The 99,241-nt window shown below is 59.8% G+C and carries 84 protein-coding genes, 3 tRNA genes and 1 pseudogene; 34 read left to right on the top strand and 54 right to left on the bottom strand.

Going from position 1 to position 99,241, the window contains the following annotated elements:
* Nucleotides 1–79: 79 nt before the first annotated feature.
* Nucleotides 80–1,219, bottom strand: a complete 1,140-nt coding sequence (gene phnW / locus BN1139_RS20495) for a 2-aminoethylphosphonate--pyruvate transaminase (RefSeq protein WP_005352495.1) — start codon at nucleotides 1,217–1,219, stop codon at nucleotides 80–82.
* A 265-nt stretch (nucleotides 1,220–1,484) separates the two neighbouring features.
* Between phnW and phnR the strand changes: the two genes are divergently transcribed.
* From phnR to BN1139_RS21225, 6 genes are all read left to right on the top strand, one after another.
* Nucleotides 1,485–2,192 (top strand): phosphonate utilization transcriptional regulator PhnR, encoded by a 708-nt coding sequence (phnR, locus tag BN1139_RS20490; protein ID WP_005352498.1) that lies wholly within the window; start codon nucleotides 1,485–1,487, stop codon nucleotides 2,190–2,192.
* A gap of 120 nt (nucleotides 2,193–2,312) precedes the next feature.
* Complete coding sequence (locus BN1139_RS20485) at nucleotides 2,313–3,332, top strand: putative 2-aminoethylphosphonate ABC transporter substrate-binding protein (RefSeq protein WP_005352506.1); 1,020 nt, start codon at nucleotides 2,313–2,315, stop codon at nucleotides 3,330–3,332.
* 272 nt (nucleotides 3,333–3,604) lie between these two features.
* Complete coding sequence (locus BN1139_RS20480; protein ID WP_005352508.1) at nucleotides 3,605–4,699, top strand: putative 2-aminoethylphosphonate ABC transporter ATP-binding protein; 1,095 nt, start codon at nucleotides 3,605–3,607, stop codon at nucleotides 4,697–4,699.
* The gene (locus tag BN1139_RS20475) at nucleotides 4,696–6,432 is read left to right on the top strand and encodes a putative 2-aminoethylphosphonate ABC transporter permease subunit (RefSeq protein WP_005352511.1); all 1,737 of its coding nucleotides are present in this window, start codon (nucleotides 4,696–4,698) and stop codon (nucleotides 6,430–6,432) included. Before BN1139_RS20480 ends, BN1139_RS20475 begins: the two co-directional genes overlap by 4 nt.
* A gap of 18 nt (nucleotides 6,433–6,450) precedes the next feature.
* Nucleotides 6,451–7,857: an FAD-dependent oxidoreductase gene (locus tag BN1139_RS20470; RefSeq protein ID WP_005352512.1), complete on the top strand. Its 1,407-nt coding sequence runs from the start codon at nucleotides 6,451–6,453 to the stop codon at nucleotides 7,855–7,857.
* Between the two features lie 476 nt (nucleotides 7,858–8,333).
* Entirely contained in the window at nucleotides 8,334–9,212 is an 879-nt protein-coding gene (locus tag BN1139_RS21225; protein ID WP_005352514.1) for a hypothetical protein, read from the top strand.
* Nucleotides 9,213–9,389: 177 nt separating this feature from the next.
* Here BN1139_RS21225 and sucD read toward each other — a convergent pair whose 3' ends face one another.
* The 8 genes from sucD to sdhC form a co-directional block, all read right to left on the bottom strand.
* Complete coding sequence (sucD, locus tag BN1139_RS20465; protein WP_005333542.1) at nucleotides 9,390–10,262, bottom strand: succinate--CoA ligase subunit alpha; 873 nt, start codon at nucleotides 10,260–10,262, stop codon at nucleotides 9,390–9,392.
* Nucleotides 10,262–11,428: an ADP-forming succinate--CoA ligase subunit beta gene (gene sucC / locus BN1139_RS20460; RefSeq protein ID WP_005333544.1), complete on the bottom strand. Its 1,167-nt coding sequence runs from the start codon at nucleotides 11,426–11,428 to the stop codon at nucleotides 10,262–10,264. Before sucC ends, sucD begins: the two co-directional genes overlap by 1 nt.
* A gap of 171 nt (nucleotides 11,429–11,599) precedes the next feature.
* Nucleotides 11,600–12,790: a 2-oxoglutarate dehydrogenase complex dihydrolipoyllysine-residue succinyltransferase gene (gene odhB / locus BN1139_RS20455; protein WP_005352523.1), complete on the bottom strand. Its 1,191-nt coding sequence runs from the start codon at nucleotides 12,788–12,790 to the stop codon at nucleotides 11,600–11,602.
* A gap of 35 nt (nucleotides 12,791–12,825) precedes the next feature.
* The gene (gene sucA, locus BN1139_RS20450; protein ID WP_005352525.1) at nucleotides 12,826–15,633 is read right to left on the bottom strand and encodes a 2-oxoglutarate dehydrogenase E1 component; all 2,808 of its coding nucleotides are present in this window, start codon (nucleotides 15,631–15,633) and stop codon (nucleotides 12,826–12,828) included.
* Nucleotides 15,634–15,748: 115 nt separating this feature from the next.
* Complete coding sequence (locus tag BN1139_RS20445; protein ID WP_005333549.1) at nucleotides 15,749–16,465, bottom strand: succinate dehydrogenase iron-sulfur subunit; 717 nt, start codon at nucleotides 16,463–16,465, stop codon at nucleotides 15,749–15,751.
* 16 nt (nucleotides 16,466–16,481) lie between these two features.
* Nucleotides 16,482–18,248, bottom strand: coding sequence for a succinate dehydrogenase flavoprotein subunit (sdhA, locus tag BN1139_RS20440; RefSeq protein WP_013723668.1), 1,767 nt, complete (start codon nucleotides 18,246–18,248; stop codon nucleotides 16,482–16,484).
* 1 nt (nucleotide 18,249) lies between these two features.
* On the bottom strand, nucleotides 18,250–18,594 hold the full coding sequence (gene sdhD / locus BN1139_RS20435) for a succinate dehydrogenase, hydrophobic membrane anchor protein (protein ID WP_005333558.1): 345 nt from the start codon (nucleotides 18,592–18,594) through the stop codon (nucleotides 18,250–18,252).
* Nucleotides 18,588–18,965 carry a succinate dehydrogenase cytochrome b556 subunit gene (sdhC, locus tag BN1139_RS20430; protein ID WP_005333571.1) on the bottom strand — a complete coding sequence of 126 codons (378 nt, stop codon included), beginning with the start codon at nucleotides 18,963–18,965 and terminating at the stop codon, nucleotides 18,588–18,590. Before sdhC ends, sdhD begins: the two co-directional genes overlap by 7 nt.
* 442 nt (nucleotides 18,966–19,407) lie before the next feature.
* Here sdhC and BN1139_RS20425 point away from each other — a divergent pair, with 442 nt between their 5' ends.
* Together BN1139_RS20425 and BN1139_RS20420 are read left to right on the top strand one after the other, a co-directional pair.
* On the top strand, nucleotides 19,408–20,694 hold the full coding sequence (locus BN1139_RS20425) for a citrate synthase (RefSeq protein WP_005333572.1): 1,287 nt from the start codon (nucleotides 19,408–19,410) through the stop codon (nucleotides 20,692–20,694).
* Nucleotides 20,695–20,786: 92 nt separating this feature from the next.
* On the top strand, nucleotides 20,787–21,107 hold the full coding sequence (locus BN1139_RS20420; protein ID WP_005352532.1) for a DUF4377 domain-containing protein: 321 nt from the start codon (nucleotides 20,787–20,789) through the stop codon (nucleotides 21,105–21,107).
* A gap of 78 nt (nucleotides 21,108–21,185) precedes the next feature.
* Here BN1139_RS20420 and BN1139_RS20415 read toward each other — a convergent pair whose 3' ends face one another.
* On the bottom strand, nucleotides 21,186–21,626 hold the full coding sequence (locus tag BN1139_RS20415) for an acetyltransferase (protein WP_013723667.1): 441 nt from the start codon (nucleotides 21,624–21,626) through the stop codon (nucleotides 21,186–21,188).
* 57 nt (nucleotides 21,627–21,683) lie between these two features.
* Nucleotides 21,684–22,529, bottom strand: a complete 846-nt coding sequence (locus BN1139_RS20410) for a DUF5718 family protein (RefSeq protein ID WP_041915439.1) — start codon at nucleotides 22,527–22,529, stop codon at nucleotides 21,684–21,686.
* 338 nt (nucleotides 22,530–22,867) lie between these two features.
* On the opposite strand from BN1139_RS20410, the gene BN1139_RS20405 reads away from it, so the two are divergent.
* The 3 genes from BN1139_RS20405 (at nucleotide 22,868) to BN1139_RS20395 (ending at nucleotide 25,274) form a co-directional block, all read left to right on the top strand.
* Nucleotides 22,868–23,260 carry an NUDIX hydrolase gene (locus tag BN1139_RS20405; protein WP_005352539.1) on the top strand — a complete coding sequence of 131 codons (393 nt, stop codon included), beginning with the start codon at nucleotides 22,868–22,870 and terminating at the stop codon, nucleotides 23,258–23,260.
* 91 nt (nucleotides 23,261–23,351) lie between these two features.
* On the top strand, nucleotides 23,352–23,858 hold the full coding sequence (locus BN1139_RS20400; RefSeq protein ID WP_005352541.1) for a GNAT family N-acetyltransferase: 507 nt from the start codon (nucleotides 23,352–23,354) through the stop codon (nucleotides 23,856–23,858).
* Nucleotides 23,859–24,155: 297 nt separating this feature from the next.
* Complete coding sequence (locus BN1139_RS20395; protein WP_005352543.1) at nucleotides 24,156–25,274, top strand: glycerol dehydrogenase; 1,119 nt, start codon at nucleotides 24,156–24,158, stop codon at nucleotides 25,272–25,274.
* A gap of 106 nt (nucleotides 25,275–25,380) precedes the next feature.
* Here the strand turns inward: BN1139_RS20395 and pdxY are convergent, their stop codons facing one another.
* The 3 genes from pdxY to BN1139_RS20380 form a co-directional block, all read right to left on the bottom strand.
* Entirely contained in the window at nucleotides 25,381–26,244 is an 864-nt protein-coding gene (gene pdxY / locus BN1139_RS20390) for a pyridoxal kinase PdxY (protein WP_005352545.1), read from the bottom strand.
* Nucleotides 26,245–26,418: 174 nt separating this feature from the next.
* The gene (locus tag BN1139_RS20385) at nucleotides 26,419–27,195 is read right to left on the bottom strand and encodes a DUF429 domain-containing protein (RefSeq protein ID WP_005352546.1); all 777 of its coding nucleotides are present in this window, start codon (nucleotides 27,193–27,195) and stop codon (nucleotides 26,419–26,421) included.
* Nucleotides 27,196–27,279: 84 nt separating this feature from the next.
* Nucleotides 27,280–27,843: a VC2662 family protein gene (locus BN1139_RS20380; RefSeq protein WP_005352548.1), complete on the bottom strand. Its 564-nt coding sequence runs from the start codon at nucleotides 27,841–27,843 to the stop codon at nucleotides 27,280–27,282.
* Nucleotides 27,844–28,103: 260 nt separating this feature from the next.
* On the opposite strand from BN1139_RS20380, the gene ybcJ reads away from it, so the two are divergent.
* Nucleotides 28,104–28,337: a ribosome-associated protein YbcJ gene (gene ybcJ / locus BN1139_RS20375; protein WP_005352550.1), complete on the top strand. Its 234-nt coding sequence runs from the start codon at nucleotides 28,104–28,106 to the stop codon at nucleotides 28,335–28,337.
* A gap of 33 nt (nucleotides 28,338–28,370) precedes the next feature.
* On the opposite strand, the gene BN1139_RS20370 is transcribed toward ybcJ, so the two are convergent.
* The 4 genes from BN1139_RS20370 to BN1139_RS20355 all read right to left on the bottom strand — a co-directional run bounded on the left by BN1139_RS20370 (nucleotide 28,371) and on the right by BN1139_RS20355 (nucleotide 35,466).
* Entirely contained in the window at nucleotides 28,371–28,844 is a 474-nt protein-coding gene (locus BN1139_RS20370; RefSeq protein WP_005352552.1) for a DUF4442 domain-containing protein, read from the bottom strand.
* 166 nt (nucleotides 28,845–29,010) lie between these two features.
* Complete coding sequence (locus BN1139_RS20365) at nucleotides 29,011–30,762, bottom strand: ABC transporter transmembrane domain-containing protein (protein ID WP_005352554.1); 1,752 nt, start codon at nucleotides 30,760–30,762, stop codon at nucleotides 29,011–29,013.
* On the bottom strand, nucleotides 30,759–32,495 hold the full coding sequence (locus BN1139_RS20360) for an ABC transporter transmembrane domain-containing protein (RefSeq protein WP_013723665.1): 1,737 nt from the start codon (nucleotides 32,493–32,495) through the stop codon (nucleotides 30,759–30,761). The genes BN1139_RS20365 and BN1139_RS20360 overlap by 4 nt, the downstream gene beginning before the upstream one ends.
* A gap of 166 nt (nucleotides 32,496–32,661) precedes the next feature.
* Nucleotides 32,662–35,466 carry a hybrid sensor histidine kinase/response regulator gene (locus BN1139_RS20355; RefSeq protein ID WP_005352558.1) on the bottom strand — a complete coding sequence of 935 codons (2,805 nt, stop codon included), beginning with the start codon at nucleotides 35,464–35,466 and terminating at the stop codon, nucleotides 32,662–32,664.
* Between the two features lie 187 nt (nucleotides 35,467–35,653).
* On the opposite strand from BN1139_RS20355, the gene trxC reads away from it, so the two are divergent.
* Both trxC and BN1139_RS20345 read left to right on the top strand, forming a co-directional pair.
* Nucleotides 35,654–36,088 carry a thioredoxin TrxC gene (trxC, locus tag BN1139_RS20350; protein WP_005352560.1) on the top strand — a complete coding sequence of 145 codons (435 nt, stop codon included), beginning with the start codon at nucleotides 35,654–35,656 and terminating at the stop codon, nucleotides 36,086–36,088.
* A gap of 161 nt (nucleotides 36,089–36,249) precedes the next feature.
* Nucleotides 36,250–37,632: an SLC13 family permease gene (locus BN1139_RS20345; RefSeq protein WP_005333606.1), complete on the top strand. Its 1,383-nt coding sequence runs from the start codon at nucleotides 36,250–36,252 to the stop codon at nucleotides 37,630–37,632.
* Nucleotides 37,633–37,695: 63 nt separating this feature from the next.
* On the opposite strand, the gene BN1139_RS20340 is transcribed toward BN1139_RS20345, so the two are convergent.
* Nucleotides 37,696–40,170: a glycogen/starch/alpha-glucan phosphorylase gene (locus BN1139_RS20340; RefSeq protein ID WP_005352562.1), complete on the bottom strand. Its 2,475-nt coding sequence runs from the start codon at nucleotides 40,168–40,170 to the stop codon at nucleotides 37,696–37,698.
* 375 nt (nucleotides 40,171–40,545) lie between these two features.
* Nucleotides 40,546–40,743, bottom strand: coding sequence for a DUF4250 domain-containing protein (locus BN1139_RS20335; protein ID WP_005333612.1), 198 nt, complete (start codon nucleotides 40,741–40,743; stop codon nucleotides 40,546–40,548).
* Nucleotides 40,744–40,973: 230 nt separating this feature from the next.
* On the opposite strand from BN1139_RS20335, the gene BN1139_RS20330 reads away from it, so the two are divergent.
* Both BN1139_RS20330 and BN1139_RS20325 read left to right on the top strand, forming a co-directional pair.
* Nucleotides 40,974–41,459: a hypothetical protein gene (locus tag BN1139_RS20330; protein WP_005352566.1), complete on the top strand. Its 486-nt coding sequence runs from the start codon at nucleotides 40,974–40,976 to the stop codon at nucleotides 41,457–41,459.
* Nucleotides 41,460–41,871: 412 nt separating this feature from the next.
* Nucleotides 41,872–42,306, top strand: coding sequence for a YcgN family cysteine cluster protein (locus BN1139_RS20325; protein WP_005352569.1), 435 nt, complete (start codon nucleotides 41,872–41,874; stop codon nucleotides 42,304–42,306).
* A 503-nt stretch (nucleotides 42,307–42,809) separates the two neighbouring features.
* On the opposite strand, the gene pflB is transcribed toward BN1139_RS20325, so the two are convergent.
* The 4 genes from pflB to BN1139_RS20305 form a co-directional block, all read right to left on the bottom strand.
* Nucleotides 42,810–45,092, bottom strand: a complete 2,283-nt coding sequence (gene pflB, locus BN1139_RS20320; protein WP_005352571.1) for a formate C-acetyltransferase — start codon at nucleotides 45,090–45,092, stop codon at nucleotides 42,810–42,812.
* Nucleotides 45,093–45,138: 46 nt separating this feature from the next.
* Nucleotides 45,139–45,987 carry a formate transporter FocA gene (gene focA / locus BN1139_RS20315; RefSeq protein ID WP_005333620.1) on the bottom strand — a complete coding sequence of 283 codons (849 nt, stop codon included), beginning with the start codon at nucleotides 45,985–45,987 and terminating at the stop codon, nucleotides 45,139–45,141.
* A 381-nt stretch (nucleotides 45,988–46,368) separates the two neighbouring features.
* Nucleotides 46,369–48,129: a 30S ribosomal protein S12 methylthiotransferase accessory factor YcaO gene (gene ycaO / locus BN1139_RS20310; RefSeq protein WP_005352574.1), complete on the bottom strand. Its 1,761-nt coding sequence runs from the start codon at nucleotides 48,127–48,129 to the stop codon at nucleotides 46,369–46,371.
* Between the two features lie 193 nt (nucleotides 48,130–48,322).
* Nucleotides 48,323–49,756, bottom strand: a complete 1,434-nt coding sequence (locus BN1139_RS20305) for a glycoside hydrolase family 1 protein (RefSeq protein ID WP_005352576.1) — start codon at nucleotides 49,754–49,756, stop codon at nucleotides 48,323–48,325.
* Nucleotides 49,757–49,923: 167 nt separating this feature from the next.
* Here BN1139_RS20305 and BN1139_RS20300 point away from each other — a divergent pair, with 167 nt between their 5' ends.
* The gene (locus tag BN1139_RS20300) at nucleotides 49,924–50,787 is read left to right on the top strand and encodes a LysR family transcriptional regulator (RefSeq protein WP_005352579.1); all 864 of its coding nucleotides are present in this window, start codon (nucleotides 49,924–49,926) and stop codon (nucleotides 50,785–50,787) included.
* A gap of 36 nt (nucleotides 50,788–50,823) precedes the next feature.
* Here the strand turns inward: BN1139_RS20300 and BN1139_RS20295 are convergent, their stop codons facing one another.
* Both BN1139_RS20295 and metE read right to left on the bottom strand, forming a co-directional pair.
* Complete coding sequence (locus BN1139_RS20295) at nucleotides 50,824–51,573, bottom strand: substrate-binding periplasmic protein (RefSeq protein ID WP_005352583.1); 750 nt, start codon at nucleotides 51,571–51,573, stop codon at nucleotides 50,824–50,826.
* Nucleotides 51,574–51,748: 175 nt separating this feature from the next.
* Nucleotides 51,749–54,013, bottom strand: a complete 2,265-nt coding sequence (gene metE, locus BN1139_RS20290; RefSeq protein WP_005352586.1) for a 5-methyltetrahydropteroyltriglutamate--homocysteine S-methyltransferase — start codon at nucleotides 54,011–54,013, stop codon at nucleotides 51,749–51,751.
* A gap of 284 nt (nucleotides 54,014–54,297) precedes the next feature.
* Here metE and BN1139_RS20285 point away from each other — a divergent pair, with 284 nt between their 5' ends.
* The gene (locus tag BN1139_RS20285; protein WP_013723658.1) at nucleotides 54,298–55,206 is read left to right on the top strand and encodes a LysR substrate-binding domain-containing protein; all 909 of its coding nucleotides are present in this window, start codon (nucleotides 54,298–54,300) and stop codon (nucleotides 55,204–55,206) included.
* A gap of 6 nt (nucleotides 55,207–55,212) precedes the next feature.
* Here the strand turns inward: BN1139_RS20285 and BN1139_RS20280 are convergent, their stop codons facing one another.
* A complete protein-coding gene (locus BN1139_RS20280) occupies nucleotides 55,213–56,148 on the bottom strand; it encodes a LysR substrate-binding domain-containing protein (RefSeq protein ID WP_013723657.1) in 936 nt (311 codons plus the stop codon).
* A gap of 192 nt (nucleotides 56,149–56,340) precedes the next feature.
* Between BN1139_RS20280 and BN1139_RS20275 the strand changes: the two genes are divergently transcribed.
* The 4 genes from BN1139_RS20275 to BN1139_RS20260 all read left to right on the top strand — a co-directional run bounded on the left by BN1139_RS20275 (nucleotide 56,341) and on the right by BN1139_RS20260 (nucleotide 60,295).
* Complete coding sequence (locus BN1139_RS20275) at nucleotides 56,341–57,078, top strand: isochorismatase family protein (protein ID WP_013723656.1); 738 nt, start codon at nucleotides 56,341–56,343, stop codon at nucleotides 57,076–57,078.
* Nucleotides 57,079–57,136: 58 nt separating this feature from the next.
* Nucleotides 57,137–58,036, top strand: a complete 900-nt coding sequence (locus tag BN1139_RS20270; protein ID WP_013723655.1) for a pirin family protein — start codon at nucleotides 57,137–57,139, stop codon at nucleotides 58,034–58,036.
* Nucleotides 58,033–59,292: an MFS transporter gene (locus tag BN1139_RS20265; RefSeq protein WP_013723654.1), complete on the top strand. Its 1,260-nt coding sequence runs from the start codon at nucleotides 58,033–58,035 to the stop codon at nucleotides 59,290–59,292. Before BN1139_RS20270 ends, BN1139_RS20265 begins: the two co-directional genes overlap by 4 nt.
* Before the next feature lie 100 nt (nucleotides 59,293–59,392).
* Entirely contained in the window at nucleotides 59,393–60,295 is a 903-nt protein-coding gene (locus BN1139_RS20260) for a LysR family transcriptional regulator (RefSeq protein WP_013723653.1), read from the top strand.
* 124 nt (nucleotides 60,296–60,419) lie between these two features.
* Here BN1139_RS20260 and BN1139_RS20255 read toward each other — a convergent pair whose 3' ends face one another.
* Nucleotides 60,420–61,310, bottom strand: a complete 891-nt coding sequence (locus BN1139_RS20255) for a LysR family transcriptional regulator (protein ID WP_013723652.1) — start codon at nucleotides 61,308–61,310, stop codon at nucleotides 60,420–60,422.
* 101 nt (nucleotides 61,311–61,411) lie between these two features.
* Here BN1139_RS20255 and BN1139_RS20250 point away from each other — a divergent pair, with 101 nt between their 5' ends.
* The 3 genes from BN1139_RS20250 (at nucleotide 61,412) to BN1139_RS20240 (ending at nucleotide 64,803) form a co-directional block, all read left to right on the top strand.
* Nucleotides 61,412–62,050: an NAD(P)-dependent oxidoreductase gene (locus tag BN1139_RS20250; RefSeq protein ID WP_013723651.1), complete on the top strand. Its 639-nt coding sequence runs from the start codon at nucleotides 61,412–61,414 to the stop codon at nucleotides 62,048–62,050.
* 425 nt (nucleotides 62,051–62,475) lie between these two features.
* On the top strand, nucleotides 62,476–63,513 hold the full coding sequence (locus BN1139_RS20245; protein ID WP_013723650.1) for an isopenicillin N synthase family dioxygenase: 1,038 nt from the start codon (nucleotides 62,476–62,478) through the stop codon (nucleotides 63,511–63,513).
* Between the two features lie 126 nt (nucleotides 63,514–63,639).
* Complete coding sequence (locus BN1139_RS20240; RefSeq protein ID WP_013723649.1) at nucleotides 63,640–64,803, top strand: trans-sulfuration enzyme family protein; 1,164 nt, start codon at nucleotides 63,640–63,642, stop codon at nucleotides 64,801–64,803.
* 112 nt (nucleotides 64,804–64,915) lie between these two features.
* Here the strand turns inward: BN1139_RS20240 and BN1139_RS20235 are convergent, their stop codons facing one another.
* The 3 genes from BN1139_RS20235 to BN1139_RS20225 all read right to left on the bottom strand — a co-directional run bounded on the left by BN1139_RS20235 (nucleotide 64,916) and on the right by BN1139_RS20225 (nucleotide 68,172).
* Complete coding sequence (locus tag BN1139_RS20235) at nucleotides 64,916–66,580, bottom strand: AMP-binding protein (protein WP_013723648.1); 1,665 nt, start codon at nucleotides 66,578–66,580, stop codon at nucleotides 64,916–64,918.
* 98 nt (nucleotides 66,581–66,678) lie between these two features.
* A complete protein-coding gene (locus tag BN1139_RS20230) occupies nucleotides 66,679–66,957 on the bottom strand; it encodes a YfcL family protein (protein WP_005333639.1) in 279 nt (92 codons plus the stop codon).
* A 99-nt stretch (nucleotides 66,958–67,056) separates the two neighbouring features.
* The gene (locus BN1139_RS20225; protein ID WP_013723647.1) at nucleotides 67,057–68,172 is read right to left on the bottom strand and encodes an ATP-NAD kinase family protein; all 1,116 of its coding nucleotides are present in this window, start codon (nucleotides 68,170–68,172) and stop codon (nucleotides 67,057–67,059) included.
* Nucleotides 68,173–68,292: 120 nt separating this feature from the next.
* On the opposite strand from BN1139_RS20225, the gene BN1139_RS20220 reads away from it, so the two are divergent.
* Nucleotides 68,293–69,030, top strand: a complete 738-nt coding sequence (locus BN1139_RS20220) for a TerC family protein (protein ID WP_005352619.1) — start codon at nucleotides 68,293–68,295, stop codon at nucleotides 69,028–69,030.
* A gap of 95 nt (nucleotides 69,031–69,125) precedes the next feature.
* Here BN1139_RS20220 and yfiB read toward each other — a convergent pair whose 3' ends face one another.
* The 17 genes and pseudogenes from yfiB to pspA all read right to left on the bottom strand — a co-directional run bounded on the left by yfiB (nucleotide 69,126) and on the right by pspA (nucleotide 85,631).
* Complete coding sequence (gene yfiB / locus BN1139_RS20215) at nucleotides 69,126–69,614, bottom strand: outer membrane lipoprotein YfiB (protein ID WP_005333642.1); 489 nt, start codon at nucleotides 69,612–69,614, stop codon at nucleotides 69,126–69,128.
* A 35-nt stretch (nucleotides 69,615–69,649) separates the two neighbouring features.
* Nucleotides 69,650–70,879 carry a diguanylate cyclase DgcN/YfiN gene (gene dgcN, locus BN1139_RS20210; RefSeq protein WP_005352621.1) on the bottom strand — a complete coding sequence of 410 codons (1,230 nt, stop codon included), beginning with the start codon at nucleotides 70,877–70,879 and terminating at the stop codon, nucleotides 69,650–69,652.
* On the bottom strand, nucleotides 70,876–71,433 hold the full coding sequence (yfiR, locus tag BN1139_RS20205) for a regulatory sequestration protein YfiR (RefSeq protein WP_005333646.1): 558 nt from the start codon (nucleotides 71,431–71,433) through the stop codon (nucleotides 70,876–70,878). The genes dgcN and yfiR overlap by 4 nt, the downstream gene beginning before the upstream one ends.
* Nucleotides 71,434–71,622: 189 nt before the next feature.
* Nucleotides 71,623–73,170: a transcriptional regulator TyrR gene (tyrR, locus tag BN1139_RS20200; protein WP_005333656.1), complete on the bottom strand. Its 1,548-nt coding sequence runs from the start codon at nucleotides 73,168–73,170 to the stop codon at nucleotides 71,623–71,625.
* 154 nt (nucleotides 73,171–73,324) lie between these two features.
* Nucleotides 73,325–73,807: pseudogene (locus BN1139_RS20190) on the bottom strand (4a-hydroxytetrahydrobiopterin dehydratase); the annotation flags it as partial.
* A gap of 52 nt (nucleotides 73,808–73,859) precedes the next feature.
* A complete protein-coding gene (gene phhA / locus BN1139_RS20185) occupies nucleotides 73,860–74,654 on the bottom strand; it encodes a phenylalanine 4-monooxygenase (RefSeq protein WP_005352638.1) in 795 nt (264 codons plus the stop codon).
* A gap of 153 nt (nucleotides 74,655–74,807) precedes the next feature.
* A complete protein-coding gene (locus tag BN1139_RS20180) occupies nucleotides 74,808–76,238 on the bottom strand; it encodes a gamma-aminobutyraldehyde dehydrogenase (protein ID WP_005352640.1) in 1,431 nt (476 codons plus the stop codon).
* 29 nt (nucleotides 76,239–76,267) lie between these two features.
* Nucleotides 76,268–77,095, bottom strand: a complete 828-nt coding sequence (locus tag BN1139_RS20175) for an ABC transporter permease (protein ID WP_005352644.1) — start codon at nucleotides 77,093–77,095, stop codon at nucleotides 76,268–76,270.
* Nucleotides 77,096–77,130: 35 nt separating this feature from the next.
* Complete coding sequence (locus BN1139_RS20170; RefSeq protein WP_005346227.1) at nucleotides 77,131–78,099, bottom strand: ABC transporter permease; 969 nt, start codon at nucleotides 78,097–78,099, stop codon at nucleotides 77,131–77,133.
* Nucleotides 78,096–79,109, bottom strand: coding sequence for an ABC transporter ATP-binding protein (locus tag BN1139_RS20165; RefSeq protein WP_005352647.1), 1,014 nt, complete (start codon nucleotides 79,107–79,109; stop codon nucleotides 78,096–78,098). Before BN1139_RS20165 ends, BN1139_RS20170 begins: the two co-directional genes overlap by 4 nt.
* 143 nt (nucleotides 79,110–79,252) lie before the next feature.
* Nucleotides 79,253–80,398, bottom strand: coding sequence for an ABC transporter substrate-binding protein (locus BN1139_RS20160; RefSeq protein WP_005352657.1), 1,146 nt, complete (start codon nucleotides 80,396–80,398; stop codon nucleotides 79,253–79,255).
* A gap of 197 nt (nucleotides 80,399–80,595) precedes the next feature.
* Nucleotides 80,596–81,519 carry a LysR family transcriptional regulator gene (locus tag BN1139_RS20155; RefSeq protein ID WP_005346246.1) on the bottom strand — a complete coding sequence of 308 codons (924 nt, stop codon included), beginning with the start codon at nucleotides 81,517–81,519 and terminating at the stop codon, nucleotides 80,596–80,598.
* Nucleotides 81,520–81,709: 190 nt separating this feature from the next.
* On the bottom strand, nucleotides 81,710–82,741 hold the full coding sequence (locus BN1139_RS20150; RefSeq protein ID WP_005352660.1) for a YcjF family protein: 1,032 nt from the start codon (nucleotides 82,739–82,741) through the stop codon (nucleotides 81,710–81,712).
* Nucleotides 82,742–82,794: 53 nt separating this feature from the next.
* Nucleotides 82,795–84,201, bottom strand: coding sequence for a YcjX family GTP-binding protein (locus tag BN1139_RS20145; protein WP_005352663.1), 1,407 nt, complete (start codon nucleotides 84,199–84,201; stop codon nucleotides 82,795–82,797).
* Nucleotides 84,202–84,303: 102 nt separating this feature from the next.
* Entirely contained in the window at nucleotides 84,304–84,708 is a 405-nt protein-coding gene (pspC, locus tag BN1139_RS20140; RefSeq protein WP_005333670.1) for an envelope stress response membrane protein PspC, read from the bottom strand.
* Nucleotides 84,705–84,941 carry an envelope stress response membrane protein PspB gene (gene pspB, locus BN1139_RS20135; RefSeq protein WP_005333672.1) on the bottom strand — a complete coding sequence of 79 codons (237 nt, stop codon included), beginning with the start codon at nucleotides 84,939–84,941 and terminating at the stop codon, nucleotides 84,705–84,707. The genes pspC and pspB overlap by 4 nt, the downstream gene beginning before the upstream one ends.
* Nucleotides 84,942–84,944: 3 nt before the next feature.
* Complete coding sequence (gene pspA / locus BN1139_RS20130) at nucleotides 84,945–85,631, bottom strand: phage shock protein PspA (RefSeq protein WP_005352666.1); 687 nt, start codon at nucleotides 85,629–85,631, stop codon at nucleotides 84,945–84,947.
* Nucleotides 85,632–85,827: 196 nt separating this feature from the next.
* Between pspA and pspF the strand changes: the two genes are divergently transcribed.
* From pspF to BN1139_RS20100, 6 genes are all read left to right on the top strand, one after another.
* A complete protein-coding gene (gene pspF / locus BN1139_RS20125) occupies nucleotides 85,828–86,856 on the top strand; it encodes a phage shock protein operon transcriptional activator (protein ID WP_005352668.1) in 1,029 nt (342 codons plus the stop codon).
* Nucleotides 86,857–86,964: 108 nt separating this feature from the next.
* Nucleotides 86,965–88,560: an ABC transporter substrate-binding protein SapA gene (gene sapA / locus BN1139_RS20120; protein WP_040069341.1), complete on the top strand. Its 1,596-nt coding sequence runs from the start codon at nucleotides 86,965–86,967 to the stop codon at nucleotides 88,558–88,560.
* A gap of 2 nt (nucleotides 88,561–88,562) precedes the next feature.
* Nucleotides 88,563–89,522: an ABC transporter permease gene (locus tag BN1139_RS20115; RefSeq protein WP_005333676.1), complete on the top strand. Its 960-nt coding sequence runs from the start codon at nucleotides 88,563–88,565 to the stop codon at nucleotides 89,520–89,522.
* 35 nt (nucleotides 89,523–89,557) lie between these two features.
* A complete protein-coding gene (locus tag BN1139_RS20110; protein ID WP_005333677.1) occupies nucleotides 89,558–90,451 on the top strand; it encodes an ABC transporter permease subunit in 894 nt (297 codons plus the stop codon).
* Complete coding sequence (locus BN1139_RS20105; RefSeq protein ID WP_005333679.1) at nucleotides 90,451–91,449, top strand: peptide ABC transporter ATP-binding protein; 999 nt, start codon at nucleotides 90,451–90,453, stop codon at nucleotides 91,447–91,449. Before BN1139_RS20110 ends, BN1139_RS20105 begins: the two co-directional genes overlap by 1 nt.
* A 34-nt stretch (nucleotides 91,450–91,483) precedes the next feature.
* The gene (locus BN1139_RS20100) at nucleotides 91,484–92,269 is read left to right on the top strand and encodes a peptide ABC transporter ATP-binding protein (protein WP_005333681.1); all 786 of its coding nucleotides are present in this window, start codon (nucleotides 91,484–91,486) and stop codon (nucleotides 92,267–92,269) included.
* 105 nt (nucleotides 92,270–92,374) lie between these two features.
* Here the strand turns inward: BN1139_RS20100 and htpG are convergent, their stop codons facing one another.
* From htpG to BN1139_RS21510, 5 genes are all read right to left on the bottom strand, one after another.
* A complete protein-coding gene (gene htpG, locus BN1139_RS20095; protein ID WP_005352676.1) occupies nucleotides 92,375–94,288 on the bottom strand; it encodes a molecular chaperone HtpG in 1,914 nt (637 codons plus the stop codon).
* A gap of 176 nt (nucleotides 94,289–94,464) precedes the next feature.
* The gene (recR, locus tag BN1139_RS20090) at nucleotides 94,465–95,067 is read right to left on the bottom strand and encodes a recombination mediator RecR (protein ID WP_005352677.1); all 603 of its coding nucleotides are present in this window, start codon (nucleotides 95,065–95,067) and stop codon (nucleotides 94,465–94,467) included.
* A 184-nt stretch (nucleotides 95,068–95,251) separates the two neighbouring features.
* Nucleotides 95,252–95,339 (bottom strand) — tRNA-Ser (locus BN1139_RS20085).
* A gap of 183 nt (nucleotides 95,340–95,522) precedes the next feature.
* Entirely contained in the window at nucleotides 95,523–97,259 is a 1,737-nt protein-coding gene (dauA, locus tag BN1139_RS20080; RefSeq protein WP_005352679.1) for a C4-dicarboxylic acid transporter DauA, read from the bottom strand.
* A 275-nt stretch (nucleotides 97,260–97,534) separates the two neighbouring features.
* Nucleotides 97,535–97,696, bottom strand: a complete 162-nt coding sequence (locus BN1139_RS21510) for a hypothetical protein (RefSeq protein WP_155396137.1) — start codon at nucleotides 97,694–97,696, stop codon at nucleotides 97,535–97,537.
* Nucleotides 97,697–97,745: 49 nt separating this feature from the next.
* Between BN1139_RS21510 and BN1139_RS20075 the strand changes: the two genes are divergently transcribed.
* Nucleotides 97,746–97,821, top strand: a tRNA-Asn gene (locus BN1139_RS20075).
* Nucleotides 97,822–97,825: 4 nt separating this feature from the next.
* Nucleotides 97,826–97,901, top strand: a tRNA-Asn gene (locus BN1139_RS20070).
* 225 nt (nucleotides 97,902–98,126) lie between these two features.
* Here BN1139_RS20070 and BN1139_RS20065 read toward each other — a convergent pair.
* Nucleotides 98,127–99,116, bottom strand: coding sequence for a DUF2860 family protein (locus BN1139_RS20065; RefSeq protein ID WP_005352681.1), 990 nt, complete (start codon nucleotides 99,114–99,116; stop codon nucleotides 98,127–98,129).
* Between the last annotated feature and the right edge of the window lie 125 nt (nucleotides 99,117–99,241).

Raw genomic sequence — 99,241 nt, 5'->3', positions numbered from 1 at the left:
GCACGGCCGCGGCCGTGCAGCTTATGGTCATGCAAATCGCGGCCACGCAGATCACGACCCTGAGCCAGCATGCTGGTCATCACGCAGCCCCCTGCCAGTAGCAGGCGCTGGCCATGGCGGCGAGCAGATCGCGCACCCGCTCAGGGGTTACGTCGCCGATATTGCCGATACGGAAGCAATCGGCTTGGGAGACCTTGCCCGGATAGATGACAAAGCCCTGCGCCTTGAGCCGCTGGTAGAAATCGGCGAAGCGGTAGTCAGGGTGGGCCGGAGAGTAGAAAGCGGTGATGATGGGAGATTGCCACTGTTCTGGCAGCAGTGGCGCAAAGCCGAGGGCAGCCATGCCATCCACCAGGGTGCGCTGATTTTCACTGTAACGCTGATGGCGGGCAGCGATGCCCCCCTCCTCGTCCAGCTCGCGCAACGCCTGGGCAAAGGCAAGCACGGTATGGGTGGGCGAGGTAAAGCGCCACTTGCCCCCCTGCTGCTCCATGGTCTGCCACTGGGCGTGCAGGTCGAGGGAGACCGAGCGGGCGCGACCGGCGCAGGCCGTAAGCGCCACGCGGCGAGCGATGACGAAGCCAAAGCCCGGCACCCCCTGAATGCACTTGTTGGCCGAGCTGATGAGAAACTCGATGCCAAGGTGTCCCATGTCGATGGGTATACCGCCAAAGCTGCTCATGGCATCGACGATAAGGCGAATGCCGCGGCGCTGGCAGAGCGCAGCCACCTCCTCAAGGGGGTTGAGCATGCCGGTGGTGGTCTCGCAGTGCACCATGGCCAGATGGGTGATCTCGGGGTGGCACGCCAGCATCGCCTCGATGGCGGCGGGCTCCGGGCGGGTGGTCTCGCCGCAGTCCAGCTCATGGTGACGCAGGCCAAGGCAGCGGGCCATCTCCCCCATGCGGGCACCGTAGGCGCCGTTGTTGATGATCAGCAGACACTCATCGACGCCGATCGCCGAGCCCAGCACACTCTCCACCACATAGCTGCCACTCCCCTGCAGCAGCACGGCGCTGTAGTCACTTTGATATTCCGGGCCGGTGGCGAGGCGCACCAGCTCGCGGCGGATGGGCTCCACCACCCCCTGGTTGTAGTCCGCATCCCAGGTGCAGCTGTCTTGCAGCATGGCGGCACGCACAGTCGCGGTGGTCGAGAGGGGGCCCGGGGTCAGCAGCAGGTAATCGACGGCGGCAGGGGCCGCAGGAATATGGGTCATGACTTCGCTCCTTTTGGTATATACCAGAATGAGCGCATTGTGGGTAACTGCCCCGCCAAGGTCAAAGGGGTGGCGCTACGTGCAACAAAAAATTCATTTTCAGCGCCGGGATCGCGATAATCTAGGAAACCTGAACAACAGGGGCGATTCTGGTATCTACCAACGCATATTGATGTTGCCGTGTAACGACCGGGCAGATGACCTGCCCTGTGCCCAGCCCATTGCCCAACTCATTGCACAACTTATTGCAAAACCAGGGATTTTCATGAGCAAACCGCAATACCTGCAGATCAAGGATGCCCTCGCCAACCAGATCCTGGCGGGGGGTCTGGCCCCCAACGACAAGCTCCCCTCCGAGCGACTGCTGGGGGAACTCTATGGCACCACAAGGGTCACCATCCGCGAGGCACTGGTGCAGCTGGAGGCGAACGGCCTTATCTATCGGGAGGATCGCCGCGGCTGGTTCGTCACCCCGCCGCGCTTTCGCTTGAACCCCAGACGCACCTCCAACTTTCACCAGATAGTGCGGGAGCAAGGGGGAGAACCGCACACCGAGCTGCTGGAGAAAAGCCGCCAGGCGGTACCGCCCGCGTTGATGGCGCAACTGCAGCTCAAGCCGTTCGACAGCCTGTTTCTGCTAAAACGGCTGCGCTACGCCAACGGGCGCGCCATCTGCTACTGCGAGAACCACTGCCTGCCTGAGCGGGTGCCCGGCCTGCTGGCACTGGATCTCAACGGCAGTCTGACCGAGATCTACCAGGCCCATTACGATCTTCACTACGCCCGCATGCAGGTGCGCTTCTTCCCGACAGCCCTGCCGGACGAAGTGGCCAAGGCGCTGGGAGCCACCGCCGGCCTACCCGCCCTGCGCCTCGAGCGGCTCAACTTCGATCAGCACGGACGGGTGCTCGACTTCGATCTGGAGTACTGGCGCCACGACAGCCTGGAGATCGAGGTGGATACCCAGGATTAGTCACGGATAAATCAGGAACGGCAAAACGTCACGGGGCTGTCACGGTCACGTCATAAAGATCCCCTAGCCTCTCTCTCGACCAATCTGGTTTATACCAAACCAATTTAACTGGAGAAGAGGATGAAACAGGGAACCCATCTGCTGGCCGCCGCCGTGCTGGCTGCCATGACCGCCCCGGCACTGGCCGCGACCGATCTCACCGTCTACACCGCCTTCGAACCGGAGCAGCTCAACGAGCTGAAAACCGCGTTCGAACGCCAGCATCCGGACATCAACATCAAGTGGGTGCGTGACTCCACCGGCGTGGTCACCGCCCGCTTGCTGGCAGAAAAAGCCCAGCCCAAGGCGGATGTGGTATGGGGACTGGCCGCCACCAGCCTGATGCAGCTCGATCAGCAGCAGATGCTCAATGCCTATGCACCGAAAGGACTGGATAAGCTCGACAGCCGTTTTCGCGACAGCAAGGCCGAGCCGCACTGGATCGGTCTGGACGCCTTCTTCAGCGCCATCTGCTTCAACAAGGTAGAGGCGGAAAAACAGGGGATCCCGGCGCCCACCAGCTGGGCCGACCTCACCAAGCCCATCTACAAGGGCAAGGTGATCATGCCCAACCCCAGCTCCTCCGGCACCGGTTACCTGAGCGTTGCGGGCTGGCTGCAGACCATGGGCGAGCAGCAGGGCTGGCAATTTATGAACGGCCTTCACCAGAACATCGACCGTTACACCCACTCGGGCTCCGCCCCCTGCAAGCTGGCCGCCAGCGGCGAGACGGTGATCGGTATCTCCTTCGACTTCCCGGCTACCAGCCTCAAAGCCAAGGGTGCCCCCATCGAGGTGGTGTTCCCGAAAGAGGGGTCGGGCTGGGATATGGAAGCCGCCGCCATCATCAAGGGCACCCCCAAGCTGGAAGCCGCCAAACAGCTGCTCGACTTTGCCGCCACCGAACAGGCCAACGCCCTCTACAACAAGTCGTTCGCCGTGGTCGCCATCCCCGATGTAGCCCAACCGAGAGCGGGCTATCCGGCGGATATCAAAGGCCAGATGATCGACAACGACTTTAGCTGGGCAGCCCGCGAGCGTAACGCCATCCTGGCCCAGTGGAGCGCCAGCTTCGACGGCAAGACCGAAGCCAAACAGTAAGCGTGAAGGGCGGCGGTTTGTTCACGCCAGACACACCGCCGCCAATAAACTGCCAGTCGAAGGCCAACAGCTGTTGGCCTTCGCTTTTTGGTTTTAACTTCCCGAGTTTGTATTGCCTTCAATTAGCGATGCTTAGTCCATTCGCACAGTGCCCAGCCACTTGCTGGCGACCCGATGTCATTTGACTGTCATCAAGCTGTCATCCCCCGATCACCTGACCGTCACACTTCACCCGCAAACTGGTATATACCAAATCAGTAGCGAGTCGAACCATGACCCAGCCCTATCTGGACATTCAACATCTCAACAAGCAGTTCGGTGCTTTTCAGGCCCTCAAGGGGATCTCTCTGACCATTGAGCCGGGGGAGTTTATCTGCTTTCTCGGCCCCTCCGGCTGCGGCAAGACCACTCTGCTCAGAGCCATCGCCGGACTGGATCTGCCGGACAGCGGCGAGATCTGGCAAGGGGGGCGCAATATCTCCCGCCTACCGCCCCAGGAGCGCGATTTTGGCATCGTGTTTCAGTCCTATGCTCTCTTCCCCAACCTGACGGTGGCCCAGAACATCGCCTTCGGCCTTGAGAATCAGGGGCTGGCGCGGGATCTCATCAAGGAACGGGTCGATCACTGGCTGGGGCTGGTGGATCTCACTGCCCAGTCCCACAAATACCCGAGCCAGATCTCCGGCGGCCAGCAGCAGCGGGTGGCGCTGGCCCGGGCCTTGGCCCTCTCCCCCGGTCTGTTGTTGCTGGACGAACCGCTCAGCGCCCTGGATGCGCTGGTGCGCACCCACCTTCGCAGCGAAATCCGTGCCCTGCAGCAGCGCCTTGGCATCACCACCATCATGGTGACCCACGATCAGGAAGAGGCGCTGACCATGGCCGATCGCATCGTGGTGATGGAGGGCGGCCGCATCGTGCAGGTGGGCACCCCGCAGGAGATCTACCACCAGCCTGCCAGCCGTTTCGTGGCAAGCTTTGTCGGCACCATGAACTTCCTCGAGACCCTGGTGCTGAGCCCCACTCAGGTGCGCCTCAACGAACAACCGCTGCAACTCGCCAATCAGGCCGCGGCCGGCAGCAAATTGCAGGTGGCGATCCGCCCCGAGGCTATCACCCTGAGCGCGCCGAGCGAGCCGTATCTTGGCCAACATGGCGTTGAAGCAACCATCGATCAGGTGGAGTTTCTCGGCGCTGCCCAGCGTCTTATCTGCACCGCCGACACCTATCTGGGCCCACAGCAAATTCTGGTGGAGCGCCCGACCCACGAGCTGCCCCGCCACCAACAGGGTGGCTGGCGCAGCGGCATGCGCTGCTCGCTGCACTGGCCTGCCGGGGCGATGCAGCTGTTTGAAGGAGAGCGCCCATGACTGCCCCCTTTGCGACCTCCTCCCTGCTGCCGCCAGCGACAGCCCGCCAAGACTCTCGCTGGCAGCGGCTCTGTCGCGGCTGGAGCCGGGATCAGCTGCTGCAACTGATCCTGCTGGTGCTCGGCATCGCCCTGCTGGTGGGGGGCCTCTTGCTGCCACTGCTCACCATGTTGCAAAAGAGCCTGCAGGATGAGAACGGCCTCTGGGTGGGCCTTGCCAACTTCAGCGCCTACTTCGACTCCCCTCATCTGGGGCGCACCATTGGCAACACCCTCTGGCTCGGGGTGCTGATCACCGCGCTGGTGGTGACCATCGCCTTTGGCTACGCCTATGCCCTCACCCGCACCTGCATGCCGGGCAAGCCCCTGTTTCGCCTCATCGGTTTGATCCCGCTGTTGATGCCCTCCCTGTTGCCCGCCATCAGTCTGGTCTACTGGTTTGGCAATCAGGGGATCGCCAAGGGGCTGCTCGGCGGCGAGAGCATCTACGGCCCCATCGGCATCGTCATCGGTCTTGGCTTCTGGTGCTTCCCCCACGCCCTGATGATCCTTATCACGGCGCTCGGTCAGAGCGATGCCCGCCTCTATGAAGCCTCCCGGGTGCTGGGCAGCAGCGGCTGGCGCACCTTTGTCACCGTCACCCTGCCGACCGCCCGTTATGGCCTGCTCAGCGCCGCCATCGCCGTCTTCACCCTTACCATCTGCGACTTCGGAGTTGCCAAGGTGATTGGCGGCCAGTACAGCGTGCTGGCTACCGACATCTACCGGCAGGTGATCGGGATGCAGAACTTCTCGCTGGGCGCCGTTGCCAGCGTTACCCTGCTGCTGCCGGCGCTGTTGAGCTTTGCCCTGGAGCACAGGGTACGCAGCAAGATGCAGGAGCAGAGCAGCACCAAGGCGGTGCCCTATCAACCCAAACCCCATCGGCTGCGGGATCTGCTGGCGCTCGGTTGGTGCACGCTCTGGGCCCTGCTGTTTCTGGCGCTGGTGGGCATGGCCGTTTACGGCTCCCTGGTACAGTTCTGGCCCTACAACCTCGGGCTGACGCTGGATCACTACGCCTTTGACAGCAACAGCGTCTACGGCTGGCAGCCCTTTACCAACACCTTGCAGCTGGGCCTCTATACCGCGCTTATCGGCACTGTGCTGGTGATGGTGCTGGCCTGGGCACAGGAGAAGGGGCGCCACTTTGCGCCGCTGCGCCAGCTGCTGCATCTGCTCGCCATGCTGTCGCTGGCGGTGCCCGGCATGGTGCTGGGACTGGGCTATATCTTCTTTTTCAACGGCAATCCGTTCTTTGGCGGCCTCTACGGCACCCTGCCACTAATGGTGCTCTCCTGCGTCATCCACTACTACACCGTGGGCCATATGACAGCGCTGACCAGCCTCAAGCAGTTGCCCAAGGAGCTGGAGCTGGTGGCCATCTCATTGCGCATTCCGCTCTGGAAGGCGTTCTGGCGAGTCACCCTGCCCGCCTCCCTGCCAGCGCTCTTGGAAATCTTCATCTATCTGTTCGTCAACGCCATGACCACCACCTCGGCGGTGATCTTCCTCTATTCGAGCGACAGCGTGCTCGCCTCCATCGCCGTGCTCAACATGGAGGATTCCGGCGATACCGCCGCGGCCGCCGCCATGGCCACCCTGATCCTGCTGGCCGCCGCCACCGTCAAGCTGCTCCAGCTCTTTTTGAGCCGCGCCCTGCTGGATCGCACCCAGCGCTGGCGCCACCAATAACCTTATCGAGGAGTCATCATGTCCACTCTCCCCTTCTGGCTGGCCGAAGCGCTCGCCGCCGAACAACCCGCACCGCCCACGCCCCTAGTCGGCAACCACGAGGCCGATGTCTGCATCGTCGGTGGCGGCTTTACCGGGCTGTGGAGCGCCATCACCCTTAAACAGACCGAGCCCCACCTGCACGTCATAGTGCTGGAAAAAGATCGCTGCGGCAGCGGCGCCTCCGGGCGCAACGGCGGCTGCCTGCTCACCTGGTCGGCCAAATACCTGACCTTAAAACGCCTGTTTGGAGAGCAGCAGGCCGCTTGGCTGGTACAAAGATCAGAGCAGGCGGTACACGAGATCGCCCACTTCTGCGAAACGCACAACATAGAGGCAGAGCTGAGGGTCGAGGGCACCTGCTACACCGCCACCAGCGAGGCACAGCGCGGCCTGATGGAGCCGGTATTGCAGGAACTCAAGCGCGCAGACCTTAACCAGTGGCAGGCGATTGAAGAGGGTGAACTGGCGAGCCAGAGCGGCTCCCACGTTCATCTGGAGGGGCTCTACAGCCCCCACGCGTGCTCGGTGCAACCGGCACTGTTGGTGCGCGGCCTGCTGCGGGTAGCGCGGGAACTGGGGATCGAGGTCTATGAGCACTCCCCCATGCAGCGCCTTGAGGCGGGCCAGCCAGCGCGGGTGCAAACGCCACAGGGCGAGGTGCGTGCCCGCAAGGTGGTGCTGGCTCTCAACAGTGCCATGGTGCAGCACTTTCGCGAGTTTCGCCGCAGCATAGTGCTGGTCTCCTCCGATATGGTGATAACCGACCCCGCACCGGATGCACTGGCTGCCCAGCAGCTTGAGCACGGCCGCAGCGTGGTGGATGGCCGCACCTTTGTCCATTACTACCGCTCCACCCCGCAAGGGCGGCTGATGCTGGGCAAGGGGGGCAATACCTTCGCCTTTGCCAACCGCCATCTGGCCGAGTTCGATGCGCCGAGCCGTTATCTTGCCCCTCTCACCCGCACCCTGCGCCGCTTCTTTCCGGCGCTCAAAGAGGTGCCCATCGCCGCCAGCTGGTGCGGCGCCTCCGACCGCTCGGTGGATGGCCTCCCCTTCTTCGGCCACTGGCGAGGGCAGCCCAATATCGTCTATGGCCTCGGCTACTCCGGCAACGGGGTGGCCCAGAGCTGGATGGGCGGCCAGATCCTGGCGGCCTTGGTGCGCGATGAAGTGCGGGAAGCGGACAAGCCGTGGCGCGACTGCGCGCTGGTCAGCGGCCCGCGCGGCTATTTTCCGCCCGAGCCATTTCGCTGGCTGGGCGCCATGGCGGTGCGCAACGCCATCCGGCGCAAAGAGCGGGCGGAAGATGAGAACCGCCCGGTGGCCTGGTATGACAAACAGCTGGCCAAACTTGCCGATGCCGCGGGCAAGGCGGATAAATAGCCCGCTGATAACGGACAAACATTCCCCATACTGTTCGCCCCACACCCTATTTCTTGAAACTGCCGACCCGAGGGTCGGCATTTTTACAGGTGAAATCAGAGGAGCATTATCAAGCAACGTGACCAACTGATTGGCCCCCGTATCAGCAGAACAGCATCAGACAATATTGACGCAGCGTAACAATCTTGGGCCGTTTGATTCTGGCCGTAGGCGAAGGCTGTGGCATACTAACCGCCCGGTCGTCCGAATACGCTTCGTTATGCGAAGCTACAAGCAATCTTTAGTATCGAGAAAAATCGAGATTTAAAAGACATCCATTGACAATGATCACATCAAAAAAGCACTCACTATGGAATGATTGAACATTCCTGATAATATATGTAATTTTTATAGAACAGTTAAACGTATCAACGCACCCAACTAAATTAATGGAATTAAATTATTATCATCTTTGGTTACAAAGGAGTTAAGTAGCAATGGGTAATCCAATGATTGTAAACAAAGACGCTATTATTCGTAATGAACAGTCAATGAAGGTATCATCCTTAACTCTGGATAAAGAAGACCTTTTATCGTTTTGTAAAATACTTCAAGAACGAGCAAGAGCAGCTGGGGAACTTGAAATAGCAAAATATCAGAAAGGTGAAATGTCAGATGAACAATATAAAGTTAATATAGAAACTCTCCGTAGCGGTTTTGAACTCCGTGTTACTATTGCAGGTAAAAATGGGGAAAATATTTGGGGAACAATAGATGAAGTTTTTGCATCACCCAATTTCCCATCCGATGTTAGATCACTTTTCATTGACAGTGCTTCATCATTAAAGATTTCGCACAACTATTACGTCAGAAATGATTTTGTCATTTTTTTAGATTTTAACAAGCCACGGATTGTAGATTTCACTCTGTTGCCTAGCCAAGAAACCCCAAATGAATCAAATGTAAAAGTAAGAGGATATGATGCGACTTGGGTAAATGGGGTTTTTGCAGAGATTAGAACTTTCATCGAGTCAAAATCATCCTCACTTTCCATCGTCCATACACATAGCATTTATGACATATTACTTTGGTTTATAGGATTCCCTTTAGGTTTTTGGGTTTGCTATAAACTAGACAAATATATTGAAAGCATTTTTAGCAACACATCTAAATTTTTAGTGAGCGCTATTTATCTATACTGTTTTATAGGCGTGTTATTCTTGTTTAGATTCTGGTTTCATTATCTTAGATGGGTATCTCCCCTTGTTGAATTTAGAGCTAAAAATAGTGTTATCGTAATGCATCGATTGCTTATTTCGACTATCGCACTCTCCGTTTTAAGTTCATTTATTTATGACATAATAAAGTCCATTTAGTTATGACCAATCATGTAGTGTATGGCAGAACACTATTTTAGTGAGGATTTATTCATAACTGGCGTAGGTTCGAATAGCGAAGCGTATTCGGACGTACGCGATAAATTACGGAACAGAACCATAAAAAATGCCGCCCATCGGGCGGCATTTTTATTAGAGATAACGGGCTAACGGGAATTACCAGCCGGTCACTTCGCGCAAGGCCTTGCCGATATCGGCCAAGGAGCGGACGGTTTTCACGCCAGCATCTTCCAGCGCGGCAAACTTCTCAGCGGCAGTACCCTTGCCACCGGAGATGATGGCGCCAGCGTGGCCCATCCGCTTGCCGGGAGGGGCAGTAACACCGGCGATATAGGAAACCACCGGCTTGGTGACGTGGGCCTTGATATAGGCGGCAGCGTCTTCCTCGGCGTTGCCGCCGATCTCGCCGATCATCACGATCGCTTCGGTCTGCGGGTCGTTCTGGAACATCTCCAGAATGTCGATAAAGTTGGAGCCCGGGATGGGGTCGCCACCGATACCGACGCAGGTGGACTGGCCAAAGCCCTCGTCAGTGGTCTGCTTGACCGCTTCGTAGGTCAGGGTGCCGGAGCGGGAGACGATGCCCACCTTGCCCGGCTTGTGAATGTGGCCCGGCATGATGCCGATCTTGCACTCACCCGGAGTGATCACACCCGGGCAGTTGGGGCCGATCATCCGCACGCCGGTCTCTTGCAGCTTCACTTTGACGTCCAGCATATCCAGCGTCGGGATGCCTTCGGTGATGGTGACAATCAGCTTGATACCCGCGTCGATCGCTTCCAGGATGGCATCCTTGCAGAACGGCGCTGGCACATAGATGACGGAGGCGGTGGCGCCGGTCGCTTCGACCGCGTCACGGACGGTGTTGAACACCGGCAGGCCCAGATGGGTGGTGCCACCCTTGCCCGGGGAGACGCCGCCCACCAGCTGGGTGCCGTAGGAGAGCGCCTGCTCGGAGTGGAAAGTACCCTGACCGCCGGTAAAGCCCTGGCAGATGACTCGGGTGTCCTTGTTGATCAGTACGCTCATCAGTTGGCCTCCGCTGCTTTGACGACTTGCTGCGCGGCATCGGTCAGACTCTTGGCCGCAATGATGTTGAGGCCGCTCTCGGCCAGCTTGATACCACCCAGCTCGGCGTTGTTGCCTTCCAGACGGACCACGACGGGCACCTTGACCCCCACTTCCTTGACCGCACCAATGATGCCTTCTGCGATCATGTCGCAGCGCACGATGCCGCCGAAGATGTTGACCAGCACCGCTTTGACGTTGTTGTCGGAGAGGATGATCTTGAACGCCTCGGTTACGCGCTCCTTGGTGGCGCCGCCGCCGACGTCAAGGAAGTTGGCCGGTTTGCCGCCGTGCAGGTTGACGATGTCCATGGTGCCCATGGCCAGACCCGCGCCGTTGACCATGCAGCCGATGTTGCCATCGAGGGCCACATAGTTGAGCTCCCACTGGGCGGCGTGCGCTTCGCGGGGGTCATCTTGTGACGGGTCGTGCATCTCGCGCAGCTTGGGCTGACGATACAGTGCGTTGGCATCGATGTTGATCTTGCCATCCAGGCAGTGCAGGTTGCCCTGCGCGGTGATCACCAGCGGGTTGATCTCCAGCAGCGCGAAATCGCAATCCAGGAACATCTGGCCCAGACCCATGAAGATCTTGGTGAACTGTTTGATCTGATCGCCGACCAGACCCAGTTTGAAGGCCAGTTCGCGGGCCTGATAAGCCTGCGGACCCACCAGCGGATCGATAGCCGCCTTGTGGATCAGATGGGGGGTTTCGTGGGCGATCTTCTCGATATCCACGCCACCTTCGGTTGAGGCCATGAAGACCACGCGGCGCGAACCACGGTCAACTACGGCGCCCAGGTAGAGCTCTTTGGCGATGTCGGTGCAAGATTCCACCAGGATCTTGGTGACCGGCTGGCCGTTGGCGTCGGTCTGGTAGGTCACCAGATTTTTGCCAAGCCAGTTTTGGGCAAAAGCACGGATCTCATCCTTGCTCTTGGCCACTTTCACGCCGCCCGCTTTACCGCGGCCACCGGCGTGTACCTGGCATTTGACGACCCAGGTATTGCCGCCAATCTTGTCGGCCGCTTCGGCCGCTTCTTGTGGGGTAGCACAGGCATAACCTTCGGAGACCGGCAGGCCATACTCGGCAAACAGCTGTTTTGCCTGATATTCATGCAGATTCATAGATGCTCTATCCGTGTTGTAGGTATTTCCGTCCGGGGCTGGTGTTTCTCAATCCCCTGTGAATGGGGGCCTGGGCGGCCCCTCGTTATCTTTCAATCGCTCGGGTATTACTCAAACGTCCAGCAGCACACTCAGCTCGGGGCGCAAACCCCTTGCCCGGGTGCCACAGGCTTAGACGTCCAGCAACAGACGGGTCGGGTCTTCCAGCAGCTCCTTGACGGAGACCAGGAAGCCTACCGATTCGCGTCCGTCGATGAGACGGTGATCGTAGGAGAGCGCCAGATACATCATCGGCAGGATCTCGACCTTGCCGTCAACGGCCATCGGGCGATCCTGGATCTTGTGCATGCCCAGAATGGCGCTCTGGGGCGGGTTGATGATCGGGGTGGACATCAGGGAGCCGAACACGCCACCGTTGGTGATGGTGAAGTTACCGCCAGTCAGTTCATCCACTGTCAGCTTGCCGTCACGGCCCTTGCCCGCCAGATCCTTGATGGCCTTCTCGATGTCCGCCAAGCTCATGTTGTCGCAGTCGCGCAGCACCGGCGTCACCAGACCACGTGGGGTCGAGACGGCGATGCTGACGTCGAAGTAGTTGTGGTAAACCACGTCATCGCCATCGAGCGCCGCGTTCACTTCCGGATAGCGCTTGAGGGACTCCACTACCGCCTTCACGTAGAAGGACATAAAACCGAGCTTGATGCCGTGCTTCTTCTCGAAGATCTCGCCGTACTGCTTGCGCAGATCCATGATGGGCTTCATGTTGACCTCGTTGAAGGTGGTCAGCATGGCGGTGGTATTTTTCGCTTCCAGCAGACGCTCGGCAATGCGCTTGCGCAGACGGGTCATCGGTACCCGCTTGTCGGTACGACCACCCAGCGGGGCAACCTTGGCTGCCGGAGCGGCAGCGGCGACCGGTGCGGCTACCGCAGGCTGGCTCTTGGCCTTGATGAAGGCTTCCACATCATCCTTGGTGATACGACCGCCCTTGCCGGTACCGGTCAGCTTGGTCACGTCGATATCGTGCTCACCAATCAGGCGGCGCACCGAGGGGCTCAAGCCATCGGCACCATCATCGGCCACCGCTTCAGCGGGTTTCTCTTTGGTCTCTTCACCGGCCACGGGGGCGGCGGTGAGGATGGCAATCAGTTGACGGGACAACACGGTCGCCCCTTCCCCTTGCAGAATATCCCCCAGCACACCGGCTTGCGGTGCCGGCACTTCCAGCACCACCTTGTCGGTCTCGATGTCGACCAGCACTTCGTCACGGGCGACCAGATCGCCCGGTTTTTTGTGCCAGGTGGCGATAGTGGCATCGGCCACTGATTCCGGCAGATCCGGTACCTTGATTTCGATAGTCATCCAATCAGTTCCTTTTTACTTCTATGCCAGAGGCTTTACAGGGTAAGGGCATCTTCCACCAAGGCTTTTTGCTGCTTGGCGTGGACAGACATGTAACCGACGGCCGGTGAGGCTGACGCGGGGCGACCGGCATAACGCAGGGTGGCTCCGGCTGGCAGCACGCCATCGTAGTGGTGACGGGTGCAGTACCAGGCGCCCTGGTTCTGCGGCTCTTCCTGACACCAGACAAAGTCGGTGACGTGGCTGTAATCGGCCAGAATGGCGCGCACTTCCTCTTCCGGGAAGGGGTAGAGCTGCTCAATTCGCACCAGTGCCACATCTTGCTGCTCGGCCTTGCGACGGGCATCGAGCAGGTCGTAGTAGACCTTGCCGGAGCAGAAGACCACGCGCTTGACCGCTTTCGGATCCAGCGCATCGATCTCGCCGATGGCGTTCTGGAAGGTACCTTCCGCCAGCTCTTCAAGCTTGCTCACCGCCAGCGGATGGCGCAGCAGGGATTTGGGCGTCATGACGATGAGCGGACGGCGCATCGGGCGCACAACCTGACGACGCAGCATATGGAACACCTGCGCCGGGGTAGAGGGCACGCACACCTGCATGTTGTGCTGGGCGCACATCTGCAGATAACGCTCCAGACGGGCAGAGGAGTGCTCCGGGCCCTGCCCCTCGTAACCGTGCGGCAGCAACATGGTCAGGCCGCACATCCGGCCCCACTTCTGCTCACCAGAGGAGAGGAACTGATCCACAACCACCTGAGCACAGTTGGCGAAATCGCCGAACTGGGCTTCCCAGATGGTGAGGCCAGCCGGCTCGGCGCTGGCGTAGCCATATTCAAAGGCCAGTACCGCGTTCTCGGTCAGCACAGAGTCATACACCTCGAACGGGCCTTGCTCGTCGTGCAGGTTGCACAGCGGAGTGTAGGTGCTGGCATCGGTCTGGCTGTGCAGCACGGCGTGGCGGTGGAAGAAGGTGCCCCGGCCGGAGTCTTCACCGGTAAAGCGGATGCGGGAACCCTTGTCCACCAGAGTGGCGTAGGCCAGGGTTTCGGCAAAGCCCCAATCCACCAGCTTCTCGCCAGCGGCCATCAGACGGCGGTCTTCGTAAATCTTCTCGACCTGACGCTGTAGCACGTGGGTCGCCGGATACTGGCTCACCCGCTCGCCGAGGCTCTTGAGGTGATCCATCGGCACGGCACTCTCATAGGCCATGTTCCAGTCGTGGCCCAGATAAGGGGTCCAGTCGACGGAGTGCAGCTCCATTGGCCGCCACTCCTTGCTCACCCGCTCGCCGCGATCCAGCGCTTCGCGATACTCGTTGACCAGTTCGGTCGCCCGCTCCTGAGCGAGGCTACCCTCGGCAACCAGCTGATCGGCGTAGATCTTGCGCGGGGTCGGGTGCTGCTTGATCTTCTGGTACATCAGCGGCTGGGTCGCGCTCGGCTCGTCCGCTTCGTTGTGACCGTGACGACGGTAGCAGACCAGCTCGATCACCACGTCGCGTTTGAAGGTGTTGCGGTAATCCAGTGCAATCTGGGTCACCAGCACCACGGCTTCCGGATCATCCCCGTTGACGTGCAGCACCGGCGCCTGCACCGCCTTGGCGATGTCGGTGCAATATTCGGTGGAACGCAGGTCACGGATATAGGAGGTGGTGAAACCAACCTGGTTGTTGATGACGATGCGCACCGTCCCGCCGACACCATAGGCACGGGTCTGGGACATGTTGAAGGTCTCGGCCACCACGCCCTGACCGGCCATGGCCGAGTCCCCGTGAATGGTGATGGGCAACACGCTGGAGCCATCCTTGTCACCGCGACGATCCATCCGGGCACGGACCGAGCCGATGACCACAGGGTTGACGATCTCGAGGTGAGAGGGGTTGAACGCCAGCGCAAGGTGGACGTTGCCACCCGGGGTGGCGAAGTCGGAGGAGAAGCCCATATGGTACTTCACATCACCGGTGCCCCAGGATTCGCCATGCTTGCCGGCAAACTCGTCGAACAGGTCCTGCGCCCGTTTACCCAGCACGTTGATCAGCACGTTGAGACGACCGCGGTGGGCCATACCGATAACGGCCTCTTTGCAGCCCTGCTCACCGGCGCGACGGATCAGCTCCTTGAGCATGGGGATCATGGCGTCGCCACCTTCCAGCGAGAAGCGCTTGGCTCCCGGGAACTTGGCGCCCAGATATTTCTCCAACCCTTCGGCGGCAGTCAGGCTCTCAAGGAAACGGGTCTTCTCTTCGAGGGTGTAGCTCCCCTTCCCTTCAATGGATTCGAGACGCTGTTGCAGCCAGCGCTTCTCTTCCGTGGAGGTGAGGTGCATGTAGTCGGCGCCGATGGAGCCGCAATAGGTCTTCTTCAGCGAGGCGTAGAGGTCGGAGAGCACCATGGTCTCGCGACCGATGGCATAGGAGCCCACATTGAAGGTGGCCTCCATATCTGCGCCCTGCAGGTTGTGGAACGCAGGATCCAGTTCGGCAACGGTGTCACGCTGCCACAGGCCCAGCGGGTCCAGATTGGCATTCTGGTGACCACGGAAACGGAAGGCGTTGATCAGCTGCAATACCCGCACCTGCTTGGCATCCACTTGCGGATCGGAGACGGGGGCACTGTAGCGAGAGGGATCCTTGGCCAGACGACGGAAATAATCGCGGACCTGGGAGTGAGGTTGTTCAACCGCATGGCCATTGACCTGGGGCAGCTCGCTAAACAGGCTGCGCCACTCGTCGGACACGGAGTCAGGATTTTCCAGGAAGGATTCGTACAAATCCTCGATATAGCTTGCATTCGCACCAGCCAGGTGAGATGACTCCAACCAGGCCTTCATCACGCCGTTATGCATTTCTATCCCTTGTACTTCTTGTTACTGCTGCGCAGCTTGTAGGGGTCAAATAGCCATCCTGCCACGGGTGGGATGGCTATCCAGAGGTCGGGCCAGCACCTGGCCGGCCCTGATACTAAACAGCCCGATTGAGCAACATCGACTTGATCTGGCCAATCGCCTTGGTCGGGTTCAAGCCTTTCGGACAGACGTTCACGCAGTTCATGATGCCATGGCAGCGGAACACGCTGAAGGCGTCGTCCAGATTCCCCAGTCGTTCGGTGGTCGCGGTGTCGCGGCTGTCAGCCAGCCAGCGGTAGGCGGCGAGCAGCCCGGCCGGACCGATGAACTTGTCGGGATTCCACCAGAAGGAGGGGCACGAAGTGGAGCAGCAGGCACAGAGAATGCACTCGTACAGGCCGTCAAGCTTGGCGCGCTCTTCGGGGGATTGCAGGTGCTCACGCACCGGCGGCAACTTGTCATCATTGATGAGGAAGGGTTTGACCTTCTCCCACTGGGTGTAGAACTGGGTCATGTCGATCACCAGATCACGGATCACCGGCAGGCCGGGCAAGGGGCGGATAACAACGTTATTGCCCTTCTTCAGCAGGTCGGAGAGCGGGGTGATACAGGCAAGACCGTTCTTGCCATTCATGTTGAGACCGTCTGATCCACAGACCCCTTCGCGGCAAGAGCGGCGGAAGGCGAGCGTGGGATCCAGCTCTTTCAACTGGATCAGTGCATCGAGCACCATCATGTCGGAACCTTCAGGAATATCAAGACGATATTCCTTCATATGGGGGACGTTATCAACATCCGGATTGTATCTGTAGACAGAGAATGTGACGTTCATAGGGCTGGCTCCGCAATCAGTAAGTCCGGACCTTGGGCGGGAACGCCTCACGGGTCTTGGGTGACATGTTGACAGCGCGACGGGTCATGGACTCGGTGTCCGGATGATAGAGGCTGTGGCACAGCCAGTTCTCATCGTCGCGATCCGGGAAGTCGAAGCGGCAGTGAGCACCGCGACTCTCGGTACGGAAGTTGGCGGCAACCGCCGTGGCAAACGCCGTCTCCATCAGGTTGTCCAGCTCCAGGCACTCGATGCGTTGGGTGTTGAACTCTTTGGAGGTGTCATCCAGACGGGCTGACTTGAGGCGTTCGCGGATAACCTTGAGCTCGGCCAACCCTTCTGCCATCGCCGCACCTTCGCGGAATACGGAGAAGTTGTTCTGCATGCAGCGCTGCAGGTCTTTGCGGATCTGCACCGGGTCTTCCCCGTCACGGCAATTTTCCCAGCGGTTGAAGCGGGCCAGTGCGGCATCCAGATCCGACTCGGAAGCATCACGACCGTGCTCCATCTCGCCCAGAGTGTTGACCAGATGCATGCCAGCAGCGCGGCCGAAGACCACCAGATCCAGCAGGGAGTTGCCACCCAGACGGTTGGCGCCGTGTACGGAGACGCAGGCAATCTCGCCCACCGCAAACAGGCCGACTACCGGCACATCGTTGCCGTTCTTGTCCTGGGTCAGGCACTGGCCATTCACGTTGGTCGGCACGCCGCCCATCATGTAGTGGCAGGTCGGGATAATCGGGATCGGCTCTTTGACCGGATCCACGTGGGCGAAGGTGCGAGAGAGCTCGCAGATGCCCGGCAGACGGGATTCCAGCACCTCTTTGCCGAGGTGATCCAGCTTGAGCTTGATGTGCGGGCCCCAGGGACCATCGCAGCCACGGCCTTCACGGATCTCGATCATGATGGAGCGGGCCACCACGTCGCGACCGGCCAAGTCCTTGGCATTTGGCGCGTAACGCTCCATGAAGCGCTCGCCATCCTTATTGAGCAGATAGCCACCTTCACCACGGCAGCCTTCGGTTACCAGCACCCCTGCCCCGGCGATGCCGGTCGGGTGGAACTGCCACATCTCCATATCCTGCACGCCGACGCCGGCACGCAGCGCCATACCGACACCGTCACCTGTATTGATGTGGGCGTTGGTGGTGGACTGGTAGATACGACCGGCACCGCCAGTCGCCAGCACGGTGGCCTTGGCCTTGAAGTAGACCACTTCACCGCTCTCCATATCGATAGCGGTACAACCCACCACATGGCCATCCTGGTTTTTCACCAGATCCAGCGCATACCACTCGGAGAAGACGGTGGTCTTGTTCTTGACGTTCTGTTGGTAAAGGGTGTGCAGCAGGGCGTGACCGGTACGGTCGGCCGCAGCCGCAGTACGGGCAGCCTGCTCGCCACCGAAATTCTTGGACTGACCACCAAACGGACGCTGGTAGACAGACCCGTTGTCGAAACGGGAGAAGGGCAGCCCCATGTTCTCCAGCTCATAGATAGCCTCGGGGCCGGTTTTGCACATGTACTCGATGGCTTCCTGATCACCGATGTAATCGGAACCTTTTACCGTGTCATACATATGCCACTGCCAGTTGTCATCGTGGGCATTGCCCAGCGCAACCGTGATCCCGCCCTGGGCGGAGACAGTGTGAGAACGGGTTGGAAAAACCTTGGACAACAGAGCGCAGCTCTTGCCGGACTGGGCAATCTGCAGCGCGGCGCGCATACCGGCACCACCGGCACCAATCACCACCGCATCAAATTCACGAGTTGGAATAGTCACCTTACACACCCCACAGCACGACGAAACCCGTCATCAGATAGACAAACAGCACCACGACCAGGGCAAATTGCAGCGCCCCGCGTAGCCCTACCGGCTTGATATAGTCAGTCAGCACCTGCCACAGACCAATCCAGGCGTGGATCAGTACGCAGAGCAGGGTCAACAGGGTGAATACCTTGGTGAATGTTTTGGCGAAGAAGCCTGCCCACACCTCGTAGGTGATGTCGTTGAACGCGACAAAGCCCACCAGATAGAGGACATAACAGGTCATGATGAGGGCGGTGGCGCGGATCAGGATGTAATCGTGAACGCCGCTGCGCCCGAAGGTTGCAGAATTGGTTACCATACAAGCACTCCCGCCAATACAGCCAGGATCGCGGTGATCACGAAGGCCACGCGGGCGCTCTGATTGCCGGATTCCAGCTCTTCCCAATAGCCCATATCCATGACCAGATGACGCAAGCCGCCCACAATGTGGTATGCCAGCGCAGTCAGGATCCCCCACAGCACGAGTTTGACCAAAAAGTTGTCCATGATGGCAACCACGGTTTCAAACCCTTCGGGAGAGGCGAGTGAAGTACCAAGCATCCACAGCAAGATGCCCAGTGCAACAAAGGTAATGACCCCTGAAACACGGTGCAGGATGGATGCAATGGCAGTGACAGGAAAGCTGATCGTCTGTAGGTCGAGGTTGACCGGTCTCTGTTTGTTTTTCACGCTTGCCCACTCAGCTCCATTGAGCACGTTAGTTATTGTTTTAACTCACACTTGAGGGCACGGAATGGTGATTGTTGGTTTTTTGTTACCAAAACACTCTGAAAAAGCCAAAACGCGAGTTTTCGGTTTCACATCAGGCTTTGCCAAAGCGTTTCAAACACCCGCAGCCATGACCCACGTGGCGCAGTATATCGGCGGCCTTAACCGAAGACAATCAATTAGCTACAAAGAAAACACAAAACCGCAAACTCGATCGCATATTTAATTTAACATTTCATTAATGCCATTAATGGGGTTCCAGCAAAATTGACATTGATAAGGAACTCTGTTTCAAATAAGGCGCTCCAGCCACTTCGGTATGGGTAACAACCTTTGCCAGCGTCATAAAAGTCGTAATAGAGTAGGACTGGAACCAAATTATAAAGAGCAAAGGAGACGTGCTATGGCTGATAAGATAGCCACCCTACACCTGCCCGGAAAAGATCCGGTCGAACTGCCGATCCTCTCCGGCACCATCGGCCCGGATGTTATCGATGTCAGAAAATTGGGATCACAGGGGTATTTCACCTTTGACCCCGGTTTTATGGCGACCGGTTCTTGCAAATCTGCCATTACCTACATTGACGGGGATCAGGGTGTCTTGCTGCACCGTGGTTACCCCATCGCCCAGTTGGCCACCCAGGCCACCTATCTGGAAGTCTGCTATATCCTGCTGTACGGCGAAGCGCCGACCAAGGCCCAATATGCCGAATTCGAACGCCTGGTCACTCGCCACACCATGGTGCACGAGCAGATCGCCTTCTTCTTCCGCGGCTTCCGTCGCGACTCCCACCCCATGGCCATCATGTGCGGTGTAGTCAGCGCCCTCTCCGCCTTCTATCACGATGCCCTCGACATCAACAACGAGCAGCATCGCGAGATCTGTGCCTTCCGTCTGCTCTCCAAGATGCCGACTCTGGCCGCCATGTGTTACAAGTACTCCATCGGCCAGCCGTTCATGCAGCCGCGTAACGCCCTCTCCTATGCCGGTAACTTCCTGCACATGATGTTTGGCGTGCCGACCGAAGAGTACAAGGTCAACCCCATCGTTGAACGCGCCATGGATCGTATCTTTACCCTCCATGCGGATCACGAGCAGAACGCCTCCACCTCCACCGTTCGTCTGGCTGGATCCTCCGGTGCCAACCCGTTCGCCTGTATCGCCGCGGGGATCGCCTCCCTGTGGGGACCGGCACACGGTGGTGCCAACGAAGCCTGCCTGCGCATGCTGGAAGAGATCGGCTCGGTGGATCGCATCCCCGAGTACATCGCCAAGGCCAAGGACAAGAATGATCCGTTCCGTCTGATGGGCTTCGGTCACCGTGTCTACAAAAACCACGACCCCCGTGCCACCGTGATGCGCGAAACCTGCCACGAAGTACTGACCGAGCTGCAGATCAAGGATCCGCTGCTGGACGTAGCCATGGAGCTGGAGCGTATTGCGCTCTCCGACCCCTACTTCGTCGAGAAGAAACTCTACCCGAACGTAGACTTCTACTCCGGCATCATCATGAAGGCGATCGGCATCCCGATGAGCATGTTCACCGTGATCTTCGCCATCTCCCGCACTATCGGCTGGATTGCGCACTGGAACGAGTTCCACTCAGACCCGGACAGCAAGATTGGTCGCCCACGCCAGCTCTACGTAGGCCACCCGCTGCGCGAGTTCACTCCGCTCGAGCAGCGCTAACCACTGCGCTGATATGGTTTGTTACAAAGGCGGTCATTGACCGCCTTTTTGTTTGCCGCTCTAATGCCCCCTTTCGCGTTAAGGAGTCCATTATGAAACCACTGTTTATCAGCGCAGCCTTGCTGCTGACCGCCTGCCAGAGCGCCCCCGCCCCGTCACAGGGGGAGACCCTCTATATCAACAGCCAGCTGGTCGATTGCGTCGGCGTTGGCCCGATGCAGTGCATGCAGGTTCGCAGTGATGAGCAGCAGCCCTGGACGCTGTTCTACCAGAATATTGAAGGTTTCCAGTTCGAGCCTGGCTATCGCTACCAGCTCACTGTCAGCAAGGAGCAACTCACCGATGTGCCGGCCGATGCCCCCTCCGTGCGCTATCAGCTGATCAAGGTAGTGAACAAGGTCGCCAGCAAGTAACAAACACGATCAAAAAAACGGGGGATGGCTGATGCCATCCCCCGTTGGTTTATGGGTACTGCGCCTCATCAGGCACGATCAGGTCGGCGCCAGCGCCATATGCAGCAGAGGATAGGGCTTGCCCTGACCATCCAGCGGCGAACGACCCGTTACGGTGAATCCCATCTTCAGATAGAAGCCCACCGCCTGTTCGTTCTGCTCGTTGACGTCAACCTGCGTCGCGCCGCCCTGCGTGATGGCATGGGCCACCAGCAAACGCCCCACGCCACTACCGCGCGCCTCGGGAGCCACAAACAGCATCTCCAGCTTGCCCTCGTACACTCCGCTAAAACCCGTAATCTGCCCCTCTTTTGTGCGGGCACTGTGCAGTGTCACCGCATCGAAGTAGTGCTCCAGAATAAGCGGTTTAAGCGCGAGGATCTCGGCCTCGGGCAGGAAGTGGTGGGTCGCCCGCACAGAGGCCTCCCACAGATCGATCAGGGCCGGATAATCGGCCCGGGATACCGGAACAATCGTCATGAAATGACTCGATATGATAACCAGCGGGAAGAGACATCTTCCCACTGGCAACGGTGATTAGCGCGCCTGCACCGCCTGCAGCAGCACCGACATATCAGCGCCAAAGTTGCGGCTGCGGATCGCTTCGCGAATATCCGCTTCGCTATAACGGCTGCCCGGGTAGACCACTACGCAGGAGGTGTCGCCCGGTTTGAGGAAGTGGGTCTCGCCAAACGGGGTATAGCGGGTGGCACCGATACTGATGAGCGCATGGGGAGGATGTCCCGCCTGCGCCAGCAGTCCCTGAATGTGCTCCGCCGGCCCTTCATCCTGCTGATGATTGAACTTGTCGATGGCCCAGTCGAGCAGCTTGCCGTGGAAGTAGCTGTAGTCGATGGCTGCGCTGTCTACCCCGTAGGCGTGCAGCTCGCCATCGCGCTCCAGATAGCAAGCGATGCGATAGTCATCGAGCTCGCAACCGGCGGCAAAACCGGAAAGCGGCAGCAGCTTGGCCGCCAACCCCTTGCTCTCTTCGCCCCAGTTCTTCTTCTCGCTGATCTTCTTGGCGTTGGGACGACGGATGGAGCAGTCGTTATAGGCGCCAAAGGCGCGGGGATGGATCGCCACCAGCTGCTTGCCGGCATACTCCAGCTCGCACCAGAGGGCCACTTCCGGCTCGATCTGCACCTTCTCGTCACCGCTGACCGCCGCTTCCGGCAGGAAGATGGCGTTATTGCTCAGCGGAAAGACCCCGAGCTGACCCGGATGACCCGGCACGAAGAAGGGGAACAGCGCCTTGGGCGCCGTGGTGTCGCGCACGACTACCGCTACGAAGTCCGACGCTTCACCCGCCTGCTCCAGATGACCGGCGAAATTGCCCGCGACCCCGAGTCCGATAAACTTGCTCTCTGCTGCTATCTGCATCTTGCTCACCTGCATCTTGCCAACGCAAGGTAGCAGGCTCGTCGCCTACTACCGCTAAAGTGGCAAGATTAAACCACAAGGACCCCGCCTTCGCCCAGTCCGGCCCTGTCGTGATGTGCGCCAGTCCGCTTTTTTAGGGTCGAAAAGTCTGTGGCGAACCAGCCATTGCGCACTCATTCAGCTACGCGGTCACCGCGCTGGAAACAGTGCGTTTCCGGCATCTCCCCTCTTTCTCCTTGGGACTCAACTTCATCTTTGTTAGGCTGCCGGCATGCAAAACAACTGTGCGCTTGAATGCGCCACTGCTCATCACGGCAACCCCATTGGAGAGAAAACGGATGATCGACAAACTCGCCTGGCTCACCTTTAAAGATCAGCAACTGCTCTGCGCCCGCTCCCACGGCAAGGGCATCTATTACATCCCGGGCGGCAAGCGGGAACCGGGCGAGAGCGACGAGGCGGCGCTGATCCGCGAGATTGAGGAGGAGCTGGCTGTCACCCTGCAACCCGACACCCTGCGCTTTGTCTGCGAGTTCAGCGCTCAGGCCGATGGCAAACCGGCAGGTGTCGAGGTGAGACTGCGCTGCTACACCGGCGAAGCGAGCGGCACCCCGATCGCATCGGCCGAAATTGCCGAGCTGCGCTGGCTCGACAGCTCTCACCTCGATGAGCTCTCCCCCGTCTCCCGCCTGCTGTTTGTCTGGCTGGTTGAGCAGGGGCGGATCCGCTGACAAGCCGTACTCGCGGCGAGCATACGTACCCACCTCATATGAACCAACGGTGGCAATCAGCCACATAGCAACGCAACGACAAGGATGTCAGATGGACATTGTGGAAGTTAATAGCGCAGCGACCTACCAAAGTGCGCTCATCACCCTGCTGCAAGATTGTGTCGATAGCGGCGCCTCGGTCGGATTTTTACCGCCGCTGACCACGGAGGAATCTACCCGCTACTGGCAAGGAGTTGAAGCGGATCTGGCAGCAGGTCACCGAAAGCTGTGGCTTGCCCTTGAGCAACAACAGATTGTGGGAGCGGTTCAGCTCGCGCTCTGTGGCAAGGCCAACGCTCGCCACCGGGCCGAAGTGGAAAAATTGATGGTACTGCAAACGGCGAGAGGTAAAGGTGTCGGTCGTGCGCTGATGCAGGCCTTGGAACAAGGCGCCCATGCCGCGGGCCGTTCGCTGCTGGTGCTGGATACTCGCGCCGGTGATGTGGCCTCCCACCTTTATCGTCAGCTCGGCTATCTGGAGGCGGGCCAGATCCCGATCTTTGCGCGCAACGCAGATGGCACTCTTGCTGCGACCGTCATCTTCTATAAACCGCTCTGACCATCCCCTATCTCTTATCCACATACAGCAGGGCCGCACCAAGCGGCCCTGCTTGTTGCCCGCGTGACTGTTTGTTGCAGCAATATGGCTTGCAACAAATTGCCACGATACGGCCATTGCGCCTGTATGCCTCAACACCGCCAATCGCCGCCCCAAAATACAGCCAAACAAATAGAAAGATTAATTAATGATTAAAACGCCCCCCTTTTCTTCTTCATCTATTGCCTCATCAGGCGTATCGTAAGAGACCCATTTGATAATCAATTTTATGTTATTCACTGCCTTGAGGAATAATGGATGCCCACTTTGCCCCGTACAGTTACCTCCCCCAAAAAGTTCATCATCGGTCAACACCTTCTCCCGCAACTCCATGAGCACGTTAAAGATTTTGGTGACTATGCGTTGCTCATCAGCGATGAGTTCATTCTGGAGCGGGTACGGGAAGAAGCTTTGGCGGGGCTCCTGCAGGCAGGTCTCAGGGGAGTGGTCGACAAGTTTCGCTACGAATGCACCGAACAGGAGATCCACCGCCTGACCCACCTTGCAGAGCAATATGGTGCGAACGTGATTGTCGGGATCGGCGGCGGCAAGACGCTGGATGTCGCCAAGGCCGTGGCCTTCTATCTGCGCCGTCCGGTTGTGCTGTTCCCGACGATTGCCTCTACGGATGCCCCCTGTACGGCGCTGGCGGTGATCTACAACCAGGCGGGGGAATTTGAACGCTATCTGTTCCTGCCGCAAAATCCGGACGTGGTGCTGGCTGACACGGCCATCATTGCCGCCGCCCCTCCCCGCTTCTTTTCCGCAGGCGTCGGCGATGCCCTGGCCACCTATTTCGAGGCGCGCGCCTGCTATCGGGCGGACGGGCTCAATCTGGTCGGCAAGCGCCCTTCACGCACTGGCCTTGGTCTGGCACAGCTCTGTTACGAGCTGCTTGGTGAAAACATCGAGCTGGCCATGGATGCGATACGCCACCATGTCTCGACCCCGGCGCTTGAGCAGGTTATCGAGGCCACCATCTACCTCAGCGGCGTCGGTGCAGAAGCCGGTGGACTGGCCGCAGCTCATGCCGTCAACAACGGCATGTCACTGATCGCGGAGCTCCATCGCGCCCAGCATGGCGAGAAGGTAGTCTTCGGCCTGCTGACCCAACTCGTGCTTGAGCGCGCCCCGCAACACGAACTTGATGAGGTGTTTCGCATCATCGACTGTGCAGGTCTGCCCATGACGCTGCAAGAGTTGGGACTCACCCACTTTGATGAAAGCGAGTGGCGCAAGGTGGCGCAGCTGGCCTGCGATCCCCTCGATACCATGGGCAACATGCCGATGACAGTGAGTGAACAGGATGTCTACGCCGCCATGGTAGCGGCCAATGCCATGGCTGAGCGTTATCGCCTCCGCCATCCCCGCATCTGATTGCTTGCCGCATTAAACAGGCAAACAGTAAAAAGGCTTGCCCATTGGCAAGCCTTTTTCATCTGCATCCCACCCCTTGTCGGGATAGACGAACGTCCGCGCTGACTCAGGGCAGTTTCACCGCTCGCACTTCAACCTCTGGCAGGGCGAAGGCATCTTGCGCGGCGATGAGTTGCAGCTCGTAAGCCTGCTGGCGCCAGGTCTCCTGCAGCACCGCATCCACCGAGGCGTTGGTGCGCTCGAACGCGCTGACCGCATCGTGACCGGCCAGCAAATTGGCCAGCATCAGGGCGCTGATAAGATCGCCAACCCCCACCGGCTGGCGGGCAAAGTCATAAAGCGGACGGGCAATCAGGTAATCCCCTTGCGGGGTCGCCAGCAGCATCTCGAAGCGGCTGGAGTCCTGCGCCGCACGACCGAGATGCTTGACCAGCACCAGCTTGACGCCGCGGGCCAGGAGCTGATGGGCAGCCGCGCGGGTCTGATCCAGATCAGCCAGATGGGTATCACAGAGGGTCTCCAGCTCCAGCAGGTTGGGGGCCATCATGTCGGCCACCGGCAGCGCCTGCTCGGTCAGGAAACGGGTGACGCCGGGGGCAACGATGCACCCCTTCTCCGGGTGACCCATCACAGGGTCGCAGAAGTAGATGGCATCGGGGTTGGCCGCCTTGACGGCGTTGACCACGGTCAGGATCTCGTCCCCCTGCTCGGCAGAGCCAAGGTAGCCGCTCAGCACGGCGTCACACTGGCTCAACACCTCGATACTGCCCAATCCTTTCACCAGCGCACTGATATGACCCGCCGGCATCGCCATCCCCTGCCACCCCTGGGCATATTGGGTGTGGTTGGAAAACTGCACCGTGTTGATGGGCCATACATCCATACCGAGGCGGCGCATGGGGAAGACGGCCGCGCTGTTGCCGGCACAACCAAAGACCACGTGGGACTGAATAGAGAGAACGGATTTCATCGGGAATACCACAGCAAAGGATCAGCAAGGTGGGCAATATATCGGATGAAGATAACGATGCGCCACCTTGGCGCGGGATGAACAGGCAATTTCCTGACTAAAGACAGGTTTTTTGCGCCATTTGGCCCGCGTCCACAGGGTGAGCGGCGCCATGATGCGCCGCGTCACCGTCCATCACATGCCGCTGTGCTCTACAGCATGACGGGCAAAGTGATAGACCCATCCCTCATCACACGGCATGTCACTGGGTGGCGAAATCAGCTCAGGCAATACCGTCACCTTGCCGCCAGCAGCATATTGCAGCGCCATCAGGGCGCAGAGCGCCGCATCATAGCGATCGGTGCCGACCAGCACATCCGCAGGCAGCTGTGCCGCCAGCTCGGGCCGTGCCGGGGAGGCCTTGCCGCCCACTTTGGCCAATGCCGGATAGACCTCCAGCACGCCACGACTGGCCTTCGGGGCAACGGTCGGCACCAGTTGCAGATCAGAGAGCTGCGGCAGCATGGAGAGCGCCAGAGTGGCGTTGTTGCCGAGCCGGTCGAAGGTGGCCGAGAGCGGCTTCTTGCCGTACTGCTGATACAACCAGCGCTCGCAGTCGCGATAGGCGTAGGGGTTGTCTATCTCCCGCTCGGGCACGGCGCAGCTGTGTGGCTGGCCGTTGAGCAGATCCCGCAAGGCGCGGGGAAAGGCGAGCGGCGCATCGATACCGAGCGCCAGTTGCGGGCAGGCTTCTACCTGCACCTGGGTCAGCTCATTTTGCAGGGCGGGACGCAGCAGAGCGGCCAGATCCGGCGCCACCCGCGAGCTCAGACGAAACAGCGGCGACACCCCGAGCCAGTGCAGGCGGTTGGATTCGGCCTGCCAGCCCACCACGGCCACCGCCTGGGCACTGCCCTGCCAGCCACGCACATCCCAGCCGATCCCGATTGCACTCATTTGCCCTGCCGTCATCAATTACCTCTGTTCGCCTGTCACAAGTTGCAAGAGGCACAGGGTAATCAGCAGATGCCTTTAACGCAAAGCGAACTGCCTTGGTCAGAACGATTTCTGGAAGTTCACCAGTGGCAGAATGGGGAACACGCCGTTGGCGGCATAGTTGGCCAGCCCGATCTGCAAGCCATCGAGGTGCTTGGTCGCATTGATAAAGCCAATCTGGAAGGTGGTACGCTCGGCATAGTTGACGAAGCCGACGTTGGCCAACGCATTGCCCTTGGCGATATTGACCGCCCCCCAGTTAAGCCCCTGCACATTGTTGGTCAGGTTGACCAGCCCCAGATTGACGCCGGTATCCTGCCCTTCGTGCCAGTTGATGGCGTTGATGGCGACCCCGCCAAACTGGTGGCGCACCCGACCAGCACCCAGGAATACCCCGAGCTGCAGGCCGCTGAACTGATCCACATCGGAGAGGGCGAAGATCGGCAGATCAATACCCTTCACCTGACCGGTCCGGCCGTAGAGCAGCGAGGCGCGCGCCCCTTCCACCTGATGGGACGCGGGCAAATTGACCCCGGGCAGCGAGACCTGCACCGGAGTACTGGCCTGCGCGACACCGCACAGAGTCAGGGCGCTGCATGCCAGCAGCAGGCGGGAGAGTGTCATGGAAAGTTCCTTGGGCCATTGAAAGTGGCCCGATCCTAACAGCCAGGGGCTAATGTGGGCACACCAGCCGGGACGAGGTGCGTCACGATACGTCACGGGTGGCCCTCTCACCTCTCCATCAGGTCTTGCGAAAGCGCCGCCTCAAGGACAATCGGCCACTTTTTCGCAGCGAGTGGCCCCTCTTCCTTTCTTTGCCTGAGCGAACTGCCTAAAATAGTCGCCCTGCTGTATCCGGCATTCATCCATCTAGAGGATTTCCCATGGAGACGTTTCTGCTCGAAGGTCACCCCTTCATTGCCTTGTGTGACCTTATCAAACATCAGGGGTGGGCCGATTGTGGCGGCGCCGCCAAAGCCCTCGTTGCCGAAGGGCTGGTCGAGGTGGACGGTCAGGTCGAGACCCGCAAGCGCTGCAAGATCGTGGCCGAACAGGTGGTCAACTTCAACGGCATGAAGGTCGTGGTGAAAGAGGGCGTCAGCCCGGAGATTGGCTAACCCCGTTTCGGGGAGCCACTCTCCGGCAACCCGCTAGCTGGCCTTGATCGACAGGGTCAGCACAAAACGCGCCATCGCCTCATCCCCGTTCAATGACGGGCAGGTGGCCACCACCCGGATGGGGCGATTGATGCGCTGACCGCTTGCCAGTGATTCATCGATCATGGCGTCAATCTCCTCCCCCGCTGCGCAGTCGAACTGCACATCCCCCTCCGGTCGTTTCAAAAACTCCCCCTGCACATCCTTGAAGGCGAAGTGCACCTTCTTGCGCCGCTGCCGCCCCTTCTCCATCACCAGCAGACCGCCTACCAGATCGGCGCCGGTCGCCAGCGCGCCAAAATACATGCTGCCCAGATGGTTGCGGGTACGCCAGCCAAGGGGAATGCGAATGCGCAGCGCCTTGGCGTTCATCTCTTCGATGATCGGGGCACAAAACCCGATGACGGGTATATAGCGCCAGGCAAACAGCCGGAGCGCCAGATTGGCTTTGAAGCGTTGCAAATCCATATGCGAACTGATCCGATGAGTTAATGTAAACAACATGTTGCCTGCATCTGCGCCATTCGACAAGCACAGGGATCACGGTTACGACCTTTGCCCAACGCAAAAAAACAGAGGGAACCGCATCGGTTCCCTCTTTTCGTTCATGTCGCCGTTACAGCAAATGTGCCGATCAGGCGCGCTTCTCTTCCAGCCAGGCCCCCTGACTCTGCATCTCGAACAGCTGGGCATAGTGACCGCCGAGGGCCATCAACTCACCATGGGTACCCCGCTCATTCACCTGACCGCGGGAGAGCAGCAGGATCTCGTCCGCATCGACGATGGTCGAGAGGCGGTGGGCGATGGCGATGGTGGTGCGGCCACGACGGGCGGCAGAGATCGCCTGCGACAGCGCCAACTCGGTCTGGGAGTCCACGCTGGCCGTCGCTTCATCCAGAATGAGGATACGCGGATCCCCCACCAGCGCGCGGGCAAAGGAGAGCAGTTGCCGCTGACCGGCGGAGAGGTTCTTGCCCCCCTCCTCCATCAGGGTGTTGATCCCCTGTGGCAAGCTGCGCACAAACTCGGCCAGCTGCACCTCGCTCAGCGCCTGCCAGAGCCGCGCTTCGTCTATTCCGGCGCGGCCGAGACGCAGGTTCTCCGCCAAAGTGCCGACGAAGATAAAGGGATCTTGCTGCACCAGCCCGATGCTGCGGCGTACCGCCGCCAGCGACAGGGTATCCAGTGCGTGATCATCGAAGCGGATCTGCCCCTGATCTAGCGGATAGAAGCCCATCAGCAGGCTGATGATGGTGGACTTGCCGCTGCCGGTATGGCCCACCAGCGCCAGCATCTGGCCCGGTTTTGCGGCAAAACTGACCTCCCGCAGCACCTGCTGCTCACCATCGTAGGAGAAGCTCACCCGCTCGAAACTGACCCGTCCTTCCAGCGGGCGCAGCTCGCCCTCGGTGCTCTCGCGGGTTTCATCGAGCAGGGCAAAGACACGCTCCCCCGCCACCATCGCCTGCTGCAGCTGGTTAAGCTGGTTGGTCATCTCGATGAGCGGCTCGATCATCCGCCCCAGATAGCTGATAAAGGCGTAGAGCACCCCCACCTGAATGGCACCGGCGTGGCTCCCCCCCTCATGGGCAAACAGCGCCAACAGGCCGATCAGCACCATCATGTAGAAGAGATCGATGAGCGGACGCAGCAAAATGCCGTTGATCTTGAGGCTCTTGATCCGTGCCGACCAGTGCTGCTGGTTCACCTCGGCAAAGGCGTTGGCAAAGTGGCGCTCCTGCACCATAGCCTGAATGACCGGCATCCCCTGCAGCGACTCGTTGAGGCGGCTGTTGATGTCGGAGAGCAGACTGCGGGTCGCTCGCACCACTGGCACGCTCAGTTTCTGGTAGAGCCACATCACCCCACCCACTGCGGGCAGCAACAGGGAGCAGACCAGCATCAGCCGCAGATCCAGCAGCGCCATCGAGATGAGGATGCCGCACAACAGCACCACCTTTTGCACCAGCAAGCCGATCACCTGCACATAGAGGTTCATGATCGCCTCGGTGTCGTTGGTGATGCGGGAAATCAGCGAGCCGGATCGATGCTTGTCAAAGTAGCGGGCCGGTAAGCGGATGGCGGTGGCAAACACCTGCTCGCGCAAGGTTTGCACCACCGCCTGGGCGATACGGTTAAAGCGCAGGGATTGCAAATAGAAGCCCGCCGCCGAGAGTACCTGCAAGCCCAGATAGCCCGCTGCAATCAGGGCTATGGTGGGCAGCACGATATTGCGAGGCGCCAGATAGTCATCGATAAAGAGCTTGATCAGTAGCGGTCCGGCCACTTCGGCGCCGGTGGCGAGCAGCAAACAGATCCCCGCCTGAATAAGCCAGCGAGGATACTGAGCACAGTAAGCGAGCAGTCGTTTAATGGTCGGATTCACAGGCTCTCCTCCACCGCTTCTTCGAGACGCTGGTAACGCACCATATCTGCATACCAGCCATTGTGCGCCATCAGGGCACCGTGATGACCCTGTTCGCTGATGGTCCCCTGCTCCAGCACCAGGATCTCGTCGGCCTGCTCCACCGCCGTCATGCGATGGCTGACCAGGATCAGGGTGCGACGATGTGCTTTGAGAGCGTGCAGAATTTGCTGCTCGGTGTGGGCATCCACCGCCGAGAGCGCATCATCGAGCACCAGAATGGGCGCATCCAGCAGCAGGGCGCGGGCAATGGCCAGCCGCTGTTTCTGACCGCCGGAGAGGGTCACCCCTTTCTCCCCCACCTCGGTCTCATAGCCCTTGGGGAAACGCACAATATCATCGTGGACACAGGCAATGCGCGCCACCCGTTCGACCTCCTCGCGGCTCGCATCGGGTTTGCCGAGGGCAATATTGGCGGCGATAGTGGTGGAAAACAGGAATGGCTCCTGCGGCACATAGGCAAACTGGCTGCGCAGTGTGGCGAGCGGCAGCTGGTCAATCGGAACGCCACCCATGACAATCGAACCGTGAGTCGGATTGGCAAGGCGCATCAACAGCTTGAGCAGGGAGCTCTTGCCTGCTCCGGTGCGCCCCACAACCCCGAGCATCCCCCCTTGCTTGAGGGTAACGTCGATATCCGCAAGCAGGGTGCGCTGCTCGAGTTGATAGCTCACCCCTTTGATCTGCAAAGGAAAGGCAGAGGTAAACGCGGCCGGCTGGGCGGGCTCTTCGATATCGCTGCGCTCCCCCAGCAGGCTTTCGATACGGGAGTAGGCGGCGCTGCCCCGCTCGATGATGTTGAACAGCCAGGCGATGGCAAACATCGGCCAGATCAGCTGGCCGAGGTACATGGTGAAGCTGGTGAGCTCACCCAGGGTCAACTCATCGCGCAGCACCAGCACACTGCCCCCCGCCACCGCGAGGAAGTAGGAGCAACCGATACAGAGATAGATGACCGGATCGAACTTGGCATCGATGCGGGCCACCGCCATATTGCGCTCCCCCGCCTGTTTGGTCAGCTCGGCAAAGCCTTCATCTTCCAGCGATTCAACCGCATAAGATTTCAACACCCGCACGCCGGAAAGGGCCTCCTGGGTCTTGTTGTTGAGCCTGGAGAAGGCCCCTTGCGCCGCCTTGAACTGGGTGTAGATCTGGGTGCCGAAGCGGTTCATGAAATAGGCCATCACCGGCAGCGGTAGCAAGGAGACCAGCGTCAACTGCCAGGAGTACTGGCTGCACATGATGGAGAGCACCAATACCCCGACCATGATGGAGTCCACCAGAGTCAGCACCCCTTCGCCAGCGGTCATCTCCACCGCCTGAATGTCATTGGTGGCATGGGCCATCAAATCGCCAGTACGGTGGCGCTGATAAAAATCGGGGCTCATCCGGGTGAAATGACTGAACAGGCGATTGCGCAACACATAGGCCAGACGGTAAGAGGCACCGAACAGCATCACCCGCCAGACGTAGCGCAGCAGATAAATCAGCACACCCAGACCAAACAGTCCCGCCAGATAGCGCATCAGGGTGCCATTGTCGAGACCGCCCTTGGTGATGCCATCAACCACCCAGCCCACCACTTTGGGCGGAATAACGGTCAACAGGGCCACCATCAGCAGCAGGGAGATGGCAGCCAGATAACGGGGCCACTGCTCCTTGAAAAACCAGCTCAATCGTAGAAATACGCTCACACCACCAACCTTTAGCGCTCTCTGCCCGTGACTGCTCCAAAGAGCGGCCATCAGAGAAGCCACGCAGAAATAGAAGAATGAAAACAATCGCCTCCGGCTGGAGGCGATTCGAACGAAAGCTCATCATATCCCGAACCGCGATGGTTGAGAATAATTACTATTTAATTCACTGTGACATGCGATCATCACCTGATGAATAGGGATTATACGAATTTTCATGCTGCTCACCGGTCAACAGGAAGTGTGACACCTCTTCCCGGGTCTGGCTAAAGACCTGTTGCAACTGCTCCAGATCCGTCTCGCTTAGCACCTCGTTTTGCCGCAGGCGCCACTCCAGCTCGCCAGCCACCAATTGCAGACGGGCCGCCGAGATATTGGCCGACACCCCCTTGAGGGTGTGCAGCAGCTTGCTGGCCACCTCGGGTTGCTGACGGCGCAGGGCGGAGCGGATCTCCCACAGATCGTCCTTGTGCTCCGACATGAACAGCTTGAACAGGATCTGCAATGCCTCCTTGTCCTGCTCCAGCCGCTTGAGTGCATCCTGCAGATCGAGGATCCCGATCATATCCGGCGGTTTAACCTCCATGATCCCCGCCTGCTCCACCCCTTGCGGCTTTACCCACTGCAGCAGGTTGTTGTAGAGATCCAGCTTGCTCACCGGCTTGGTGACATAGCCATTCATCCCCACCCCCAGACAACGTTCCTTGTCACCGGGCATTGCACTGGCGGTGAGGGCAATTATGGGCACATCGTGTTTGTCGACCATCTTGCGGATCTGGCGGGTGGCATCGAGTCCGTCCAGTACCGGCATCTGCAAATCCATCAGGATCACGTCAAAAGGCTGCTCGGCGACCCGCTCCACCGCCTCCCGACCATTGCTGACCACACACACTACCGCATCGACGCGCCGCAGATACTCGATGATGAGCTGCTGATTGACCCGGTTATCTTCCGCCAACAGCACTCGAGTACCCTGCAACAGGGATTTGAAGTGTTGCTGATCCCCCTGAGCCTCGGCCTTGCGCAGGTTGAGTTCGTAGGAGCTGCCGTTGAGCAGCTCGTCCACCTTGGCCAGCAGGGCATTCTCGGTCATCGGTTTGGGCAGAAAATGGGTCAGCCCCATGCTATCCATCCGGGCGTGTAGCCCCTCTCTGGCCCAGGCACTGATCATCAGGATGGGGATCCGCCGCCACTGGCTGTGCTGATACATCTCCAGCGCCAGATCGAGCCCATCCTCCTGACCCATGCGCCAGTCGAGGATCGCCAACCGCAGATTCGGTCCCTCTTCACGGAGCAGCTGACGGGCGCGGGAAAGGGAGTTAACCGGCAGCACTCGCACTCCCGCCCGAGTCAGAATGTCCCGGGCCAGATCCAGCACCAGTTCGTTGTCATCCATCACCATCACCAGCGGCTGGTTTTCGAAGAAGACTTTCCGCCCAGCGACGCCGTAGACCGCCTGCGCCATCGGAATATCGAACTTGAACAGAGAGCCGACGCCAGGCTTGCTCTCGACGGTGATCCGCCCCCCCATCAGCTCCACCAGCCGCTGGGAGATATTGAGCCCAAGACCCGAGCCGCCATATTTTCGGGTATTACCCGCCTCCAGCTGGGTAAACGCCTGAAACAGTTGGGTCTGCTTCTCTTCGGCAATGCCGATGCCGGTATCGCGCACACTGAAGCGGATCCGCATTGGGTGAGGATTGGCCAGCTCGATGCAGACTTCGACTTCACCGCGTTCGGTAAACTTGATAGCGTTGTTCACCAGATTGACCAGCACTTGCCCCAATCGCAAGGGATCCCCACGCAAGAAGACCGGCACCTCCGGTGACTTGCGAATAACCACTTCCACGTGTTTGCGCTCCGCCAGATCGGCAAACATGCCCGCCAGCGAATCGAGCTGCTCGCTGAGATCGAAGTCGATCTCCTCCAACGTCAGCTTGCCTGACTCCACCTTGGTCAAATCAAGGATGTCGTTGATCAGCAGCAGCAGGGTATCGGATGAGGATTTGATCTTGCCCAAATAGTCCCGCTGTTGCTGATCCAGTTCAGTCTGCAGTGCCAGCGAGCTAAAACCTATGATGGCATTCATGGGGGTGCGGATCTCATGGCTCATGTTGGCCAGAAAATCGCTTTTGGCCTGGGCCAGCAAGCCGGTCTGGCGCGACAACTCGCTCAGCTTCTGGTTGCGGCGCCACAGGGTGAAAGCCACCAGCGCAAAGCAGATCAAAGCCCCGCACAGCACCATCAGATAGAAGCGGTTCATCAAAGAGGAAGCGCGCTCCAGCTTGTCGAGTTTCCAGCGCACCAGACTCTCGATCACATGCATGTCGATGAGCTGGTAACGCAAGGTGTGATAGGCAATCACCTGCTGGCTCATCTCCTTGCTCAGGCGGATCAGGGTAGCGATCTCCGGCAAGTTGCCATAACGGGATTGCAACTGCTGTTGCAGCTGGTCCAGCGTAGTCTGTTCACGTTTGTCCCAACTGCGCTGCAGATAGTTGCTCAGTTGCGCCAGCTCCTCCAGGTCGCGATGAAGCGCACTGTCTGACGGGCTTATCCCCCGCACCTTTTTAATCTGGGCCTGCAGGGGCGCATTGAGATACTCGATAGCCATCTCAATGGCATGAAGCCTGGCCAACGCCATCAGATAGGTGTCCATGTCCTCAAGCAGTGCCTGGGAGAGAGCGTCTTGCACCAGCTCGGGATCGCTTCTGACTTCCCGTACAAAACCGTCAAGGGTGATGGATAACTGGTTCAGGCGCTGCTGGACATTGCTGTCATTGGCCTGCTCCCGCCCAAGCAGATAGAGGGTATCGGCGTTGATCCTGTTCAGTACCACCTCGGCCGCTTCGTTCAGGTTGTGGGCCTGCTGCTGCTGACTGAGCGACTGCCAGCAGTAGCCCGAAAAGGCAAGCAGCAGGGCAACAATCAGCCCTGGCACAGCACGGTTTTTCCGTGATCCTTTATTCATCCCGTCTCGACTCTCATCTGGTGGTCGCTGAATTATCCGGTCAGGCAATGAACCCTGGGGGAATTATCCACTCCCGCTGGGCACTGTGTTACCGTTATTGCTCTGATATTTCGCTATTGTTTCGCGATTGCTTCATTCTGGCTTTTCATCATATCCCCGGCCAGAGCTGATTTAGAAGGAACCAATTATGTCATTTATCACTACTTATTGTAGCCACTGCTTTACCAGGAACCGCCTGCCCGTTACCCATATCGATACATCTGCCAAATGCGGGCGCTGCAAAGCCCTCCTGTTCAGCCAGACCCCTTGCCTCGGGAATGCGGATAACTTCGATACCCTGATCAACTCAGACATCCCGGTCGTGGTCGATTTCTGGGCCAGCTGGTGCGGCCCCTGCCAGCAGTTTGCTCCGGTATTTCATGAGGTTGCCCATGAACTCGAACCACGGATGCGCTTTGCCAAAGTCGATACCGAGCAACAGAGCACCATTGCCGCCCGTTACGCCATTCGCAGCATCCCCACCCTGATGGTCTTCCAACAGGGCAAACTGGTGAACCAGATAAATGGCTCCTTGCCCAAGAGTATGTTCAAGCAATGGCTGGAACAGTTCATGGATGTTTGATTTATATTTCGCACATGTTTTATTTATGTGTTCATTTCCTCATTTTTATCAATGAGTATGTGAGTAGAGGCTGATTTTCAACATGTGAGTCTGTTTCAAACAAGTGAATGGATGTAATCTCGGCAACACAAAAACAACCATAAATTAACCGAGAGAACATTATGCACACATCAGCTGTACCCTCTGCTCCATCTCGCTGGCTGGACATCAAATCAGGGATCGTCATCCTGGATGTTTTGCTACTTTGTGCCATGCTCGCCTGGCTCCCGTTTGACCCCATGGTCAACAAGGGGCTGGGCATTCTGGTCTTTATCGCCATCCTCTGGCTGACCGAAGCACTGCACGTCACCATCACCGCACTGCTGGTACCCCTGCTGGCTACCGTGCTCGGGGTGTTTGACATGAGCAAATCCCTCACCGATTTTGCCAACCCGATCCTGTTCCTCTTTTTTGGCGGTTTCGCCCTCGCGGCAGCCCTCTCAAAACAGGGACTGGATACCCTGATGGCAGGCAAGGTGATGCACCTGGCCAATGGTCATCTGGGTTGGGGCGTCATCCTGCTCTTTACCATCACAGCCGCCATGTCGATGTGGATCAGCAACACCGCTACCACCGCCATGATGCTGCCACTGGCGATCGGTATGCTGGCACGCCTCGATAGCAAAAAAGAGCGCGCCACCTTCGTCTTCGTATTGCTGGGGATCGCCTACAGCGCCAGTATCGGCGGCATCGGCACCCTGGTGGGTAGCCCACCCAACGCCATCGCAGCCGCCCAGATGGGGATTGGCTTCACTGACTGGATGAAATTCGGTGTTCCAGTTGTGCTGATCCTGATGCCCTGCGGCATTGCCCTGCTCTATCTGGTGACCCGCCCGCGTCTCAGCCACCGCGTCGAGATCCAGGATGTCACCATCAACTGGACCCGCGAGCGTAAAGTGACGCTGGCAATCTTCCTGACCACCGTTGTGCTCTGGATCGGATCACAACCCATCTCCAACGCCTTTGGCGGTATTCCGCAACTCGACACCCTGATTGCCATGGGCGCCATCGTGGCCATCGTGGTCAGCCGTGTCGCCAGCTGGGATGACGTCAACCAGAACACCGACTGGGGCGTGCTGATGCTGTTTGGCGGCGGTCTGACCCTGAGCGCCATTCTCAAGGCCACTGGTACCAGCGCATTCTTGGCCAGCCATCTGTCGGCCGTACTCTCCAACGCAAACATTTTTGTTGTGTTGCTTATGCTGGCCGCCTTCGTGGTGTTCCTGACCGAGCTGGTCTCCAACACCGCCACCGCCGCGCTGTTGGTTCCCCTGTTTGCCGGTGTCGCCGAGGCGCTGGGTGTATCACCTGTGGTGATGTCGGTGTTGATCGCTATCGGTGCCTCCTGTGCCTTTATGCTGCCGGTCGCCACGCCGCCCAATGCCATCGTCTTTGCCAGTGGCCACATCCGCCAGAGGGAGATGATGAAAGCCGGTATGGCTCTGAACGTGGTCTTTACCGTGTTGCTCGCCCTGCTGGCCTACTTCGTTGGCGATATCCTCTGATCCAGCTCCCCCCAATAAACAAAAACCCCCGCATTGCGGGGGTTTTCTCATTTATGAATCCGATTATCCGATGTTGCAGGCCTTCAGATCCCAGATCCGATCCACATAGTCCTGAATGGAGCGGTCGGAGTTGAACTTGCCCATGGTGGCCGAGTTGATGATGGCCTTCTTCGCCCACAGTGCCGGATCCCGATACCAGGTATCGATCAGCTTGTGTGCATCCGAGTAGGACTGGAAGTCCGCCAGGGTCAGGTAAGGGTCTCCCCCTTCCAGCAAGGAGCGCTTGATGGAGGCCAGCTCACCCGGACGACCCGGCGTGAAGTAGTCGGTATCAAACCAGTCCAGCACGGCTTTGAGCTCGGAGTTGGCATAGTAGAAGTCGTAAGGGTTGTAACCGCGCGCCTTCAGCGACTTCACTTCGTCCACGTTCAGACCGAAGATGGCACAGTTTTCGGCACCCGCCTCTTCAGCGATCTCGATGTTGGCTCCATCCAGCGTCCCGATGGTGATTGCACCGTTGAGTGCCATCTTCATGTTGCCGGTACCGGATGCTTCATAACCTGCAGTAGAGATCTGCTCGGAGACATCTGCCGCCGGGATCAGCTTCTCGGCCAGACTCACGCGATAGTTCGGCATGAACACCACTTTCAGCTTGCCCTGGATACGAGCATCGTTATTGACCCGATCCGCCAGCTTGTTGATGGCATAGATGATGTCTTTGGCCAGCTTGTAACCGGGCGCCGCTTTGGAGCCGAAGATAAACACGCGCGGATGCATGTCATAGTCCGGGTTGGCCAGCAGGCGACGATAGAGCGCCATGATGTGAATAAGGTTCAGCTGCTGGCGCTTGTACTCGTGCAGACGCTTGATCTGAACGTCAAAGATCGCCTCGGCACTGACATCGATACCGGTTTCGTCTTTGATGACCTTGAGCAGCTTCTCTTTGTTGTGACGCTTGATGGTCATGAACTGCTGCTGGAACGCCTTGTCGTCGGCAAACTTCACCACGCCACGCAGTTTGTCCAGTTGCAGCGGCCACTCCTTGCCCACTACTTCGTTGTAGAGGCCAGCCAGTTCCGGGTTGCACGCCAACAGCCAGCGACGCGGGGTCACCCCGTTGGTCACGTTGCACATTTTTTCCGGCCACAGCTCGGCATACTCGGGGAAGAGATCTTCCTTCACCAGCTTGGAGTGGATCTCGGCCACACCGTTCACTTTGGACGAACCGATCACGCACAGGTTGCCCATGCGAACCTTGCGTACATCACCCTCTTCGATGATGGAGAGCTTGGCCTTGATGGCATCGTTGCCCGGCCACTTGGGCTCCACCAACTCGTTCAGGAAGCGGGCGTTGATCTCGTAAATCACCTCCAGATGGCGAGGCAGTACTTTCTCGAACAGGCTGACCGACCACTTCTCCAGCGCTTCCGGCAGCAGAGTGTGGTTGGTATAAGAGAAGACCTGATAGCAGATAGCCCAAGCGGCATCCCAGTTCAGATCTTCCTCGTCAACCAGCACCCGCATCAGTTCCGGGATGGCGACAGTCGGGTGAGTATCGTTGAGCTGAATGGCAATTTGCGCGGCAAAGTTGCTGAAGTCACTACCATGGACCCGCTTGTAGCGGCGCATGATGTCCTTGATGGAGCAAGCACAGAAGAAGTACTGCTGGATCAGACGCAGCTCTTTACCTGCATCGGTCTCATCGTTCGGATACAGCACCTTGGAAATGGTCTCGGCCTGGGCTTTCTCAGCCTGGGAGTCGATGTAACCACCGGCGTTGAACACGTCCCAGTCGAAAAACTCGGAGGCGCGGGATTCCCACAAACGCAGGATGTTGACGGTGTGACCGCCAAAACCGACCACCGGAATATCCCAAGGCACCCCTTTAATCTTGCGACCGGCGTGCCATACCTTCTTCAGGCCGCCATTGTCACCAAACACGGTCTCGACGTAGCCATAGAGCGGCACTTCTTGCACCGACTCGGGACGACAGATCTCCCAGGGGTTGCCATATTCACGCCAGGAGTCCGGACGCTCGATCTGGCGGCCATCCTGGATTTCCTGACGGAACAGACCGTGTTCGTAGTGGATACCGTAACCAACCGCCGGATAGTTCAGAGTGGCCAGCGAGTCGATGAAGCAGGCAGCCAGACGACCCAGGCCGCCGTTGCCGAGTGCCATATCCGGCTCTTGTTCGCACAGGTCGGTCAGTTCCAGACCAAGTTCGCCCAGCGCCTCTTCGCAAGTCTTGTAGAGTGAGAGGTTGTGCAGGTTGTTGGAGGTCAATCGTCCCATCAGGAATTCAGCAGAGAGATAGTGAATCGCACGAGTGTCTTTCTTGAAATGAGTCTGCTGAGTGCGGGTCAGGCGCTCGTACACCTGTTCATTGACGGCCGCCGCAGTGGCTTTCCACCACGCTTCGGGAGAGGCTTTCTGTTCGCTTGTTCCCAAGGTAGAACGCAGGTGACGCACGATACTCGCCTTGAGCTGATCTTTATCCAGTTGGAGATCCTGGTCTGTCTTCTTCTTGGTAGCCATAAACCATATTCCTTCGTTACAAATAAAATTGTTATCCCGCTTGCGGGACCGGCGCTGTTGTTATCTCAAAATATGTACCGGCGTGAGAATACTAACTAAAGCGGCAGAATTAAAAGTTAACGCAAGTCACACTTTAACCGATAAAAACAGCCTGAAAAGCTTGAAAACCCTTTCCTTTAATTGATCGCGCATAAATAAATATTACCTTTATTATCAACAGTTTAATGAAACAATAAAAATATTCTGGCATGAATAGGTTTTCAGAGATTGCCAAGCCTTGAAAATCCATGAAAATAGGCAGCAAGACGGCACATTGAAACCGGTTTCAATGTGCCTGAAAAATTACCGTATAAATATGAAGCAATCATTGCACCCTTAAAGATGTGCTTTGAACTGATTGCTCAATGGATCGTAATGGTACCCAATCTGATCCAGACGTCCTGCCAACTGCTCTTCACTCATATCGTAATAGGCCAGCAGCTCCTCCAACCCGTCACACTCAAGCCTTAGCTTCTCATTGATGATGCCCAGCAAGATGTTGGCATCAAGACGTTGCAAGGTACTGATATCCATGGCGGCACCTCCTGTAAATGACCTGTATAACCATGGGCGGTTACGCAAGGTTTGTCCATAGTACGAAAAACACCCAACCAGCGTTATATTAAATAGTGTTTAAAAACATAATCTTACTAACGATACATGCCAACACCATCACATTTTTCAGCAAAAACACCTTGTCACTGCCACAGGATAGAACTACTGTATACACATACAGCTTGGATATTCATACAGGAACCCCATATATGAACCAGCCCCTGCACTCACTGCCCTTTGCGATGAATCGTGTCATGAGCAAGCCCTGGCCAACCAGAACCGCCTGCAAAGCGGAGTTGGCTCATTATGGTGCGATTATCCAGTCTGATGATCAGTTTCTGAGCGAGCTGACAAAGCTTGGGGAGGCTCATACCGGCTGGATCTTGTTGATCGCCCCGCCGGGACGCCCCACAGTCAGCCGTCTGGAAGAGCGAGGTATCGATCCCAAGAGAGTGCTGGTGGTACATAGCCCCAAAATCAAGAACTGGCAGCAAACCCTGGAGCGCAGTCTGGGCAATGGTCACTGCGCCGCCGTATTTACCTGGCTACCCGAGCAGATCGAGCTGGATCACGTCAAGCTGCAACGACTGGGACAGCAATCTGGCGTACTCACCCGCTTCTTTGGCGCGAAACGGACTAACCTCGGCACACCTCTGCTGGCTTATTCAGAGCAAGATATCTATCTCAATCATTAAGACAAAAAACGAACGCCTACGCAGGCTCTCCCGCGGGTCGCAGTGACAGAAAGGCGCAAACAATATGTGACCAGCGGCTTTATTTGAAAGACAAGCTTGCAACAGCCTGACGGTAGGCATCGGAGATCATTTGACCCTGCTTGCTGCAAGCAGACAAGCATCAAAAGATGTAACGGATAAAGAAGCAGAAAATAAAACCTGAACTGGACAATCATGCTGCCCAAGTATTCAAACCTGCGGGACTTCCTGCCCACCAGCGAACCCGTTTGAGCAATATGATGAGGCTGAAAGTCATTGCATTCATTTGAGCTGATCACGACAATTTGCCCACCGGAGTCACCCTCTCCTTGAAATACCGGGTAACAAGGGGTATAACCACGCGTTTTATCAGGTGTAATAAGTGAGCGGTATGATGCAAGCCCCCTTTTGGCAGACCAAGAGTCTGCAGCAGATGACTGAATCCGAATGGGAATCCCTCTGCGATGGTTGCGGAAAATGCTGCCTCAACAAGCTGATCGATGAAGATACCGACGAACTGGTTTTCACCAATGTCGCCTGCAATTTGCTTAACACCAAGACCTGTCAGTGCTCTGATTACGCCAATCGTTTCAAAAAAGAGCCTGACTGTCTGCAGATCACCCATGACAAGATCGCCGAATATGACTGGCTCCCCTCAACCTGCGCATATCGCCTGCTGTCTGAAGGTGACGCTCTTCCAGAGTGGCATCCTCTGCTGACCGGCAGTCGTTCCGCGATGCATCAGGCTGGTCAATCCGTCCGTGGCAAAGTCATTCACGAGGATCAGGCGGGTGAATGGATCGATCACATCATCACCTGGGCCAGCTGACACGCTCAACCCGCTATTCTCCAGAGGCAAGGGCTGCACAATGTGCAGCCCTTGTTGTTTCTGCAAGCAGGGGTTGTAGCTTCACACATATCTGGCTGGCTAAACCAGACCCCCTCCCAACTGCACATTGAGAGAGGCAGAGGCAGAGGCAGAGACTGATGCCATAGTCACAGGCTTATGGGTATTGCTTGGTACCCACGATGGCGCCTCTGTTCACCCCTTAAACCTGATCAGCAGTTCCACGAGCCATAGCAACACTGATGCAATGGCAGGCAAAGCAACCGCCTATCCCCTTAGAGCGCGAATAAAGCACAATCGCATTACAGACGGGGCCTAGGTCAATCCTGGTGAGCCCCTCCCCTTAATCCTCTTCGAATACCCAGTAACAACTGTTGTGGTTGCGATGGAACAGGAGGCGATTCACAGGGGATGATTACTCCCCCTGAATCGCACGCATAAAAAAACCGGCGCCTTGGCGCCGGTTTTTGCTCACTATCTCTCTATTACAGAGAAGCAGTGAAGGTACGGGTGATGACGTCTTGCTGTTGCTCTTTGGTCAAAGAGTTGAAGCGAACGGCATAACCGGATACGCGGATGGTCAACTGCGGATATTTCTCCGGGTTTTCCATGGCGTCCAGCAGCATTTCACGGTTCATCACGTTAACGTTCAGGTGCTGACCACCCTCTACGTTGGATTCGTGGTGGAAGTAACCGTCCATCAGGCCAGCCAGGTTGGCTTTCTGGGCTTCCATATCTTTACCCAGTGCGTTCGGAACGATGGAGAAGGTATAGGAGATACCATCTTTAGCGTAAGCGAACGGCAGCTTGGCTACGGAAGTCAGGGAAGCAACAGCACCTTTCTGGTCACGACCGTGCATCGGGTTTGCACCCGGGCCGAACGGAGCACCGGCACGACGGCCATCCGGGGTGTTACCGGTCTTCTTGCCATATACCACGTTGGAGGTGATGGTCAGAACAGACTGGGTAGCAACAGCACCACGGTAGGTGTTCAGCTTCTGAATCTTCTTCATGAAGCGCTCAACCAGGTCACAGGCGATATCATCGACGCGAGCGTCGTTGTTACCGAACTGCGGGTATTCGCCTTCGATTTCGAAGTCGATGGCAACGCCATCTTCGTCACGAATCGGCTTGACCTTGGCGTACTTGATGGCAGACAGGGAGTCAGCGGCTACGGACAGACCAGCGATACCACACGCCATGGTGCGATATACGTCACGGTCGTGCAGCGCCATCAGAGAAGCTTCGTAGCTGTACTTGTCGTGCATGTAGTGGATGATGTTCAGCGCAGCAACGTATTGCTTGGCCAGCCAATCCATGAAGTGGTCCAGACGATCCATTACGTCGTTGTAGTCGAGGTACTCGGACTTGACCATCTCGGTCTTCGGACCGACCTGGATCTTGAGCTTCTCGTCCATACCACCGTTGATTGCATACAGCATGGTCTTGGCCAGGTTGGCACGAGCACCGAAGAACTGCATCTGCTTACCAACGATCATCGGGGATACACAGCAAGCGATGGCGTAGTCATCGTTGTTGAAATCCGGACGCATCAGATCGTCGTTCTCGTACTGAACGGAAGAGGTCTCGATGGATACCTTGGCACAGTACTTTTTGAAACCGACCGGCAGCTTCTCGGACCACAGGATGGTCAGGTTCGGCTCAGGGGACGGGCCCATGGTGTACAGGGTATTCAGCATACGGAAGCTGTTCTTGGTGACCAGAGTACGGCCATCAACGCCCATACCAGCCAGGGTCTCGGTCGCCCACATCGGGTCGCCGGAGAACAGTGAATCGTATTCCGGAGTACGCAGGAAGCGAACCATACGCAGCTTCATGACCATGTGGTCCATCAGCTCCTGGGCTTCTTGCTCGGTGATCAGGCCTTTTTGCAGGTCACGCTCGATGTAGATATCCAGGAAGCTGGAGGTACGACCGAAGGACATGGCTGCACCGTTCTGGGACTTGACTGCCGCCAGGTAGGCGAAGTAGGTCCACTGTACGGCTTCTTTGGCGTTCTTGGCCGGTACGGAGATATCGCAACCGTACTTGGCAGCCATCACCTTCATCTGTGCCAGGGCACGGTGCTGCTCGGAGATCTCTTCGCGCAGACGGATGGTGGCTTCCAGGTTGACGCCGTTTTCCAGGTCAGCTTGCAGGGACTTGAACTGGGCCAGTTTGTCGGCCATCAGGAAGTCAACACCGTACAGGGCAACACGACGGTAGTCACCGATGATACGGCCACGGCCGTAGGCATCCGGCAGACCGGTGATAACACCAGACTTACGGCAGTTCAGGATGTCTTTGGTGTAAACGTCAAACACGCCCTGGTTGTGAGTCTTGCGGTATTCGGTGAAGATCTTCTCGACCATCGGGTCCAGTTGACGACCGTACACTTCGCAAGAAGTTTTAACCATCTTGATACCGCCGTTGGCGATGATGGCGCGCTTCAGCGGCTTGTCAGTCTGCAGACCAACGATCTGCTCCAGGCTCTGATCGATATAACCGGCATCGTGTGCGGTAATGGTGGAGGGCAGGTCAGTATCAAAATCAACCGGCGCATGAGTGCGGTTCTCGATTTTGATCCCTTCCATGACCTTGTCCCACAGCTTGGTGGTCGCTTCGGTCGCGCCAGCCAGGAAGGACTCGTCACCTTCATACGGGGTGTAGTTCTTCTGGATGAAGTCACGGGTGTTGACAGAGGTCTGCCATTCACCGGCCGCGAAGCCTTCCCATGCTTTTTGGAACTGTTCGTTAAGTTCTGCCATTTTTCATTACCTCACACGGTATTGATGTAGTATCCCGCAATCATCCTTAATGATGACGACGGAAGATAAACCAGTAAGTCAGACCAACCATCACGCCACCACCGATGATATTGCCGATGGTCACGGGGATGAGGTTGTGTAGGACAAAGTTGGATACGGTCAGGTCAGCAAAAGTTGCCGGATCCTGGCCGATGGCCTGCCAAAATTCCGGACTAGCCACGCTGTGGATAGCGATACCAACCGGAATCATAAACATGTTTGCGATGCTGTGCTCGAAACCTGAGGCAACGAACATGGCAACCGGCAGCAGCATAACCACTACCTTGTCAGTCGCGCTGCGGGCACCAAAGGCCATCCAGGCAGCAAGACATACCATCAGGTTACAGAGGATACCCAGCGCCACCGCTTCGAAGAAGGTGTGGTGAATTTTGTGTTGGGCCACTTTGAGGGCGTTAAGGCCCCACTGACCGTCTGCTGCCGTGTACTCTGCAGAAACGATGATCAGCGCCACCATCAACAGACCACCAATCAGGTTGCCGAAGTAGACCAGACCCCAGTTCTTGAGCAGCTGAGCCCAGCTGATGCGATTGGCAGCCTTGGCCACCAGCGTCAGGGTGGTGGAGGTGAACAGCTCGGCACCGAGCAGCACACAGAGAATAAGTCCGAGAGAGAAGCAGAGACCGCCCACCAACTTGGCCATACCCCAAGGCATGGAGCCGGTTCCGGTCGTCACTGTGATGTAGAAGATAAATGCGATGGCGATGAAAGCGCCTGCGGTGATGGCCAGTGGAATGACCTTGTATGCCGGCTTGGTAGCCTTGGCATAGGTGATGTCTTCAGCCAGTGCAGCGATGGCTTCGGGCTTGAGACAATCGAATGGAGATTCAGCTTTCAATTATTTTCTACCTGAATGTTTTGCCTGTTGAAATCATAACAAAGGGCCCAATAGCCAAAATTGACATTGATCAAGTTTATCAGAGTGCGAATGTAATTTTACTACAAATATTTTAGTGCGATGGCTACGCCACTTTACACCAGGTATCAGCTGAAACAGAAATATCACATTTTTAATGCAATGATTTTAAAGAATTTATTTCCAATCATGGAAATATGGTATTGGCAAGATATCTTTGCAGATCGCCAGCACATCCCCTGCCCTGTCATCAACCCCCTTAGGGGTATTTTTTGTTTTTTATTTCATCTTTGAATAACAATCCCGTGCCTTGCCGCACGATAAACAGAAGGGGCCACTCGGCCCCTTCCTTTACAGCAACAATCACGCCCAGTGATGGGCTCGCTTGGCCTTTTGCAGCTTCTCGTAAGCCGCCAGCAGCTTCTGGTGCAGCGGGAACTGGGAGAGCGACAGGTCGGCCGCCTCCAGCCCGTGGAAGCGTGCTTCGCCAGTGGCGTTGGCCCATGCCTGTGCCAGCGTCTCTTCGCCATACATGCGAGTGAAGACGGCGCGATACTGCTCCGGATCCCGCTCCTCGTCGAGGAACAACTCGACGCAGGCACGCAGGGCGCGGTAGTAGCTGGCACGCTCGGCAGTAAACACCGACTGGTTGAACTCCATGGTCCAGTCGATGAGATCCAGTGCGGTCTCCAGCTCACCGGCGGCCAGCGCCAGCATGGCTTTCAGCTCGCCAACGCGCAGGGTGTGCAGCGCGGTACCCTTGGCGGCAGCGATGCCCAGCAGCTCGCGTACACGGGTACGCTCGTCGTGCCCCTCTTCATCCAGTTGATCAAACAACGCCATGTACTGCTCGGCATCCCAATCCAGTGATGGCAGCGCCAGGATCACTTCGCGCAGGTTGGCGCCCATGTTGTTGTTGGCCAGCAGCAGATCTTCGGCCGGATAGATGTCGGACATGCCCGGCACCAGAATGCGGCAGGCGTAGACACCCAAATGCTCGTAGTCGGCGATATAGACCGGCTGCTCCAGCTCATGGAAGATGCCGATCAGGTGATCGAACTCCTCCTGCGAGGTGCCACGAAAATCCCAGTCGGCAAACTCGAAGTCCGCATCCTGCTTGAACAGGTCCCAGCTGATAAGGCCCGAGGAGTCGATGAAGTGGGTCTCGAGGTTGTGGTGATCCGCCACCTGCTCGTTATCGAATGACGGTGGCACGAATACGTCGAGATCCTTGAGACCGCGGCCCTGCAGCAGCTCGGTGACGGTCCGCTCGAAGGCTACTTCGAAGCGCGGGTGGGCACCGAAGGAGGCAAAGCAGGTGCCGTTGCTCGGGTTGAGCAGCACCACGCAGATGACTGGATAGCGGCCACCCAGTGAAGCATCGAAGCTGTAAATGGGGAAGCCTTCCGCTTCGAGCGCCGCGATGGAGGCGGCAATCCCCGGATAACGGGCAATGACCTCGTCCGGGATCAGCGGCAAGCTGATGGCCTCGGCGATGATCTTGTTCTTCACGTGGCGCTCGAACACCTCGGAGAGCGCCTGGGTGCGCGCTTCAGTCTTGGTGTTGCCAGCGCTCATGCCGTTGGAGACATAGAGGTTGCCGATGATGTTCATCGGGATGTAGACGGTTTCGTGATCGGACTGACGCTCGAACGGCAGGGCGACGATACCGCGCTCTTCGTTGTTTGACTGCAGATCCACCAGCATGTCGGCGGTCACTTCACCGTCCGGGTTGTAGAACTTGCGGGTGAAGCTGTCGAGCAGACCGGCCGGGAACTGGTCACCCTCGATGGGGAACCACTTCTCGTTCGGGTAGTGAACGAAATCGCCGTTGGCGACCTGTTCGCCCAGATAGAAGTCGGCGAAGAAGTAGTTGGTGGAGAGACGCTCGAAATATTCGCCAAGGGCAGACGCGAGGGCCGCCTTCTTGCTGGCACCCTTGCCGTTGGTAAAGCAGAGGGCGCACTCTTTGTCGCGAATATGCACCGACCAGACGTTCGGCACGGGGTTGAGCCAGGAGGCCTCTTCAATATCAAAGCCCAAGGCTTGCAGCTTGGTCTGGAAGCGTTCGATGGAGTCTTCCAGCGCCGCGTCCTTGCCGGGAATAAAAGTGTGGTCAGTCATCACGATATCCTGATTTTTATTGGCTCATGTTCGGCCGCAGATAATAGCAGGGGTCGGCGGCTTTGGCAGGACAAAAATCAGTAAACAAGGATGAGTCGCACGGTGAGAAACCGGCTTGCCCCCTCTCCCCCGCCACAAACAGCGTGGGCCCGGGGATTACCCGGGCCCGCTGGTTACGCGACGCGATAAACCGTCAGAGCTGCTTGCCCTGGCTCGCAATCACCTGGCTATACCAGTGGAAGCTCGCCTTCTTGATCCGGCGAAGGGAGCCCCCCTGCTCGTCACGCTCCACATAGACGAAGCCGTAGCGCTTCTGATAGCCGTTGAGCCAGCTCAGGATGTCGGTGAACGACCAGGCGCAGTAGCCGAGCAATTCCACCCCATCCTGCATCGCCTCCTGGCACGCCTTGACGTGGCTGCGCAGGTAATCGATGCGGTACTCATCGTTCACCTTGTCGCCCGCCTCCAGCTTGTCGAACTCGCCAAGACCGTTCTCGGTGATCATCAGCGGCAGACCATAGCGGGAAGAGAGGCGACGCAGGGCGATACGCATCCCGGTCGGGTCGATGGCCCAGTCCCAGTTGCTGGTTTCAAGGTGCGGATTGGGCGCCGTCTTGTAGAGGCCGGGGATGCCGCTGGACGGCGTGGTGCCCTTCTTGCCGGTGGTGTTGATCCGCTGCAGGGTCTGGCCGCCCAAGGGGTTATCTGTGTAGGTCAGGGTGTAGTAGTAGTTGACGCCCATGTAGTCGGGCGTCCCCTCTCGCAGCAACTCCATATCGCCTGGCAGGATCTCCGGCGCCTCGCCGTTTTCTCGCAAGTAAGCGAGCGCCGCCTGCGGATAGCGGCCAAAGCAGTAGGCATCCAGCCACCAGAGGTTGTTGAACTCCTCGGCGTTCTCATAGGCCAGCATATCTTTCGGATCGCACGACGCCGGATAGGCAGGAGAGTAGGCAAAGCTCGGGCCGATGAGGCCATTTGGCACATGCTGGCGAAACGCCTTGATCACCCGGGCATTGGCCAGAAACGCGATGTGGTTGGCGGCAAAGAAGCGCTTGCGATCCTGCACAGCGGGCGGATGGGTGCCGAGCTGATAGGCGTTAGTCAGGTTGTAGTTCTGCTCGTTGAGAGAGACCCAGTACTTCACCTTGCCGGCAAAGCGCTGATAGAGGGTCACGCAGTAGCGCTCGAAATCCTCGATAATGCGTCGGTCTTCCCAACCGCCGTACTCATCCTGCAGCGCCTGCGGCAGATCCCAGTGATAAAGGGTCAGCACCGGCTCGATCTGGTGGGCCAAGAGGGTGTCGATCAGCTTCTCATAGAAGGCCAGCCCCGCCTCGTTCACCTCCCCCCGACCGGTGGGATAGATGCGCGGCCAGCTCACCGAGAAGCGGTAAGCCTTGACCCCCATCTCGGCCATCAGCGCCACGTCCTCTTCCATGCGGTGGTAGTGATCCACCGCCACATCGCCGTTGCTCCCCTCAAAGGTCTTGCCCGGCAGCTTGGTGAAGAGATCCCACACTGAGGGCCCCTTGCCATCGGCATTCCAGCCTCCCTCCACCTGATAGGCGGCGGAGGCGGCGCCCCACAGAAAATCGCTCGGGAAGTCGTTGAACTTGTGGTGATGCATCTGGTGTTGCTCCTTCTGCGCTGATGGTGTCAGCCATCTCTGATAACTCGGCGCCCCCCTGTCGGGGCATCCGAAATGAATTGGCATAAGCATCCATCACTTCTAAAATTCCGTCCAATGACAAATTTGACCACTCAACATTCCCAACAGGAATGAAAGGAGCCCTGATGGAGCTACGGGATCTGAAAGCCTTCGTCACCCTGGGGGAGGTGCTGCACTTCGGCCAGGCGGCGGTGCGCCAGCATGTTACCCAGTCGGCCCTGAGCAAACAGATCAGGCGGCTGGAGGAGGAGCTGGGCGGCGAGCTGTTCGAGCGCAATGCCAGCACTACTCGCCTCACCGGACTGGGCAGGGCGCTGTATGAAGATGCCCGCGCTGTGGTCATCCAGAGCGAGCAGCTCTCGCGCACCGCCCGCGACGTGCTGGCGGGCAATGTCGGCACCCTGCGCATCGGCTTTGGCGTGGCCACCAAAATCCTGGTGCCCGCCGCCATTGCCCGTTTTCGCGCCGAGCGGCCGCAAGTGACCATCGAGCTCAACGATCTCTCCACCCACCACCAGTTGCTGGCGCTGAGTGAAGGCAAGTTGGATCTCGGTTTTTGCCGCCTGCCCGCCCCCAAGGGGTGGCACGCCCTGCCAGTGGTCGAAGCCCACTTTGTCGCCGTGCTGCCCGCCAGCTACTGCGGTGTGAGGGAGTTGGCGGATCTGGTGGACAAACCGCTGGCGATCCTGCGTCGGGACAAGGCGCCGTCGTTTTACGATCACCTGATGAACTATCTGGCCCAGAGCGGGCTGCGTTTTCGCGATATCCAGTACGTCAACGACTTCGCCGCCGGTGTTGCCACCGCGGCGGCAGAGATCGCCTGGACCCTGGTGCCCTCCTCCACCACCATAGAGCACCCGGATGTGCTCACCCTCCCCTTGAGAGACGGGGAAGCCTGCTGGACCATTGGCCTTATCCGTCCGCCCCACAGCAAGGGGCCCTTGATCGATGCCTTCTGGGCAACCATCGCCGATATGACGCCAAGATAGACACGCCGTTGGCAAACAGCAGATGGCGGCCGCGCATCAACGATAGCGTTCGACGATACGCGCCAACTCGCCGCTTTGTCGCAGCTGTTGCAGGGCACGGTTGAACTCGGTTATCCGGGTATTGAAGCGGGAGTGCTTGCCGATGCAGAGATTGAACGGGGTAGAGGCAAGCTGCAGCGGCACCTCGACCACCTGCCCGGACAATCCCAGCTGGTTGAGTTTGAAACGAGCCACCAGTGGGTCGGTCACCATCAAATCCCCCCGACCCGCCGCCAGCATTTTAAAGACGTTATCGACGTTGATGGTGTGATGAACGGTGAAGCCCGCCAAGTTCTCCTTGCCCCAGCCGTTACCGAAATAGTCGAGAAAGGTAAGCGATTTGAAGTCGCTCAAGCGGCTGGCTCGCTGAAACTCCGCCATGCGGGGATGGGCGCGCTGGGTAAAAATGGTTAGCACTGTGGTGGTAACCGGCTCTTCCACAATCAGGGTATAGCTGCGCCGCTCCCGGGTGGCGATGGTGACAAAACCATCGGCCTGCGCCATCCGCACCATTTTTTGCGCCCGTTGCCACGGATAACCTTCATGGCGCACCCGCAGCCCCATGTGCGCTGCCACCCGCTCCATCACGTCTATCATCAGCCCGCGCATCTTGCCCTGTTCGTCACGCCACGAATATGGGGCAAAGTCGTCAAAGTAGACCAGCTTCAACTCGGCCGCTGGCGCCGCCCAGACACTCTGCCACATCAGCAATCCCCACAGGATTGCGCTCCCCAGACTGACTCTCATGGCCGCGACTCCATCCACTTCTGCCAACTCTGAGCCTAGTGCAAAGCGGGCTGCGGCAAGGTTCAGGATCCAGTGGAAAAGTGGCCAACGAAAAAAGAGAGGGGAAGCAGTGGCTTCCCCTCTCTTATTCGTTTGTCAGCACGCAACCTTACCGATGGCGGTCACGGCTTGCCGGTTACGCCAGCTCGGCCCGCAGCGCCTTGGTGGCATCGACCATCACCTTGAGGGCGGCCTCTGTCTCTTCCCAGCCGCGGGTCTTGAGGCCGCAATCCGGGTTGACCCAGAGTCGCTCGGCCGGGATCTGTTTGGCGGCCTTGCGCAGCAACCCCTCAATCCAGCTCTGGCTCGGCACGTTCGGCGAGTGGATGTCGTAAACGCCCGGGCCAATCTCGTTGGGGTAGTTGAAGCGTTCGAACGCTTCGAGCAGCTGCATCTGGCTGCGGCTGGTCTCTATGGTGATCACATCCGCATCCAGCGCCGCCACCGCCTCGATGATGAGGTTGAAGTCGCTGTAGCACATGTGGGTGTGGATCTGGGTGCTGTCCGCCACCGGGCTCGCGCTCAGACGGAAGGCGCGCACCGCCCAGTCGAGATAGGCCTGATGATCCTGCTTGCGCAGGGGCAAGCCTTCGCGGATCGCCGGTTCGTCGATCTGGATGATCTTGATGCCGGCGGCTTCCAGATCTGCCACCTCATCGCGAATGGCCAGCCCGATTTGCAGGGCAGATTGCTCGCGGCTCACGTCTTCGCGCGGGAAGGACCAGCAGAGGATGGTCACAGGGCCAGTCAGCATCCCCTTCACCGGCTTGTCGGTCAGGCTCTGGGCAAATCGGGTCCATTCGAGCGTCATGGGTGTCGGGCGGTCAATATCGCGGGTGATCACCGGCGGCTTGACGCAGCGGGAGCCATAGCTCTGTACCCAGCCGAAACGGGTGATGGCAAAGCCATCCAGCAGCTCACCGAAATACTCCACCATGTCGTTGCGCTCGGCCTCGCCATGTACCAGCACATCCAGCCCGATGGCCTCCTGACGCGCGATGGCATCTCGGATCTCCGCCTGAATGCCCGCCTCGTAGGCGCTGTCATCGATGCGACCGGCGCGCCAATCCTGCCGCAACACCCGGATCTGCGAGGTCTGCGGGAAGGAGCCGATGGTGGTGGTCGGCAACAGCGGCAGTTTGAGATCCGAGCGCTGCAGCTCGGCCCTGACCGGATAGGGGCTGTGGCGATCAAAATCGCTGTTGGTGAGGCTGGCGAGCCGTGACTGCACCGCTTTTTTGTGCACCCGGCTATCGGACTCCCGATCAACGATGGGCTGGCTGTAGGCGGTGATTTTGTCGAGCTCGCCCCCATCCAGATACTCTCTGAGCAGTCCCAACTCGAAACATTTTTGCAAGGCGAAGGCGAACCAGCTGCGGGTCTGGGGATCCAGCTCCTGCTCCAGGGTCAAATCCACCGGGCTGTGCAGCAATGAGCAGGATGAGGCCACCCAGAGCCGCTCGCCGAGTTTGGCTTTCAGTGCCTTCAGAGTCGGCGCCAGCTTGGCCAGATTGGCACGCCAGACGTTGCGGCCGTTGATCACCCCGGCTGAGATGACCCACTGGGCGGGCAGATGCGGCACCAGGGTCTCCAGTTGCTCGGGGGCGGCCACCAGATCCAGATGCAGGCCATCTACCTTGAGGCTGGTGATAATGTCGCGCTGATGAGCCACTGAACCGAAATAGGTGGTGAGCAGCAGCTTACAGGGGCCCGCGAGGCGCTCGTAGGCGTTGAGGTAGGCCAGCCGCCACTCGTCCGGCAGGTCCAGCGTCAGCGCAGGTTCATCGATCTGTACCCACTCCACCCCTTGGACGGCCAACTTGGCCAGGATCTCCTGATAGACGATGAGCAGGCGATCGAGCAGTTCAAGGCGCGAGAAGCCGCTCTCTTTCTCCTTGCCGAGCCAGAGGTAGGAGACCGGTCCCAGCAGCACCGCCTTGACCGGCAGCCCCAGCGCTTTGGCCTCTTCCACCTCGTCAAACAGCTGGCTCCAGCCCAGCTTGAAGCGCTGATCACGGCTGAACTCCGGCACCAGATAGTGATAGTTGGTGTTGAACCATTTGGTCATCTCGGCGGCGGCCGCCGCCGGGCCGGTCGGCGCACGGCCGCGGGCCACCCGGAACAGGGTGTCGAGATCGGTCTCGCCATGACGGTGGCGGGCAGGCACTGCATCCACCAGCAGGCTGGTACCGAGCACCTGATCGTACCAGGCAAAGTCGCCCACCGGCAGCAGATTGACCCCGGCGCCGTGCTGGGCCTGCCAATGGCGCTCACGCAGCGTCTTGCCCACGGAAACGAGTTCGGCCTGAGTGGTCTCGCCACGCCAGTAGGATTCGAGGGCAAATTTCAGCTCGCGCTTGGCGCCGATACGGGGGAAGCCCAGGGTGTGTGCTCGTGTCATAGGTTCATTTCCTTATGCTCATTCATCTGATGGGAAACTGGATGATTTAGCCATCCAGATGTTTACACATCCAAAATGACAAGATAAGGTGACGCTGGCTATTGAATCCTCTTCAAGTGGCTCTCAAATAATCCTCAACTGACCGCCAGTCAGGTTCACCGCGAGGATACAGAGGCCGATTTTTACAGGTGCAAGAGGTGCAGGAGGTGCAGGAGTCAAGAAGCGCAGCAGGCCACCGCCGACCGTACCTCAGCGCCAGACGCAATCTCACAAGGAGCCATCTTATGGCAGTGCCAAGCAATGCAGGGATAGAGATCAAACACTTGAAAACATTGACCGCGCTGGCCGAGCAGGGCTCGCTGGCCGGTGCGGCGCTGACCCTCAACCTCACCCAGTCCGCCCTCTCCCACCAGCTCAAAGAGCTGGAGACCCGCCTCAATCTGGAGCTCTACCTGCGCAAAAGCCGTCCGCTGGTGCTGACCGCCGCCGGCAGCCAGCTGCTCGCCCTCGCCCGTCAGGTGTTGCCCGCTCTGGCCCAGACCGAGAAACAGTTGCAGGCCCTGCAGAGCGGCGATGCGGGCAGGCTGCATCTGGCGCTCGATTGCCACAGCTGCATCCAGTGGCTGCTGCCGCTATTGCCAGATTTTCGCCGCCAGTGGCCTGGGGTGGATCTGGAGGTGGAGTCAGTGCCGGGCTTTGATGCCATCAATGCCCTGCTCGGTGGCCAGCTCGATCTGCTGCTCACCTCGGACGTGCAGGCCCGCGGCGATCTCCACTTTGAGCCGCTGTTTGCCTTTGATCTGACTCTGGTGATGGCGCCGGATCATCCCCTCTGCCACCAGAGTCGCATCGAGCCGGGCGATCTGGGGCCGGAGGTGCTGCTGGTCTATCCGGTGGAGCGCAGCCGCATGGATATCTTCAGCCGCTTTTTGCAACCCGCCGGGGTGGAGCCCGCCCGCTGCAAGCCGGTGGACAACACTTCTGTGATGCTGCAGATGGCCGCCGCCGGCCTCGGCGTCGCCGCCCTGCCGCGCTGGGCCAGCGACGAGTTTGTCAGACAGGGGATGCTCTGCGCCCGCCCCCTAGGGAGCGGTATTCGTCGCCATATGTATGGCGCGGTGCGGGCCGCCGACCGGGATCAAGCCTGCCTGCAGAGCCTGTTCGAGCGCATTCGCCGCAAGATGGAGGGATAGCCCTCCTCAGCGTGGCTGACCGACCTCTGCCAGCAGTGCAGGCAACTGCGCCTTGATAAAGTCGATGAGGGCCCTGACCGCCGGTGACAGACCGCGCCGCGCGGGATAGAGCATCACCAGCTTGCCATCTTTGGGACGCCACTCGGGCAGCAGTTGTTGCAGCCGCCCATCCGCCAGCTCATTGACGCAGGCGTAAAGTGGCAAGCCCACCATCCCGAGCCCCGCCAGCGCCGCCTGTTTGAGGGTTTGCACATTGTCGCTGCGCAGCAGCACATTGACCGCCACCTCCTCACTCTCCCCGCTATCGTGCCGCAGCCACAACAGATCGGCCTGACGCTCCAGCGAGCTGAAAAGCAAGGCATCCTCTCCTTCCAGCTGCCGTGGATGCGCCAGCGCATTGTGGCGCGAGAGCCACGCCGGGGTCGCCAGCACGCCCCACTGCACCGTGCAGAGCGGCACCTGCACCAGGCTGGAGGGGGCCTGCTCGAAGGCCACCCCGCGGATCACCACATCCAGACCCTCCTCCAGCAGATCCACCTGCCGATTGCTGGCTTGCACGGCGAGCCTCACCTTGGGGTATTGGGCCATAAAAGCGGGCAGCAAAGGGGCAAGCAGCGCATCGGCCATGGTAATGGGCACGCTGATGCGCACCAGACCGCTCGGCTCCTGCTGCCGTTGCCGCACAGCCGCCTCTCCGGCCTGCGCCTCAGCCAACATCGCCTGACAGTGGCGATAGAGCACCTCACCGGCATCGGTCAGGCTGAGCTGGCGCGAGGTACGTTGCAGCAGCCGGGTATCCAGCCGCTCCTCCAGCAGCCGGATCCGGCGCGAGATCCGCGACTTGGGCACGCCAAGCGCCCGCGCGGCGGCAGTGAATCCCTGTCGCTGCACCACATGGGTGAAGAGATAGAGATCATTCAAATCAAGTTCCAGTGGTGTCATCGGGCTGCCTTGGTCAGGGTGAGGTGCATTCACATCGTTCCACCAATAGAACGATAAGAACCTATTTCACCAGATTGTCGCCATTTTTGCAGCCATCATAATGGCCCTGTCCCCATCAGACGGTTGCTGCGCGGGCAATCCGCCCCACCAGCAAGGGCCGTTTGACTGTTCCGATATCACAAGGAGTTCACCATGAAACTGCGACAAATCTGCTCTGCCACCCTGCTCGGTCTGGCGACCCTGACCGCCACGCTGGCCACCACAGCGACACCGGCCATGGCCGCCGATGCTGCCAGCCATCCGACCGTATCACCCAACCGCTATCTGGAGATGCTCTCCCGAGACAATGCAGTACTGCTGCTGGTCGACCATCAGGTCGGCTTGCTGAGCGGCGTGCGCGACACCACGGTGGGCGAGCTCAAGCACAACGTGGTGGCGCTGGCCAACGCCGCCCGCGCCCACGGCGTGCCGGTGATCGTGACCGCGACCATGCCCGATGGCATGTGGGGCCCCACCATGCCTGAACTGACCAGTGCCCTGCCGGATGTGAAGGTGATCAACCGCACCGTCATCAACGCCTGGGACGATCCTGCCGTGCGCGCCGCCATTGAGAAGACCGGCCGCAAACAGCTGATCATCGCCGGTGTATCCCTCGAGATCTGCGCCAGCTTCCCGGCCCTCTCTGCCAAGGCTGCCGGCTATGATGCCCGGGTGGTGCTCGATGCCTCCGGCACCTTCAACGAAGCCAAGCGCACCACTGGGCTGCAACGCTTGCTGGGGGCCGGTATCCCGGTCACCGACTACGCCTCTGCCGCGGTCGAAATGCTGCGCAGCAACGTCGACCCCAAGGCGCACGATGTCTACAGCGCCCTCGACATGCCTTTCGCTACCCTGGTGTGGCAGATGCAAGAAGGTGCCAAGAAGTCGTAACTCGCCCGCCTTCGGTCAGATGACCGAAGGCATCTTTTATCTTCAAGAGGTTATATCGATGACCAGACGCCTGAATCTCTCTGCCCCCGTCAAGGGCCAACCACTGCGCATTGGCAGCGGCTTTGAAGCACATCATTTTGGCGAACACTTTTTCAACGGTCTGATAGACCCCGTGGTGATGGTGGATCACTTCCAGATGACCGCCCCCACCTTCGAGCCCCATCCCCACGCCGGGATCTCTGCCGTCACCTATCTGTTCGAGGATTCGACGAGCCCCCACGTCAACTACGACTCCCTCGGCAATCAGGGCCCCATCGAACCGGGAGCGCTCCACTGGCTGGCGGCCGGGCGCGGGGCCGTGCATACCGAACAGCCGGAGGGGGCATCGCCCTATGTTCACGCCCTGCAGATCTTCGTCAACCTGCCTGCCCGTCAGAAGATGGCGTCGCCTTTTGCCGTCCACGCAGCCGCAGCCACCATCCCCGAGTTTCATGGCGAAGGGGTGCGAGTACGGGTGGTCGCAGGCCACAGCAACGGGATAACGGCACCACACTCGGTAGAACTGCCCCAACCCTTTACCCTGCTCGATGGCCATTGCGCGCCTAGCAGCCGCTTCACCCATCTGCTGGCGGCAGGCTGGAATGCCATGATCTATCCCCTAACCGGATCGCTGACCCTGCAGGCGGAGGGAGAGCGGCACCTCATCCCGGCAGGTCACGGGATGGGTGTCAGCCTCTCTGCCGATGGCGGCGAGGCGGTGGCTCTGCAGCTTGAGGCCACCGAGCCCTGCCACTTCGTGCTGCTCTCAGGCCAGGCGCTCAATGAACCCTTGGTCAAACATGGCCCCTTCGTCATGAACAGCCACGACGCCATTGCAGATCGGCTGCATGCCTATCAGCGCGGCGAATTTGGTCAGCTCAACGATGAGTGGCTGCGCAACGGCCAATATCGGCCATGAGCACGCTCATTAGCCACCAGCCACAAAGCACGCGCTGGCCTCTGGTCTTCCTCGCCATTTTTGCCGGTGCCAGCGGCGCCCTCTGCCTTGGCAAAGTGCCCGCCGTACTCGGCATACTGCGCAGCGAGCTGGGGCTGACACTGGTCGAAGCCAGCTATCTCGCCTCAGCTTTCAATACGCTGGCGATCCTCTTCAGCCTCTTTCTCGGCCTGTTGCTGACCCGCTGGAGTGGGCGGCAAACCGGGGTTGTCGGGCTTTTGGTTATCGTCACAGGCGGTGCGTTGGCGCTGCCCGCCACCGGGCTGGCCATGATGCTGCTGTCGCGCATTGTCGAGGGGATTGGCTTTTTGCTGGTCTCGGTGGCCATGCCCGCCTTTATCGTGGCGGTGACCCGGGAGGAGGATAAACGGCTGGCCATAAGCCTGTGGGCAGTCAACCTGCCCCTCGGGGCGGCGGCGGGTATGCTGCTCACTCCCTGGCTCACGGCGCAAGGTGGCTGGCGACTGGCCTGGCTGATCCTGATGATCCCGCAACTCTCTGCCCTGCTGCTTCTGCTCGCCAGTCGCTCGGCAGATGGGCTGCGGGTCTGGGCACCCCAAAACTTGATCAACTCGGGCCACCCGCTGCGCCAACTCACGGTGCTCCGGCAGAAGGCACTCTGGCGCTACGGGTTGGCGTTCACGCTCTACAGCCTGATGCTCTGGGCGCTCTTTGTCTGGCTGCCAACCATGTTGCAAGGCAGTCCCGGGATTGGCCAAAGCCAGATCGCCCTGCTTTCGGCGCTGGCGGTGGTCGCCAATATTCCCGGCAACCTGATGGGGGCATGGCTGCTGCGCAGGGGCGTAGCGCGAGATCGGCTCATCAGCTGGGCACTGGGCCTGATGGCGCTGTGCGGCATGCTCGCCTTCTGGCCCGGCCTGTCGCCGTGGTGGGCCTATGGACTCTGCCTCGCCCTCTCCCTGGCGGGCGGTATGGCGCCGCCGGCGATCCTCTCGTCTGCGCAGGGAGTGAGTCAGGGGCCGGTGCAACTGGCCATCGTGCAGGGCTTTTTTGTCCAGCTCGCCAACTTCGGTCAGCTGCTTGGCCCCCTGTTGCTGGCGGCCCTGATGACGGACAGCGGCCATTGGGGAAGCGCTCGCAGGCTCTTTCTGGGCGGCTTGCTGCTGGTCGCGCTACTCTATGCCGCGGGCCACCTGCCGGGCTCAAGCATGGCTGCAAAACAGGCTCGATCGCATTCGCGGCAAGATGAAAGGTGACGAATAGAGAGGGAAACATCACAGTTATCGCAGGGAATACTGGCCGGACAAGAGGCTGTTCAGTATGTTAACTGTTTAATCATGCTTAACGGTAGCCACCATGTCTCAAGTCGATCTCAATCTCTTTCGCGTCCTCGATGCGGTGATCCGCTATGGTGGTGTCACCACGGCCGCCGAGATGATGGAGATGACCCCCTCGGCCATCAGCCAAGCCATCAGCCGCCTGACCAGCCTGGTGGGCGAGCCGCTGTTTGTCCGCCAGGGACGCGGCATCACCCCCACGGCGCGAGCGCTCAGTCTGCACCACGAGATCATGGTGCCGCTGCACGACATGGAGCGCAGCCTGCAGCGCACCGATCTCTTTGATCCCCAGACCAGTCGGCGCACTTTTCGCATCGCGGGGGTGCCCGATATCGATATCTTCTTCCTGCCGGAGCTCAACAACCTGCTGCAGACCCAAGCCCCCAACTGTCAGCTGGAGTGGAACACCCAGGTGCAGGACGAAGCCCTGCGCCAGAACAGCCTCTATCTGCACAGCGTGGATCTGGTGCTGGCCACCAAGCCGATGGCGGAGCAGGGGATCGAAAACGAGCAGATCATGTCCCAGGCCCTGCGCATCGCCTGCCGCAAGGATCACCCCAGGATCCGCCAGGCCCCCGACATGGCCACCTTCTTCAACGAAAAGCACGTGGTATTGCAAACCAGGCGGCTCGACAGCTTGCTGCTCAACACCCTGACCAAGGCGCCGCTGCCGCCGCGCCAGATTGCCTACGAGAGCGACTCCCTGCTCACCGCTCTTCATCTGGTGAGTCGTACCGACTGGCTCTGCGTCGCCAGCCAGTGGCACATGGAGAAGCTGGGGCAGGCGCTGGATCTGGCCAGCTATCCCCTCCCCTGGCTCTCGGAGGATTGCCCCGTCTACATGAGTTGGCACAAGAGCTCCGGTCAGGATACCGGGCTTAATTGGCTCAAAGATCAGGTGCGAGCCGTCAGTTCGTTTTAAGTATGCTTAACAGTCAAGCATGCCCATCTCCTCATCCGGGCTATCGCTCTTCTCGACAAACCGCCTTATGGATAATTCCCCTTCAGGATAATCGGGGGCCTTTTCTCAACCATTAAGGCGCAGCTCATGACGACATCGTCGTGCCGAAATAGCTGCGCAGTGCCTCCACCACCCGCCGCACTTTCTCCGGGATCTCCCGCTGCGGCGTGATGGCGTGGATCTCCATCGGTGCCACCCGAAAACCGGGCAACAGTTCGAGCAGACGTCCTTGCGCCAGATCCTCGCCAATTTCTCCCTCCGGTTGCAGCGAGATCCCCTGCCCCGCCAGCGCAAACTGGCGCAAGGGCAACACGTTATTGCAGAGCACCTTGGCCTTGAACCTCACCCTGTGCTCGCCCCCCTTTTCATCCTGCAGCAGCAAACCGTTGCCCAGCATGTCGCCGCAAAGCCAGTCGTGGGTGGCCAGATCGTCGGGCATGCGCGGCGTCCCCTTGCGCGCCAGATAGGCGGGAGCGGCGCAGAGCAGCATCCGGGTTTGCCCCAGTTTGCGGGCCACCAGGGTCGAGTCGGGCAAGGTGCCGACCCGCAGTGCCACATCGATCCGCTCAGCAATCAGATCCCGCTTCTCGTCGTCGGCGATGATCTGGATGGTGAGGCCGGGGTGGGCCTGCAGCAGCGGCGAGAGGGCCAGCGCCAGCGGCTGGCCCGCCATCCCCACCGGGGCGGTGATCCGCACTTCCCCGAGCAGGGCGTCGCGCACCTCCGAGAGGCGCAGTTCGGTCTCGCTCAGAGTCTGCTGCAACGCCCGGCACCCTTGCCACACCACCTCTCCCGCCTCGGTCAGACTGAGACGACGGGTGGAGCGATGGAGCAGGGGCAGTCCGAGCAGGCTCTCCAGCTGACTGATATGCTGACTGACGGCGGAGGGGGTCATGCCAAGGGATTTGGCCGCCCCTGTCATGCTGCCCGCTTCCACCACGGCGGCGAAGATGGCGTAACGTCTGAACTGTTCCATTATTAAATCCAGCTTATAAGTGAATGCATTTTTGAGGTGATTATTAAATCATAAATGGCGGCGTAGGATAGCCCCATTCCAACAGTGAAGGAGAGTTCCCCATGAAGATTGCCCTGATCGGTGCCAGCGGTTTTGTCGGTTCAGCCATCCTGAACGAGGCCATCAGCCGCGGCCATCACGTCACCGCCATCGTCCGCGATGTCAGCAAGGTGGCCGCCCATCCGCAGGTCACCGCCATGGCGGTGGATGCCCAAAACCCGCAGGCATTGGCCGAGGTGCTCAAGGGGCACGATCGGGTGATCAGCGCCTACAACCCGGGCTGGACCACACCGGATATCTACGACCAGTACCTCAAGGGCGCCAACGCGATCGTCGCAGCAGCCAAAGCGGCCAACAGCTGGCTGCTGGTAGTAGGTGGCGCCGGCAGTCTGGAGGTTGCCCCCGGCGTGCAACTGGTGGATACCCCTGAGTTTCCGGCCGAGTGGAAACAGGGGGCGCTGGCGGCCCGCGACGGTCTCACCGCCCTGCGTCGTGAAACCACCCTCGACTGGCGCTTTGTCTCTCCCCCGGTGTTCCTCGAACCGGGCGAGAAGCGCGGCGGCTATCGGATTGGTGGCGATCAGGTGCTGTTCAGCGGCGAACAGCCTGCCGGGATCACCGCCGGTGATCTGGCTGACGGTGTGCTGAACGAGGTGGAAAAACCGGCTCACCAGCGCCAGCGCTTTACCCTGGGTTACTGAGAGCCAGCAGGCGGTTAAGGCCAGAATGCACGGTCACTCGCCTGTGCTTTCGGTCAGGTGAACACCCGCTCAACCAGAAGGGAGGCATCCGCCTCCCTTCTGTTTTGGCCATTTTCTGTTTTGGTCATTTTTGCCGCTGGCAGCTTGCCTCTGGTTATCACTCTCCCCCTCATCATTGCCCCTTTACCCCACAATGGCTGCGCAAAAAACCTTCAGCCCATTAATTGCCGAATTCCATTTCGAATTTTGTGTATAACTAAGAATAATTTGTTGTTTCCGTCTTGTAACACCGAACAGTAGCATCCCCTTTATCCCAGATGGCGCCACACTGTCGCGCCATCCCGTTTGCCGCTTATCAGGTCTGTCAACAGCGGAGGCAGTGCAAGAGATGGCGCCAGAGATAACGAAAGAGTGAGGAGGTGCACATGGAACATTCACCACTGCCGATCATCGATCTGGCTGCCCTCAACGGGGCGCCCGAGGTGCGTCGCCCCATGCTGGCCAGGCTGGCCGCGGCCGCCCGCGATGTGGGCTTTTTCTATCTGGTCGGCCACGGCTTGAGCAAGGTTGAGATGCTAGAGACCCTGGCGCTGGCAGAGCGCTTCTTTGCTTTGCCGGAGCAGGAGAAGCTGGCGGTGCAGATGGTCAACAGCCCCCACTTTCGCGGCTACAACCGGGTCGGTGCCGAGCTAACCCGCCAGCGGCCGGATCTGCGAGAGCAGTTCGATATCATGAATGAGGCGCAAGCCCTGCCTGCGGCGCAGATCCGTGACCCCTGGCAGCGGCTGATCGGCCCCAACCAGTGGCCGACCGCCCTGCCCGAGATGAAAGCCCATCTGCTGGCGTGGCAGGAGCGGCTGAGCGATATCACTCTGACCCTGCTCGCCGCTTTTGCCGAGGTGCTGGAGCAACCGGCCAACGTGTTTGACGACAGTATTCGCGGTGCCCCCTATCAGCATATGAAGCTCATTCACTACCCGGGGCAAGAGGCGGGGGGCAGCAGTCAGGGGGTCGGCGCCCACAAGGATCCCGGCTACCTGACGCTGGTGATGCAGGACAATCACTCGGGGCTTGAGGTCGAGACGGCCGACGGCTGGATCTCCGCACCGCCCCTGCCGGGGGCGCTGGTGGTCAATATCGGCGAGCTGCTGGAGCTGGCCTCCAACGGCTATCTCAAGGCGACCCTGCATCGGGTGGTGAGCCCGCCGTCCGGCGTATCGCGCCTCTCCTGCGCCTTCTTTATGGCGGCGCGGCTCGATGCCACCGTGCCCCTGCTCACCCTCTCCCCCGCGCTGGCAGCGCAGGCGCAAGGGCCGGAGAGTGACCCGACCAACCCGCTCTTTAATCAGGTGGGGGAGAACGTGCTGAAAGGGCGGCTGCGCTCCCACCCGGATGTGGCGGCCCGCCACTATGGGGAACCCGCTCGCCTCCCACGCACTGAAAGCGAAGCGATACCGGCCTGAGCAGCGCAGAGATCCGTCGGCGGATATATGCATAAGCCACAAGCAGCATGGATATACCCGCCCTGACAAAAACAACAAGCAACAAAACAAGTCATGGCCAGAGCCTGGCCATCACGGAGCAACACGATGAAATTCAAGACCATGAGCGTACACAGCGGCCAGCTGATCGACCCCCAGACCGGCGCCCTCACCACCCCGCTCTACCAGAGCAGCACCTTCAGCTACTTCAACGCCCAGGCGGGCAAGGATCGTTTCGCAGGTCAGGCCCCCGGCTTTATCTACAGCCGCTTTGGCAACCCCACCACCGCCGAGCTGGAGCAGAAACTGGCAGCCCTTGAAGGTGCAGATGAGGCGCTGGTGGTGGCGAGCGGCATGGCGGCGGTAAGCGCCATCATGTATGCGCTGGCCGACAGCGGCGATGAGGTGGCCTATATCGGCCCGCTCTACGGCGGCACCGATGCCTTCCTCAAGCAGACCTTCAGCCGCGCCGGCATCAAGGTCACCGCCTACGAGAGCGATCGGGATCTGCTGGCCAATATCCGCCCCGCTACCAAGGTGGTACTGTTCGAAACCCTGACCAACCCCACTCTCAAGGTGGTGGATCCGCGGCTGGTGGTGGAAGCGGCCCGCAAGGTGGGCGCTATTACGGTATGTGACAACACCTTCCTCACCCCCTACCTGCTGCGTCCGCTGGAACTCGGGGTCGATGTAGTGATGCACAGCGGCACCAAATATCTGGGCGGCCACGGCGACATCATCGCCGGGGTGGTGGCGGGCTCTCACGCCCTGATGAAGTCGATCCGCACCGTGGCCCTCAAGCATATCGGCTCCCCCATCGGCCCGCAGGAGGCCTACCTGCTGCAACGCGGGGTCAAGACCCTGCCGCTGCGGATGGATGCCCACCTGCACAATGCCCAGAAAGTGGCCGAGTTTCTGGCCGCCCACCCAGCAGTGAAGAAGGTGATCTACCCGGGGCTTGCCAGCCATCCGGGCCACGATGCTCTCAGCGCCTTCGCCAGCGGCTTTGGCGGCATGGTGAGCATTGAGCTGGCAGGCGGGTTTGAGCGCTGCGCTACCCTGCTCGACAACCTGCAGCTATTCGTGCAGGCGGTGAGTCTGGGGGACCTCGAGAGTCTGGCCTGCCATCCGGCCAGTACCACCCACGCCGCCATGGACGAGGCGAGCCGCCTCGCCGCCGGGGTCAACGACGACCTCATCCGCTTCAGCATCGGGGTGGAAGATGCGGACGATCTGATCGCCGATCTGGCCGCCGCGCTGGCGCAGATCTAACCGGGAGCACGCATCTCACTTGCCCGCCAAATGGCGGCGAGTGAGATGCCCCAAACACAACAACGGCCCATCAAGGGCCGTTGTTGTTTGTTGCGCTATGGAAAGACGGGATTTACTCCTCCCACACCACCACCTGGGATGAGGGCCAGCGATCCCCGACCTGGGCGTACTTTTGCTCCAGCAGGTGACGCTTGATCTTCATGGTGGGGGTCAGCACGCCGTTTTCGATATTCCAGGGAGTCTTCACTACCAGAATGCCGCGAATTTTGGCATGAGATTCCAGCTGATCGTTGACCCGTACCCGCGCCGCTTCCAGTCTGGCGTTGACCTCCTCCCGATTGCCCTTCATGGCGCTCTCGGCCAGCTGCACCAGCGCAATGGGCTGGGGCATGCCATAACCAATCACGCAGAGCTGTTCGATAATGGGCTCCTGACCCAGCAGCCCCTCGATGGGCACCGGCGCCACATACTTGCCCTTGGCGGTCTTGAACACATCCTTCATCCGGCCGGTGATGGTGAGATAACCCTCCTTGTCCAGCTTGCCCATGTCGCCGGTGTGGAGCCACCCCTCGGCATCGATGGCCTCGGCGCTGTGCTCGGGATCCTTGTAGTAACCCAGCATCATCCCTTCGCAGCGGCAGAGGATCTCCCCCTCGTCGGAGATCTTGATGGTCACCCCAATCCCCGCCTTGCCGACGGTGCCGATCTTGTCGGCGCGGAACGGGTAGTTGATGGTGGAGTAGGCATGGTTCTCGGTCATGCCCCAGGCTTCAGTCACCTTGAGACCGATGCTCAGATACCACTCAAGCAGCGCAGGGGAGACCGGCGCGGAGCCGCAGCCGAGTACCCGGGCCTGATCCAGTCCCAACCCCTTTTGCAGCTTGCGTTTGATCAGGCCGGAGATAAGCGGGATCTTGAGCAGCAACTCCAGTTTGTTCTGGGGCAGCTTCTCGTGGATCTTGATGCGGAACATGGCCCACAGACGTGGCACCGAGATAAAGACGGTGGGACGGCAGCGTTTGACATCTTCGATAAAGGTGTCGAGGGATTCGGGGAACGCGATAGTAGCACCGCCATAGAGGCTGCCGCCGTAGATGTAGACCCGCTCGGTAATATGGGCCAGCGGCAGGTAGGAGAAGCCCCGATCGGCCTGGCTCAGGCTCACCGTCTCCACCAGCTTCTCGCACGACCAGGCGTAACGCTCGACGCTCAGCATGGCCCCTTTCGGCTTGCCGGTACTGCCGGAGGTGTAGACCAGACTCAGCAGGGAGTCAGGGGCCTGCACCGGGCTGTCAGGGATCGGCTCGTGCGCTTCCAGCAGATCGTCCCACTGGTGGCTGGCCGGCATGGTGTCATAGGGGAAGGCGATGCGCAGCAGATCGGCGGGTACGCCCGCCTCCTGACTCTTCCAGTCATCCAGCTTGCCGACGAAGATCGCCTTGGCCTCGCTGTGGCGCAGCACATATTCGATGGTGTCGACGTTGGCAGTCGGGTAGATGGGCACGCTCACGTATTGCCCCATCTGCATCGCCAGATCGGCGATAAACCACTGGGCGCAATTCTTGGAGAGCAGCGCCACCTTGTCACCGGCCACCAGACCGAGGTGACGCAAGGCCGTCACCATCCGCCGCGCTTCATCGGCCACTTCACCCCAGGTGAAATCGACATATTCGCGATTGATAGTTTGACGCAGGTAGGTTCGATCAGGACACTGCCGCTCCCAGTGATAGAGCATCTCGAGCGGCAGTTTATTGGCAATGCGTGAGGAGGAGGCCATAGTTTAATCCCTGAAACAAAAGGCGAAACTTATTATTAACCTTTCACTAACTTCAGGGGAAGAATAAACTCAAACTTCAGTTTGAATTGTGTATCCGATCAAGCTTCTGCGTCTTGTTGCAAACGACTCCACATCGCCTGCACCAGTTTTTCATCCTCTTCAGAAAGCTCACCTTGCAAGATCGCCTCGTTGAGGCTGCGCAGCACATAGCTCTTGACGTCCCGCACCAGGGTCTTGCCTTCCAGCTCGGCCCGGGCAACGGCCAATGAGATATGACCTCGCAGGTAACCCCCCGCAAACAGCTCATCGTCGGTCGCGGTGGCAACCATGCTGTCGATCAGTCCCAACAACTTGTGCTCAAAATCGTGAATCGTCATGTAACGCAGCCTCATTTGCGGCAAAAAATTCGGGGGTATGGAACCGCAATCCGGTTGATTGCAGCTCTCTGGCGCCAGGCCAGCAGCGTCCTTGGCGTCCTATTCCGGGTTGGCCACCGGGTAGATGACCTGATCCTTGTATCCCGTGGTTATTCGCAGATAACCACGCAACGCCCGGTTTAATTCGGGATCATCGGTATCCACCAGCAGCGGCCTGCCCGCAAGGGCGGCAAGCTTGGCTTTGGTTGCCAGCACCTGGATATTGTCCAGCCCGACACACCGAATCACCTCTGGACTCAATTGCTGATTTCCGCGCCCGAACAGATGTCCCTGTCCGCCGATCAGGGTAATGATCAGTCGGCAGCGACGGCCGCGGATCCGGGTCAGGATCTCGGCGGCGCTGAGATCCTGCCCGATAAGTCGGCCATTTTCCACCAGATCCACACCGAGCAAAGTATTTTCCAGACCGAGCTCTGCCATACAGGCTGCCACCGTGCTGCCGGAGCCCATCAGATAGAGGGTATCGGGCTCCATCTGCTCCACCACACCGGCGGCGAGATCCGCCAACACCAGCTCTTCGGACTCCTTTCCCCCCTGCTTGACCGCCTGCACATAACGCAGATCGCCGGGCACCTTCAGCTGGCCGTAGTGGCGGGCCCGCACCTTGCCCGCGCGAAACGCCTCCTCGTCGATGTCGCGCACCTCGGCATCGATCAGGCTGAGCAGTTCCCCTGCGATCATCCGCGCCACCACCCGCCCGCTGGCGGCAGGCGTCACCCCGTAGACGCCGGAGTGGATCTTGCACCCCGCCGGAATGCCGAGCACATGGCAAGACTCCCCCACCGCGGCGCAGATATCCCGCGCCGTGCCATCGCCACCGGCAAACAGCAGCAGATCGACCCCGGCTTCGCGCATCAACTCGGCGGCGTGGCGGGTATCATCGGCCGAGGTGCTCTCCCCGACCGGTTGATAGATGACCCGACAGGGTAGTCCCAGAGATCGGGCTACCGTCTCCCCCATATCTCCCGCCACCGTCAGCAGTTCGAACGGGACATTCAGCTCGCACAGTAGCAACAGAGCTTGCCGCGCCCGCTCCTGCGCTTTGGGCACAGCGCCTCGGGCCAGCGCCTCGGCCACCACACCGTCACTGCCCTTGAGCCCCACTGCACCGCCAATCCCGGCGACCGGATTAATAATGAACCCTAATCGAAACATGCCTGCCTCCCTTGCGATGGCCACCATTTTTATCTTTTCCCCCCTCTGGGACAAGCAGTGGCGCCCCTGCTAGAATGCGCTGCTTCAATTTTCCAACCAATTTTCAACCAAGGTTCAATCATGCTGGAATGGGTTCTTGATCCCTCTGCCTGGGTCGCACTCGCCACCCTTACCCTGCTCGAGATCGTGCTGGGCATCGACAACATCATCTTTATCTCCATCCTGGTAGGTCGCCTGCCGGAGGCGCAGCGTCAAAAAGCGCGTATTCTGGGTCTGGGGCTCGCCATGGGTACCCGGATCCTGCTGCTGCTCTCGCTGGCCTGGGTGATGCGCCTCACCGATCCGCTCTTCACCGTGCTGGGTGAAGCCATCTCCGGCCGCGATCTGATCCTGCTGCTGGGGGGCCTGTTCCTCATCGGCAAGAGTGCCCACGAGATCCACGTCACCCTGGAAGGGGCGGCCGAGCCGGAGAGCGTCAGCAAAGCGGCCTCGGGCTTTATCAGCACCCTGATCCAGATCGCCATCCTCGATATCGTCTTCAGCCTCGACTCGGTGATCACCGCGGTCGGCATGGCAGATCACGTGCCGGTGATGGTGCTGGCCATCATGATCGCCGTCTTCATCATGATGTTTGCCGCCAAATCCATCGGTGATTTCGTCGATGCCCACCCCACCATCAAGATGCTGGCCCTCTCCTTCCTCACCCTGGTGGGTTTCGCCCTGATGGCCGAGGGGATGGACCTGCATATTCCGAAGGGCTACATCTACTTCGCCATGGCCTTCTCGCTGGTGGTGGAGATGATCAACATCCGCCTGCGCAGCCATCACGACAATAACGGGCAAAATAGCGCGCAGTAACCCTGCCCCACATGCCCCCGCGACCCCAGCTGTCGCGATCAAAAAGAGCGCCGATCGGGCGCTCTTTTTTTATGGGTAACGAAACGATGAAAGGGTTATTGATCGCTGATGACGATGGCAACCCGGCGGTTGGCGGCCCGGCCCTCTCTGGTCTTGTTATCCGCCAGCGGCATGGTCTCGCCACGGCCATGGATCTCCAGATTGGCTGGCTTCATGCCGACCGAGACCAGCACATCGGCCACCGACTGAGCCCGCTTCAGGGAGAGCTGCTGGTTGTAGCTGCTCTCGCCGGTATTGTCGGTGTGGCCATCCACCCGCGCCTTGTCCAATCCTACGCCAAGCAGTGTTTTACCCAGTTTTTCAACGGATTGGCGAGTCTGGGGATTGAGCGCCCCCACGTTGTTGGCAAACAGCACCCGGTTGGCCAGATCCAGCGTCCACCCCTCATCGGTCAGATAAAAGCCCTGCTCCTTGAGCACGGCGATCTGCTCCGGGGTCAACCCCTTGGGCGCGCTCTGGCAACCGGCCAGCAGCGACAACATCAACCCCAGCAGGGTCACTTTCAACAGGTGGGTGATCTTCATGGTTTGCTCCTTGTTTATGTTGTTATTCTTGCCAGTCAGGCGATGGTTTGCTGTTCGCTGCGGCGCGCCCGTTTCGCCAGATACATGGCCGCATCGGCCTGATCACACAGCACGCTGGCACTCATGCCCGCCTGATAGACGGCAAAGCCGACACTCACCTCGGCCACCAGCTGACGACCGTCACGCAGCGCCACCGGTTCGCTCATCGCCTGCTGGATGCGGCCAATCACCTCTTCCACCTCATGCTGTCGCTGGAGTGGGCCAACCAGCACCGCAAACTCGTCACCACCGAGGCGAAAAACCAGATCATCCGGACGCAGCTGATGTTGTACCCGTCTTGAGAGCGCGATCAGCACATCGTCACCGGCGTTATGCCCCAGCGTGTCATTAATTTGCTTGAAACGATCGCAGTCGAGATAGAGCAGCGCAAACCCCTCTTGCTCGCCGAGGGAGATGGCCTGCGCGAGCCGCGCTTCAAACAGGGCGCGATTGGGCAGTCCGGTGAGGGCATCGTGAGTCGCCTGATGGAGCAGGCTGGCATTTTCGCGGGCCTGCTGGGCCTGCCAGGCTTGCAGCTCGTCCAGCAGGGAGTTGAAGTCATCCCCCAGCTCGTTAATCTCGACGATATCGGCCGGTGGCGCCCGCATCCCCAGGGTGCGCTGTCGGCGTACCGAGTGGGCGACAAGTGCCAGTTTGCGCAGCGGTGCGGTGATGGAGACCTGCATCCGGTCAGCCACATAGAGAGCCACCATGGCGCTCAGCATCAGGCAAACCACCATCGCCAGCAGCGCCGAGAGCAAAAACAGCAACAGGTATTCACCGTGGCCGCGCAGCTCGATGGTGGCGATCTGCTCCCCCCCCCTCAGCATGGGGAGTTTGACAGGCCCCGGCATCAGCAGTTGGGCCAGATAGTCTTCGAGCGTCACCAGCGGGTTGCTTCTGGGGCGCTCCCAACTGGCGAGCAGCTGGCCATTGGTCAGCACGATAGTGGCTTCGGCCACCTCTTCCTTGGCAACGATGCCGCTAAGTGCCTCGCTCGCCGCCTCCTCATCGTGGAACACCACCGCCGCCTCGGCGCTGTAGCTGATGGCGCGGGCTACCAGCTCCAGATTGTGGTCGGCGTAAAAACGCACTACCAGCAGGGCCACCAGAGTAAAAAAGAGTCCTGCCACGCTGACGGCTGTGATGGCGGCCACCAGATGGGTTCGCCCCAAGCTCTGATGCAGGGTCAGACGGCGGGGAGCCGCGCTCACCTGTCGTCTCATGGAACCCCCTTGTCGGCATGGGCCAGCTTGAGCACGGCGGGATGCACCCGCACGCCGCTCAGGGCCAGAGCATCGAGATTCACTTTAAACCGCACCCGCACGCTGTCCGGCGAGGTCTGCAGGCAGAACACCGAGCTGGTGGAGCAGTCGTGGTTGTATTCGCTGATGCTGAGCACTGGGTGTCCCTGCAGGCGGGCAAACAGCGCAATCCGGGTCGGCTCGTCGAGTACCCCCAGATAGAGCACATCGCAGTGATCGCTGATGGCCGGATCGCTCGCCTCGTAACGATGGACCTGCACGGTACGGCCATTGGCCTGACGATCGATGGTAAAGAGGGCGCCGGCATATTCGGTCGGCGCCGCCACGCACATACGCAGCACCGCAGGTTCGGTGGGCCAGCGGGTGTAACTCATGATATCGAGCACCAGCTCCCTGACCGCCGTCGCCCGGCTCTCCGCGGCCGTTTCCGCCAGCGCGCGGGGCAACAGCAGGCCAAACGCAACCAACAGGAGCGCCAGACGGGCAGTTAAACGGGGGGAAAAGAGTAACAGCATGATCGGGAGGTGGTCGCCTTGACAATACCGCTGCTATGGCATTGCGGTTCGGGTACATGAACCCAGATAGTAAGTTGGCTGACACTGGCCTGACAAGTCTCACCCCGCCATCATCTACCGAGTTCGTGTAAAGAAAACGGAGAGCCCGTCTGGTAACGGGCTCTCTGGTGGCAGGCAGCAAGGCGGAAATCACTTCTTGCTGATGCCGTATTCCCGCAGCTTGTTGGCGATGGCGGTATGCGACACGCCCAGGCGTTTGGCCAGCTGGCGCGTCGATGGGAAGGCGGGATAGAGCCGGGCCAGCAGCTGGCTCTCGAAGCGCTTCACCGCATCGTCGAGATTCCCCTCAAACCACTCGTCGATCAGCGGCATGGTATCGGCCGCCACCGGCAGGTCGATCTGCTCGGGCCCCAGCTCATCCCCTTCCAGCAGGGTCATGGCACGGTAGAGACAGTTGCGCAGCTGACGCACGTTGCCCGGCCAGCGGTAGGCGGTCAGGTAGTCGGCCATGTTGCGGGTAAAGCGCGGACGGGGTCGCTGCAACTCGCTGGCAAAGCGGGAGACAAACTGCTGGGCCAGCACCATGATGTCCGCCTTGCGCTCGCGCAGGGGTGGCAGCGCCAGACTGAGCACGTTGAGGCGATAGTAGAGATCCTCGCGGAAGGTTCCTTCGTGCACCAGATCCAGCAACTGCTTCTGGGTGGTGCAGATGAAACGCACGTTGACCTTCACCTCCTGCTCGTCACCGACCCGGCGGAACACCCCATCCTGCAGCACCCGTAAAAACTTGGTCTGCAGATGGGGAGACATGTCGCCGATCTCGTCCAGCATCAGGGTGCCGCCGCTCGCCAGCTCCAGCACGCCGCGCTTGCCCTCGGTGTTGTTGCCAAAGGCGCCGGGGGCATAACCAAACAGCTCGCTCTCGGCCACGTTATCGGGCATGGCGGCGCAGTTGAGGGCCATAAAGGGGTGGCTGGAGCGCAGGCTGGCCCCGTGACAGGCACGGGCCAGCAGCTCCTTGCCGGTACCGGTCTCACCGACAATCAGCAGCGGCGCGTCCTGCATCGCCAGTTTGCGCGCTTGCGACAGCACCTCTTTCATCTTGGGACTCTCGGCCTGCAGATGCTCGAAGCCCCCCACTTCCACCGCATGAAGCGCGCTGAAGTGCAGGCCGACCCGGCGGGCAGATTTGAGCACCACCACGGCCCCGGCCAGCGCCTGCTTGCCGCGGGCTTCTGCCACGAACAGCGGCATCAGATCTGCCAGATACTCTTCGCCATTGAAACTGAGCTTGCAGGTCTGCGGCTTGATCTCGCTCGCCTCCAGCCAGCGGGTGAAGGAGAAACCCTTGACCAGCGAACCGAGCGCCACGCCGCGCACCTCCTCCACCGGCAAGCCGAGGGTGGTGAGGGCAGACTGGTTGGCCTGGGTCACCTTGCCCTTGCTGTCGAGGGAGAAGACCAGATCCGGCAGCGCCTTGAGCAGCGCCTCGATCTCGTGATGCTCTCGCTCGGAAGGCATGTAGGGGATGGTCTTGACGTCGTAGACGCCGGGAATGCGGCGGATCTCCGGCATCAGGTGCTGAAAATCACTGAACTCCAGCTCGGGAAAGTTGAGATAGATGATGCCTGAGGTATCGATTTCGATGCCGCGCAGATCGATATTGTGCTCCACCAGGCGGTCGAGCAGTTCCCGGGTCAGGCCCAGGCGGTCTTCACAGCTGACTTCAAGACGCATTCGGGACACACTTCCTAGCTAACTCTATGAATGAGCGGATAATACAGTCTCGATCCCCCCAGTGCGAGCGCCAGCCCATAAAAATGCGGGCCTGCCCCGCTTTCGCAGGCAGGCCCGGGTCAACCGATGACGCTGGTGTGGGGTTCGATTACCGGAGCAACTGATCGGTGCGCGCCGCCATGATGAAGTCGTTGCGATGCAAACCGCCGATCTTATGCATCCACCAGCTGACGGTCACCTTCCCCCATTCGGTCAGAAATGCAGGAAGGGGGATACTCCGCCTCAACCTGTTCTCAGATTATCTGGGCAATTGGTCTGTACGCGCAGCCATGATGAAGTCGTTGCGGTGTAATCCGCCGATCTTGTGGGTCCACCAGCTGACGGTCACCTTCCCCCACTCGGTCAGGATGGCCGGATGATGGAACTCCGCTTCCGCCAGCTCGCCCAGGCGGTTGGTGAAGGCCAGCGCCTCTTTGAAGTTGCGAAACGTAAATTCCCGCCGCAGTTGCAGCGCTCCCTCCTCCACCAGCGGCTGCCAGTCGGGAATAAGCTGCATCAGCTCGCGCAGCTCCTCATCGCTCACCTTGGGGGCATCGGCGCGGCACGCTTCACACTGCTGGCTGGCCAGTTCGGACATAAGTTACTCCTGCTTGAATTAATGAAAATGAAATAGAGTTGTTTGCCTTTGGTCAGCTCGCCTGTTTGCCAGCGGGAACCTCAAAGCGCGGCGGATAGAGGCCAAGACGACTGGCCTCCGCCAGAGCAGCCATGATCTCCTCCCCGGTCAGCTGGTAGAGATGATCGAGACTCGGCAGCACAAAATAGGTGGGCTGCATGATGTCGATACGATAGGGAGTGCGCAGCACGGTCAACAGATCGAAAGGTTGCAGCAGCGGCTGGCCGGAGAGGGCATAAGCTGTCTCGCCGATAGAGGAGAGAATGCCGCCACCGTAGATACGCAGCCCGTCGGGCGTTGCCAAGAGGCCAAACTCCACGGTGAACCAGTAGAGCCGCGCCAGAAAAACCCGCTGATCCTTGCTCGCCTGCTGCCCCAACTGACCGTATAGGTGGGTGAAGTGGGCAAAGGCCGGATTGGTCAGCATGGCGCAGTGGCCAAAGATCTCGTGAAAGATATCGGGCTCTTGCAGGTAGTCGAGCTCGTCCCGGCGCCGGATAAAGGTCGCCACCGGAAACTGGCGATTGGCCAGCAGGGCGAAGAAGCGATCGAACGAGATAAGCGCAGGCACCGCCGCCACCGACCAGCCGGTCGCAGGCTGCAAGACAGCGTTAATCTCGGCCAGCTGGGGGATGCGATCACGGGGCAGCCCCAGCCTGTCGAGACCGGCCAGATACTCGTTACACCCCTTGCCAGCAAGAGCGGCGAACTGACGTTCGATCAGGATCTGCCAGGTGCCGTGCTCTTCGTTGCTGTAGTGGATCACCCCGTCAGCATCCGGCTGGTGGGCGGTGTAGAAGGTTGCCATAGCGGTTCCATCCTCTGGCGCCACATCAAGGCGCCTTGCCGTTTCATCACGATTTCACTGTAACGAAATGGCAACAAAAAAAGCAGCCGACCCATGAGTCGGCTGCCGGAAACAGTTGTAAATAAATTGTGACAACCAGCTAACCAATCCCCACTACAACTTGACCATGATATGGCGCGGCACAGTGTAATCCTCCAGTGCATAGAGGGAGAGATCCTTGCCGTAGCCCGACATCTTCATGCCGCCATGAGGCATCTCGGAGGTGAGCATGAAGTGGGTGTTGATCCAGGTGCAACCATATTGCAGGTGGCTGGCCACCTTGCTGGCGAGGCTCAGATCCTTGGTCCAGACCGACGAGGCGAGGCCATAGTCCGAGTCGTTGGCCCACTGCACCACCTGCTCGGCATCGTTGAAACGGGTCACCGACACCACGGGGCCAAACACCTCGCGCCGCACGATCTCATCCTCCTGCCGGGCCCCGACAATCAGGGTCGGCTCGAAGAAGAAGCCGTTGCCGGGACGGATCTTGCCCCCCGCCGTCACCTCCACATGACCGCTGCTCTGGGCCCGCTCGACAAAGCTGGCGACCCGGTTGCGCTGTCTGTCCGAGATGAGCGGCCCCATCTCGACCCCCTCCTCGTACTGGCTGCCCACCTTGATGGAGGCCACCGCATCGGTCATGGCGGCGACGAACTTGTCGTAGATCTTGCCCTGGGCATAGATACGGCAGGCGGCGGTGCAATCTTGCCCTGCATTGTAAAAACCGAAGGTGCGAATGCCCGCCACTACGGCTTCCAGATCCGCATCGTCGAAGATGATCACCGGTGCCTTGCCCCCCAGCTCAAGGTGGGTGCGCTTCATGGTACGGGCGGCACTCTGCAGGATCTTCTGGCCGGTGGCGATATCGCCGGTGAGCGACACCATCCGCACCAGCGGGTGCTCCACCAGCGGCGCCCCCACACTCTCGCCCCGCCCGCAGATGACGTTGATAACGCCGCGGGGGAAGATCTCGCTGGCCAGTTCGGCAAGACGCAGGGCGGTAAGCGGGGTCTGCTCGGAGGGTTTGAGCACCACCGTATTGCCCGCCGCCAGCACCGGCGCCATCTTCCAGGCCGCCATCATCAGCGGGTAGTTCCAGGGGGCGATACTGCCCACAACACCTATAGGATCACGGCGGATCATGCTGGTGTGCCCCTCGAGATACTCCCCCGCCAGCGGCCCTTGCAGGCAGCGGGCCGCCCCGGCAAAGAATCGGAAGCAGTCCACCACTGCGGGCAGCTCGTCGTTTAGCACTGCCAGATAGGGTTTGCCGCAGTTGAGGGATTCAAGCGCCGCGAACTCCTCGGCGTGGCGTTCGACGAGATCCGCCAGACGCAGCAGCAGGTTGCTGCGCTGGGCAGGGGTAGTGCGGCTCCACTGGGCGAAGGCGCGCTGGGCACCGTTCACCGCCCGGTTCACCTGTTCGAACGAGGCTTCGGGTACAGAGGCGATCTGTTCGCCGTTAGCCGGGTTGAGAATGGGTTCGGCCTGCCCCTCGCCGGTCACAAACTGGCCATCAATCAAGAGTTGGGTTGAGAGTTTCATGGTTGCATCCTTGCGCACGCGTTGAGTCATCATTTGCCACTGCCAGCGACATCGTGGGTGTCGCGAGTGAGGTAGTAGGCAAGCAAAATGGGGATAGTGGTGAAGGCCACTATGATGAGGGCCACCACGTTGGTGACCGGCCTGTCTCGGGGGCGGATCAGCTCCTGATACATCCAGATGGGCAGCGTGGTCTGCTGGCCCGCCGTGAAGGTAGTGACAATCACTTCGTCAAAGCTCAGGGCAAAGGCCAGCATGCCCCCCGCCAGCAGCGCCGTGGCCAGATTGGGCAGGATCACGTAGCGCAGGGTCTGGAAGCCGTCGGCCCCGAGATCCATCGACGCCTCGATGAGGCTCTGGTTGGTGCGGCGAAAACGGGCCAGCGCATTGTTGTAGACCACCACCACGCAAAAGGTGGCGTGGCCGATAACGATGGTCCAGAAGCTGAACGGGATCTCCATCAGGCCGTAGGCCGAGCGCAGCGCGATACCGGTGACGATACCGGGCAGCGCGATGGGCAGCACCAGCAAGAGCGACACCACCTCCTGACCGAAGAAGCGGCTGCGGGCAATGGCCCCTGCCGCCAAGGTGCCGAGGATCATGGCTGCCAACGTCGCCAGCCCCGCGACCTCCAGCGACAGCTGGATGGCACGCCACACATCGGGGCGATTGAGGGTCACCTCGAACCACTTGAGGGTGAGCCCGGGGGGCGGAAACTGGTAACTCTTGCTCTCGCTGGTGAAGGCGTAGAGGAAGATAAACAGAATGGGAAAGTGCAGGAACAAGAGTCCACCGATGGCGGCGTACTTGAGCAGGCCCGAAGGGCGCTCTCCCTGACGGCTCACTGAGCTAGCTGACATGACGGCCTCCTTGCTGCCGGTTCAAAGAGATAGAGTCAAAGCGCATCAAAGGCTCCTAACCGTTTCGCAATCGCCAGATAGATGGCGATGATAAGGATCGGCACCAGCGAGAAGGCGGCGGCAAAGGGCAGATTGCCCGCCGTTCCCTGCTGCATGTAGACCACCTGACCGATATACATGGTCGAGTTGCCGATGATGCCGGGGATGATGTAATCACCGAGGGTCAGCGAGAAGGTGAAAATGGAGCCCGCCACCACACCGGGCAACGCCAGCGGCAGGATCAGGTTGCGAAAGGTCTGGGCGGGTGTCGCCCCCAGATCGCTGCTCGCCTCCAGCAGGGATCGCGGTATACGCTCCACCGCTGCCTGAATGGGCAGGATCATGAAGGGCAGCCAGACATAGACGAACACGATAAAGGTGCCGAGCCGCGAAAAAGAGAGCGACGGGCCACCTATCACCGGCAGGGAGAGGATGGCATCGAGCAGCCACTCCAGCCCCATGCTGTCGGCCAGCCAGCTCACTACCCCCTCCTTGGCCAAAATCAGCTTCCAGGCATAGACCCGCACCAGATAGCTGGACCAGAGCGGCAGCATGATCCCCACATAGAACAGCGCCCGGGTCTTGCCACTGGTGTAGCGTGCCATGTAGTAGGCAACCGGAAAACCGAGCAGGGCGCAGGCCAGGGTCACCAGCAGCGACATGCCGACGGTGCGGCCGATCACATCCAGATTCTCCGGTCGCAGCAGGGCGACGAAGTTTTGCAGCCCCAGCTCGTGGCGCACCTGACCGCTGAACTCGTCCAGCCCGAACAGAGAGTTGGAGAGCAGCATCAGCAAGGAGCCGACATAGATGATGCCAAGCCACAGCAGCGGCGGCCCCAGCAGGATCGCCAGCAGCAGGCCGGGTCGACCATAGAGCAGGGTCGAGAGGCGCCGCAGCGGCCTGAAACGGGCAGGTTCGGGCTGATGGTTCATGGCAAGACTCGCACTGTGAGGGGCACTCATGGCTGCGCCCCCTGATGGGCGCCGCTCAGGCGATGGATGGCCTGCTCCGGCCAGCTGAGGCTGACCCTGCAGCCACGGGCCAGACGGGCCTGCCCCTCATTGGGGTGGTTGACGATGATCTCGAGCTGCTCCCCGAGATCAACCCGATAACGGACGAAGGGACCCAGATACTCCACCTCGCGGATCTCCCCCGACCAGCCCGGCGTGCCCGCCTCAGCGAGCCGGATCCGCTCCGGGCGCACCATCATCTGGCTGCCGTCACCGCACAGCCGTCTGGCCTGCTCCCCTTCGAACAGATTGACGGTACCGACGAAGCGGGCCACAAACGGCGTCGCCGGAGCGTCGTAGATGGTATCGGGCGCAGCGATCTGCTCGATCTTGCCCTGACTGAAGATGCAGATCCGGTCGCTCATGGAGAGCGCCTCCTGCTGATCGTGGGTGACGAAGATAAAGGTGATGCCCAACTGGCGTTGCAACGCCTTGAGCTCAAGCTGCATCTGCTCGCGCAACTTGAGATCGAGGGCCCCCAGCGGCTCGTCCAGCAGCAGGATGCGTGGCTGGTTGATAAGCGCCCGGGCGATGGCGATGCGCTGGCGCTGGCCGCCGGAGAGCTGGCTTGGTCGGCGCTTGCCGACCCCGGGCAGTCGCACCAGCTCCAGCATCTCGTCCACCTTGCGGTAACGCTGTGCCTTGGCGACCCCCTTGAGCATCAGGCCATAGCCGATGTTGTCGCGCACATCCATGTTGGGAAACAGGGCATAGTCCTGAAACACGGTGTTGAGGTTGCGATCATAGGGCGGCACGGTCGAGCAGGGTTCGCCAAACAGGCTGATCTCCCCGTCGCTCGGGTACTCGAAGCCCGCGATCATCCGCAGGCAAGTGGTCTTGCCGGAACCGCTCGGCCCCAGCAGGGTAAAGAATTCCCCGGAGGGGATCTGGAAAGAGATGTCATCGACCGCCTTCACCTCGCCATAGTGGCGACTGACCCGGTCAAATTGTACGGCGTTCATGGGGCGTCCTTGTCTGTACTGGGATGGGCCGGACTCCTGTCCGGCCCGCTTGATTATCCGCTCTCGGCAGTCGTGCAGAGGAGGCGCAGCGCCCCTGCAGTTGGCAAGGTGGCAGCGGTTCCGACCACCTTGCTCACCCCACCTTAGCGGCCGCCCAGAATGGCGATATAGTCGGAAACCCAGCGGTAATAGGGCACGCAAGTTCCCTGGCTCTTGCACTGGGAGACCGGAGTGCGCCAGAAGCGAACCCGATCGAAGTTGTCGATACCGTTGGTTTTGCACCCGGTCGGGCCCAGCAGGGCATTGCCCTCACAGGCGGCAGGTACCACAGGCACCGAGCCAAACCAGGCGGCGAGATCCCCCTGCAGCTTGTTGCTCAGGGAGTGCTCCAGCCACTTGTAAGCGCAGGTGAGGTTCTTGGCATCGCTGTGCACCATGCTGGTATCGGCCCAACCGGTGACCCCCTCTTTCGGCACAGTGGTGGCGATGGGCTGCTTGTCGGCGATCAGGGCGTTGGCCTGGAACGGCCAGGAGCCTGACGCAACCACTCCTTCATTCTTGAAGTCATCGATTTGAACGAAAGCATCATGCCAGTAGCGTCCCACCAGCTGGCGCTGCTTGCGCAGCAGATCGAGGGAGGCCTTGTACTGATCCTCGTTCAGCTCGTAAGGATCCTTGATGCCCAGCACGGGCTGATGGGTCATTAGATAGAGGGCGGCATCGGCGATGTGGATCGGGCCGTCAAAGGCCTGCACTCGCCCCTTGTTGGACTTGCCATCCGCTAGGGTCTGTTCCTCGAATACCACGTTCCAGGAGTCCGGTGCCTTGGGAAACACCTTGGTGTTGTACATCAGGATATTGCCGCCCCACTGATAGGGCACGCCGTAGTGCTTGCCATCCACAGTGTGCCAGGGGGCATTTTGCAGCCGGGGGTCAATCTTGCTGTAGCTCGGGATGAGTGCCAGATTGAGCGCCTGCACCTTGCCACCAGCAATCAGACGCAGACTGGCATCGCCGGAGGCGGTCACCAGATCGAAGCCCCCCTCGTTCATCAACGCCACCATCTCGTCCGAGGTGGCCGCCGTCTTGACGTTCACCTTGCAGCCGGTCTCTTTCTCGAATCCGGTCACCCAGTCGTAGTTCTTGTCGGTCTCGCCACGCTCAACGTAGCCAGCCCAGGCCACGATATTGAGCTGGCCTTCACCCTTGCCGAGCTCGGTCGGGGCAGCCTGGGTCTGGCCTGCCAGCAGCGCCGGAACAAGAGCCAGCATCAGAGGGGTCAATTTCATCATGCACTCCTTGCATTGTGTTGACTTGCATCAGGTGAAGGAACGCCACCATGGGCGTTAACATCCTGTTAACCAGCAATGAGCTTAGGGGAGTGGCAATACGATGAATATTTCAATTTTTGGTGGCTCAGGTATCAGCTAAATCGATATCGAGTGCAGATGAATCTGATTTTTGGTGGCTACCCCGCAAGAGATGGCTAGCGAGGGAGCGCCTGACGGGCCCGCAACCGGCTTTGATCCCGCGCAATATCGATAAATTCCCGCGCCGTCCAATCCAGCCGAGAACCACGGCGCCACACCAGCCCGATATCGATGGCGGGAATGGGCTCCTTGATGGGGCGCGCCTCGACCCGCTCCTGCTCCAGCGACCAGGGGCGATAGGCAAAGTCGGGCAACAGGGCAACCCCGAGCTGGCTTGCCACCAGACTGCGCACCGCCTCCACCGACGCGGTGCGCAGCACGATACGGGGGGAGATGCCGTAGCGACGCAGGCCGCCACCGATGATCTGATCGAGCTGATCGGCGGTCAGCGAGATCATCGGCTCCTCCCCCAGCGCGGTGAGCGAGAGGGTCGACTCGGCGCAGAGCGGGTGATTGGCGGCCAGCCAGAGCCGCAGCGGCGAACGGGTCAGCAATTCGGTATCAAACGCCTCTTGCCGGATGGTGCGGTTGGTCATCAGGATCCCCACATCCACCTCGCCGTTGACGATCTGGTGCTCCAGAAAAGGCTGTTCATCCTCCTTCACCTCGATCTGTACCGCCGGAAAGGCACGGCGAAAGCGGCCAAGCGCCTCTGAGAGGTAGTAACCCGCCACCAATGTAGTCACGCCGATGGTGAGTCGTCCCTGATCCTGCTGGGCCACCGCTTTGAGGGAGTGGCTCGCCTCGGTCATGGCGCCGAGAATGCGGCGGGCGTGGAGCAAAAACTGGTGCCCCTGAGTGGTTAGGGTGACGCCGCGCGGATTGCGCTCGAATAGCGGGGCGCCGAGCTCGGTCTCCAGCTCGCGAATGGCGCTGGTGACCGCCGACTGGGAGATATGCAACTCGGCTGCGGCACGACTCACTGAAAAGCTGTCGGCCACGGCCACAAAATAACGGATCTGGCGAAAGGTAAAGTTCATCGGGCATCCTTGCCGATTGGTACTATTAGTGTGATTGGTAAGATTGGCTGCCAGCTTAACCGTAAACGGGCGCCTCGCCAAAACCGGACACTGCTGCCAACTCAATGATCTGCCGATTAAAACCATGCCCCTGCGGCTTGGCGAGCACAACAGGGGCATGGGTCATCGCAGCAAGGTGCAGACAGGGCTATCAGGATTTGTTGAGATATCCCGCCAACTGGCCGATCAGCCGCTTGCGCAGCTCGCCGAGTTTGGGTTTCTCGTCCGCACACCAGGGCAGCGGGCGGCACGCCTCTATGGTGCGCAGGCCAAGGCGAGCGGTGAGCAGCCCGGCCCCCACCCCTTGCGCCGCGCGGGCAGAGAGCTTGGCGGCAAACTCGGCGCCCAACAAGTCCATCCCCACCTCGGTCACCAGCTCGGTGGCACCGGCGTAGAGCATGTTGCGAAACACCTGACGGATGAGGCGAATCCGGCTCCAGTAACCAAGTTCGATGGCGTAGACATCGGCGATATCCTCGATCATCCGCAGGTTGCGCCACAACATCAGCATCATGTCGACGGTGGCGAGCGGGCTCAGGGCCACCAGCACCGCGGCCTCCCCCGACCATTTGGCCACCCGCGCCTGCGCCAGTTTGTCGCGCTCGCTCAATACCAGCTGACTGTAGAGGGTCAGCACCTCCCGATCGCTGTGGCTCTCATCGAGCTGGGCCAGCCAGGTTTGATACCCCTCGCGCCCCTTGTCGCCACTTTTGACCGCCAGCCCTTCGCAAAAGGCCTGCCCCTGCCCGACTCCCTGATGGGCCAGCAGATCCTCGGCACGCGAGCGTACATCCTGGCGCCGTTTGAGGGTGCGCAGACGCAGCCACTCGCGCCCCACCACGCTGGCGGTACCCGCCGCAACCAGCGCCGAGGCCGCCAACCAGGCGCTGCCCCAGAGCGGAGTGGTGAGAAATTGATCGTAAAGGAAAGCGCCATATTGGCCCAACGAGAGCAGACCGACCGCCCCCAGCCCCCACGCCAACAACCGATGGCGGCGACGCGGTTTGCTGACGAGGGCACTCTCCACCTCGGTGAGCTCGTCCAGCTCGTCGAGGCGCTCGAAACTCGCCTCCTCCAGCCGCTGGGCCGGCGCGGGCGGGCGCTCGTCACTGGCCACCGTCAAGGCAGGCTCAAGGATCACCTTGCCCTGCAGCGGTGGCCGCTCTTTTATCTGATCGTTCATCGCATTGTTCTCCTGTGCGCAGCCTTCGGCTCAGGTGCCAAGACCGCACACCGTTATTCGAGGTGATCCCCAAGCAGAAACTCCAGCGCCGCATCGAGCCGGATATGAGGCAGCGCCTGATGGGCGCTCATGGGCATGGGGCGAAACGCCTGAAAATCAAAGCCCTGACTGTTCCACCACTGCGCAGGCGGAATATGGGGTGGCACTTCACCCGGGAACAGCAGCAGCGGCTCACCGCTCAGGCTGGTGCCACGGATGGCGGGAAACTCGCGGCCATTGGCTACCCCCTTGCCCACCTCGGTCGCCTTGATGGCGGCCAGCGCCAAGCACTCGGTGGTGATCCCCTCAAAACGGGCCTGGCCGCGGCCGCTGCGCACCAGATGCTGCAGCAGTGAGACCATGGGCCCATGCTGTTCGGGGGTGACGTGATCGGCCTTGCTCGCCACAAACAGCAGCTTGTCGATACGGGGCGAGAAGAGTCGCCGCCACCAGTTGCTCTTGCCGTAGGCAAAGCTCTCCATGATACGGGCGATGGCCTGCTGCATGTCGCCAAAGCTGGCCGCCCCGGCGTTGAGGGGCTGCAGGCAATCCACCAGCACGATCTGGCGATCAAAGCCGGCAAAGTGCTGCTCGTAAAAACCCTGCACCAGATGCTGTTTGTACTGCTCGAAGCGCTGTTTGAGGGTGGCATAAAGGGTGCCATCGGCGGGCTCGCCGACGGGCATCTCCCACACCCAGGGGACAAACTGCAGCATGGGGGCACCGGCATACTCACCCGGCAAGACGAAACGGCCGGGCTGGATCAGGTGCAGCCCCAGCTCCTGTTTGCAAGCATGCAAGTAGGCGGTGTAGCGCTCGGCCAGCTCAGCCACCGGTCGTTCTTCGAAGCGCTGCTCAGCCTGCCCCCCGGGGGTCAACCAGCTGGCGGCAAGCGCCTGCAGCTCGGGACGACGCAGCTGTTCGCGCACCTGTTCGCTCCACTGCTCGTAGTTCATCTCAAGGAGCGGCAAGTCGAGCAGCCACTCCCCGGGGTAATCCACCAGATCCACGTAGAGGGTGGAGATCTCCCCCAGATGCTTGCGCAGGGGGTGGCGGGTGCGATAACGAATTTCGAGGCGCACCTCGGCCACGCCGCGAGTGGGCTCGGGCCAGGCAGGTGGATCGCCAAACAGGGAGTCGAGGCCACGTTCGTAGGCGAAGGTGGGGATGTGGGCATTGAGCTGCGGCACCCGGCGGGCACCGAGGATGCGCCCCTGACGCAGGGCATCCCACAACGGCAAACGGCCGTCGATGGCCGCGTGCTCCAGCTGGTTGACCAGCGCCGTGATAAAGGCGGTTTTGCCGCTGCGAGAGAGGCCGGTCACCGCCAGCCGAATATGGCGATCCCGCACCCGGTTCACTACGTCGTTCGCCTTGTGTTGCAGGCGAGTCAACTTCTGTTCCAGTTTATTGAGTATCAAGGCTTGATCCGTTCTCCCTTGGTGGTTGCATCTGGATAGCTGGTGTCGATGGTGGCGCATCACGGGAGGCGCCGCCATCGACATTGAGTGCTTGAGCAAGAACTACAGCTTGCGAAACTCCCGCTGCAGGGTGAACTCCCTGGAGGTCACCAGCTTCTCGATCCGCTGAACTCTGGGCTCCAGCGCGTCAAGTTCCTGCGCGATGCGGCCCAGCGCCTGATGAGGGGTGATCCCCGCCTGCCAGCTGCGCGCTTTCATCCGCACCTCGGCAAAGTCGGCATCCTCTTGCGAATAGAGGGTGACCGGCTTTTTGTCGAGCAAGAACCAGGCGGCGATATAGGCGGTGAAGGTAATGAAACCGGCGAAGATAAGGCCACTGATGGCGAGCAGCCGCACGATCCAGGTCTCCACCCCGAAATACTCAGCCAAACCGGCACAGATCCCGGCTATCTTGCCACGCTGGGGATCACGATAGAGGTTACGCCCTTCACGACTGACACTGCTCATACCTTGTTCCTCCAACCGGGTACTTCCGCATCCAGAATCGACTCCAGCGCGCCCACTCGCTCCTGCATCTTCTCGGTGCGAGCCAGCAGCCCTTGCAGCTGTTCCCGCTCGCTATCGGCAAGACCGGCGCCAATCCGCCCCTTGGCACGATAGTGCAGCACCAGCCAGATGGGGGCTACCACCACCATGAAGACCACCATGGGAACCATCAATACGCCCAGCAGATCTTCCATCTGTTACTCCCCCTGTTTGCCTTCGCTTTTACTGTCGCCCTGGCCCAGCTTCTGGCGCATCGCTTCCAGCTCGCGGCTTATCTGATCGTCCACTTCCAGCTCGGCAAACTGCTGCGCCAGCGCCTTGTCGGACTGACCCAGATCGGCGCGCGCTTCCATTTCGTCGATGCGACGCTCCATCCGCTCGAACTTGCTCACCACCGCCTGGCTCTCGCCACGGGCGACCTGACTCTGCACATTGAGACGGCTGCTGGCCGCTTCGGTGCGAATGGCCATCGCCCTTTGACGGGCGCGGGCATCTTCCAGCTTGGCTTCGAGCTGACGGATCTCTTCACCCAGCTTCTCGATGCCGCTGTCGACCGCCTGCTGCTCGCGGTAGAGGGTCTCTGACAACTCGGTCTGTTTCTTCTTCTCGATAAGGGCGGCGCGGGCCAGATCTTCACGTCCCTTGGTCAGGGCCAGCTCGGCCTTGGCTTGCCACTCATCGACCCGCTCCTGATGACGGGCGACCTGACGACCAATCTCTTTCTGGCTGGCGAGGAAGCGGGCCAGATTGGAGCGCTCCTTGACCAACTCGTCCTCCATCTCCTGGATGATCAGGCGCACCATCTTCTGGGGATCTTCTGCCTTGTCGAGCAGGGCCGTCAGGTTGGAATTGATGATGTCGGCCAGACGGGAAAAAATACTCATGATTGCACTCCTGTTATTGGCATGGCGTTGTTTCTCCATTGACAATGGCAACTTGTGTGCCAATCTGGAACAAAATTTAACTTGTTGATTTATATGGGGCAGAATAGCCGGATTGCAAGATGCCTCGCGCAAGTGATGATTAAAATCACCAACTTTTGGTAAGATTGACCAGCTTTTACAACTGACAGGGATCACTATGACCACGGCCACGGAAAGCCTGCTGGGGGAATCCAACGCATTTCTCGAGATCATTGAGCAGGCCTCACGGCTCGCCCCCCTGCGCAAACCCGTGCTGATCATCGGTGAGCGGGGGACGGGCAAGGAGCTGATCGCCCACCGCCTACATTATCTCTCGGCGCGCTGGGATCAAAGCTTTGTCACCATCAACTGCGCCACCCTGAGCGAGAGCCTGCTGGAGACCGAGCTGTTCGGTCACGAAGCGGGATCGTTTACCGGCGCGGCCAAGCGGCATCAGGGCCGCTTCGAGCGGGCCGATGGCGGCACCCTGTTCCTTGACGAGCTGGCCACCACCAGCACCAGGGTGCAGGAGAAGTTGCTGCGGGTCATCGAGTATGGCGAGTTCGAGCGGGTGGGTGGGGCCAAGCCCCTCAAGGTGGATGTGCGGCTGGTCTGCGCCACCAACGAGGATCTCCCTGCGCTGGCCGACAAGGGGCAGTTTCGCCACGATCTGCTCGATCGGCTCGCGTTTGATGTGATCACCCTCCCCCCCTTGCGGGAGCGGCGGGAAGATATCCTGATGCTGGCGGAGCACTTCGCCCACAGCATGACCCGGGAGCTGGGCTATCCGCTGTTTGCCGGTTTCTCGCGCAAGGCAACCCAGCTGCTGCTGGATTACCACTGGCCGGGCAACGTGCGGGAGCTGAAGAACGTGGTGGAGCGCAGTATCTATCGTCAGGGCAATCCCCAGTTGCCGCTCTCGACCCTGGTGCTCAACCCGTTTGATTCCCCCTGGCGACCACAGGTCACGCAACCTGCGCAAGAGGACCGAAGCGAGGTACAATCTGCATCCCCCCTCGCCCTGCCGCTCGATCTCAAGCAGGCGGTGGCGGAGTACGAGATTAATTTACTCAAGCAAGCGATGCAGCAATCCCAGTATAATCAGCGCAAAGCCGCTCAACTGCTGGCCTTAAGCTATCACCAGTTCCGTGGCATGCTACGCAAATATCAGCTGCTGGATGGCGATAACGATGCAGAACAAGAGTGAAGGAGTGCGGTTGATGCCGACTCCAGCAACACGCCAGCCTTCGCGCTGGCACATTTGTATCAAAACGTGCGTACAAAACCCCTATAAGAACATGGTTCAACAATGAGAATGCTCACACCCTTGCTGCTGGGTATGCTGGTGCTGGTCACCGGCTGCCAGAAGCAACCCGAGGCCTCCAAAACCGGACTCATCTATTGTGCTGAGGGATCCCCCCTCTCCTTCAATCCCCATGTTTCCAACTCCGGGGTGACACTGGATGCCAGTGCCCGTCCGCTCTACGACCGCCTGCTGGAGGTGAACCCCAACACCCTGGCGCTGGAGCCGGCGCTCGCTACCAACTGGCATGTCAGCGAGGATGGCCTCACCTATACCCTGACCCTGCGCAAGGGGGTGACGTTTCACCATACCCCCTGGTTCAAGCCCACCCGCACTTTCAATGCCGATGACGTGGTCTTTACCTATGCCCGCCAGCTGGACGAGCAGCACCCCTATCACAATGTCTCCGGCGGAGATTACCCCTACTTCTACAGCCTGGGGCAAGATCTGCTGATCAAGCGGGTGAGCAAGAAGGGGCCGCAGACGGTGGTATTCGAGCTGAATCAGCCGAACGCCTCCTTCCTCGCCACTCTGGCCAGCGACTATGCGGTGATCCTCTCCGCCGAATACGCCGAGCAGATGTTGCAGGCGGGCACGCCAGCCCTGCTGGATAGCCGCCCCATCGGCACCGGGCCGTTCAGCTTCAAGGAGTATCGCCACAACGAGTTCATTCGCTATCTGCGCCACCCCGGCTACTGGGGTGGAGATGCCAAGATTGAACAGCTGGTCTACGACATCACCCCCAAATCCGCCAAACGGCTGGCCAAGCTGCTGACCGGCGAGTGCGACGTGATGAGCACCCCTTCCGCCAGCCAGCTCTCGGTGATCAAGCAAAATCCGGCGCTCAGTCTCTCGGTCCAGTCGGGGATGAACGTCGCCTTTTTGGCCCTCAATACCCGCAAGCCGCCGTTCAACAACGTCAAGGTGCGTCAGGCCATTGCCAGCGCCATCAATATCGACAACCTGCTTCAGGCGGTCTATTTCGATACCGGCCTGCCCGCCAACAGCCTGCTGCCGACCCTCTCATGGGGGTACAACCCCAGCCTGCCCGAGCGCAAACCCGATCTGAAACGGGCGCGCCAGCTGCTCAAGGAGGCGGGACTGGAGAAAGGGTTCGAGATGCAGGTGCTGGTACAGCCAGACGCCCGCCCCTACAACCCGGATGCGGTCAAGACCGCCCAGCTGATCCGCAGCGATCTGGCCAAGGTCGGGATCAAGCTCAAGATCGTGCAACGGGAGTGGCCGGTGATCGAAGGGCGCCTCACCAAGGGGCAGTACGACAGCTTGCTCTCCGGCTGGATTGCCGACAACGCCGACCCGGACAACTTCTTCCGCCAGCTGCTGAGCTGCTCGGCAGTGGAGCGCGGCAACAACTACAGCCGCTGGTGTAGCCCGGCCTTCGATCAGTTGCTGGATGATGCGGTCACCACGCCCCAGCTCTCGTTCCGGCTGCGTAACTACTACTATGCCCAGACCCTGCTTAACGAACAGCTGCCGCTGATCCCGCTGGCGCACGCCTTGCGTACCCAGGTCAGCCGCAGCGACATCGAGGGGCTGACGCTGATGCCCTTTGGCGGCACCTCCTTCAACCAGGCTCACAGGGAGTAAGCATGCTTCTATACACCTTGCGCCGCATCAACCTGCTGCTCATCACCCTGCTGGCGCTGACCTTTGTCGCCTATCTGCTGGACTATCGGCTGATCGGCCATCAACTCAGCTTCTGGAGCGGCTATCCCGACTTCCTGCGCCGCATTTTCGCAGGTGACCTGGGGCTCTCCAGCGTCTCCGGGCTGCCGGTGCTGGACGAGATCCGTCACTACTTCCCGGCGACCCTGATCCTCTGTCTGGCAGCGTTCGCCATCTCGCTGCTGGTGGGGATCCCCCTCGGCACCCTGGCGGCCCTGTCACAAGGCAAGACGCTGGATCTCTCCATCATGACTGCTGGTCTTATCGGCTATGCGGTGCCGGTGTTCTGGCTGGCGCTGCTGGTGGTAATGCTCTTTTCGCTGGATCTCGGCTGGTTGCCGGCGTCGGGCCAGATCAGCCTGCTCTACGACGTGCCCCCCATCACGGGCATCGCGGTGATCGATGTGCTGCTCAGCAACGAGCCCTGGCGGCAAGCGGCGCTGCACGATGCCCTGCGCCACCTGATCCTTCCGTCACTGGTGCTGGCGGTGGTGCCCACTACCGAGGTGATCCGCCATGTGCGCAGTTCCCTCATCGACGTGATGAAGCAGAACTACATCAAGGCGGCGGCGAGCCGGGGCCTTTCCAAGGCGCAGATCGTCTGGCGCCATGGTCTGAAGAACGCCTTGCCGCCGGTACTGCCGCTGCTGGGTCTGCAACTGGGTAGCGTGCTCACCTCCGCCATGATCACCGAGGTGGTGTTCGAGTGGCACGGGATCGGCCGCTGGCTCATCAGTAGCATCGCCCTGCAGGATTACGCCGCCATTCGCGGCGCAACCCTGGTGGTCGCCAGTTTCGTGATCCTGACCAGCGTCAGCACCGAGTTGCTGACCACCCTTATCTATCCGGCACGGCGCAAAGAGTTGTATGCCAAACAAGATTGAACGCGCTCATGGCGTGACCAGGAGCCAGGTATCCTATGCAAGATAAATCGAACATCTATCCCGAGCTCAAGATCCTCTCACCCCTTGAGCAGACGTGGGCCTCCTACAGCCGCAATCCGCTGGCGATGGCAGGGCTTTGGTGCTTTTTGCTGTTGCTGCTCATCACGCTGGTGGGGCCGCTGGTCGTCCCCTACGGCATCGATGAACAGCACACCGACAAGCTGCTGCTCGCCCCCTCGTGGGCGGCGACCGGCAACATCGACTACTTCCTCGGCACCGACGATCTGGGGCGTGACATGCTCTCCCGGCTGGTGGTGGGGGCGCGCCTCACTTTCGGTTATGCGCTGGTCGTGGTGGTGATCGCCATGGTGGTGGGCTCCGCCATCGGTATCCTCGGCGGGATGAGCAAGGGGCTCAAATCGAGCGTGCTGCACCACCTGCTCGATACCCTGCTCTCCATCCCCTCCCTGCTGATGGCCATCATCATGGTCGCCATCATGGGGCCGGGTTTTGGCAATACCCTGATAGCCATTACGCTCGCTTTGATCCCGCCCTTTATCCGGGCCACCTATAACGCAGTGCATGCCGAGATGCAGAAGGAGTACATCACCGCCAGCCGCCTCGATGGCTCGCCCCCCTTCCGGATCATGCGGCTGGCTATTTTGCCCAACATTGTCGAAACCCTGGTGGCCCAGACCACCCGCACCTTGTCGGCGGCCATTCTCGATATCTCGGCAGTCGGTTTTCTTGGCCTCGGCGCCCAGTCTCCCCAACCGGAGTGGGGCACCATGCTGGCCGATTCGAGCGACCTTATCTATCTCGCTCCCTGGACCGTCACCCTGCCCGGCATCGCCATCCTGTTCAGCGTGCTGGTGACCAATCTAGTTGGTGAAGGCATTCGCGAAGCACTCAAAGAGGGGAATGACTGATGCCGCTGCTCGATATTCGCAATCTCACCATCGAGATCGACACCCCACAAGGCAAGGTCAAGGCGGTGGACAAGGTGAGCCTGACCCTGACCGAGGGGGAGATCCGCGGTCTGGTGGGTGAATCCGGCTCCGGTAAAAGTCTGATCGCCAAGGTGATCGTCGGCATCGAGAAGGACAACTGGACGGTACGTGCCGACCGAATGCGCTTCAACGACATGGATCTGCTGACCATGGCTCCCAAGGAGCGCCGTCGCATCATGGGTCGCGAGATCGCCATGATCTTCCAGGACCCCATCAGCTGTCTCGACCCCTCCGAGGAGATCGGCACCCAGCTGGAAGAGGCGATCCCGACCGATTCGTTCGAAGGGCAATTCTGGCAGCGCTTCCAGTGGCGCAAGAAGAAAGCCATCGCCCTGCTGCACCGGGTAGGCGTCAAAGATCACCGCAAGGTGATGCGCGCCTATCCCCACGAGCTGTCGGATGGCATGTGCCAGAAGGTGATGATCGCCATGGCCATTGCCAACCAGCCGCGTCTGCTGGTAGCCGACGAGCCCACCAGCGCCATGGAGTCCACCACTCACTCCCAGATCCTGCGACTGCTGGACAAGATGAACAAGCTGGGTAATACCACCATCCTGATCATCAGCAACGACATCGCCGCCATCGCCAACCTGACCGATACCATCAACGTGATGTACTGCGGCCAGATGGTGGAGGTAGGCACCCGGGAGCAGATCCTCGAGACCCCGCATCACCCCTATACCGATGCCCTGCTCAAATCGATCCCCGACTTTGACAAGCTGGTGCGCCACAAGTCGCGCCTCGAGACCCTGCCCGGCGTCATCCCGCCGCTGCAACACCTGCCCATCGGCTGCCGTCTGGGGCCGCGCTGCCCCTACGCCCAGAAGCAGTGCGTGCAGACTCCGTTGATGAACAAGATCAAGGGCCATCAGTTCAGCTGTCACTTCCCGCTGAACATGGAGGAGCCAAAAAAATGATGACCGTTAATGCCCCCATGAAGGAGCCCCGCTTGTGATCGAGCCATCCCTGTTGCAGGTCAGAGGCCTTAGCAAAACCTACCAGAACCGCACCGGTCTGTTCCGTCGTCAGGCGGTGGAGGCGATCAAGCCCCTCTCGTTCGATCTCGAAGTGGGTCAGACCCTCGCCATCGTCGGCGAAGCTGGCTCCGGCAAGAGTACCCTCGCCCGCATTCTGGCTGGCATGATCGAACCCACCAGCGGCGACATCGCCATCGACGGCCAGCTGATGGTGCATGGCGATTACCAGACACGCTGCAAACTGCTGCGGATGATTTTTCAGGATCCCAACACCTCGCTGAACCGCAAGATCCGGGTCGGCCAGATCCTGGAAACCCCGCTGCGCCTCAACACCGAGATGACCGAGGAGGAGCGCCGTGAGAAGGTGGTGCAAACCCTGCGCATGGTGGGGATGCTGCCGGATCACGCCCTGTTCTATCCGCAGATGCTCTCCTCAGGTCAGCAACAGCGGGTGGCGCTGGCGCGGGCACTGATCCTCAACCCCAAGATAGTGGTGGCCGATGAGGCGCTCTCCACCCTGGATATCTCGGTACGCTCCCAGATCATCAATCTGCTGCTGGAGATGCAGGAGACCATGGGGCTGAGTTATGTGCTGGTAGCCAACGACCTGGGGATCGTCAGCCATATCAGTGACGAGGTGCTGGTGATGCACGAAGGTCGAGTGGTGGAGCGCGGCAAGACCCTCAAAGTGTTTGCCGATCCCCAACATGAGGTGACTCGCCGTCTCATCCAGAACTACAACAACGAATACCGCAAATAGAGAGGCGCTGGCCGCCTCCCTTGCCGCTATGTTTCGCCGAGCTCACTCGGCGGGATCAAAAAAGCCCACTGCATGCAGTGGGCTTTCTGTTACCGGCGTTGCTGCTTAGGCTTGCAGCAGCAGACGGTTGATGCGGGAGACGAAGCTCGCCGGATCGTTCAGCCCGCCCTGCTCGGCCAGCTGGGCCTGTTCGTGCAGCAGGGTGACCCACTCACCGAACAGTGCCTCGTCTTCAATGGTGTCGAGTTTCTTCACCAGCGCATGGTCAGGGTTGAGCTCCAGAATGTACTTCTGCTCCGGTACCGGTTGGCCGGCCGCGCGCATCAGCTTGATCATCTGGGTGCTCATACCGTAGGCGTCGGTGACGATGCAAGAAGGTGAGTCGGTCAGACGGTGGGTGACACGCACCTCTTTCACTGCATCGCCCAGGCTCTTCTTGACCCGCTCCACCAGACCGGCGTTGGCCTTTTCTGCCTCTTCCTGGGCCTGCTTGGAGGCTTCGTCTTCCAGATCGCCGAGATCCAGTTCGCCACGGGTGACGGAGATAAGCTGCTTGCCGTCGAACTCGGTCAGGTGGCTCATCAGCCACTCATCCACACGCTCCCACATCAGCAGCACTTCGACACCCTTCTTGCGGAAGATCTCGAGGTGCGGGCTGTTCTTGGCTGCAGCATAGGAGTCAGCAGTGATGTAGTAGATCTTCTGCTGACCTTCCTTCATGCGGCCAACGTAATCCTCAAGAGAGACGGTCTGGGCTTCGCCCTCGCCCGCGGTGCTGGCAAAGCGCAGGAGCTTGGCGATCTCTTCGCGGTTGGCGTAATCCTCGGCCGGGCCCTCTTTGAGCACGTTACCGAACTCTTTCCAGAATTTGGCGTACTTCTCGGCATCGTCTTTCGCCAGCTTGGAGAGCATGGTCAGGACGCGCTTGGAGCAAGCCTTGCGCAGGGAGGCGGTCACCTTGTTGTCCTGCAGGATCTCGCGGCTAACGTTGAGAGGCAAATCGTTGGAGTCCAGCACCCCTTTGACGAAACGCAGGTAGGTCGGCATAAACTGCTCGGCGTCGTCCATGATGAAGACGCGCTGTACGTAGAGCTTCAGGCCGTGCTTCTGCTCGCGGTTGTAGAGGTCGAACGGTGCGCGGGCCGGTACGTAGAGCAGGCTGGTGTACTCTTGCGCCCCTTCCACCCGGTTGTGACCCCACAGCAGCGGATCTTCAAAGTCGTGGGCGACGTGCTTGTAGAACTCCTGATACTCCTCGTCCTTGATATCTTTCGGGTTGCGGGTCCACAGTGCCGTGGCGCGGTTGACCTGCTCCCACTCACCCGGGGTGCCGACGATGGTCTCACCATCCTCTTCGCGATCCGGGGTGCCTTCTTTGTACATCTCTACAGGCACGCTGATGTGATCGGAATATTTGCCCACCACGGAGCGCAGACGCCAGTCGTCGAGGAACTCGTCCTCTTCGGCGCGTAGGTGCAGGATAACGTCGGTTCCGCGACCCTCTTTGGTCACGTCAGCCACAGTGAAGGAGCCTTCCCCTTCCGATTCCCACTGTACGCCCTGCTCCGGAGCAGTACCGGCGGCACGGGAGACCACGGTCACCTTGTCGGCCACGATAAAGGCGGAGTAGAAACCGACCCCGAACTGGCCGATCAGTTGGGAATCCTTGCCCTGATCGCCGGAGAGGTTTTTGAAGAATTCGGCGGTGCCGGACTTGGCGATGGTACCCAGGTGCTCAATCACCTGATCACGGGTCATACCGATCCCGTTATCGGAGATGGTCAGGGTACGCTTCTCTTTGTCCACCACCAGACGCACACGCAACTGGCCGTCGTTTTCGAACAAAGAGGCATCGGAAAGCGCCTTGAAGCGCAGCTTGTCCGCCGCATCGGATGCGTTGGAGATCAGCTCGCGCAGGAATACTTCTTTGTTGGAGTAGAGGCTGTGAGCCATCAGGCTCAGCAGTTGTTTGACTTCAGTCTGAAAGCCGTGGGTTTCGGCATGAACACTTTGGGTCATGGACCAATCCTCAGAAACATCGGGTTGAACATATGCCCAACCTAGATGGGGACGGCCAATCAAATATCAAGGGGCGAGTGTGCAATCCAACTCACTCGCCCCTTCAAACCAGCTCAAACGGCTATTTATTGCCCAGCGCTACCGCTATTAATGCGGGGCAACTGGCTGGCGCCTTGCTATTTCAAGCGCTGGCGCCCCATCAGGGAGTGGGAGAGCGTAGTGCCATCCACCAGCTCCAGCTCGCCCCCTACCGGCACGCCATGGGCGATGCGGCTCACCTCTACCCCGGCGGTGCGGGCCATATCGGCGATATACCAGGCAGTGGCATCCCCTTCAATGGTGGGATTGGTGGCGAGGATCAGCTCGCTGATGTGCTCTTCCTTTAGACGGCGCTCGAGAATATCGAGCCCCAGCTCCTCCGGGCCGATCCCATCGAGTGGCGACAGATGGCCCATCAGCACAAAGTAACGACCGGAAAACTGACCGGTCTGCTCGATGGCCGCCACGTCCGCCGGGCTCTCCACCACACAAAGCAGACCGTTCTCTTCCCGCTTGGGATTGGCGCAGATATCGCAGCGATCGTTCTCGGTAAAGGTGCGGCAGTGGCTGCAGTGACCGATCTCGGTCAGGGCGCGAGAGAGCAGCTGGGCCAGACGCAAACCGCCGCTGCGCTCACGCTCGAGCAGGGTAAAAGCCATCCGCTGGGCAGACTTAGGCCCCACCCCCGGCAATACCTGCAGGGCTTTCATCATCTCATCGAGCAGGGGACTGAACTTCATAACACTCCTTACACGGGCCTGCCCCTCGTCACCACCAGGGCCACGACGGGTCAGCAAAACAGGATAACGCCATTGGCGCAGGACTATACCCGAGCCCGCCGCCCATCGCCATCGGCTTGCCCACAGCGCTCGCAAAAACGCGGATAGCAAAAAGCCCTGATGGAAACATCAGGGCTTTGCAATTTGGCGGTGAGGGAGGGATTCGAACCCTCGATACGTTGCCGTATACACACTTTCCAGGCGTGCTCCTTCAGCCACTCGGACACCTCACCAAATTTTTGCTCACTGCTTTATGTGCTTGAGCTGCACACTCGCTTGCGGACCATGCCGCGGCGACGGGGCGTAATGTAAGGGATACCATGGCTTTTGGTCAATGCAATTTTTTACTTTTTGCGTTCGTTTGCTCAATATCCGAACCAAGTGACCAAAAATATGCCGTTTTGTATCCCTTTCAATCAATTTACTGCCGCTTCGTGCAAATGTTCACCTTTGAGCGCCTCTTCCAGCGAGCCGTAGAATTCCAGCTTGCCGGGCTGCGGCCGCACCTTGGCACGGGCCAGGGTCTTGAGCGGTTGGAACTGCAACTCGGCCACCCGCAACTCGACACCGGCTTTAGCCATCTGCTTGCCAAAGTGGAGGAAGGCAGACAGGCCGCCCGCATCGAGGATGGAAACCGCCTCCATCTGCAACACCAGCACCTGGTGCCCTTTCACTTGCGCTTCCAGCTCGGCAAAGACCCGTTCGGCTGCGGCGAAGAAAAGCGGGCCGTTGATCTTGTAGAGCAGGCCGTTGTCCGGCACCTCGTGGGCATAGCGCTTGTGCTCGGCCAAATCGTGCAGTTTGGTCATCTTGGCGATTTCGCGCATAAAGAGCAGGGACGCCAGGATCACCCCGAAGGTGATGGCGATGACCATGTCGAAGATAACGGTGAGCGACAGGCAGACCAGCAGCACCAGCACATCGGATTTGGGCGCGCGTCGGATCAGCTCCACCACCTTGTGCGCTTCACTCATGTTCCAGGCCACGATGAGCAGCAAGGCAGCCATGGCCGAGAGCGGCAACCAGGAGAGCCAGGGGGCCAACACCAGAATGGCGGCCAGCACCACCAGCGCATGAACGATCCCCGAGACGGGGGACGTAGCGCCGGCACGCACGTTGGCGGCAGAGCGGGCGATGGCTGCGGTAGCGGTAATACCGCCAAAGAAGGGGGCGAAGATGTTGCCAAGCCCCTGCCCCACCAGTTCGGCGTTGGAGCTGTGTTTGCGACCGGTCATCCCATCGAGTACCACGGCGCAGAGCAGCGATTCGATCGCCCCCAGCATCGCCATGGAGAAGGCGGCAGGCAGCAGCCGCTCAACAGCCGCCAGGTTCCATTCAACTGGCAAGCCATCAGGTCCGGGCAAGGCCCAGGGCATCACCAGGGTCGGCGCGATGGGCGGGATCCCCATCCCCTGGGTGCCATCGGCCAGGGTATAGCTGAACTTGCTGCCGATGGTGGCCACATCCACCCCAAAGTAATGGAGGCCAAAACCCAGACCCACCCCGACCAGCACCGCGGGCAGGTGGCCGGGCACCGGCAGACGCAGGCGCGGCCAGAGCAGCAGCACGACCAGCGTTGCGACCCCCACCAGGGTATCGCCCCACTGCCAGCTTGGCAGGGCGGCGGCCAGCGCTTCGACCTTGCCCAGATAGGTTTCCGGCATCTCGGGCACGCTCAGTCCAAAGAAGTCCTTGATCTGCAAGGTAGCGATCACGATGGCGATACCACCGGTAAAGCCCAGCGTCACTGACGGGGGAATGTACTCGATAAGGCGGCCAAGACGGGCCATCCCCATCGCCACCAGAAAAAGGCCGGAGATGAGCGTCGCCATCAACAGACCACCGACCCCGAACTGCTGGGCGACAGGATAGAGGATCACCACAAAGGCAGCGGTTGGGCCGGAGATGGAGTAGCGGGAGCCACCGGTCACGGCGATCACGATTCCGGCAATGATGGCGGTATAGAGACCGTGTTGCGGCGGCACACCGCTGGCAATGGCCAGCGCCATGGCGAGCGGGATGGCGATGATGCCCACCGTCACACCGGCGATAAGATCACGGCCGAAGCGGGCCATGCTGTAGGGTTCATCAATACAGGACTGGCGTAAGGCTATGGCGAGCTTCACGCTATTTAAAGAGGCTTGCTTGTGCATGTATATCGTAATACCAGAAGAGGGAGATAAAGGCCGGAGAGATCCGGCGCCCGATCATCATCAAGGGCCGGCAGGGCTGTCGACGCGGCGATGGTATCCTGCGTAACCTTACTCCAGACGGGCCATTTTTTCGATGGGCAGGATCAATGAAACTCGCCCTTACCCATTATTTGGCTTATTTGCCGCCAAATCGCCGATCTTGACTCCAGCTCTCCCCTTTTTAGCCACAAAAATTACCATTTGAGCCTCACTTAGTTGCCAGCACGTTCGCGACATCATGCTGGCATCATCAGGTTGATGCGAACCGAACCAATGCCCCCTGCGCCGGTTGGGAGCGTGATGGCAAGGGACTGATTGTGCTGAAAATAAACCACAAAGCGCAACTTTTGGGCAAACAGTCCGAAAATCCGGTTTTCGGGAAATTCGCGGGTTGACACCCGCCGCCCTGGTCATTAATATTCGCCCCGTCTTAACGAGACAGGCAATTCCTCCTTAGTTCAGTCGGTAGAACGGCGGACTGTTAATCCGTATGTCACTGGTTCAAGTCCAGTAGGAGGAGCCACTTTTCCCTCGTAGTTCAGTCGGTAGAACGGCGGACTGTTAATCCGTATGTCACAGGTTCAAGTCCTGTCGAGGGAGCCAAATTCTAAAGCCCAGCCTTTTGGCTGGGCTTTTTCGTATCTGCTGTTCGCCCCCTTCCCTGTCACGCGCGCCCTTCAAATGCCCTCTGTCATAACGTCTCTTGTCTGCATGTGATGACCAACCTGCATACAGCTTGAATTGTCTATTGAGCTCCATCCCATAAACAATAGAGCTGGATTGACCAGCCCCTGTGTGTACACCTCATCTCGCTGCCGGATGCCGGGATCAGAAGCGGTAGAGCAGGCCCGTGGTGATGCTGGTGGCGCGAATGTCGTAAAAGTCGATCCAGGAGTCTGCATTGGCGTAGCTGGCGCTCAGGAGTGCAGAGAGCGGCGCAATGCCAAACAGCTGGTGCCAGAAGAGGGTGGCATCGATGGCCATGTCGCGGCTGTCGGCACGCTGGCCAAACAGCGGGTTGGCCTCGTCATAGTCGCGCTTGCCCAGATAGAGGTTGCTGACAAATGACCAGCGAGGCGAGGTTTTGGCGTAGGTGAGCTGCAACCCCTTGCTCACATAAGACTCGGCACTGCCCGCCAGATCAGCCTTCTCATAGCGCAATGCTGGCTCGAGGAACTGATCGTCTGTTAGCCGGAACTGGTAGGAGAGCTCGGCGAAGTTGACCCGGCCATTGCGATCCAGCATCCCCATCACAGCGCGACCATATTGCTCGCCGCTGGACTCCCCATCCACCTTGACGTCGCGGCTGGTGATGCTGCCACTGAACGCGCTGCCCCAGATGTTGTCCCACGCCAAACGGGCGCCGTGGGATCGCACATCACAGTCCTGACGAGCTACACCCACCGCAAAGGGATCGCGCCAGACCTTGACCGGGGTGGCATTGAAAACCAGCGAACCGGCCACGATCCCCTTGTCCCCCAGTTGCTGGCGCAGCCCGAACTGCTGGGTACCGTCGCCACGAATGGCATCCTGAATGAGGTTGCCCAAAAACAGCTGGCTACCGGTGGAGGCAAAGGTGTAGCGCAGATCCCCGTTGATCACCGGATCAAGGTGGCGCTGCTGCGCCGCAGCCCCCAAAGCGTCAATACGCTCGCTACCTGCATTCCCCGTGGCAAAATTGGACTTGGTCTCGCCAACGCTGGCCCCCGCCAGCACACTGCCGGAAAAACCAGATTCCCCGGGAATGGCTCCCAGCTCTTGTGCCTGAACCCCGCTTGCAACCAGCATCCCCATACTCAACAGCAGACCAATACGCATCGCAACACTCCTGGCAAGCGGCCACTCTCGGTGGGCCGAGCCTGATAAATAGGAGGGAGGCAGTCGCCCCCCTGAATTGAGAAGCGGCATGTTACGGCAGGGAAAATGTCTAGTCCTGAAATAGG

Source organism: Aeromonas veronii bv. veronii (assembly GCF_000820225.1).
Classification (GTDB): Bacteria; Pseudomonadota; Gammaproteobacteria; order Enterobacterales; family Aeromonadaceae; genus Aeromonas; species Aeromonas veronii.
The sequence above is the reverse complement of the archived record's forward strand: the minus strand, read 5'-3'. Positions and strand labels throughout refer to the sequence as shown.

Bases quoted from the DNA above. Each gene is read 5' to 3' on its own strand.
- BN1139_RS20065 (WP_005352681.1), bottom strand. From the start codon at position 99,116: ATGCGTATTGGTCTGCTGTTGAGTATGGGGATGCTGGTTGCAAGCGGG.
- BN1139_RS20110 (WP_005333677.1), top strand. From the start codon at position 89,558: ATGCAAGATAAATCGAACATCTATCCCGAGCTCAAGATCCTCTCACCC.
- BN1139_RS20385 (WP_005352546.1), bottom strand. From the start codon at position 27,195: ATGACGGCAGGGCAAATGAGTGCAATCGGGATCGGCTGGGATGTGCGT.
- tyrR (WP_005333656.1), bottom strand. From the start codon at position 73,170: ATGCGTCTTGAAGTCAGCTGTGAAGACCGCCTGGGCCTGACCCGGGAA.
- BN1139_RS20115 (WP_005333676.1), top strand. From the start codon at position 88,563: ATGCTTCTATACACCTTGCGCCGCATCAACCTGCTGCTCATCACCCTG.
- metE (WP_005352586.1), bottom strand. From the start codon at position 54,013: ATGACACGAGCACACACCCTGGGCTTCCCCCGTATCGGCGCCAAGCGC.
- BN1139_RS20220 (WP_005352619.1), top strand. From the start codon at position 68,293: ATGCTGGAATGGGTTCTTGATCCCTCTGCCTGGGTCGCACTCGCCACC.
- pflB (WP_005352571.1), bottom strand. From the start codon at position 45,092: ATGGCAGAACTTAACGAACAGTTCCAAAAAGCATGGGAAGGCTTCGCG.
- BN1139_RS20325 (WP_005352569.1), top strand. From the start codon at position 41,872: ATGCAAGCCCCCTTTTGGCAGACCAAGAGTCTGCAGCAGATGACTGAA.
- pdxY (WP_005352545.1), bottom strand. From the start codon at position 26,244: ATGAAATCCGTTCTCTCTATTCAGTCCCACGTGGTCTTTGGTTGTGCC.
- BN1139_RS20475 (WP_005352511.1), top strand. From the start codon at position 4,696: ATGACTGCCCCCTTTGCGACCTCCTCCCTGCTGCCGCCAGCGACAGCC.
- BN1139_RS20260 (WP_013723653.1), top strand. From the start codon at position 59,393: ATGTCTCAAGTCGATCTCAATCTCTTTCGCGTCCTCGATGCGGTGATC.
- BN1139_RS20425 (WP_005333572.1), top strand. From the start codon at position 19,408: ATGGCTGATAAGATAGCCACCCTACACCTGCCCGGAAAAGATCCGGTC.
- BN1139_RS20445 (WP_005333549.1), bottom strand. From the start codon at position 16,465: ATGAACGTCACATTCTCTGTCTACAGATACAATCCGGATGTTGATAAC.
- BN1139_RS20485 (WP_005352506.1), top strand. From the start codon at position 2,313: ATGAAACAGGGAACCCATCTGCTGGCCGCCGCCGTGCTGGCTGCCATG.
- BN1139_RS20250 (WP_013723651.1), top strand. From the start codon at position 61,412: ATGAAGATTGCCCTGATCGGTGCCAGCGGTTTTGTCGGTTCAGCCATC.
- dgcN (WP_005352621.1), bottom strand. From the start codon at position 70,879: ATGAGACGACAGGTGAGCGCGGCTCCCCGCCGTCTGACCCTGCATCAG.
- BN1139_RS20180 (WP_005352640.1), bottom strand. From the start codon at position 76,238: ATGAAACTCTCAACCCAACTCTTGATTGATGGCCAGTTTGTGACCGGC.
- BN1139_RS20150 (WP_005352660.1), bottom strand. From the start codon at position 82,741: ATGAACGATCAGATAAAAGAGCGGCCACCGCTGCAGGGCAAGGTGATC.
- BN1139_RS20405 (WP_005352539.1), top strand. From the start codon at position 22,868: ATGATCGACAAACTCGCCTGGCTCACCTTTAAAGATCAGCAACTGCTC.
- yfiR (WP_005333646.1), bottom strand. From the start codon at position 71,433: ATGCTGTTACTCTTTTCCCCCCGTTTAACTGCCCGTCTGGCGCTCCTG.
- BN1139_RS20380 (WP_005352548.1), bottom strand. From the start codon at position 27,843: ATGACACTCTCCCGCCTGCTGCTGGCATGCAGCGCCCTGACTCTGTGC.
- pspB (WP_005333672.1), bottom strand. From the start codon at position 84,941: ATGGAAGATCTGCTGGGCGTATTGATGGTTCCCATGGTGGTCTTCATG.
- BN1139_RS20395 (WP_005352543.1), top strand. From the start codon at position 24,156: ATGCCCACTTTGCCCCGTACAGTTACCTCCCCCAAAAAGTTCATCATC.
- BN1139_RS20240 (WP_013723649.1), top strand. From the start codon at position 63,640: ATGAAATTCAAGACCATGAGCGTACACAGCGGCCAGCTGATCGACCCC.
- BN1139_RS20270 (WP_013723655.1), top strand. From the start codon at position 57,137: ATGACCAGACGCCTGAATCTCTCTGCCCCCGTCAAGGGCCAACCACTG.
- BN1139_RS20265 (WP_013723654.1), top strand. From the start codon at position 58,033: ATGAGCACGCTCATTAGCCACCAGCCACAAAGCACGCGCTGGCCTCTG.
- BN1139_RS20225 (WP_013723647.1), bottom strand. From the start codon at position 68,172: ATGTTTCGATTAGGGTTCATTATTAATCCGGTCGCCGGGATTGGCGGT.
- phhA (WP_005352638.1), bottom strand. From the start codon at position 74,654: ATGGCAACCTTCTACACCGCCCACCAGCCGGATGCTGACGGGGTGATC.
- BN1139_RS20370 (WP_005352552.1), bottom strand. From the start codon at position 28,844: ATGGATTTGCAACGCTTCAAAGCCAATCTGGCGCTCCGGCTGTTTGCC.
- BN1139_RS20345 (WP_005333606.1), top strand. From the start codon at position 36,250: ATGCACACATCAGCTGTACCCTCTGCTCCATCTCGCTGGCTGGACATC.
- BN1139_RS20400 (WP_005352541.1), top strand. From the start codon at position 23,352: ATGGACATTGTGGAAGTTAATAGCGCAGCGACCTACCAAAGTGCGCTC.
- BN1139_RS20175 (WP_005352644.1), bottom strand. From the start codon at position 77,095: ATGTCAGCTAGCTCAGTGAGCCGTCAGGGAGAGCGCCCTTCGGGCCTG.
- ybcJ (WP_005352550.1), top strand. From the start codon at position 28,104: ATGGAGACGTTTCTGCTCGAAGGTCACCCCTTCATTGCCTTGTGTGAC.
- BN1139_RS20280 (WP_013723657.1), bottom strand. From the start codon at position 56,148: ATGACACCACTGGAACTTGATTTGAATGATCTCTATCTCTTCACCCAT.
- pspC (WP_005333670.1), bottom strand. From the start codon at position 84,708: ATGAGCAGTGTCAGTCGTGAAGGGCGTAACCTCTATCGTGATCCCCAG.
- BN1139_RS20355 (WP_005352558.1), bottom strand. From the start codon at position 35,466: ATGAATAAAGGATCACGGAAAAACCGTGCTGTGCCAGGGCTGATTGTT.
- BN1139_RS20255 (WP_013723652.1), bottom strand. From the start codon at position 61,310: ATGGAACAGTTCAGACGTTACGCCATCTTCGCCGCCGTGGTGGAAGCG.
- BN1139_RS20275 (WP_013723656.1), top strand. From the start codon at position 56,341: ATGAAACTGCGACAAATCTGCTCTGCCACCCTGCTCGGTCTGGCGACC.
- BN1139_RS20295 (WP_005352583.1), bottom strand. From the start codon at position 51,573: ATGAGAGTCAGTCTGGGGAGCGCAATCCTGTGGGGATTGCTGATGTGG.
- BN1139_RS20300 (WP_005352579.1), top strand. From the start codon at position 49,924: ATGGAGCTACGGGATCTGAAAGCCTTCGTCACCCTGGGGGAGGTGCTG.
- BN1139_RS20160 (WP_005352657.1), bottom strand. From the start codon at position 80,398: ATGAAATTGACCCCTCTGATGCTGGCTCTTGTTCCGGCGCTGCTGGCA.
- yfiB (WP_005333642.1), bottom strand. From the start codon at position 69,614: ATGAAGATCACCCACCTGTTGAAAGTGACCCTGCTGGGGTTGATGTTG.
- BN1139_RS20245 (WP_013723650.1), top strand. From the start codon at position 62,476: ATGGAACATTCACCACTGCCGATCATCGATCTGGCTGCCCTCAACGGG.
- BN1139_RS21225 (WP_005352514.1), top strand. From the start codon at position 8,334: ATGGGTAATCCAATGATTGTAAACAAAGACGCTATTATTCGTAATGAA.
- BN1139_RS20330 (WP_005352566.1), top strand. From the start codon at position 40,974: ATGAACCAGCCCCTGCACTCACTGCCCTTTGCGATGAATCGTGTCATG.
- phnW (WP_005352495.1), bottom strand. From the start codon at position 1,219: ATGACCCATATTCCTGCGGCCCCTGCCGCCGTCGATTACCTGCTGCTG.
- recR (WP_005352677.1), bottom strand. From the start codon at position 95,067: ATGAAGTTCAGTCCCCTGCTCGATGAGATGATGAAAGCCCTGCAGGTA.
- htpG (WP_005352676.1), bottom strand. From the start codon at position 94,288: ATGACCCAAAGTGTTCATGCCGAAACCCACGGCTTTCAGACTGAAGTC.
- odhB (WP_005352523.1), bottom strand. From the start codon at position 12,790: ATGACTATCGAAATCAAGGTACCGGATCTGCCGGAATCAGTGGCCGAT.
- sdhD (WP_005333558.1), bottom strand. From the start codon at position 18,594: ATGGTAACCAATTCTGCAACCTTCGGGCGCAGCGGCGTTCACGATTAC.
- pspF (WP_005352668.1), top strand. From the start codon at position 85,828: ATGACCACGGCCACGGAAAGCCTGCTGGGGGAATCCAACGCATTTCTC.
- BN1139_RS20155 (WP_005346246.1), bottom strand. From the start codon at position 81,519: ATGAACTTTACCTTTCGCCAGATCCGTTATTTTGTGGCCGTGGCCGAC.
- BN1139_RS20340 (WP_005352562.1), bottom strand. From the start codon at position 40,170: ATGGCTACCAAGAAGAAGACAGACCAGGATCTCCAACTGGATAAAGAT.
- BN1139_RS20335 (WP_005333612.1), bottom strand. From the start codon at position 40,743: ATGGATATCAGTACCTTGCAACGTCTTGATGCCAACATCTTGCTGGGC.
- sucC (WP_005333544.1), bottom strand. From the start codon at position 11,428: ATGAATCTGCATGAATATCAGGCAAAACAGCTGTTTGCCGAGTATGGC.
- BN1139_RS20230 (WP_005333639.1), bottom strand. From the start codon at position 66,957: ATGACGATTCACGATTTTGAGCACAAGTTGTTGGGACTGATCGACAGC.
- BN1139_RS20415 (WP_013723667.1), bottom strand. From the start codon at position 21,626: ATGACGATTGTTCCGGTATCCCGGGCCGATTATCCGGCCCTGATCGAT.
- BN1139_RS20410 (WP_041915439.1), bottom strand. From the start codon at position 22,529: ATGCAGATAGCAGCAGAGAGCAAGTTTATCGGACTCGGGGTCGCGGGC.
- pspA (WP_005352666.1), bottom strand. From the start codon at position 85,631: ATGAGTATTTTTTCCCGTCTGGCCGACATCATCAATTCCAACCTGACG.
- BN1139_RS20470 (WP_005352512.1), top strand. From the start codon at position 6,451: ATGTCCACTCTCCCCTTCTGGCTGGCCGAAGCGCTCGCCGCCGAACAA.
- BN1139_RS20235 (WP_013723648.1), bottom strand. From the start codon at position 66,580: ATGGCCTCCTCCTCACGCATTGCCAATAAACTGCCGCTCGAGATGCTC.
- sucD (WP_005333542.1), bottom strand. From the start codon at position 10,262: ATGAGCGTACTGATCAACAAGGACACCCGAGTCATCTGCCAGGGCTTT.
- BN1139_RS20305 (WP_005352576.1), bottom strand. From the start codon at position 49,756: ATGCATCACCACAAGTTCAACGACTTCCCGAGCGATTTTCTGTGGGGC.
- sucA (WP_005352525.1), bottom strand. From the start codon at position 15,633: ATGCATAACGGCGTGATGAAGGCCTGGTTGGAGTCATCTCACCTGGCT.
- BN1139_RS20165 (WP_005352647.1), bottom strand. From the start codon at position 79,109: ATGAACGCCGTACAATTTGACCGGGTCAGTCGCCACTATGGCGAGGTG.
- BN1139_RS20105 (WP_005333679.1), top strand. From the start codon at position 90,451: ATGCCGCTGCTCGATATTCGCAATCTCACCATCGAGATCGACACCCCA.
- BN1139_RS20480 (WP_005352508.1), top strand. From the start codon at position 3,605: ATGACCCAGCCCTATCTGGACATTCAACATCTCAACAAGCAGTTCGGT.
- ycaO (WP_005352574.1), bottom strand. From the start codon at position 48,129: ATGACTGACCACACTTTTATTCCCGGCAAGGACGCGGCGCTGGAAGAC.
- BN1139_RS20420 (WP_005352532.1), top strand. From the start codon at position 20,787: ATGAAACCACTGTTTATCAGCGCAGCCTTGCTGCTGACCGCCTGCCAG.
- phnR (WP_005352498.1), top strand. From the start codon at position 1,485: ATGAGCAAACCGCAATACCTGCAGATCAAGGATGCCCTCGCCAACCAG.
- dauA (WP_005352679.1), bottom strand. From the start codon at position 97,259: ATGCACAAGCAAGCCTCTTTAAATAGCGTGAAGCTCGCCATAGCCTTA.
- BN1139_RS20285 (WP_013723658.1), top strand. From the start codon at position 54,298: ATGGCAGTGCCAAGCAATGCAGGGATAGAGATCAAACACTTGAAAACA.
- BN1139_RS20170 (WP_005346227.1), bottom strand. From the start codon at position 78,099: ATGAGTGCCCCTCACAGTGCGAGTCTTGCCATGAACCATCAGCCCGAA.
- sapA (WP_040069341.1), top strand. From the start codon at position 86,965: ATGCTCACACCCTTGCTGCTGGGTATGCTGGTGCTGGTCACCGGCTGC.
- trxC (WP_005352560.1), top strand. From the start codon at position 35,654: ATGTCATTTATCACTACTTATTGTAGCCACTGCTTTACCAGGAACCGC.